This window comes from Roseivivax sp. (assembly GCF_054552075.1).
Genome location: NZ_JBTOLZ010000017.1, coordinates 1 through 98846, shown reverse-complemented (window position 1 = coordinate 98846; position 98846 = coordinate 1). Strand labels below are relative to the sequence as shown.

92 protein-coding genes and 1 tRNA gene are annotated in these 98846 nt (G+C 68.7%); 54 read left to right on the top strand and 39 right to left on the bottom strand.

Annotated elements, in window-relative coordinates; translation table 11 throughout:
• Window positions 1-468 precede the first annotated feature (468 nt).
• A complete protein-coding gene (locus ACX938_RS13585) occupies window positions 469-1362 on the bottom strand; it encodes a tyrosine-type recombinase/integrase (protein WP_459431454.1) in 894 nt (297 codons plus the stop codon).
• A gap of 62 nt (window positions 1363-1424) precedes the next feature.
• Here ACX938_RS13585 and ACX938_RS13580 point away from each other — a divergent pair, with 62 nt between their 5' ends.
• Window positions 1425-1673, top strand: a complete 249-nt coding sequence (locus ACX938_RS13580; protein ID WP_459431453.1) for a helix-turn-helix domain-containing protein — start codon at window positions 1425-1427, stop codon at window positions 1671-1673.
• A 448-nt stretch (window positions 1674-2121) separates the two neighbouring features.
• Here ACX938_RS13580 and ACX938_RS13575 read toward each other — a convergent pair whose 3' ends face one another.
• Window positions 2122-2520 carry a hypothetical protein gene (locus ACX938_RS13575; protein WP_459431452.1) on the bottom strand — a complete coding sequence of 133 codons (399 nt, stop codon included), beginning with the start codon at window positions 2518-2520 and terminating at the stop codon, window positions 2122-2124.
• 247 nt (window positions 2521-2767) lie between these two features.
• On the opposite strand from ACX938_RS13575, the gene ACX938_RS13570 reads away from it, so the two are divergent.
• From ACX938_RS13570 to ACX938_RS13555, 4 genes are all read left to right on the top strand, one after another.
• Window positions 2768-3160 (top strand): hypothetical protein, encoded by a 393-nt coding sequence (locus ACX938_RS13570; RefSeq protein ID WP_459431451.1) that lies wholly within the window; start codon window positions 2768-2770, stop codon window positions 3158-3160.
• A gap of 261 nt (window positions 3161-3421) precedes the next feature.
• A complete protein-coding gene (locus ACX938_RS13565; protein ID WP_459431450.1) occupies window positions 3422-4864 on the top strand; it encodes a mannose-1-phosphate guanylyltransferase/mannose-6-phosphate isomerase in 1443 nt (480 codons plus the stop codon).
• Window positions 4861-6225 (top strand): phosphohexomutase domain-containing protein, encoded by a 1365-nt coding sequence (locus tag ACX938_RS13560; RefSeq protein ID WP_459431449.1) that lies wholly within the window; start codon window positions 4861-4863, stop codon window positions 6223-6225. The genes ACX938_RS13565 and ACX938_RS13560 overlap by 4 nt, the downstream gene beginning before the upstream one ends.
• A 421-nt stretch (window positions 6226-6646) precedes the next feature.
• Entirely contained in the window at window positions 6647-7840 is a 1194-nt protein-coding gene (locus tag ACX938_RS13555; protein WP_459431448.1) for an MraY family glycosyltransferase, read from the top strand.
• 201 nt (window positions 7841-8041) lie between these two features.
• Here the strand turns inward: ACX938_RS13555 and ACX938_RS13550 are convergent, their stop codons facing one another.
• From ACX938_RS13550 to ACX938_RS13535, 4 genes are all read right to left on the bottom strand, one after another.
• On the bottom strand, window positions 8042-8203 hold the full coding sequence (locus tag ACX938_RS13550) for a hypothetical protein (protein ID WP_459431447.1): 162 nt from the start codon (window positions 8201-8203) through the stop codon (window positions 8042-8044).
• A 524-nt stretch (window positions 8204-8727) separates the two neighbouring features.
• Window positions 8728-8817, bottom strand: a tRNA-Ser gene (locus ACX938_RS13545).
• A 76-nt stretch (window positions 8818-8893) separates the two neighbouring features.
• Window positions 8894-9991, bottom strand: a complete 1098-nt coding sequence (gene ychF, locus ACX938_RS13540; protein ID WP_459431446.1) for a redox-regulated ATPase YchF — start codon at window positions 9989-9991, stop codon at window positions 8894-8896.
• Window positions 9992-10033: 42 nt separating this feature from the next.
• Window positions 10034-11428 (bottom strand): MATE family efflux transporter, encoded by a 1395-nt coding sequence (locus ACX938_RS13535; protein WP_459431445.1) that lies wholly within the window; start codon window positions 11426-11428, stop codon window positions 10034-10036.
• A gap of 127 nt (window positions 11429-11555) precedes the next feature.
• Here ACX938_RS13535 and ACX938_RS13530 point away from each other — a divergent pair, with 127 nt between their 5' ends.
• On the top strand, window positions 11556-12218 hold the full coding sequence (locus ACX938_RS13530) for a hypothetical protein (protein ID WP_459431444.1): 663 nt from the start codon (window positions 11556-11558) through the stop codon (window positions 12216-12218).
• 10 nt (window positions 12219-12228) lie between these two features.
• Window positions 12229-12870, top strand: a complete 642-nt coding sequence (locus ACX938_RS13525) for a hypothetical protein (RefSeq protein WP_459431443.1) — start codon at window positions 12229-12231, stop codon at window positions 12868-12870.
• Here the strand turns inward: ACX938_RS13525 and ACX938_RS13520 are convergent, their stop codons facing one another.
• Window positions 12871-13773, bottom strand: coding sequence for an NAD-dependent epimerase/dehydratase family protein (locus ACX938_RS13520; protein WP_459431442.1), 903 nt, complete (start codon window positions 13771-13773; stop codon window positions 12871-12873).
• Between the two features lie 114 nt (window positions 13774-13887).
• On the opposite strand from ACX938_RS13520, the gene trpA reads away from it, so the two are divergent.
• Together trpA and trpB are read left to right on the top strand one after the other, a co-directional pair.
• A complete protein-coding gene (trpA, locus tag ACX938_RS13515; protein ID WP_459431441.1) occupies window positions 13888-14676 on the top strand; it encodes a tryptophan synthase subunit alpha in 789 nt (262 codons plus the stop codon).
• Between the two features lie 12 nt (window positions 14677-14688).
• Complete coding sequence (gene trpB, locus ACX938_RS13510; RefSeq protein WP_459431440.1) at window positions 14689-15909, top strand: tryptophan synthase subunit beta; 1221 nt, start codon at window positions 14689-14691, stop codon at window positions 15907-15909.
• A 241-nt stretch (window positions 15910-16150) separates the two neighbouring features.
• Here trpB and ACX938_RS13505 read toward each other — a convergent pair whose 3' ends face one another.
• The 4 genes from ACX938_RS13505 to ACX938_RS13490 all read right to left on the bottom strand — a co-directional run bounded on the left by ACX938_RS13505 (window position 16151) and on the right by ACX938_RS13490 (window position 19244).
• Window positions 16151-16528, bottom strand: a complete 378-nt coding sequence (locus ACX938_RS13505) for a DUF2237 family protein (RefSeq protein WP_232755110.1) — start codon at window positions 16526-16528, stop codon at window positions 16151-16153.
• 15 nt (window positions 16529-16543) lie between these two features.
• A complete protein-coding gene (locus tag ACX938_RS13500) occupies window positions 16544-17584 on the bottom strand; it encodes a DUF2332 domain-containing protein (RefSeq protein ID WP_459431439.1) in 1041 nt (346 codons plus the stop codon).
• The gene (pth, locus tag ACX938_RS13495) at window positions 17581-18378 is read right to left on the bottom strand and encodes an aminoacyl-tRNA hydrolase (RefSeq protein ID WP_459431438.1); all 798 of its coding nucleotides are present in this window, start codon (window positions 18376-18378) and stop codon (window positions 17581-17583) included. Before pth ends, ACX938_RS13500 begins: the two co-directional genes overlap by 4 nt.
• A 197-nt stretch (window positions 18379-18575) precedes the next feature.
• Complete coding sequence (locus ACX938_RS13490; protein WP_459431437.1) at window positions 18576-19244, bottom strand: 50S ribosomal protein L25/general stress protein Ctc; 669 nt, start codon at window positions 19242-19244, stop codon at window positions 18576-18578.
• Window positions 19245-19390: 146 nt separating this feature from the next.
• Here ACX938_RS13490 and ACX938_RS13485 point away from each other — a divergent pair, with 146 nt between their 5' ends.
• The gene (locus tag ACX938_RS13485) at window positions 19391-20560 is read left to right on the top strand and encodes an MFS transporter (protein ID WP_459431436.1); all 1170 of its coding nucleotides are present in this window, start codon (window positions 19391-19393) and stop codon (window positions 20558-20560) included.
• Here ACX938_RS13485 and ACX938_RS13480 read toward each other — a convergent pair.
• Window positions 20523-21704, bottom strand: coding sequence for an alpha-hydroxy acid oxidase (locus ACX938_RS13480; protein ID WP_232755105.1), 1182 nt, complete (start codon window positions 21702-21704; stop codon window positions 20523-20525). The genes ACX938_RS13485 and ACX938_RS13480 overlap by 38 nt on opposite strands.
• Before the next feature lie 924 nt (window positions 21705-22628).
• Here ACX938_RS13480 and pcaD point away from each other — a divergent pair.
• The 5 genes from pcaD to ACX938_RS13455 are packed head-to-tail and all read left to right on the top strand — an operon-like array spanning window position 22629 to window position 27753.
• Window positions 22629-23414, top strand: a complete 786-nt coding sequence (pcaD, locus tag ACX938_RS13475) for a 3-oxoadipate enol-lactonase (RefSeq protein WP_459431435.1) — start codon at window positions 22629-22631, stop codon at window positions 23412-23414.
• Window positions 23414-24124, top strand: a complete 711-nt coding sequence (locus ACX938_RS13470; RefSeq protein WP_459431434.1) for an alpha/beta fold hydrolase — start codon at window positions 23414-23416, stop codon at window positions 24122-24124. The genes pcaD and ACX938_RS13470 overlap by 1 nt, the downstream gene beginning before the upstream one ends.
• A complete protein-coding gene (locus ACX938_RS13465) occupies window positions 24121-25458 on the top strand; it encodes a lyase family protein (RefSeq protein WP_459431433.1) in 1338 nt (445 codons plus the stop codon). Before ACX938_RS13470 ends, ACX938_RS13465 begins: the two co-directional genes overlap by 4 nt.
• A 7-nt stretch (window positions 25459-25465) precedes the next feature.
• Complete coding sequence (locus ACX938_RS13460) at window positions 25466-26677, top strand: TCR/Tet family MFS transporter (RefSeq protein ID WP_459431432.1); 1212 nt, start codon at window positions 25466-25468, stop codon at window positions 26675-26677.
• A complete protein-coding gene (locus ACX938_RS13455) occupies window positions 26674-27753 on the top strand; it encodes a zinc-binding dehydrogenase (protein ID WP_459431431.1) in 1080 nt (359 codons plus the stop codon). The genes ACX938_RS13460 and ACX938_RS13455 overlap by 4 nt, the downstream gene beginning before the upstream one ends.
• A gap of 479 nt (window positions 27754-28232) precedes the next feature.
• Here the strand turns inward: ACX938_RS13455 and ACX938_RS13450 are convergent, their stop codons facing one another.
• Window positions 28233-30134 (bottom strand): acyl-CoA synthetase, encoded by a 1902-nt coding sequence (locus ACX938_RS13450; RefSeq protein ID WP_459431430.1) that lies wholly within the window; start codon window positions 30132-30134, stop codon window positions 28233-28235.
• A gap of 149 nt (window positions 30135-30283) precedes the next feature.
• Window positions 30284-32263: an enoyl-CoA hydratase-related protein gene (locus ACX938_RS13445; protein WP_459431429.1), complete on the bottom strand. Its 1980-nt coding sequence runs from the start codon at window positions 32261-32263 to the stop codon at window positions 30284-30286.
• A gap of 1058 nt (window positions 32264-33321) precedes the next feature.
• Between ACX938_RS13445 and ACX938_RS13440 the strand changes: the two genes are divergently transcribed.
• On the top strand, window positions 33322-33753 hold the full coding sequence (locus ACX938_RS13440) for a protein tyrosine phosphatase family protein (protein WP_232755097.1): 432 nt from the start codon (window positions 33322-33324) through the stop codon (window positions 33751-33753).
• Window positions 33754-34005: 252 nt separating this feature from the next.
• Here the strand turns inward: ACX938_RS13440 and ACX938_RS13435 are convergent, their stop codons facing one another.
• From ACX938_RS13435 to ACX938_RS13420, 4 genes are all read right to left on the bottom strand, one after another.
• Window positions 34006-36705 carry an ATP-binding protein gene (locus tag ACX938_RS13435; protein ID WP_459431428.1) on the bottom strand — a complete coding sequence of 900 codons (2700 nt, stop codon included), beginning with the start codon at window positions 36703-36705 and terminating at the stop codon, window positions 34006-34008.
• A complete protein-coding gene (locus ACX938_RS13430) occupies window positions 36702-36989 on the bottom strand; it encodes a hypothetical protein (protein WP_232755095.1) in 288 nt (95 codons plus the stop codon). The genes ACX938_RS13435 and ACX938_RS13430 overlap by 4 nt, the downstream gene beginning before the upstream one ends.
• Window positions 36986-37357, bottom strand: coding sequence for a response regulator transcription factor (locus ACX938_RS13425; protein WP_232755094.1), 372 nt, complete (start codon window positions 37355-37357; stop codon window positions 36986-36988). Before ACX938_RS13425 ends, ACX938_RS13430 begins: the two co-directional genes overlap by 4 nt.
• A 90-nt stretch (window positions 37358-37447) precedes the next feature.
• The gene (locus ACX938_RS13420) at window positions 37448-38776 is read right to left on the bottom strand and encodes a helix-turn-helix domain-containing protein (RefSeq protein WP_459431427.1); all 1329 of its coding nucleotides are present in this window, start codon (window positions 38774-38776) and stop codon (window positions 37448-37450) included.
• A 221-nt stretch (window positions 38777-38997) separates the two neighbouring features.
• Between ACX938_RS13420 and ACX938_RS13415 the strand changes: the two genes are divergently transcribed.
• The 10 genes from ACX938_RS13415 to aat all read left to right on the top strand — a co-directional run bounded on the left by ACX938_RS13415 (window position 38998) and on the right by aat (window position 50487).
• The gene (locus tag ACX938_RS13415; protein WP_459431426.1) at window positions 38998-40362 is read left to right on the top strand and encodes a substrate-binding protein; all 1365 of its coding nucleotides are present in this window, start codon (window positions 38998-39000) and stop codon (window positions 40360-40362) included.
• A gap of 128 nt (window positions 40363-40490) precedes the next feature.
• Complete coding sequence (locus tag ACX938_RS13410; RefSeq protein ID WP_459431425.1) at window positions 40491-41522, top strand: branched-chain amino acid ABC transporter permease; 1032 nt, start codon at window positions 40491-40493, stop codon at window positions 41520-41522.
• A 4-nt stretch (window positions 41523-41526) separates the two neighbouring features.
• Window positions 41527-42729, top strand: a complete 1203-nt coding sequence (locus ACX938_RS13405; protein WP_232755090.1) for a branched-chain amino acid ABC transporter permease — start codon at window positions 41527-41529, stop codon at window positions 42727-42729.
• A 12-nt stretch (window positions 42730-42741) separates the two neighbouring features.
• Window positions 42742-43497, top strand: coding sequence for an ABC transporter ATP-binding protein (locus ACX938_RS13400; RefSeq protein ID WP_232755089.1), 756 nt, complete (start codon window positions 42742-42744; stop codon window positions 43495-43497).
• Between the two features lie 56 nt (window positions 43498-43553).
• Window positions 43554-44309, top strand: a complete 756-nt coding sequence (locus ACX938_RS13395; RefSeq protein WP_459431424.1) for an ABC transporter ATP-binding protein — start codon at window positions 43554-43556, stop codon at window positions 44307-44309.
• A gap of 140 nt (window positions 44310-44449) precedes the next feature.
• A complete protein-coding gene (gene acs / locus ACX938_RS13390; RefSeq protein WP_459431423.1) occupies window positions 44450-46399 on the top strand; it encodes an acetate--CoA ligase in 1950 nt (649 codons plus the stop codon).
• Window positions 46400-47045: 646 nt separating this feature from the next.
• Window positions 47046-47537 (top strand): hypothetical protein, encoded by a 492-nt coding sequence (locus ACX938_RS13385; protein ID WP_459431422.1) that lies wholly within the window; start codon window positions 47046-47048, stop codon window positions 47535-47537.
• A 456-nt stretch (window positions 47538-47993) separates the two neighbouring features.
• Complete coding sequence (gene accB, locus ACX938_RS13380; protein WP_232755085.1) at window positions 47994-48494, top strand: acetyl-CoA carboxylase biotin carboxyl carrier protein; 501 nt, start codon at window positions 47994-47996, stop codon at window positions 48492-48494.
• A gap of 8 nt (window positions 48495-48502) precedes the next feature.
• Complete coding sequence (gene accC / locus ACX938_RS13375) at window positions 48503-49855, top strand: acetyl-CoA carboxylase biotin carboxylase subunit (RefSeq protein WP_459431421.1); 1353 nt, start codon at window positions 48503-48505, stop codon at window positions 49853-49855.
• A complete protein-coding gene (aat, locus tag ACX938_RS13370) occupies window positions 49852-50487 on the top strand; it encodes a leucyl/phenylalanyl-tRNA--protein transferase (RefSeq protein ID WP_459431420.1) in 636 nt (211 codons plus the stop codon). The genes accC and aat overlap by 4 nt, the downstream gene beginning before the upstream one ends.
• A gap of 427 nt (window positions 50488-50914) precedes the next feature.
• On the opposite strand, the gene ACX938_RS13365 is transcribed toward aat, so the two are convergent.
• Window positions 50915-51397, bottom strand: a complete 483-nt coding sequence (locus ACX938_RS13365; RefSeq protein WP_459431419.1) for a DUF2155 domain-containing protein — start codon at window positions 51395-51397, stop codon at window positions 50915-50917.
• Window positions 51394-51777 (bottom strand): NADH:ubiquinone oxidoreductase subunit NDUFA12, encoded by a 384-nt coding sequence (locus ACX938_RS13360; protein WP_232755081.1) that lies wholly within the window; start codon window positions 51775-51777, stop codon window positions 51394-51396. The genes ACX938_RS13365 and ACX938_RS13360 overlap by 4 nt, the downstream gene beginning before the upstream one ends.
• A gap of 205 nt (window positions 51778-51982) precedes the next feature.
• Here ACX938_RS13360 and ACX938_RS13355 point away from each other — a divergent pair, with 205 nt between their 5' ends.
• The 4 genes from ACX938_RS13355 to ACX938_RS13340 all read left to right on the top strand — a co-directional run bounded on the left by ACX938_RS13355 (window position 51983) and on the right by ACX938_RS13340 (window position 54786).
• The gene (locus tag ACX938_RS13355; protein WP_232755080.1) at window positions 51983-52669 is read left to right on the top strand and encodes an FkbM family methyltransferase; all 687 of its coding nucleotides are present in this window, start codon (window positions 51983-51985) and stop codon (window positions 52667-52669) included.
• A gap of 1 nt (window position 52670) precedes the next feature.
• On the top strand, window positions 52671-53786 hold the full coding sequence (locus ACX938_RS13350) for a glycosyltransferase 61 family protein (protein WP_459431418.1): 1116 nt from the start codon (window positions 52671-52673) through the stop codon (window positions 53784-53786).
• A 486-nt stretch (window positions 53787-54272) separates the two neighbouring features.
• The gene (locus ACX938_RS13345) at window positions 54273-54512 is read left to right on the top strand and encodes a type II toxin-antitoxin system Phd/YefM family antitoxin (RefSeq protein WP_232755078.1); all 240 of its coding nucleotides are present in this window, start codon (window positions 54273-54275) and stop codon (window positions 54510-54512) included.
• A complete protein-coding gene (locus ACX938_RS13340) occupies window positions 54502-54786 on the top strand; it encodes a type II toxin-antitoxin system RelE family toxin (protein WP_459431417.1) in 285 nt (94 codons plus the stop codon). The genes ACX938_RS13345 and ACX938_RS13340 overlap by 11 nt, the downstream gene beginning before the upstream one ends.
• A gap of 84 nt (window positions 54787-54870) precedes the next feature.
• Here ACX938_RS13340 and clpX read toward each other — a convergent pair whose 3' ends face one another.
• Both clpX and ACX938_RS13330 read right to left on the bottom strand, forming a co-directional pair.
• Complete coding sequence (gene clpX, locus ACX938_RS13335; protein WP_232755076.1) at window positions 54871-56136, bottom strand: ATP-dependent Clp protease ATP-binding subunit ClpX; 1266 nt, start codon at window positions 56134-56136, stop codon at window positions 54871-54873.
• A 161-nt stretch (window positions 56137-56297) separates the two neighbouring features.
• A complete protein-coding gene (locus ACX938_RS13330; RefSeq protein ID WP_232755075.1) occupies window positions 56298-56930 on the bottom strand; it encodes an ATP-dependent Clp protease proteolytic subunit in 633 nt (210 codons plus the stop codon).
• 1005 nt (window positions 56931-57935) lie between these two features.
• Between ACX938_RS13330 and ACX938_RS13325 the strand changes: the two genes are divergently transcribed.
• The 3 genes from ACX938_RS13325 to ACX938_RS13315 all read left to right on the top strand — a co-directional run bounded on the left by ACX938_RS13325 (window position 57936) and on the right by ACX938_RS13315 (window position 61429).
• A complete protein-coding gene (locus tag ACX938_RS13325) occupies window positions 57936-59177 on the top strand; it encodes an FAD-binding domain-containing protein (RefSeq protein ID WP_459431416.1) in 1242 nt (413 codons plus the stop codon).
• Window positions 59178-59702: 525 nt separating this feature from the next.
• On the top strand, window positions 59703-60053 hold the full coding sequence (locus tag ACX938_RS13320) for an ArsR/SmtB family transcription factor (protein ID WP_232755073.1): 351 nt from the start codon (window positions 59703-59705) through the stop codon (window positions 60051-60053).
• 206 nt (window positions 60054-60259) lie between these two features.
• On the top strand, window positions 60260-61429 hold the full coding sequence (locus ACX938_RS13315; protein ID WP_459431415.1) for an MFS transporter: 1170 nt from the start codon (window positions 60260-60262) through the stop codon (window positions 61427-61429).
• Here the strand turns inward: ACX938_RS13315 and ACX938_RS13310 are convergent.
• On the bottom strand, window positions 61399-61986 hold the full coding sequence (locus ACX938_RS13310; RefSeq protein WP_232755071.1) for a riboflavin synthase: 588 nt from the start codon (window positions 61984-61986) through the stop codon (window positions 61399-61401). The genes ACX938_RS13315 and ACX938_RS13310 overlap by 31 nt on opposite strands.
• Before the next feature lie 124 nt (window positions 61987-62110).
• On the opposite strand from ACX938_RS13310, the gene ACX938_RS13305 reads away from it, so the two are divergent.
• The 3 genes from ACX938_RS13305 (at window position 62111) to ACX938_RS13295 (ending at window position 66694) form a co-directional block, all read left to right on the top strand.
• Window positions 62111-63403: a capsule biosynthesis protein gene (locus ACX938_RS13305; protein ID WP_459431414.1), complete on the top strand. Its 1293-nt coding sequence runs from the start codon at window positions 62111-62113 to the stop codon at window positions 63401-63403.
• A 99-nt stretch (window positions 63404-63502) separates the two neighbouring features.
• Window positions 63503-64657, top strand: a complete 1155-nt coding sequence (locus ACX938_RS13300) for a polysaccharide biosynthesis/export family protein (RefSeq protein ID WP_232755069.1) — start codon at window positions 63503-63505, stop codon at window positions 64655-64657.
• A 3-nt stretch (window positions 64658-64660) separates the two neighbouring features.
• Window positions 64661-66694, top strand: a complete 2034-nt coding sequence (locus ACX938_RS13295; protein ID WP_459431413.1) for a capsular polysaccharide biosynthesis protein — start codon at window positions 64661-64663, stop codon at window positions 66692-66694.
• A 157-nt stretch (window positions 66695-66851) separates the two neighbouring features.
• Here ACX938_RS13295 and ribD read toward each other — a convergent pair whose 3' ends face one another.
• The 4 genes from ribD to ACX938_RS13275 all read right to left on the bottom strand — a co-directional run bounded on the left by ribD (window position 66852) and on the right by ACX938_RS13275 (window position 69251).
• Entirely contained in the window at window positions 66852-67922 is a 1071-nt protein-coding gene (gene ribD / locus ACX938_RS13290) for a bifunctional diaminohydroxyphosphoribosylaminopyrimidine deaminase/5-amino-6-(5-phosphoribosylamino)uracil reductase RibD (RefSeq protein ID WP_459431456.1), read from the bottom strand.
• Between the two features lie 20 nt (window positions 67923-67942).
• Complete coding sequence (gene nrdR, locus ACX938_RS13285; RefSeq protein ID WP_232755067.1) at window positions 67943-68410, bottom strand: transcriptional regulator NrdR; 468 nt, start codon at window positions 68408-68410, stop codon at window positions 67943-67945.
• Window positions 68411-68518: 108 nt separating this feature from the next.
• Window positions 68519-68941, bottom strand: a complete 423-nt coding sequence (locus tag ACX938_RS13280; protein WP_459431412.1) for a secondary thiamine-phosphate synthase enzyme YjbQ — start codon at window positions 68939-68941, stop codon at window positions 68519-68521.
• Window positions 68942-68996: 55 nt separating this feature from the next.
• Window positions 68997-69251 (bottom strand): hypothetical protein, encoded by a 255-nt coding sequence (locus tag ACX938_RS13275; RefSeq protein WP_232755065.1) that lies wholly within the window; start codon window positions 69249-69251, stop codon window positions 68997-68999.
• 174 nt (window positions 69252-69425) lie between these two features.
• Between ACX938_RS13275 and ACX938_RS13270 the strand changes: the two genes are divergently transcribed.
• Window positions 69426-70100 carry an SDR family oxidoreductase gene (locus ACX938_RS13270; protein ID WP_459431411.1) on the top strand — a complete coding sequence of 225 codons (675 nt, stop codon included), beginning with the start codon at window positions 69426-69428 and terminating at the stop codon, window positions 70098-70100.
• Window positions 70101-70160: 60 nt separating this feature from the next.
• On the opposite strand, the gene ACX938_RS13265 is transcribed toward ACX938_RS13270, so the two are convergent.
• From ACX938_RS13265 to ACX938_RS13240, 6 genes are all read right to left on the bottom strand, one after another.
• Entirely contained in the window at window positions 70161-70325 is a 165-nt protein-coding gene (locus ACX938_RS13265) for a hypothetical protein (RefSeq protein ID WP_232755063.1), read from the bottom strand.
• 130 nt (window positions 70326-70455) lie between these two features.
• Entirely contained in the window at window positions 70456-70950 is a 495-nt protein-coding gene (locus ACX938_RS13260) for a hypothetical protein (protein WP_459431410.1), read from the bottom strand.
• Window positions 70951-71015: 65 nt separating this feature from the next.
• Window positions 71016-73031 carry an RNA polymerase sigma factor RpoD gene (gene rpoD / locus ACX938_RS13255; protein WP_232755061.1) on the bottom strand — a complete coding sequence of 672 codons (2016 nt, stop codon included), beginning with the start codon at window positions 73029-73031 and terminating at the stop codon, window positions 71016-71018.
• A gap of 117 nt (window positions 73032-73148) precedes the next feature.
• On the bottom strand, window positions 73149-75107 hold the full coding sequence (dnaG, locus tag ACX938_RS13250; protein ID WP_459431409.1) for a DNA primase: 1959 nt from the start codon (window positions 75105-75107) through the stop codon (window positions 73149-73151).
• A 94-nt stretch (window positions 75108-75201) separates the two neighbouring features.
• Window positions 75202-75501, bottom strand: a complete 300-nt coding sequence (locus ACX938_RS13245) for a hypothetical protein (RefSeq protein WP_459431408.1) — start codon at window positions 75499-75501, stop codon at window positions 75202-75204.
• 128 nt (window positions 75502-75629) lie between these two features.
• Window positions 75630-77072, bottom strand: a complete 1443-nt coding sequence (locus ACX938_RS13240) for a Glu/Leu/Phe/Val family dehydrogenase (RefSeq protein ID WP_232755058.1) — start codon at window positions 77070-77072, stop codon at window positions 75630-75632.
• 458 nt (window positions 77073-77530) lie between these two features.
• On the opposite strand from ACX938_RS13240, the gene ACX938_RS13235 reads away from it, so the two are divergent.
• The 3 genes from ACX938_RS13235 to ACX938_RS13225 are packed head-to-tail and all read left to right on the top strand — an operon-like array spanning window position 77531 to window position 80126.
• Window positions 77531-78856 (top strand): pilus assembly protein TadG-related protein, encoded by a 1326-nt coding sequence (locus ACX938_RS13235; protein WP_459431407.1) that lies wholly within the window; start codon window positions 77531-77533, stop codon window positions 78854-78856.
• Window positions 78853-79389, top strand: a complete 537-nt coding sequence (locus ACX938_RS13230; RefSeq protein WP_232755056.1) for a TadE/TadG family type IV pilus assembly protein — start codon at window positions 78853-78855, stop codon at window positions 79387-79389. Before ACX938_RS13235 ends, ACX938_RS13230 begins: the two co-directional genes overlap by 4 nt.
• 8 nt (window positions 79390-79397) lie before the next feature.
• Entirely contained in the window at window positions 79398-80126 is a 729-nt protein-coding gene (locus ACX938_RS13225) for a TadE/TadG family type IV pilus assembly protein (protein ID WP_232755055.1), read from the top strand.
• Between the two features lie 475 nt (window positions 80127-80601).
• Here the strand turns inward: ACX938_RS13225 and ACX938_RS13220 are convergent, their stop codons facing one another.
• Both ACX938_RS13220 and ACX938_RS13215 read right to left on the bottom strand, forming a co-directional pair.
• Window positions 80602-81633, bottom strand: a complete 1032-nt coding sequence (locus ACX938_RS13220) for a glutathione S-transferase C-terminal domain-containing protein (RefSeq protein WP_459431406.1) — start codon at window positions 81631-81633, stop codon at window positions 80602-80604.
• Window positions 81634-82002: 369 nt separating this feature from the next.
• Entirely contained in the window at window positions 82003-82914 is a 912-nt protein-coding gene (locus ACX938_RS13215) for a LysR substrate-binding domain-containing protein (protein WP_459431405.1), read from the bottom strand.
• Window positions 82915-82998: 84 nt separating this feature from the next.
• Between ACX938_RS13215 and pcaC the strand changes: the two genes are divergently transcribed.
• The 3 genes from pcaC to pcaG are packed head-to-tail and all read left to right on the top strand — an operon-like array spanning window position 82999 to window position 84705.
• Window positions 82999-83382, top strand: coding sequence for a 4-carboxymuconolactone decarboxylase (gene pcaC, locus ACX938_RS13210; protein WP_232755052.1), 384 nt, complete (start codon window positions 82999-83001; stop codon window positions 83380-83382).
• Window positions 83375-84100, top strand: coding sequence for a protocatechuate 3,4-dioxygenase subunit beta (pcaH, locus tag ACX938_RS13205; protein ID WP_459431404.1), 726 nt, complete (start codon window positions 83375-83377; stop codon window positions 84098-84100). The genes pcaC and pcaH overlap by 8 nt, the downstream gene beginning before the upstream one ends.
• Window positions 84100-84705, top strand: coding sequence for a protocatechuate 3,4-dioxygenase subunit alpha (gene pcaG, locus ACX938_RS13200; protein ID WP_459431403.1), 606 nt, complete (start codon window positions 84100-84102; stop codon window positions 84703-84705). Before pcaH ends, pcaG begins: the two co-directional genes overlap by 1 nt.
• Before the next feature lie 248 nt (window positions 84706-84953).
• Here pcaG and ACX938_RS13195 read toward each other — a convergent pair whose 3' ends face one another.
• On the bottom strand, window positions 84954-85439 hold the full coding sequence (locus ACX938_RS13195; RefSeq protein ID WP_459431402.1) for a hypothetical protein: 486 nt from the start codon (window positions 85437-85439) through the stop codon (window positions 84954-84956).
• A 135-nt stretch (window positions 85440-85574) separates the two neighbouring features.
• Here ACX938_RS13195 and ACX938_RS13190 point away from each other — a divergent pair, with 135 nt between their 5' ends.
• The 3 genes from ACX938_RS13190 to ACX938_RS13180 are packed head-to-tail and all read left to right on the top strand — an operon-like array spanning window position 85575 to window position 88059.
• Window positions 85575-86258 carry a haloacid dehalogenase type II gene (locus tag ACX938_RS13190; RefSeq protein WP_459431401.1) on the top strand — a complete coding sequence of 228 codons (684 nt, stop codon included), beginning with the start codon at window positions 85575-85577 and terminating at the stop codon, window positions 86256-86258.
• A complete protein-coding gene (locus ACX938_RS13185) occupies window positions 86258-87079 on the top strand; it encodes an alpha/beta fold hydrolase (RefSeq protein WP_459431400.1) in 822 nt (273 codons plus the stop codon). The genes ACX938_RS13190 and ACX938_RS13185 overlap by 1 nt, the downstream gene beginning before the upstream one ends.
• Complete coding sequence (locus ACX938_RS13180) at window positions 87076-88059, top strand: threonine ammonia-lyase (protein ID WP_459431455.1); 984 nt, start codon at window positions 87076-87078, stop codon at window positions 88057-88059. Before ACX938_RS13185 ends, ACX938_RS13180 begins: the two co-directional genes overlap by 4 nt.
• Here ACX938_RS13180 and ACX938_RS13175 read toward each other — a convergent pair.
• The 3 genes from ACX938_RS13175 to ACX938_RS13165 are packed head-to-tail and all read right to left on the bottom strand — an operon-like array spanning window position 88026 to window position 90290.
• Complete coding sequence (locus ACX938_RS13175; protein ID WP_459431399.1) at window positions 88026-89363, bottom strand: MATE family efflux transporter; 1338 nt, start codon at window positions 89361-89363, stop codon at window positions 88026-88028. The genes ACX938_RS13180 and ACX938_RS13175 overlap by 34 nt on opposite strands.
• Window positions 89356-89868: a PaaI family thioesterase gene (locus ACX938_RS13170; RefSeq protein ID WP_232755045.1), complete on the bottom strand. Its 513-nt coding sequence runs from the start codon at window positions 89866-89868 to the stop codon at window positions 89356-89358. Before ACX938_RS13170 ends, ACX938_RS13175 begins: the two co-directional genes overlap by 8 nt.
• A complete protein-coding gene (locus ACX938_RS13165) occupies window positions 89868-90290 on the bottom strand; it encodes a PaaI family thioesterase (protein ID WP_459431398.1) in 423 nt (140 codons plus the stop codon). Before ACX938_RS13165 ends, ACX938_RS13170 begins: the two co-directional genes overlap by 1 nt.
• A 163-nt stretch (window positions 90291-90453) precedes the next feature.
• On the opposite strand from ACX938_RS13165, the gene ACX938_RS13160 reads away from it, so the two are divergent.
• From ACX938_RS13160 to ACX938_RS13125, 8 genes are all read left to right on the top strand, one after another.
• Window positions 90454-90828, top strand: a complete 375-nt coding sequence (locus ACX938_RS13160; protein WP_232755043.1) for a MerR family transcriptional regulator — start codon at window positions 90454-90456, stop codon at window positions 90826-90828.
• A gap of 567 nt (window positions 90829-91395) precedes the next feature.
• Entirely contained in the window at window positions 91396-91809 is a 414-nt protein-coding gene (locus ACX938_RS13155; RefSeq protein WP_232755042.1) for a MerR family transcriptional regulator, read from the top strand.
• A gap of 27 nt (window positions 91810-91836) precedes the next feature.
• Window positions 91837-93615, top strand: a complete 1779-nt coding sequence (locus ACX938_RS13150) for an acyl-CoA dehydrogenase C-terminal domain-containing protein (RefSeq protein WP_459431397.1) — start codon at window positions 91837-91839, stop codon at window positions 93613-93615.
• Between the two features lie 44 nt (window positions 93616-93659).
• Window positions 93660-93872: a hypothetical protein gene (locus ACX938_RS13145; RefSeq protein WP_232755040.1), complete on the top strand. Its 213-nt coding sequence runs from the start codon at window positions 93660-93662 to the stop codon at window positions 93870-93872.
• 161 nt (window positions 93873-94033) lie between these two features.
• Window positions 94034-94669 (top strand): glutathione S-transferase family protein, encoded by a 636-nt coding sequence (locus ACX938_RS13140; protein ID WP_459431396.1) that lies wholly within the window; start codon window positions 94034-94036, stop codon window positions 94667-94669.
• Between the two features lie 13 nt (window positions 94670-94682).
• Window positions 94683-95894 carry an acetyl-CoA C-acetyltransferase gene (locus ACX938_RS13135; RefSeq protein ID WP_232755038.1) on the top strand — a complete coding sequence of 404 codons (1212 nt, stop codon included), beginning with the start codon at window positions 94683-94685 and terminating at the stop codon, window positions 95892-95894.
• 3 nt (window positions 95895-95897) lie between these two features.
• Window positions 95898-96362 (top strand): hypothetical protein, encoded by a 465-nt coding sequence (locus tag ACX938_RS13130; protein ID WP_232755037.1) that lies wholly within the window; start codon window positions 95898-95900, stop codon window positions 96360-96362.
• Window positions 96363-96426: 64 nt separating this feature from the next.
• Window positions 96427-98625: a 3-hydroxyacyl-CoA dehydrogenase NAD-binding domain-containing protein gene (locus ACX938_RS13125; protein WP_459431395.1), complete on the top strand. Its 2199-nt coding sequence runs from the start codon at window positions 96427-96429 to the stop codon at window positions 98623-98625.
• Window positions 98626-98846: the final 221 nt, after the last annotated feature.

Below are 98846 nucleotides of genomic sequence, written 5' to 3'. Positions count from 1 at the left end.
TTGGCCCCTATGCCGGCCTGGTGCTCCTTCAGGATGCCAATGATCTGCTCTTCGCTGAAACGGCTTTTCCGCATCGTCTGTCTCCTCGTTTGGAGAACAGGCTAACTTCAAACCGCGGATTTTTCAGGGGAGCAGGTCACCCGTCATCTGTACGGACCGCGTAGATCGTATCGCCCTCTTTGGCGTCGAGCAGTGCAAACCTAACCCGCTGTCCACGAAACCGGCAGCAGGCCATACATCATGATGCCAAAACAGCAATGTGAGGCCGGACGACCGAGAAGCTGCCTTTTCGAACCGGGGCGGCCTCCTAAGCCGCGCACCTAAACGGATTGTTATTGGAACGAGTCCGCTGAAACGCCCTTGCAGATCTCTGCGAGGACGTTTTACGTTCCAACACGCCCCTTCGTCAAAGCGTCAGCCTTTTTTGGCGCAACATGCTTCGGGGCCTGGGTCCGGGCCCGTCTGATTTCATCGCGTCTCCCAGACATTCTGCTCAGCGACTTCCAGGTATCGCGCAAGAACAGAGACTGATCTCCAGCCGCCGGCCCGCATGATGGCTGGCGTGTCAAAGCCGCGTTTGAGCAAATCCTGCGCGGCGCCGACCCGCATGGAATGCCCGCTGAAGGCTCGGACCTCCTCGGGCGGACACCCCGCACGTTTCGCAGCCGTCTTTATGACGGTCTTGACCGTGGTGTCGCTCAAACTGCGATCGATCGGGTGATCTTGATAGATAGGGCAGAACAGCCAATCGGTGACGGAACCGCGCCAATCCTGCCAGGCGCGAACACGTTCGGCTGTGGCGACCGACGTGGAGGCCAGACGCCCCTGCCCCTCCTGGTCGGCTTTGCTGCGGCGGATCAGCACCCGGAGCGTACCATCGGAGCGCGGTTCAAGATCGGGATCGCGCAAGGCAATCAATTCCGAGCGGCGGGTCATGAGCTCATATCCGAGCGCCAGCATTGCTCCGTTGCGCAAACCCCAGGGCGTATTGGGTTGGACCGCCAGAAACCGCTCTAGATCGAAGGCATTCAAACCACGCGCCTGTTTGGGTCTTACCGGTTTGGCGCGCCGCACGCGCCGGAACGCCAGGTTAATCGCTTCGTCTTGCGTTGGATCGGGGAGGTGGAGCAAACGATGCACTTTTCGGATGGCATAGAGACGCCGACGCACCGTTGAGGGCGCTTTGTCCCGCCCTTGGTCTTCGAGGAACGCGCAGATCTGTGCCACGCTGCCCGGGAAGGGATCGCACACCGTCTCGTCGCACCAGGACACATAGGCTTGCACATCATTGGCATAGGCCCGCATCGTGGCATCTGAATATGCCCCATCGAGAGCCTCCAATGCCAATTTCCAATCCAACACGTTACTGTCCTCCGATGGTCAACCGCACCAATTATGATAAATGATTGATCATAACTAACGCTATGTCAATCACGGGACAACAGATTCGCGCCGCGCGTGCCGCCTTGAATTGGAGCGTGCAGGATCTCGCCGATGCAACGGGCGTCGGCTCGGCAACGATTGTGCGCTACGAAGCAGTAGCCCAAGGGCTGCCCAAGTCGCGCAAGAACAATCTCGAGACGCTGCGCAGTTGTTTCGAAGCGGCGGGTATTGTTTTCGTCGGTAGCCCGGATGAGGGGCCTGGCATTCGAATATATGGCTCGAACATGTAGTCGCGCACTTTAACCTCGAGTACGCGCTGGCACAGCATTCTTATACCCCCGAGAGGTCGTCTTGTCGTACGATCTGCCAATGCCATTGACCTCTTGGCACGAGATATAGTATCCGTTGACCACCCAATGCGCAGGATGTGCTTGGATCGAATCCGCTTTTGCGGAGGTGATCGCGCATCCGCTCGTGCCTCTGCATTGTGACAAGAGGCACACCGTGGTCAGAAGCCCAGTTGTTCATGCAATAGCATTGCGCACAGCAAGTTCGGCCAGGACAAGCGTAGCCGTCCCTGCGCTTGGCGCTTTTCCCACCTCAGGCGCTTGCCTTGGTGTAGCGCATGTCAGCTCAGCGGGCATCGCTGGCTGGCCTTCGCACGGTGATCCCTCGGTAGTTCTCGAAGGAAAAAGGTGCTTAGCCATGGCTACTAAGAAAACAACTCCGCCCGACCCGTTAATCCAACTGGCCAACGCCGTTCTTGCAAATGGCCAGAAAACGCTCGAGGAAGTTCGCCCGGCCATGATCGAGACGCTGCAACCGCGGAGCGCGCTTGAGATGCGGCGCGCCCAGGAGATCGCCGGCCTTTAGATCGAGCTCAAACAGCACCTGCGCATGTTCGATGCGTATCTGGTCTCTAAAGCGCAGGATTTTGCCGCCGGGCTTTTTGCGCAAGGTGCCATCAATACAGTTGAGTGAGACGCCAATCCGACCGCCCATGCGGAAGCCCAGGCACTCTTTTCGGAGGATCCTGATGCCCGCAAAACAGCTCTGGACGCCTTGCTGGCGCTCGCTGTAACGCAGGTTGAGCCGTTCGCCCGCGCGCATGACGCACTGGCAGAACCATTCGCGCATCACCAGAGTCGGATCTCTGGTCTCATAAAGCGCCGCAATGAGCTCTTCGAAGACTACGAGATTCTGCGCGTTTCGGCCTCGCGGAGCGCACGCTTCGGCTAAAGCGCGCAACGCCAGATCGCAGGCGCCGCCCGCAGCCCATGGCCCTGCGCAGACTGCGCGTCGTCACGGGCTGACGGCGCCCGTCTGCCCCAATGATGCGCTGGCACAGTATCGGTTGATCCTCGGCAACCCACGGCAAACACGGGTGAGCCATGTCACAAATGAGGTGCACCGGCTGGCATATGTCTGGGCCGAAGCCGAAGCGCGGGTTGAGCGCGCAACAGCGGCAGAGCGCGCGCATCTGTTCGGACGTTTTTCTCATGCTGAAATCCGGGCGCAGGGCGGCGAAATTTTTGCCCCTGTTGCCCAGGATGTGTTGAGTGTGGAGGCCTTGCGCGAAATCGTTCTATCGGATGCGCCCGATATCGCCGGGCGGGTTGTCGCTGCGCAGGAAGCAGCATTCTGGCGTCGAGCCGACCTCCTCGCCCGGTACCGCCGCGAAGCAGAGACGGCAAGGCGCCGGGCTCTTCTGCTCTATGCCCGTGCTGTCCAAGCGGATAACCCTGCTCCGAATGCCGGGCAGCGTGCAGCATTGTAACTTCGCCACTCATACTCTTGTCGGGGGCAGGCGCTTTCGCGCTGCCCCCGACGTGCTCTTTGCCACGACGAAATCCACAAACTCCCGCGGCGACCAATATGTCGCCGCGGGACAAACTCGGTGCGTTGCGCAGACAGTGCTGTGGGCCTACCGTGCAGGCGTTTTCTCGAAACGGACCCGGTCTCTCCCAGAGGCTGTTTTTGCCCGCCTTGAGGGCTCAATCCGCAGACAAGATCAACGCTTTGGACCCAAGGAGATTTCATGCCCTCCATCACCCCCGTTCTCCTCTGCGGCGGCTCCGGCACCCGGCTCTGGCCGCTGTCGCGCAAATCCTATCCCAAGCAGTTCGTGCGCCTGGTGGACGACGAAAGCCTCTTCCAGGCCTCCGCCCGGCGCCTCTCCGGCCCGAACTTCGCCGCCCCCGTTGTCCTCACCGCCAACGACTTTCGCTTCATCGTGACCGAGCAGCTCGCCGCGGTGGAGCAGCAGGCGCAGGGGATCGTGATCGAGCCCGACGGACGCAACACCGCGCCCGCGGTGCTGGCGGCGGCGCTCTGGCTCGCGGACCGGGATCCCGAGGCGCTCATGCTGGTGGCGCCCTCGGACCATGTGATCCGCGATGCGGAGGGCTTCCGGGCGGCCATCGCGGCCGCCGAGCCCGCCGCCCGCGCCGGGCAGCTCGTCACCTTCGGCATCACCCCGACCCGGCCCGAGACCGGCTATGGTTATCTCGAGCTCGCGCCCGGCGCGGACAGCACGGCCGCCTGCCCGCAGCCGCTCTCGCGCTTTGTCGAGAAACCGGACGCGGGCCGCGCCGCCGAGATGCTCGAGGACGGCGCCTTCCTCTGGAACGCCGGTATCTTCCTCTTCTCCGCCAAGGCCATCATCGAGGCCTACCGCCGCCATGCCCCCGCCCTTCTGGCGCAGGTGGAGCCCTCGGTCAGCGAGGCCGAGACCGACCTCGGCTTCACCCGGCTCGCGCCCGGGCCCTGGGCCGCGGTCGAGGACATCTCGATCGACTATGCGATCATGGAAAAGGCCGACAACCTCGCGGTCATGCCCTATGGCGCGGCCTGGTCGGACCTCGGCGGCTGGGACGCGGTCTGGCTCGAGGCGGGCCCCAACGAGGCCGGCAATGTCACCACCGAGGGCGCCACGGCCATCGACTGCCGCGACACGCTCCTGCGCGCCGACACGCCGGGCCAGGAACTGGTCGGCATCGGGCTCGAGGACATCATCGCGGTCGCCATGGACGACGCGGTGCTGGTGGCCCACAAGTCCGAGGCCCAGCGGGTCAAGGAGGCGGTGACCGCGCTCAAGGCGCGGCAGGTCAAACAGGCCACCGAATTCCCGATCGACCACCGGCCCTGGGGCTGGTTCGAAAGCCTGGTCACCGGCAGCCGCTTCCAGGTGAAGCGCATCGTGGTGCACCCCGGCGCGGCGCTGTCGCTGCAAAGCCACCACCACCGGTCAGAACACTGGATCGTGGTCCAGGGCACCGCCAAGGTGACCATCGACGGGGAGGTCTCGCTGGTGACCGAGAACCAGTCGGTCTACATCCCGCTCGGCGCGGTGCACCGGATGGAGAACCCCGGGAAGCTGCCGATGGTGCTGATCGAGGTGCAGACCGGCAGCTACCTCGGCGAGGACGACATCATCCGCTACGAGGATGTCTACGCCCGCGGCCAGGGAGCCAAGGGATGAGCACGCTCACCTGCTTCAAGGCCTATGACGTGCGCGGGCGGCTCGGCGTCGATCTCGACGCGGGCATCGCCTACCGGATCGGGCGCGGCTTCGCCCGGGCGCTCTCGGCGCGGCGGGTGGTCGTGGGCCGCGACGTGCGGGCCTCCTCCGAGGAGCTGGCCGCGGCGGTGACCGAGGCACTGGTCGACGAGGGCTGCGAGGTGCTCGACCTCGGGCTTTCGGGCACCGAGGAGATGTATTTCGCCACCTCGCATTTCGACGCCGACGGCGGGCTTTGCGTGACCGCCTCGCACAACCCGATGGATTACAACGGGATGAAGATGGTGCGCGCGGGCTCGGCGCCGCTCGATGCCGCGAGCGGGCTGGCGCGGATCCGCGCCCTGGCCGAGGCCGACGACTGGGGGAGCATAACCGAGGGTGGCCGGCGCCGCGACGTCGCCGAGGAGGCGCGGCTGGCCTACGTGGCCCGCGTCTTGTCCTTCGTCGATCTCTCCGCCCTGAAGCCCCTGACGATCCTGATCAACGCGGGCCATGGCGCCGCCGGGCCGACCTTCGACGCCCTGGCCGCGCGGCTCGAGGCCCTGGGCGCGCCCCTGCGCTTCACCCGGATGCACCACGCCCCCGACGGCAGTTTCCCCCAAGGCATCCCCAACCCCCTCCTGCCCGAGAACCGCCCGCCCACCGCCGAGGCGGTTCGCGCCGCGGGCGCCGATTTCGGCGTCGCCTGGGACGGCGATTTCGACCGCGCCTTCTTCTTCGACCACGAGGGCAGTTTCATCGACGGGGAATACGTCGTGGGCCTCCTGGCCGAGGCCTTCCTGGCCAAGACCCCCGGCGCCACGGTGATCCACGACCCGAGGATCATCTGGAACACCCAGGACGTGGTCGCCCGCGCCGGTGGCCAGGCCGTGCAGGCGCGCACCGGCCATGCCTTCGTGAAACAGGTGATGCGCGACCAGAACGCGGTCTACGGCGGTGAGATGTCGGCCCATCACTACTTCCGCGACTTCTGCTTCTGTGATTCGGGGATGATTCCCCTGTTGCTTGTCGCCGAGCTCGTGAGCGCCGGAAAACCGCTCGCCACGCTGGTCGAAGCGCGGAAATCCGCCTTCCCCTCCTCGGGCGAGATCAACTTCACCTTGCCCGACCCGGCGGCCGCCATCGCCCGCGTGCGCGCCGCGTTCGAGCCCCGCGCGGAGGGCGTGGACGAGACCGACGGCCTCGGCATCGACATGGGCGACTGGCGCTTCAACCTGCGCTCCTCCAACACCGAACCGATCGTGCGGCTGAACGTCGAGGCCCGCGGGGACGCCGGGCTGGTGGAGGAAGGGGTGAAGAAGATCAAAGGGTTATTGACGTAGGGTCAATCCGGGCGCCGCACTCGCTTTAAAAGCGACGCGCGGCGCCCTCCCAAGGGACCGTCCTGTGCTCCCTGCCCTCTCCGGAAGGCAACCGGCCGCGCCGTTCGAGCGCGCTCCGAGCACAGGATGCAGCCCGACGCCTGCCAAAAAATTACGCATCGCAAAGGCGCCATTGTCGTCGTGTCTTCACAATAGGCTGACAACTGTTGAACGACTTGCTAGTTTGCCGAGGTGCCGCTGCGACAACCAAGGGTCGGGAGGCAAAGGGTGTGGGCCGTGGTTGCTGATTAAGCACCACGCTGTGCGACGGGATCGAAAGATCCTGTAGCCTTTTGTTATCCTGTGACTTGCAATCCTGAGTTGAAGCGCGCAATTGAACGCCAGGTTATTTTTCCGGCAAGAATTTTGGGTGGAGCTACGAATGTCTTGGGTCACGAACCACGCGGTGCCGCTGCTGGCCGAATACTGGAGCGCGCTGGCGATTGCCGCGGCCGCCGGGTTCTTCTTCGCACAGGCCTTCATCTGGCTCCGCGTCCGGCTCGAGCCGGTCAGCAAGGATCGTGACGACGCTTCCGCCAAGCAGAGCTCCCACGTCGGCAACCCGCCCCGTTGCGGCGGGCTCGGCATCTTCCTCGGGCTTCTGACCGGCCTGGCGGTCAGCGATCTGCGTGGCGAGCCGATGGTCTGGCTCGTGCTTTTCTCGGTTCTGCCGGTGCTCGTTGCGGGTGTGGCCGAGGACTTCGGTCACCGCGTCAGCCCGCGCAACCGCTTGATCGCCGCAGCCATTTCGGCGGCGTTCGCGGTTTACTTGCTCGAAAGCTGGGTACCGCGTGCGGACCTGCCGGGACTGGACTTTCTGATGGCCTACCCGGCCGTCGCGATCGGGATTTCGATCTTCTGCTCCGCCGGTTTCTGCCATGCCCTGAATCTCTCGGACGGGATGAACGGCCTGGCGGCGACCATCATCCTCAGCTCGGCCACCGGCCTGGCGCTGATCGGTTTGAGCGACGGCCTTGTGGTTATGCCCGTCTTCGCCGGCCTCCTCGGTGCGTCCACCCTGGGCTTCCTGCTCCTGAATTGGCCGCTCGGGCGGATCTTCCTCGGCGACGCCGGCAGCTACGGCATCGGACACCTCCTGATCTGGACGGCCTTCCTGCTGGCCTGGGCCTCCGCCGAGATCGCCATTCCGGCGCTGCTGCTGGTGCTTTTCTGGCCCTTCGCGGACACCTTGCACACGATCACCCGCCGCTGGATGGCCGGTGTGCCCGTCTCGGAGCCCGACCGGCTGCACCTGCACCAGGTGGTGCGCCGCGGGCTTGAGATCACCTGGCTGGGCCTCGGCAACCGGCGCGTCTCCAACCCCCTGACCGCCTTGGTGCTCGCCCCCTTCATCGCGGCCCCCGTGGCGCTGGGCGTCACCTTTAACGGCGACGTCATGATGTGCTGGCTGATTTTCGTAGGCTTCGGAGCGGCGTTTGTTGCGCTGCACGCGCTCCTGATCCCCGTGATCCGAGGCAACCGGAACGCGCTTCAGAGAGCTGGCTCTGGCCTGCAGGAAGGCTTTGGGCGTCGCGGGCGCGACGGTGGTGGGTCGGGCACCTACGAGACGCCGTAGGCGGTTCGCCCGGGGCTTTGGATCCTACCCAACCTAGGGATGTCGAAAACATATCGGGACTACAACAGACTGGCAGCCGAGACGCGATCTCGCGCTGCCATTTCTTTTTTCGGGTCCCGCGATCTTCCCGGGCCAAGACAGGCTTATTCCCCTGCCCGACCGCTTTCAGGCGTCAGGGCACGTCAGGGCCAGAGCACCTCCTCACGCCAGCAAATCCTCATAGAGCCAGGCAAACCGCCGATGCTCCGACTGGTCACGGCGGGAGGTGGTGCGGCCGCGGATGTCCTCGGCGCTGTGGGGGACGCGGGGGGCGTCGGGCTGGGCCTCCTCGGGCTGGTCGCGGGTCGGTCCGAAATCCGTCATGGCTGCACCTCCGTGGGTTTGGGCTGGCAAACGACAGGCCGTCGTGGAGGATGAGATAGCGCTCGCGCGGAGGCGGCAAATCATGCCGAGGGGCTGCGACGGCGGGACGCAGCGGGGCTTGAGACCGGTGCTAGAGGAACCGCGGGGTGCAGAGCCCAACGTTCCGAGTGCAGCGGAAGAGGCGGATAAAGTCGAGAGGACCGCTGAAGACTGAACGCTCACCAGAGAGCAAACAGAGTGCCGTGTGCTGAAAGCTGGGCGCTAAAGAACGAGAGCTGAGAGCCTGAAGTCTGGGGTTAAAAGCTTCGGACTGAGACCCTGGGGCTACGGGCTGAGGACCTGAGTGCTGAGGACTGAGGAGCTGAGAGCCGAGAGCCGAGAGCCGAGAGCCGAGAGCCGAGAGCCGAGAGCCGAGAGCCGAGAGCCGAGAGCCGAGAGCCGAGAAAAACAACCGCAACCGCGTGCAACAGCCAACACTCTGCCCCGCACAAAGCGGACGCCCCACACCCCACTCTCAGGAAAAATGGCGGAGACGAAGGGATTCGAACCCTCGAGACGGTTTCCCGCCTACTCCCTTAGCAGGGGAGCGCCTTCGACCACTCGGCCACGTCTCCGCGGACCCTCCTAATGGTCCGGGCCGGGGGGAACAAGCGGAAAATCCGACCTTTTTGCCCCCGCCCCGCGGCGTCTTCAGGTGTTGAAGAGGAAGTGCATCACGTCGCCGTCGCGGACCACGTAGCCCTTGCCCTCGGCGCGCATCTTGCCGGCGTCCTTGGCGGCCTGCTCGCCGCCGAGCGCGACGTAATCGTCGTAAGCGATGGTCTCCGCGCGGATGAAACCCTTCTCGAAATCGCCGTGGATCACGCCGGCGGCCTTGGGCGCGGAGGTGCCCACGGGGATCGTCCAGGCGCGGGCCTCCTTGGGGCCCACGGTGAAATAGGTCTCGAGCTTCAGGAGGTTGTAGCCGGCCTTGATCAGCCGGTCCAAGCCGGCCTCCTCGAGGCCCATCTCGCCGAGGAACATCTCGGCCTCCTCGCCCTCGAGCTGGGAGATCTCCTCCTCGATCTTGGCCGAGATCACCACATGGGCGTTGCCCTGCTCGGCGGCCATGCGCGCCACGGCCTCGGAATGGGCGTTGCCCTCGGCGGCCTGGTCCTCGGGCACGTTGCAGACGTAGAGGACAGGCTTCGAGGTCAGGAGCTGCAGCATCCGCCAGGCCTTGAGGTCGTCCTCGGCCACTTCCACCACGCGGGCCGGCTTGCCCTCGTTCAGCGCCTCGAGCGCGAGCTTCATCAGGCGCTCCTGCTGGACCGCCTCCTTGTCGCCGCCGCGCACCTTGCGGACGATGTTCTGCAGCCGCTTCTCGAGGCTCTCCATGTCGGCGATGATCAGCTCGGTCTCGATGGTCTCGGCATCGGCCACCGGGTCGACGCGGTCTTCGACATGGGTGACGTCATCGTCCTCGAAGCAGCGCAGCACATGGGCGATGGCATCGACCTCGCGGATGTTGGCGAGGAACTGGTTGCCGAGGCCCTCGCCTTTGGAGGCGCCCTTCACCAGCCCCGCGATGTCCACGAAGGTCATCCGCGTCGGAATGATCTGCCGCGACTTGGCAATGTCGGCGAGCGCGTAGAGCCGCGTATCGGGCACCGCCACCTCGCCCACGTTGGGCTCGATCGTGCAGAAGGGGAAATTGGCCGCCTGCGCCGAGGCGGTCCGCGTCAGCGCGTTGAAGAGCGTCGACTTGCCGACATTCGGAAGCCCGACGATACCCATGCGAAAGCCCATAGTGTCCTCGCCTTTCGGTGTGAAGGATGCTGCGCCGCGCTTCTAGTGGGGGGCCGCCTCGGGCGCAAGGCTCCGCCCGGTCGCGGCGAAGGTCGGCAGGGCGCGGGCCCAGAACCGGTAGAGCAGCATGACCGAGGCCGCGCCGAGGCCGATCACCAGCCCCGCCCAGATGCCGACCGCGCCCCAGGGCAGGACGAAGCCCGCGATCCAGGCCGCCGGCAGCCCCAGCGCCCAATAGGCGATGGCGGCCATGACCATGGGCACCCGGGCGTCCTGCACCCCGCGCAGGAGCCCCAGCGCGATGACCTGCGCGCCGTCGACCAGCTGGAACAGCGCCGCCATGGCCAGAAGCCCGGTGCCCGCGGCGATGATCGCCGCGCGGTCGGGGTCGGCGGGATCGAGGAAGATGCCGATCATCAGCTCGGGCAGGGTCAGGAAGACCACGATGGCCAGGACAGAGGCCGCGACCGAGAGGATCAGCGCCGCCCAGGCGCCCTTGGCGAGCCGGTCCGCATCCCCTGCCCCGAAGGCATTGCCCGCCCGCACCGTGGCGGCGTTGGAGAGCCCCAGGTGGAACATGAAGGCCGCGGTGGCGAGCTGGATCGCGACGCCATGCGCGGCCAGCGGCACCGTGCCGAGCCAGCCCATGAGCACCGCCGAGGCCGCGAAAAGCCCGACCTCGGAAAGGTTCGTCACCCCGATCGGCCAGCCCAGGCGGAAGACCGCGCGGAAGCTCTCCCAGTCGGGGACCCAGAAGCGCCCGAAAAGATCGTGGTCCGGCAGCTTGCGGTCGGAATAGAGCATGGCCCCCGCCAGCGCCACGCAATGGGTCAGGACCGAGGCCAGCGCTGCGCCGCGGATGCCGAGCTCGGGCAGGCCCAGCCGCCCGAAGATCAGCGCGTAGTTGAAGACCACGTTCAAGACCGCGGCGACGGCAGTGATCAGGAAGACCGCGCGGGTCTCCTCGAGCGCGGCGAGGTAGCTTTTCAGCACCATGACCCCCAGCGCCGGCAGAAGCCCCAGGCCCGCGATCCGCAGGTAGTCCTGGGCCATCTCGGCCAGGGGCGCCGCCTGCCCCAGCCCGAGGAGCATCGGGCCGGAGAACCAGAAGACCGGCATGGAGAGCGCGAAGAACAGGATCGATAGCCAGAGCCCCATGCGCGTCACCCGCCGGATGCGCGTCTCGTCGCCCTGCGCGGCATAGCTCGCCACCATCGGCATGACCGCGAAGGCGAAGCCCGCGCCAAGCAGGAAGAAGACGATGAAGACCGTATGCGCCAGCGTCAGCGCGGCCAGTTCCTCGACCCCGTACCAGCCCACCATGATCGTGTCGGTGAGCCCGATGGCGAACTGCGCCAGGTGCCCGCCGACAAGCGGCAGGCCCAGGATCGCCACGGCGCGCATATGGCCCGGAAGGGTGGTCGGATGACGGCTCATGCCTCCCCGCTTATGCCGCCCCCGGAGCGGCGGCAAGAGCGGGTGAAGCGCTTCAACCTTGCAACTTCCGCGCGCAGGGAGATTTGTGGTACCTTGCTACTATTGGCCCCCCACATCTGGTTTTAAGATGGAATTTCAGAAACTCCTAGAGCTCTCAGCCGTGGTTCTGGCGCTGCCATACTATTTCGGCTTCATCTACCTGAATGCCTATTACGGTACGTTTGGAGTTTCGATCACTGAACTGGATTTTTCCCAGCAATACATTTACGCCTCGGCCTTCTCAGGACTTATGAACGCGATTTCGTTTTGGTTTGGCGAAAACCGCATGGGGCCAATCATTATAGTAAGCTTAGCACTGCTATTAGTATTTTGCGTCAGAGGGGTACTCTCAGCAAATGAGGTCAACGCAAAGGTGACGGCGACACCTGTTCAACGGCTACGCATATCGTGGCTTCTGCCTTGGTCAATGTTCTACCTTATTGTCGTCTCAGGACTTCACTTTGTGGCAAGCTCCTCAGGAGAACATGTGGCAAAATCTGACTTCCCAAAGCTCAAGAATGCTCGAGCGTTTCTTATCAAACCCGATTCTACTGAAACCTCGCTTGTAGTGAACAGGTCCAACTTGATTCTTGATTATGAGGATTACAAATTTCTTGCAGCCACAGCTGAAACGATCTTCCTGATCCGCCACGTTAAAACAAGCGACACTGAACGGGCGCAAACCTTCTACACGGTAAGACTTCCCAAACACGCTGATCGATTAATCACTACTAGATTCGACACATTCTAGGGGATTCCGAATGCTCCGCTTCTCAATTTCTTCCTGCGCTGTTCTTATGTTGGCCACGCCGACTTTTAGCGATGAGGCAAAAACAGTCACTCCGAAACGGCTAAACGAAATTTTACACGCCAGGTCAGAGCAAAGAACCTATAGGCTATCCGGTCTCGACGACGAAAGACTTGGACACATCGTAGAAGAGCTACCAGACACCGATCCTCCGAAAGTTCTGTTTAGAACATGTAAATCCCAAAACTTGGAAGTACTCCGCTCTGAAGTCAGCTTCGACGGAACAGAGTGCGATAGTGATGGTAGCGTAGGCCCAATATCCCTGGAAGCAATTGTGGCTTCTGCAGTCCTGAGCACAGAGGTGGGAACTGGACTTGCAATGGCAGAGTTCTCCGGCGCCTACGCTCGAAATGGCGAAATTGCGGGATTTTCAATAAAAAATAGTTCTGGACAGACCATTTATATCCCAAGCTCCGACGCCTTGATCGCGCAATTAAATGAGTCTTCGTTTGAGTTGCTCTTCGATCCAGCCGACCTGCAGAAGGCACCTCAAGCTGTTCCGTCCGGTTGGGATCTTGTGAAACGATCAGACAGTCAGCTTGAGGTCGATGTTCTGGACTTTACCGACCAGCTTTCAATTTCACCTGACGGATGATCACCCCGCCTGCCCCGCCGCCGCCAGCTCGGCGCGCCAGCGCTCGGGCGGCTCGAACCCCAGGAGCCGGCGGGCCTTTTCGATGCTGTAGGGTGTCTCGCGCGGGCCCATCTCGCGGCGCATCTCGACGCCGGTGTAATAGCGCCGGGCGATCTCCTGCATCGAGAGGTCCACCGAGGGCTCGGGGTTGGCAACGTTGAAGACCTCGTAGCCCAGCCCGTCGACGGCGAGGCAGCGCTCGACCATGAGGCCCAGGTCGCGGGCGTCGATATAGGCGAAGATGTTGCGGCGCCGCAGGTCCGGGTCATCCACGAAGGCCGGGAACATCTCGGCGTATTCATGCGGCTCGATCACGTTGTTGATCCGCAGCCCGTAGATGTCGGCGCCGGTGCGGGCCTGGAAGCTGCGCGCGGTGACCTCGTTGGCGACCTTGGCCATGGCGTAGCTGTCATGCGGCACGGTGGGGTGCTCCTCGTCGACCGGCAGGTAGTCGGGGCGCTTCTCGCCCTGGGCGAAGCAGATGCCATAACTTGTCTCGGAGGAGGCGAAGATCACCTTGCGGATGCCGAGCCCCAGCGCCGCCTCGATCACGTTGTAGGTCGAGGTCACGTTGTTGGCGAAAAGCGCGGGGTCTGCGGTGATCCCGATCCGCGGCACGGCGGCGAAATGCACCAGAGCCTCGGGGCGCCCCGGCGCCGGGCCGTCCAGTTCCGACAGATCGAACGGCTGGGTCAGCGCCGCCCAGACCTGGCCCGCGTCGGTCAGATCGACCGAGAGATCGGAGATCCCCTCGGCCCCGAGCGGCACCCGGTCGAGGTTCAGGATCCGGTGCCCGCGATCCCGCAGATAGGGCAACACGTGCCGCCCCGCCTTGCCGCTTCCACCCGTGAACACGATGCGCATTGTCTCTTGCCTCCGTCTCGGCGCCGCCTGCGACCCCGTGGCCGCACCGACAACCATTGATTTTCCCGCCCCGTTCCGGCACTTCCCCGGCTGGGTCAGAAGACGAGGTAGGGCATGACACGCATCGACGCCAAGTTCGCGGCGCTGAAGTCGGAAGGCAAGCAGGCGTTTGTCGCCTATATCATGGCGGGCGATCCCGATCCCGAGACGACGCTCTCGGTGATGCAGGGCCTGCCGGGCGCGGGCGTCGACGTGATCGAGCTGGGCCTGCCCTTCACCGATCCCATGGCCGACGGGCCGACGATCCAGGTCGCGGGCCAGCGCGCGCTCGAGGGCGGCATGACGCTCGACCGGACGCTGCAGCTCGTGCGGGACTTCCGCGCCGGCGACGGTGAGACGCCGATCGTGCTCATGGGCTATTACAACCCGATCTATTCGCGCGGTGTCGACCGCTTCCTCGACGAGGCCAAGACCGCCGGGATCGACGGGCTGATCATCGTCGACCTGCCCCCCGAGGAGGACGAGGAGCTCTGCATCCCCGCCCAGAAGGCCGGGCTGAACTTCATCCGGCTCGCGACGCCCACCACCGACGCCAAGCGGCTGCCGAAGGTGCTGCAGAACACCTCGGGGTTCGTCTATTACGTCTCGATGACCGGGATCACCGGCTCGGCCGACGCCCAGGCCGGCGACGTCTCTCCCGAGGTCGCCCGCATCAAGTCGCAGACCGATCTGCCCGTGGTCATCGGTTTCGGCATCAAGACCCCCGAGGCCGCCGCCTCCATGGCGCCCGCGGGTGACGGCGTGGTGGTCGGCTCGGCCATCGTCGACCGCATCGCCCGGGGCGACAGCCTCGACGACGTGCTGGCCTTTGTGGGCTCGCTCGCCGACGCCACGCATTCCTGACGGAGTCCCCAAATGACCGATCTGGTGAACAGCTTCATGACCGGCCCCGACGACAAGGGCCGTTTCGGCGATTTCGGCGGGCGTTTCGTCTCCGAGACGCTGATGCCGCTGATCCTCGAGCTCGAGGAGCAGTACAATTACGCCAAGACCGACCAGAGCTTCTGGGACGAGATGGACTTCCTCTGGAAGCATTACGTCGGCCGGCCCTCGCCGCTCTATTTCGCCGAGCGGCTGACCGAGCGGCTGGGCGGCGCCAAGGTCTACATGAAGCGCGACGAGCTGAACCACACCGGCGCGCATAAGATCAACAACGTGCTGGGCCAGATCATCCTGGCGCGCCGCATGGGCAAGACCCGGATCATCGCCGAGACCGGCGCCGGCCAGCACGGCGTGGCGACCGCCACGGTCTGCGCCAAGTTCGGGCTGAAATGCGTGGTCTACATGGGCGCGCATGACGTCGAGCGGCAGCAGCCCAACGTCTTCCGTATGCGTCTTCTGGGCGCCGAGGTGGTGCCGGTGACCTCCGGGCGCGGCACGCTGAAGGACGCGATGAACGACGCGCTGCGCGACTGGGTGACCAATGTGCGCGACACCTTCTACTGCATCGGCACGGTGGCGGGCCCGCACCCCTACCCGGCCATGGTCCGCGACTTCCAGTCGATCATCGGCAAGGAGACCCGCGAGCAGATGATGGAGGCCGAGGGCCGCCTGCCCGACACGGTGATCGCGGCGATCGGCGGGGGCTCCAACGCCATGGGGCTCTTCTATCCCTTCCTCGACGACAAGCAGGTCTCGATCATCGGGGTCGAGGCCGGCGGCAAGGGCGTGACCGAGAAGATGGAGCACTGCGCCTCTCTGACCGGCGGGCGCCCGGGCGTGCTGCACGGCAACCGCACCTATCTGCTGCAGGACGACGACGGGCAGATCCTCGAGGGCTTCTCGATCTCGGCGGGGCTCGACTACCCGGGCATCGGGCCGGAACACTCCTGGCTGCACGACATCGGCCGCGCGCAATACGTGGCGATCACCGACAACGAGGCGCTCGAGGCCTTCCAGCTCTGCTGCGAGACCGAGGGCATCATCCCCGCGCTCGAGCCCAGCCACGCGCTGGCCCATGTGATGAAGATCGCGCCGGAGCTGCCCGCCGATCATGTCATCTGCATGAACATGTGCGGCCGCGGGGACAAGGACATCTACACCGTCGCCAAGGCGCTGGGGCGCGACCTCGACTGAGGGCGTTCAAAGTTCGAAAATGACAAACGGGCCGCCTTTTGCGGCCCGTTTTGCTTTTCAGGGGTTGTCTTTGTGAAGGTTTTGGCGGCGCTTATCGCAGTTTTTTGCGCTTTGAGACCGGGTTTGGCGGGCGTTTAGCGAAGCTTTCACGCAAAGCCGTGCGCCGCGCCCGCCGCCGGTCTCCGCGCGGCAAACCCGTGGCAAGACCGCCCCGCAAGCCGCTGAAACGCCGGGCCTTTCCCTACTGCATGTCCAGCGCCCGGGCCTTCAGAACCGCCATGGGCACGATGTCCAGCGCGCGCTGGTGCGTCGAGGCCAGCGCCACCTGCGGCGCGCAGCCCTCCTCGTGGGCCTGCAGGAAGCGGCTGGCGCAGAGGCACCAGCGGTCGCCGGCCTTGAGCCCGCCGAAGCCGAACTCGGGCCGCGGGGTCGAGAGGTCGTTGCCGACGTATTTCGAGAAGGCCAGGAACTCCTCGGTCATCACCGCGCAGACCGTGTGGCTGCCCCGGTCCTCGGCGCAGGTGTTGCAGGCGCCGTCCCGGAAGAACCCGGTCAGCGGGTCCTTGGAACAGGGTTCAAGATCCTCTCCGAGGACGTTGATTTCAGGGTCTTTCTGCATCGTCACCTCCTGCGGTCAACGGGGCCAGACGGGCCGCCGCCAGTCAACCCAGCGGCCGTGGAAATCTATCCGCCCGAGGTCATGTGCCTCACCCCCGGGCCAGACCTGCAGCCGCAGCGCCGCGCCCTCGGGGCGACCGTCGGTCTCCATCGACAGCCGCGCCAGCGGCGCCTCGGGCCTGGCCTCTGCGCCGGCCTGTTCGATCAGCGCCTCGCCCCGGGCACGGGCCGCCTCGGGCAGATACTGCCAGGCCACCGTATGATAGATCAGGTGCAGCGTCCCCTCCTGCCGCTCGGAAAGCCGGGCGGGCAGCCAGTCCAACGCGTCGCCCGCCGCGACCTCTGCGGTGAAACCCGCGAGGGCAGCGCGGGTGCGCTCCAGCCGCTCGGGCTGGTCGGGCCAGAGATAGCCCAGGAGCCGCTCGGCATCCGCCGGATCGCGCGCGTCGATCGGCGCGAGGTCGACACCCCGCCGCTCGATCACCTGCGGCGCACCCATCTCGGGCGCCTCGCCGCGCCACTCGGGTCTCAGCGTCAGGAGTGGCGCGGCGGGCCCGAGCCGCATCTCCCCGGCCTCCAGCGCGAAGCGGTCCCACATCAGGTTCAACCCCGCGCTCGCGCCCAGCTCGCTCAGCCGCAGCGGCAGGCCGAAGCGCGCTTCCAGCGCGTGGCCCGTGGCGATCAGGCAGGCGGCACGGCGCACCTCGTTGGTCTGGGGCGGGCTGTCGAGCATGGCGTCGATCGCCGCGGCCTCTTGCGCCAGAACCTCCGTGACCGCCGCCCAAAGCGCCTCGTCCCCGGCCTCCTGCGGCGGATAGACCGCCGCAAGCCCGTGCGCGCGGCCCGAGAGCACCAGCCGGTGCAGCGCGCCCGCGAGCCTCAGCGGCACCGAGTCCCCCGCCGCGCTGGTGTCGCCCGGCCAGGCGAAGAGCCGGTCGGCAACCTGTCCGCCCGGGCGCAGCCGCTCCGCGCAGAGCGTCATCAGCCGGGCCATGAAGGGGGAGTCGAGCGCCGCGCAATGTCGGGCCTGCGTCTCGAAGGCGGCGCGGAGGCTCACCGGAAGCGGTCCACCAGCTTCTGGAGCGGCGAGCGGTCGTCGGCCTCCGGCGTCTCGGGCGCCTCAGCCGCTGCGGCTTTGCCGCCGGAGGCCCCGGCTTTCGCCGCAGCCGGGCTCTCCGACGCCCCGCCTTTCGCCGCAGGCTTGTCCGAAGCCGCACCGCCCTTCGCTTTCGCCGGACCACCGCCCTTCGCCGCCTTCCCGCCTTCGGATTTCGAGCTGCGCGCCGGCGCCACCCGCAGCGAGACCTTGTTCATGAAACCGCCCTTGTCGCCATCGGCGAGATCCGGCGCGCCATCCGCGATGCCGCGCATCAGGTCGTCGAGCCACTCGGCGTCCTCCTTGGCGAAATCATGCAGCACGTAGCGCGATACCAGGTCCTTGTGGCCCGGGTGCCCGATGCCGAGGCGCACGCGCTGGTAGGCCTCGCCCAGATGCGCGTGGATCGAGCGCAGCCCGTTGTGCCCGGCATGCCCGCCGCCTTCCTTGACCTTGAGCCGCGCCGGCGCGAGGTCCAGCTCGTCGTGGAAGACCACCACGTCCTCGGGCCCGAGCTTGTAGAACCGCGCCACCTCGCCCACCGACTGGCCGGAGCGGTTCATGTAGGTCATCGGCTTCAACAGCAGCACCTTGTCGGCGCCCAGCCGGCCCTCGGCCAGCTCGCCCTGGAACTTCTGCTTCCAGGGGCCCAGCCCATGCGCCTCGGCGATGGCATCGAGCGCCATGAAGCCGATGTTGTGGCGGTGGCCCGCATAGTCCCGCCCGGGGTTCCCGAGACCGACGAAGAGTTTCATGCCGGCTGTCCTTCCCTCTCTTGTCCTCGATGCCGCGGCGGCCAGGCCCGGCGCGGGCGGCGCACAGGCGCGCCCCGCGCGGTCCTTTGGCGCAGACATAGGCCACCCGCGCGCCGCCAGCAAACGCGCAAAGAAAAACGGCCCCGCCGGGCTGGCGGGGCCGTTCAAAGCCGCAGGCGCGCCTAGGCGCGGCGGGCTTATTCCTCGGCGGTCTCTTTCTCGCCTTCGACGGTCTCGGCGTTCTGCTCGGTGACCTCGGTCTCCTCGACCTCCTCCTCGTCTTCCGCGGCGGCCAGAGCCGAAGGCGCGGAGATCGAGCAGATCGCGAAGTCGCGGTCGATCGTGGGCTTGGTGCCCGCGGGCAGCGTCACGTCCGAGATCGACACGCCGTCGCCGATGTTCAGCGCGGAGATGTCGACGGTGACCTTCTCGGGGATCTCGCCGGCGGTCACGATCAGTTCGATCTCCGGGCGGATCACGGTCATCACGCCACCTGCGGTCAGGCCGGGGCATTCCTCTTCGCCGACGAACTCGACCGGGATGAAGAGGTTGATCTTCGTGCTGCGGCGCAGGCGCAGCAGGTCGAAGTGGGTCGGCAGATCCTTCACCACGTCGCGCTGCACGTCACGGCAGATGACGCGCACGTCTTCCTGGCCCTCGACCTTGAGGTTGTAGAGGGTCGACTTGAAGCGACCGGCCTTCAGCTTCTTCAGAAGGTCGTTGAAGGGGATCTGGATCGGCAGCGGATCCACGTCCCCGCCGAATACGATGCCCGGAACCATGCCGTCGCGGCGTGCCTGACGAGCGGCGCCCTTGCCCGTCCCCGTCCGTTCCAGGGCGTGAAGATCAGGAATTTCTCCAGCCATTTTCTTACTCCATGTACGGGCGGGGACCCTCCAAGGCTGTATCCCCGCGTTGAAGCCCTGCGCGTTACAGGGGAACGCCCGGATTGACAAGGGCCATCTCCGCCGCCCTCTGGCCTTTCCCCGCGCGGGATGGCAGAGGCGGCCGCATGGGATTTCTCGACGATCTGCGCGTGGCCCGGGCGCCGGCCGCCTCCTTCATGGCGCTGGGGCTGTTCTGGGGCTCTTTCGCGGCCTCCGTGCCGGATGTCAAAGAGGCCGCGGGCCTCAGCGACGCGGCGCTTGGTATGGCGCTTCTGGTGGCCACGCTGGGCGCGGTCGCGGCGATGTGGCTGGCGCCGGTCTTCGAGCGCTGGCTCGGCGCCCGGGCGCTGGGGCTGATCACCGGCCTCGCCGCGGGCGGGGCGCTCCTGCCGGGGCTCGCGGGCAGCCCCTTGGCCTTCACGCTTGCCATGGTCGCGGCCTGCGCGGGCTATGGGCTTCTGGACGTCGCTATGAACGCCCGGGTGAGCGGGCTCGAGGCCAGCGCGGGACGCTCGCTGATGAACCTCGCCCATGCGAGCTATTCGCTGATCTACGCGGTCTCGGCGGTGGCGGCGGGGCTCGCCCGCGAGGCCGGGGCCACGCCCTTCGCGATCTTCGCCACGGTGGCGCTGATGACGCTGCTGGCCGCGCTCTACGTGATCCGCCAGCCGGCCCCGCGCGAGGATGAGAGCGACGCCGAGGACGAGATCCGCGCGTCGCAGATCCCGCTGCCGCTGATCCTGACCGGCGGGGCGATCATCTGCCTGGCCTTCCTGGCCGAACAGGGCACCGAGGGCTGGTCGGCGCTGCATCTCGAACGCAGCCACGAGGCGGGTGCCGCGGCGGGTGCGCTCGGGCCCGCGCTTCTGGGGCTGACCATGGGCATCGGGCGGCTTTTCGGGCAGGCGGCGACGCGGGTGGTGCGCGAAGCGGTGCTGATCCGCGCCGCCGCGCTGGTCGCCGCGGCGGGCGCGGCCCTCGCGGCGCAGGCGCCAAGCCTGGCGCTGGCCTACGCGGGCTTCACCGCCATGGGGCTCGGGCTGTCGCTGATCGTGCCCACGGTCTTTGCCTGGGCGGGCCGCCGCATCCGCGCCCGCGACCGCGCGCGGATGGTCTCGCGGCTCTCGGTGGTGGGCTACGCGGGGTTCTTCGCGGGCCCGCCGATGATGGGGCTCCTGGCCGAGGGCTTCGGGCTGGCCGCCAGCTTCACCGCGCTGGCGGTGCTGATCCTCGCGATCCCCGCGGCGCTCCTGCCGCTCATGCGGCGGGCGGCGCCTGATCCCATCCGTCGCTGAAGCCCTTGGGCACCATGAGGATGTCGCGGTCGACGCCGGTCAGATGCCGGTGCCCGCAGAGCGCCATCGACAGGTCCAGCTCGCGGCGGATCACCTCGAGCGACTTGGTCACCCCGGCCTGCCCCATGGCGCCCAGCCCGTAGACATAGGCGCGGCCGATGTAGGTGCCCTTGGCGCCCATGGCCATGGCCTTCAGCACGTCCTGCCCCGAGCGGATGCCGCTGTCGATATGCACCTCGATCTTGTCGCCCACCGCCTCGAGGATCGGCTCCAGCGCCCGGATCGAGGAGATCGCCCCGTCGAGCTGCCGCCCGCCGTGGTTCGACACGATGATCGCATCGGCGCCGACGTTCAGCGCCTCGCGGGCGTCGCGCGGGTCCATGATGCCCTTGATGATGAGCGGGCCGTCCCACATCTTGCGGAACTGCCGGATGCGGTCCCAGTCGAGCGACTGGTCGAAGGATTTCGCCGTCCAGCTCGCCAAGGAGGAAGGATCGGTGACCCCCTTGGCGTGGCCGACGATATTGCCGAAGGCGCGGCGCTTGGTCGAGAGCATGCCGAGCCCCCAGTGCACCTTGGTCATCATGTTGGCGACCGAGCGCGGGGTCAGCTTCGGCGGGGCCGAGAGGCCGTTCTTGATGTCGCGGTGGCGCTGGCCCAGGAGCTGCAGGTCCACGGTGATGATCGCCGCCGAGCAGTTCGCCGCCTTGGCCCGGTCGAAGAGCCGCTGCATGAAGTCGTCGTCCTTCAGCGTGTAGACCTGCATCCAGAAGGGCTTGGAGGTATTGGCCGCGACATCCTCGATCGAGCAGATCGACATGGTCGAGAGGCTGTAGGGCACGCCGAAGTCCTCCGCCGCGCGGGCGGCCTTTATCTCGCCGTCCCAGTGCTGCATGCCGGTCATCCCCACCGGCGCGAGCGCCACCGGCATGGAGACGTCCTCGCCGATCATCTGGCTCTTGAGCGAGCGGTCGGCCATGTCCACCGCCACCCGCTGGCGCAGGTGAATGCGGTCGAAATCCGAGGAGTTCTCGCGGAAGGTCTGCTCGGTCCAGCTGCCGGACTCGGTGTAGTCGTAGAACATCTTCGGGACCCGCCGGCGGTAGATGCGGCGCAGATCCTCGATCTCGGTGATGGTGGGCATGGGCTCCCCCTCCTCGGGCGTTTCGAGGAGCAGTAGCAAGGCCCGAGAGGGTGGGCAATCCGGGGTTGTGGGGAGGCGGCACGCGGTCGCGCCGGAAGGCGGGGTGTGGGCGGCCGCGCCGGAAGGCGGGGTGCAGGAGGCCGCGCCGGAAGGCGCGCTGCGGCGGGGGCTGCACGTGAGGGGCGCGGCGGGGCGCCCGGTTGGCGGCCATTGGGCGGTCGCGCTGTGTGGCACCGAGCGGCGGGGCACTGCGCGTGACGGGCGCGGCGGCGGAGCGATTTGCATGCGGGGCGCCGGCGGGGCGCCCGGTTGGCGGCCGTTGGGCGGTCGCGTCGTGTGGCACCGAGCGACGGGGCGCTGCGCGTGAGGGGCGACGCGTGGCGCTCTGGCAGAACCGCCGGGTTGACGCCGCTCGGGACACACCCGCGCCCACTGCCCTCTCAACCCGCCCAACCAGAGGGCGCGCGCCGGACCGGGGGCCGGCGCTGCCGACAGGAGAGCAAAGCGCTTTATCCCAGCAAGGTCAGGACTGGCTGTGAGCTATGAACACCATCCCAAGGAGCGCCGGCCCATCGGGCCGGTCCGGCGCGCGCCCGGCATCTTCGATGCTATTCGGGCGCAAGGGGGTGCTGGCTTGGATGGCGGGTGCGGGGTGACATGCGGGGCTTCTCTGTCGGCATAGCCGGGTCGCGAACACGACGCCCGCCGCGCTACACGTGACCGTCTTTGACGATTTTTTTGAGCTACTTGCGAGGCCAACGGCCCAAACCAATCCTCTGCCACCGGCACAGCCTTGCACACCAATCCCTGCCACCAGCACTGCCCGCACGCCCCCACCCAAACCACCCCCACACCCCCTCCCCCGTTTCCTTCCGCGCCGAAGCCCGCTAGGCATGACCCCGAGGACACTTAGGGAGGCCCGCCATGAAGATCGCCGAGCTCGACGGCATCCGCCTGCACTACCGCGAGGACGGCGACCCCGACGGCCCGCCGGTGGTCTTCGGCAACTCCCTCGGCACCGACCTGCGGCTCTGGGACCAGCTCCTGCCGCTCCTGCCCCAGGGCTACCGCTACATCCGCTACGACAAGCGCGGGCACGGGCTCTCGGACTGCCCGCCGGGGCCCTACCCGATGGGCACGCTGGTGCGCGACGCCGAGCAGCTGATCGAACATCTCAACGCTCAGAACGCCAGCTTCGTCGGCCTCTCCATCGGCGGGCTCATCGCCCAGGGGCTCGCGGCGAAACGGCCCGACCTTCTGCGCGGCATCGTGCTGTCGAACACCGGCGCCAAGATCGGCACCCGCGAAATGTGGGACGACCGCATGGCGGGCGTGCGCAAAGGCGGCATCGAGGCGCTCGCCGATCCCACCATGGAGCGCTGGTTCTCCGCGGCCTTCCGCACCACCGCGCCTTTCCACGCCTGGCGGCACATGCTGGTGCGCCAGCCGCAGGAGGGCTACCTCGGCTGCTGCGCGGCCATCGCGGGCACGGATTTCTACAGCACCACCGCGGCGATCACCCTGCCCGCCCTCGGCATCGCGGGCTCCGAGGACGGCTCCACCCCGCCCGACCTCGTGCGCGAGACGGTGGAGCTGATCCAGGGCTCGGAGTTCCGGCTGATCCGCGGCGCCGGCCACCTGCCCTGCGTCGAGGCGCCAGAGACCTACGCGCGCCACCTGACCGACTTCCTGACCCGCGTGGCGGGCTGATGGCGCGCTTCCTGCTCGTGCACGGCTCCTGCCACGGCGCCTGGTGCTGGCGCGACCTGCGCCCGGCGCTCGAGGCGCTGGGGCACGAGACCCGGGCCATCGACCTGCCCTCGCATGGCGCCGACCGGACCCCGCTCGGGGAGGTCACGCTCGACGCCTACGCCGAGGCCATCGAGGCCGCGATCGACGGGCCCACGATCCTGGTCGGCCATTCCATGGGCGGCTACCCGATCAGCCGCGCCGCCGACCGCGCGCCGGATCAGATCACCCGGCTTGTCTACCTCTGCGCCTATGTGCCCTGGCCCGATTTTTCGCTGGTCGAGATGCGCCTCCGCGCGCCGCGCCAGCCGATCATGAAGGCGCTGGAGAAATCCGCCGACGGGAAAAGCTTCTCGGTGATCCCCGAACACGCGCGCGAGGTCTTCTACCACGACTGCCCCGAGGCCTCCGTGGCCTTCGCGCTCGAGAACCTCTGCCCGCAGGCGATCCTGCCCCAGGCCACCAAGCTCACGCTGGGGCCGAACTGGCAGGCCCTGCCCCGCAGCTACATCCTCTGCGAGGAGGACAGCGCCATCCCGCCCGAGTTCCAGGCCGAGATGGCAGAAGATTTCCACCAAGACGACGTGATCCGCATGCCGACCAGCCATTCGCCCTTCTTCTCCGACCCCGCCGGGCTCGCCCGCCACCTCGACCGGATCGCCCGGACATGAGCGCCGCGCTTTTCGACAGTGCCCTTTACGGCAAGCTCGTGCCGACCGGAGAGGTCGGGCGGCTCTTCACCGACAGCGCCGAGGTGCGCGCCATGATGATCGTCGAGGGCGCGCTGGCGCGCGTCCAGGGCGCCGCCGGGCTGATCCCCGAGGTCAGCGCCAAGGCGATCCACCGCGCCTCGCTGGAACTGCAGCTCGACCCGGCGGGCCTGGCCGAGGCGACAGGCCAGAACGGCGTGCCGGTGCCCGCGCTGGTCAGCGCCTTCCGCGAGCTGATGCAGGCGCCCGAACATGCGCAATACGTGCATTTCGGCGCCACCTCGCAGGATGTGACCGACACCGCGCTGATGCTGCGGCTGCGCCAGGTGCTGGGCCATTACGAGACCGCGCTCGACCGCGTGATCTCCGCGCTCGCCGCGCAGGCCGAGGCCCATGCCGAGACGCCCATGGCCGCGCGCACCTACCTTCAGCACGCCACGCCCACGAGCTTCGGCGCGCTGGCCGCCGCCTGGGGCTGGCCGCTTCTGGAGCTGCGCGAAGAGCTTGCATCGCTGAAGTCGGGCCTCTGGGTCTCGCTGTCCGGCGCGGCAGGCACGGCCTCGGCGCTGGGGCCCGACCCTTCGGCGCTGCGGAGCGAGCTGGCGCAGGCGCTGAACCTCGAGGACCCGGGCCGGAGCTGGCACACCGACCGCACCCCGATCCTGCGCCTCGGCGCCTGGATCGCGCGCACGACCGGGGCGCTGGCAAAAATCGGCGAGGACCTGACGCTGCTCGCCGCCTCCGAGACCCGCGAGGTCACGCTGGGCGGCACCGGCGCCTCTTCGACCATGCCGCAGAAGCAGAACCCGGTGGCGCCCTCGGTGCTGACCATGCTCGGCACCCACGCGGGCGGGCTTGCCCAGACGCTGACCACCGCCGGGCGCCAGCGCCACCAGCGCGACGGGGCGGCCTGGTTCACCGAATGGATGGTGCTGCCGCAGCTCTGCCTGGCGGGCGCCGCCGCGCTCGAGACCGCGGGGCCGCTGCTCGAGGGGCTCGCGCCCCGGACCGAGGCCATGGCCGCGACCCTTTCGGGCGCCAAGGGGGCGCTGGCCGCCGAGGCGCTGTCCTTCGCGCTCGCCCGCGAGATGCCCCGCCCCGAGGCCCAGGCGGCGATGAAGGCCCTGGCCCGCGAGGCCGCCGAGAGCGGCGCCGACCTCGTGGCCCTGGCCGCCGAGCGCCACCCCGGCATCACGCACGCCGACTTCACCCCCGAGGCGCTTCTGGGCACCGCCCCGGCCGAGGCCCGCGGCTTCGCCCGCGCCGCCCGCGTCCCCCCCGCCGCCGGGGGATGAGAGGGCGATGAAGGCGGCCAAGCTCTTCCTCGTCTCCACGGTGGTGATCGACGCCATGGGCGTCGGGCTGATCATGCCGGTCATGCCGGACCTCCTGCGCGAGATCACCGGCAGCGACATCGCCAATGCCGCGCTCTGGGGCGGGCTTCTGTCCACCGTCTTCGCGCTCATGCAGTTTCTCTGCGCGCCGCTCCTGGGGGCGCTCTCGGACCGCTTCGGGCGACGGCGGGTGCTGTTTGCCGCGCTCGCGGGCATGTCGCTCGACTACCTGGTCATGGGCTTTGCCCAGGCGCTCTGGCTCTTGGTGCTGGGCCGGATCGTGGCGGGCGTGACCGCGGCCACCCAGTCGGTCGCCTCGGCGGCCATGTCCGACCTCTCGCGCCCCGAGGAGAAGGCCGCCAACTTCGGCCTGATCGGCGCGGGCTTCGGCATCGGCTTCGTGATCGGCCCGCTTCTCGGTGGGCTCCTGGGCGAGTTCGGCACCCGCGCGCCCTTCTTCGCCGCCGCGGGGCTTGCCGCGCTGAACCTCGCGATCGGCTATCTCGCCCTGCCCGAGACGGTCACCGAAGCGCGCCGCCGCCCGATCGATCCGCGCCGCCTCGACCCGCTGGGCGCCTTCCGGGCGCTCGGGCGCATCCCCGGCACCTCGCGGGCCATCGCGGTCTTCTTCCTTCTGCAGATGGCCTTCTTCGTCTACCCGGCGATCTGGTCCTACTACGGCGTGGCGCGCTTCGGCTGGGACCCGGGGCTGATCGGGCTGTCGCTGGGGATCTTCGGGATCTCGGCGGCGATCATGCAGGGCGGGCTCATCCGCCTGGTGCTGCGCTACCTCGGCGAACGCGGGACGGTGATCTACGGGCTCTGCATGAATTCGCTGGTCTTCGTGCTGCTGGCGCTGCTGCAATCGGGCACGCTGGTGCTGATCCTGGTGCCGCTCGCCGGGCTCGCCGCGGTGACCAGCCCGGCGATCCAGGGGCTTGTCGCCCGCGCCGTGCCCGACGACGAACAGGGCGCGCTGCAGGGGCTCTTCTCGGCCACCGGGGCGCTGGCGGCGATCCTCTCGCCGCCGATCATGACCACGACCTTCTTCTGGTTCACCCGCGGCGGCGAGGGCTTCGCCGGCGCACCCTTCCTGCTGTCCGTCGGACTGCTGGCCGTCGCGTTGGGGCTGATGCTCGCTCCCGGCGGTCCGCGCATCTCAAAGGAGGCCCCCGCATGAGCCGCATCACCGCCGCCGTCGTCACCGAGTTCGGCCAGCCCATGCAGATCGAGGAGCTCGAGCTTTGCGCCCCGCGCGCGGGCGAGATCGAGGTCGAGATCGAGGCCGTCGCCATCTGCCATTCCGACATCGCCTTCGCCGAGGGCGGCTACGGCGGCACCCCGCCCCTGGTCCTGGGCCACGAGGCCGCCGGGCGGGTCCGCGCCTGCGGGCCCGGGGTCACCGACCTGACACCCGGCACCCGGGTGGTGCTGACCCTGATCCGCGCCTGCGGATCCTGCGCCACCTGCGCCTCGGGCCAGCCGACGCTCTGCCGGACGCCCGCCCCGCATCCAAGCCCGCTCTCGCGCCCCGACGGCACGCCCGTTGCCGCCGAGATGGACTGCGGCGCCTTCGCAAGCCGCGTGGTGATCCAGCGCAGCCAATGCGTCGCGGTCCCCGAGGAAATGCCCGGCGAGGTGGCCGCCCTCCTGGGCTGCGGGGTGATCACCGGCATCGGCGGCGTGGTCAACGCGGGTGGATTGCGCCCGGGCGAGGACGTGGTGGTCATCGGCGCCGGCGGCGTCGGGCTGAACGCCATCCAGGGCGCGCGGCTCGCCGGCGCCCGGCGCATCCTGGCCGTCGACATGAGCGAGGAGAAGCTCGAGACCGCCAGCGCCTTCGGCGCCACCGACGGGGTGCTCGCGAGCGGCGACCGCCCCTGGCGCGAAGCGATGCGCGCGCTCGGCAAGGGCGCCGACCTCGTGGCCGTGACTGTCGGCGCCACCGCCGCCTACGAGGCCGCCCCGCGCTACCTCGATTTCGGCGGCCGGGTGGTCATGCTGGGCCTGCCCCACGCCGGGGCCGAGGCCGCCTATGCCCCCTTCCGCCTGGCCTATTCCGGCCAGCGCATGATCGGCTCCAAGATGGGCGACGCGGTGATCGCCCGCGACATCCCCTGGATCGCCGATCTCTGGGCTCAAGGGAGGCTGAAGCTCGAGGAGCTGATCTCGGGCCGCTGGAGCCTCGAGGAGATCAACGCGGCCATCGCGGACACGAAAAGCGGGGCGGCGCGGCGGAACGTGATCCTGTTCTGAATTGGGGCGCGTTGGGCTGGGCTTGTGTCCGGCTCGTTGCTTTTTCTCGAGGCTTTGGCTGTGTTTGGCGGGGCGGGCGGAGCCGCCCGGGGGGCGGCAGCGAGGGCTCTGCCCTCGCGCTCCCGGAGTATTTTCAGCCCGGCCATGCGCAAGAAAGAGCTGCGCTTTGGGGGCTGGCGTGGGGTGCGCGGGTGGTGGGGGGAGCCGCCCTCGTTGGGGCGGCCACGAGGGCGCTGCCCTCGGGCTCCCGGGGGCGGTTTGGGCTGGGTGTGCCTTGGGGGTGTGGTTGGGGTTGGCCGAGGGGGCGCGGCCGGTTGGCGCGGCGCGCTTGGAGGCGCAGTGGCCGGTCCGTTCGGCGCGCACGGTGGCGCGGCGCTCTTGGTGAGGTGGCGGCGCGGCTTGCGGCCTTGGGCCAGGCGGGCCGATCGCGCGGCCCGGGGCGCGCGCCCCCCATATGGTGAGGGCGGCGCGCGCTGGAGTTACTCGGCGGCGACGCGGCCTTCCTCGGCCCATTCCCAAGGGCGGGTGAAGGCGGAGAGCACGCCCGCGACATCGGCTTCCGAGGCGCCATGGGCGGTGACCTGCGCCACGAGGCCGCGTTTCTTGTCGTCGATCACACCGGCGACCCGGGCGGGCACGCCCTTTTCCTCGAGCGCGGCGTTGTAGATCCGGGTGATCGCGCGCTTGCGCAGGTCGGGCTTGAAGACCTTGCCCACGGCGGTCTTCGGCAGCTCGTCGAGGATGCCCAGATATTTCGGCTGGGCGGCGCGTTCGTGCACATGCGTGCGGCAATGCTCGAGAAGCGCCTCCTCGGTGACATCGCCGCCCTCGACCAGCTCGACATAGGCGCAAGGAAGCTCGCCCGAATGCGCGTCGGGCTGGCCGATGGCGCCCGCGAAGGCCACCGCGGGATGGGTGAGCAGCGCCTCCTCGATCTCGGCGGGGTCGATGTTGTGGCCCCCGCGAATGATCAGGTCCTTGGCCCGGCCGGTGATCCAGAGGTAGCCGTCAGCGTCGATCCGCCCGAGATCGCCGGTGCGCAGGTAGATGCCCTCGTGGAAGAGGTCGCGGTTCTTGTCGACCTCGGTATAGGTCGAGCCGGCATAGACCCCGGGGTTGGAGATGCAGATCTCGCCGATCTCGTCGGTGGCGCATTCCACCGGCCCCTCGCCGGTCTGGCGCACGATCTTCACGTCCGTATAGGGGAAGGGAATGCCGATCGAGCCGACCTTCTTCTCGCCGTCGGGCGGGTTGCAGGACACCAGGCAGGTGGCCTCGGTCAGCCCGTAGCCCTCGACCACGGTGACGCCCGAGGCGGCCTCGAAGCGCTTGAAGAGCTCCAGCGGCATCGGCGCGGAGCCCGAGAAGGCGGTCTTCACCGAGGAGACATCGGCATCGACCTTGCGCTGCATGAGCGCCGAGACCGCCGTCGGCACGGTGATGATGAAGGAGATCTTCCAGCGTTCGACCAGCTTCCAGAAGTTGTCGAAGACGCCCTCGCCCCGGTAGCCCTGCGGGGTCGGGAAGACCACATGCGCCCCGGATGCGACCGCCGCCATGAGGATCACGTGGCAGGCGAAGACGTGGAAGAGCGGCAGCGGGCAGATGATGTTGTCCTCTTCGGAGAAGAGGAGCCTGTGCCCGAGCCAGCCGTTGTAGATCATCCCCGAGTAGAGATGCTGGGCGACCTTGGGCATGCCGGTGGTGCCGCCGGTGTGGAAATAGGCCGCCACGCGGTCCTCGTCGGGGTCCTCGAAGGCCAGCTCACGCGGCTGCTTGGCCATCTCGGCAGTGAAGCTCTTGACGTCGGCATGGCTCGATCCCGCGAGCTTCGGCCGGACCAGCGGCACGATCCAGGACTTCGGCGGCGTCAGGTAGCGGTTGAGGTCGACCTGCAGGATGGTCGTCACCCCGGGCGCATGGCGCACCGCCTCCTGGACCTTCTGGGCCACGTCGGTCTTGGGGAAGGGCTTCAGCGTCACCACCACCTTGGCGCCGGTCTCGCGCAGGATGGCGCCGATCTGCTCGGGCTCGAGCAGCGGGTTGATCGGATTGGCGATCCCCGCCACCGCGCCGCCGAGCAGCGCGTAGATCGTCTCGTTGGCGTTGGGCAGCACATAGGCCACCACGTCGTCCTTGCCGATGCCGAGGCTGCGGAAGAGGTTGGCCGCCTGGGCGGTGCGCTCGCGCAGCTCGCGCCAGGTGACGGTCTCGGCCTTGTCGGTCGGGCCCGAGAAGATCTGGTAGCTCACCGCCGGGCGGTCGGGGAACTTGCCCGCGGTCCGCGACAAGAGGCCGTACAGCGTCTTGGGCAGGTCGCGTTCCGCCCAGGGCATCTCGTTTTCGATGGCGTCGCGGTCCGCGAAGGAAGCAAAGCTCATGGGGGTCCTCCCGTTCTCTCCCGGGGCCGAGTGTGGTGGGAGCGGCGAGTCCATGCAAGCGATTGAACGCCACGGCAAAAGCCGCGTGACGCGACGTTCGGGAGGGTGCGGTGTGCACGGCGGGTCAGCGTGCAGGCGGGCGCGCGGGTTCAGCCCGGGGGATCGCAGAACCCCTTCCCGTTCCGGGCGCGGGCAGCCCAGAGCGGATGCGGCGCGAAGAGCGCGGCATCGGGATGGTCCTGCGCTTGCAGAAGGCCGCGCAACCGGGTCAGCCCGGCGAGATCGGCGGCTTTCATCGGCCCGCCCCGGTGCCGCGGCAGGCCCTGGCCAAGCACCAGGGCCAGGTCGATCTCCTCGGCGCGGGCGACCATGCCCTCTTCCAGGATCGCGGCGCCTTCGTTGGCCATGACCGCGACAAGCAGCGTGATCAGAGTCTCGGGCGGCAGAGGGGCCGCGCTCGGGCGGCGGGCGTCGATAAGCGCGCGGACCGCCGCGTCGGGGCGCGGCCCCTCGGGGCCATGGGCGTAGAAGCCCGCGCCCGAGGCGGCACCCTCGCGGCCGGCGTCGCGCAGGAGGCGGCTCCAGTTCTCCGCCCCTTCGGCGCGCGGCGCCTCGGAGAACTCCGCCAGCCCGCGCAGGTCGCGTGCCTCGAAAGGCGGGCGGGACCAGCCCCAGGCGCGCAGCGCGGCGTCCAGGGCCTCGGGCGCCTGGCCCATGTCTATGAGCGCATCGCAGGCGCGGTGCAGCACGGCCATGACCCGCTCGGTGACCGAGGGGCCAGAGGTGCGGACCTTCAGGGTGACCTTGCCGAGCGCCCGGCCCAGCGCCTCGGCCCGGGCGAGCTGGGCGGGCTCGGCGCGCGGGCCCACCAAGAGCTCCAGGAGCCGGCTGTCCGGCGCGGGCGTGCCGAAGCGCAGGGCCAGCCCCTCGACCGGGCCGGGGAAGGCGCGGAGCCGGGGCACGCCCTCGGGCAGCGCCACCGCCCCCTGCCCGCGCGCGGCCAGAAGCGCCACCTGCGCCTCGGTGACCATGGCCGTGCTTTCTCCGAGCCGCAGCCGTTCGAGCCGCGTGGTCAGCGTGGCCTCGTCGACCCGGCCGCTCTGCCGTGCCGCTTCGAGCGCGCGGCGCACCTCGCCCATGGCGCTCCGCAGCATCTCGGGGTCGCGGGTGCCCCAGTCGACCGCAAGCCCGCGGTCGAGCGCGGTGATCACCAGCTGGGTGGCCAGCGGCCCGCCGCCAAGAACCGCGATGCGGCGGATCTCGGGCGCGGGTCCGGCGGGTGCGGTCGCGGCCAGCGCGCGCCGCTCGGCGGCGTAGAGATGGCGCAGCGCCCGGCTTTCGTCCGAGCCGGCCAGCGTCTCGAAGGCATCGGCCTCGCGGGCGAGTCCGGCCTCGAAAGGCAGAAGCTGCGCGGCCTCGAGGCAATCGACCAGCGCCCGGGCCGCCTCTCCCTGCCCTTGCGCCCGGGCGCGCGCAGCGGCCACGGCCTGCTGGTAGCGGCCCGGATCGCCCAGCCCCTGCCGGCGGGCGGAGGTCGGGCGCGGGCCGATGCCCTTGGCGCGCAGCGTCTTGCAGAAGCGCCGGGCGGCCTCGACCAGGGGACCGGGCACCACCGCATCGGCAAGCCCCTTCAGGCTTTCGAGCCGGAAGGGCAGCGCCCGGCCCGAGAGCATCAGCTCGGCCGCAGGTCCCGCGCCGAGGATGCGCGGCAGCCGCTGGGTCGCGCCGCCATGGGGCACGAGGCCCAGCGAGACCTCGGGGAAGGCGATGCGCGCCTCGGGGTCCGCCAGCCGGTAATGCGCCGCCAGCGCCAGCTCCGCCCCGCCGCCCAAGGCCAACCCGTGCAGCGCGGCGACCACCGGTTTGGGGCAGGCTTCGATGGCGCGGCAAAGCGCCATGAGGCCGGGGCCCGCCTCGGGCGCGCCGATCTCGCCGAGGTCGAGCCCGCCGCAGAACATCCGCCCGCCCCCGGCCAGCACGATCGCGAAGACCTCGGGGTCGGCCTCGGCCTTGGCGAAGGCTTCGGCGAGGGCGGCGCGCAGCGCGGAGGTCAGGGCATTGGCGGGCGGATGGGAGAAGGTGAGGACCGCGGTGCCCTCCGCGTCCTGCCGCTCGACCAGTTCCGCCATCTCGGCCCCCTTGCTGCCCTGCCCGCCGCGCGCCTCGGGACGCCTCGCCTTGACCTAAGGGAAGGCGATTTGGCCCAAGTTCTCCACGAGGTTATCCACATGTATGGCGGAAAGCCCCGGGGGCCGACAAGCACCCGCGCGGGTTGCCGGGGGGGTGGGGTGTGTCGCGGTGTGCGGGGCGGGTTTGGCGGCTTTGGGCGGTGTGGGCGGCGCGGCGGGCTGGAATGGTGGTGTGCTGGGTGGTGTTTGCGCTCTGGCGGTCGGATTGGCGCCGGCGGTTAAACGGTGGTTTGAGCGGCACGGGGCGTGCCTTTGCGAGGAGCCGAGCTTTGGCCGGAATTGCAAAGGCTTGCGAGGTGACGTGAGGCGGGCTTTTTGTATGCGTTTGGCGCCTGAGCCTTGCCTGCCCCTCTCTCGCAATGTGACGTCGGACCGCTTAGCCGGGCCGATAACCATATGAGCAAAAACATCTTTACTTGTCGCGCACGGTGAGGGCCGGGGCGTTTCGACCCCGAGTTGGGAGGGCGGCGCGCAGCGCGATTTCAGAGAATGTGTGCAGATTGGCCGGGGTGAGATGGCCGGGTGACGCAGTTGGTCAGGCCGACCCGCAGCGCGAGTTTCAGGCTGCGCGGGAAGGTAGCGGATCCGCCCGAGGCTCGCAGGGTCAGGGCGTGGCACGGACCGGCTCGCCCCTGCCCGCCTTTGACCGGGTCATTTGCGGGACCGGAGAACCAATCCGACGCAGAAAACGGCCAATTTCGCGGCACGTCCTTCAGGTTGTTGCGTTGCCACCTGCGCCGCGGATTAACCGGACTTTGCGGCGCAGCATTTAAGAGGGCGGCGGGAAACCTTCCCCAAGCTGGCAAGTCGGCCCTCTTGGCACTCTGCGGCACCGGTCGCGCGGCAGGTCTGTGCGCAAGAAGGCCTCCTCCAAAGCCCCCTCGCCCACCGACCAAATGCCCCGCCAGCCCCTCGCCCGATCCCGTCCCACGGGTCTTTCCCGCCCCGACTTCTCCCGCCATCTGGACAGAACCCGCGTGGCAGAGTAATTCGGAGCCATGGAAGCAAAGCGCGTCACCGATACCTATTTCGTCAGCCCGCAGATCGGCGTGGAGGATGTCTCCGCCATCGCCGAAGCCGGCTTCACCCGGGTCATCTGCAACCGGCCCGATGCCGAGGTGCCGCCGAGTCACCAGGCGGATGCCATCGGCGACGCGGTGCGCGCGGCGGGGCTCGAGTTCGAGGTGCTGCCGCTGACCCATCAGACCATGACGCCCGAGAACATCGCCCAGCAGGAAGCGCTGGTCGAAGGCGCGGGCGGCAAGGTGCTGGCATATTGCGCCTCGGGCACGCGCTGCAGCGTGGTCTGGGCGCTCTCCAAGGCCGGGCAGATGCCGGTCGAGGAGATCCTGCGCCAGACCGCCCAGGCGGGCTACGACCTGAGCGGACTGCGCCCGACCCTCGACGCGGTGGCCGCCCAGCGCGGGTGAGCCTCGGCTGCGTGCTGGTGCCCTGGCCCACCGTGGCCCGTCTTGTCCTCACAGAGTGAGACTGCGCGACGCCTGAGCCTTTGCAGGCTCGGGCCGAGATCACCGTGGCACCGCCCCCTGTCCCCTTCAAACCTAAGCCGCGCCATCTCCAAATCTGCTTCCCTTAGGCTCGAAACCCCGCCTGGGGACGCTGCAATCAATGGCCGGGGCACCGCCCCAAGCCCCCTCCGCCTTCCTTAGACGACCCCCGCCTTACTCCGCCGCCGCCAGCGCCGCGCCGCGGGGCAGCATCACGCGGAAGGCCGCGCCGCCCTCGCCCGGCATATAGGCGATGGTGCCGCCCAGCCGCTCCAGCACCTGTCGGCAGATCGCCAGCCCCAGCCCCGCCCCGCCGGCCTTCTGGTCGGAGATCCGCGAGAACTTCTCGAAGATCACGTCGCGGGCCTCGCGCGGGATGCCGTGGCCGTTGTCGATGAAGTCGATCGCCAGGCTCTCGCCCAGGTCCTGCACGCGGATCGTCAGCCGCGGCCGCGCCGCCTCGCAGTATTTCTGCGCGTTGGAGATGAGGTTGATGAAGACCTGCGCCAGCCGGTCGAGGTCGGTGGTGATGGCGTGGTCCTCGGTGGCGCGGTTGCGGCGGATCTCCAAGGCGCCCTTGCCCTCGCCCGCCGCCGCCGAGGCCACCGCCCGGTCGAGCACCTCGGAGAGCCGCCCCTCGCGCAGGTTCAGATGCACGCGGCCGTTCTCCATCACCGAGAGGTCGAGGATGTCGTCGAGAAGCCGGGTCAGCCGGATCGCCTCGTCGTGGATGATCGAGGCGAACTTCGACTGCTCGGCCTCGGAGAGCCCGCCCGAGTCGCGCAGGATCTCCGAGAAGGCCCGGATCGAGGCCATGGGCGTGCGCAGCTCGTGGCTGATCTGGCTCAGGAAGCTGTCCTTCTGCACCGAGAGCCGCGTGAGCTTGTCGTTGGCCTCGCGCAGCTGCCGCGCGGTGCGGGAGAGCTCGGCCGACTGGGTCTCGAGCCGGGCGGAATATTCCATCAGCTGCGCGGATTCGTCGGCCACCGCCATGAGGTCCTGCACCGAGACCGAGGTGCCGCCGACGATCTGGCCGATCATCGCATGGGCCGTCGCCGCCCCGACCGAACCCGCGAGCTCGCGCTCCAGCGTCTCGAGGAAGTCGGGCCGGGGCTCGGGCAGATCGCCCCGCCCGCCCTGGGCGCGGGCCTCGCGGGCGAAAAGCGCGATGGCCTCCTGCGGGCCCAGGATGCGCTGCGCCATGATCAGCAGGTCCTCGGTCTGGGCCACGCCCGAGGCCCAGCTGCGCGGGCCACCGGAATGCTGGAAGATATTCACGAACTGCGCGCCCTGCAGCCGCTCCACCGGGCTCGGGAAGCTCAGGACCGAGCCGCCGAAGAAAGCCAGCGAGTTGAGCGAGAGCGACCACAGGAGCGCATGCAGCATCGGGTCGATGCCGCCGATCCCGAAAAGCGCCTGCGGGCGCAGCCAGGAGAGCCCCGCCGGCCCCTCGGCCATGAGCGCCTCGGAGAAGATCGGCAGCCCGATCGAGGGCAGGAAGAAGGTGTAGAGCCAGATCACCGAGCCGGTCACCAGCCCCGCGATGGCCCCGGTGCGGGTCGCGCCGCGCCAGAAGATGCCCCCGATCATCGAGGGCAGCACCTGCACCACGCCCACGAAGGAGATGATGCCGATCGCCGCCAGCGCCGCGCCGCCGCCCGAGACGGAGTAATAGACGTAACCCAGGAGCACGATGGAGACGATCGAGACCCGCCGCGCGGTCAGCACCACGTTGCGCACGTCGCCCGAGATCGAGGCTCGCCCGCCGGTCAGCCGCAGCCAGAGCGGCATGACAATGTGGTTCGACACCATGGTCGAAAGCGCGATGGCCGCGACGATCACCATGGAGGTCGCCGAGGAGAAGCCGCCGAGGAAGGAGAGGACCGCCACGCCCTCGGCCCCCTGGCTGAGCGGCAGGGTCAGCACGAAGAGGTCGGGGTTCGAGCCCTCGGGCAGCAGGTCCAGCCCGATCACCGCGATCGGCATGACGAAGACCGACATGGCCAGGAGATAGGCCGGGAAGGCCCAGCTCGCGGTGCGCAGGTGGTCCTCGTCGGCGGCCTCGACCACCAGCACCTGGAACATCCGCGGCAGGCAGAGGAAGGCCGCGCCCGACAGGAAGATCAGCCCCGCCCAGCGCCCGCCGTCGATCTGCCACTGGCCGAGCTCGGAGGCTTCGATCCGCGCCAGCGTCTCGGGCACCCCGCCCGAGAGCCCCCAGACCACGAAGATGCCCACGGTCATCAGCGCGAAAAGCTTGACCACCGCCTCGAGCGCGATGGCCATGACCACGCCGTGGTGGCGCTCGTTGGCGTCGAGGTTGCGGGTGCCGAAGATCACCGTGAAAAGCGCAAGCCCCAGCGCTACCCAGAAGGCCGTCGGGCTGTTGCTGGCCCGCGCCTCGGCGCCGGCGCCCGCGGTGGTCGAGGCTCCGAAGACCTCGAAGGAGACGGTCACCGACTGCAGCTGCAGCGCGATATAGGGCGTTGCGGCGACGACCGAGAGAAGCGTCACCAGCACCGCCAGCAGGTTCGACTTGCCGAAGCGCGAGGAGATCAGGTCGGCGACCGAGGTGATGCGCTGCGAGCGGCCGATCCGCACCAGCTTGCGCAGGAGCCACCACCAGCCGAACATCACGATGCTGGGCCCGAGGTAGATCGCCACGAACTCGAGCCCGCTCCGCACCGCCGAGCCGACCGCGCCGTAGAAGGTCCAGGCCGTGGCATAGATCGACAGCGAGAGCGTGTAGACGAGCGGCGACCGCAGCCAGCGCCCGCGCCCGAGCCGCGCCAGCCGGTCGGCGGTGAAGGCCACCGCAAACAGCAGCACCACATAGGCCAGGCAGATCGCGACGAGCCCGTTGAAGGAGATCATTCCAGACCGCGCTCGGCTTCGGCGGCGTCGCGCAGGGTCAGCCGCCGCGACAAGAGCGCCCCGGCCACGATCAGCAGGATCCAGACCGTGAAGACATAGACCAGCGCGCTGCCCATGAGCGGCGCCTCTTCGCCCGAGCGCGGCCAGAGCAGCGGCACCAGCCAGGCGAAGATGCCGATCACCGGCAGAAGCCGCGCCGCGTCCTGCAGCCGCCGCCGCCGATAGGTCTGCCGTTCGAGGAAGAAGGCCGGCGGCCGGGCCCGGGGATCGGGCGGCTGGCTCATGCCGCGGGCACCATGGCGCGCACCGCCTCGAGCACCTCGGTGTTGGAGAAGGGCTTGGTCATGAAGCGGTCGGCACCGGCGCGCAGCGCCAGCTCGCGGTCCTTGTCCTGGCCCCGCGCGGTCAGCATCAGCACCGGCAGGCCCGAGAGCGCGTCGTCGTTGCGGATCTCCTGCAGGACGTCGTAGCCGCTTTTGCCCGGCAGCATGACGTCGAGGATCACCACATCCGGCGCCTCGCGGCGGATGCGGTCGACCGCGTCGCGGCCCGAGACATGGGATGTGACCTGCCAGCCGTCCCGCGACAGGATGAAGCTGATCGCCTCGATGATGTTGGGCTCATCCTCGATCAGCAGCAGTCGTTTGGACATGCAAGGCGGCCTCCCCTCCCCCTGTGCACCTTCTGGGTCGGCCCGTCCCCGCGGGCCGTGACGTTTTTATGAAGAAGCCGCGCGCCCCTGTCAAAAGCCTGTGTCGCGCTCGGCGGCGAGGATCGTCGGCTCGCGGCGGCCGGGGCAATCGCGGCGCGGGCAGATCCGGCAGTTCACGCCGACGGGCTGCGGCGCGGGGGCCTGGCCGTCCTCCTCGGGGCCGTCGGGCAGGACCAGCATCACCGCCTCGTAAAGCGGCGGGCGGTCGAGGCGCGGCGGCTCGGCGGGTTCGGCCACGGCAAAGGCGCGCACGGTGCGGGGCGGCCGCCCCGGCTGTTCGAGCCGCGCACTGAGCGGCACGCCGGGGCGGTTCAGCGCGGCGTAAAGCGGCCAGAGCGGGCAGCCCGCCCCGAAGCGCGGCAGCGGGAAATCGGCGATCGGCTGGCGCGCGGTCAGCACCCCCGAGGCGTCGCAGATCACCAGCCCCGGGCGCGCGCCTTCGGCCTCGGGCATGGCCGCGAGCCGACGCATCACCCGCCCGATGGGCTGGCCGAGCCGTGCCGCCAGCGCCACCGGATCGGGGCCGAGCGCGTCGCGCGCGGCGGCCAGCGCGTCCGCAGGCAGCGCCGCGATGTCCGCCGCCGCCCGCGCCAGATGCGCCGTCAAAAGCCCCGCCGCCGCCTCCGAGGCGCCCTCGGAGAGCCGCGCGGCCAAGGCCTCGGGCGTCTCCTCTCCGGCCTCGAGGCTCGGGAAGGCATAGCCCTCGCCGCCAAGGATCGCGTCGAGCTCCTCCTGCGGGGCGGTGGCCTGCTGGGACTTCGGCTCGTCGCCGGCCTCGAGATAGGCCACGAGCGCCCGCGAGGTCTCGGCCAGAAGCCCGCTGTCCTCGTAGATGTTGCGGTGAAAGCGGCCCTGCCACTCGGGCGAGATTTCCCCCGGCTCGGCCAGGATCGAGGCCGCCGAGCGGATCGCCGTCACCCGGCTCAGCATCTCGTGCAGCGAGGCGGCGAGCTGGGGGTCATGGGTCAGCCGGTCCGACAGCGTCTCCACCGCGCGTTCGAGCGTGCCGACCCGGCGCTCCTTGGCGGCCAGAAGCCCGGCCCAGCCGGGGAAGCGCCCGGCGAACTCGTCGACCCGGTCGAGCTCGGCCTCGCCCGCGCCCGCCTCCCCGGAGGAGGCCGCCTCGCGCAGGCTCTGCACCAGCGTCGCGCCTGCGCCTTCGGTCAGAAGCGCGGGTTCCACGTCGAGAAGCCGCGCGATCTCGACCAGGAGCTTGCCGCCGATTCTGCGGCGGTTGTGCTCGATCAGGTTGAGGTAGCTCGCCGAGATGTCGGCGGCCCGCGCCAGCTCGGCCTGCTTGAGCCCCGCGATGATCCGCCGCTCGCGGATCCGGCTCCCGGTCAACGTGTCCCGCGCCATGTGATAACCCCCTTGCGTGCAAGGCCTTTCTGCGCCGCAACATAAAGCAATTTACAGTTTACAATAGTGTTCTGTTAGGTCTTTCACAAAAAAACTGTTTGCCACAAGGCAGTTGTTGATCGGTTTTCGAACATACCCGCATAATCGCTTTGCACGTGATCCGTGCCTTTGCGGCGGGCTTGAGGAGGCCCTCCCGCAAAATCCATCAAGGGAGGATGTTTATGTCCAAGTATAACGTGACACGCCGCGGCGTGCTGAGAACCGGCGCCGGTGCAGCGGCCGGCCTGACCCTGCCGACCTATCTTCGCGCCGCCGCGCATTCGGGCTTCACCAATGCGCCCACCGGCGACACGGTCACCCTCGGCTTCAACGTGCCGCAGTCCGGCCCCTATGCCGACGAGGGCGCCGACGAGCTGCGCGCCTACCAGCTCGCGGTCGAGCACCTGAACGGCGAAGGCGACGGCGGGATGCTGCAGACCTTCTCGAGCCAGGCGCTCGAGGGCACCGGCATCCTCGGCAAGAAGGTCGAATACGTCACCGGCGACACCCAGACCAAGTCCGACGCCGCCCGCGCCTCCGCCCGCTCGATGATCGAGAAGGACGGCGCGGTGATGATCACCGGCGGCTCCTCCTCGGGCGTCGCGGTGGCCGTGCAGGCGCTCTGCCAGGAGGCGGGCGTGATCTTCATGGCCGGCCTGACCCACTCCAACGACACCACCGGCAAGGACCGCAAGGCCAACGGCTTCCGGCACTTCTTCAACTCCTACATGTCCGGGGCCGCGCTGGCGCCGATCCTCGTCGACCAGTACGGCGCGGACCGCAAGGCCTACCACCTGACCGCGGACTACAACTGGGGCTACACCACCGAAGAGGCCATGGCCTCCTCGACCGAGGCCCTGGGCTGGGAGACCGTGAACTCGGTCAAAACCCCGCTGACCCAGACCGACTTCTCGTCCTATATCGCGCCGGTCCTGAACTCGGGCGCGGATATCCTCGTGCTGAACCACTACGGCGGCAACATGGTGAACTCGCTCACCAACGCCGTGCAGTTCGGCCTGCGCGAGGCCCAGGCCAACGGCAAGCAGTTCGAGATCGTGGTGCCGCTCTACTCCGAGCTCATGGCCCGCGGCGCCGGCCAGAACATCGCCGGCATCCTCGGCTCGCAGAACTGGGACTGGAAACTCGAGAACCAGCTGGGCGAGCGCTACAAGGGCACCAATGCCTTCGTGAAGTCCTTCGGCGAGAAGTACGGCTTCCCGCCCTCCCAGGCGGCGCATACCTGCTACGTGCAGACGCTGCTTTACGCCGATGCGGTCACCCGCGCGGGCTCGTTCCAGCCCTGCGCCGTGGTCGAGGCGCTGGAAGGCTTCGAGTTCGACGGCCTGGGCAACGGCCCGACGCTCTACCGCGCCGAGGACCACCAGTGCTTCAAGGACGTCGTCGTGGTGCGCGGCAAGGAGAACCCGGAGAACGAGTTCGACCTGGTGGAGATCGTCGAGGTCACCCCGACCGAACAGGTCACCTATGCGCCCGACCACCCGCAGTTCTCGGGCGGTGCGCTCGGGTCCTGCAACAACGGCGCGTGATCGCCGGGTCCTGACGCCCAGCGCGTGAGACCCAGAGCCCGGGGGCGGTGCGGCCGCCCCCGGCCATCCGACCGCAGGGGCGCGGTCGCTTCCGACCTCAGAGAATCCATACGGGGGGCCTTCCAGCCATGGATCAGTTCATCGTCCAAGTCCTCAACGGGCTCGACAAGGGATCGGCCTATGCGCTGATCGCGCTCGGCCTGACCCTGATCTTCGGCACGCTCGGCGTGGTGAATTTCGCCCATGGGGCGCTCTTCATGCTGGGCGCCTTCTGCGCGGTGATCTTCTCGCGGCTGATCAGCCTGAGCCACGAGATCGTGGACGAGACGCGGACCGACTTCCTCGGCAATCCGATGACCGTCGACGTGCCCTACATGCACGACATCTTCGGCCCCGAGCTCGGCGCCTCGATCATCGACTGGGCGGTGCCGCTGGCGATCCTCTTCTCGATCCCGGTCATGGTGGGCGTCGGCTTCGCCATGGAGCGCGGCCTGATCAAGCATTTCTACAAGCGCCCGCATGCCGACCAGATCCTGGTGACCTTCGGCCTCGCCATCGTGCTGCAGGAGATCATCAAGGCCTTCTTCGGCGCCAACCCGATCCAGACCCCCGCCCCCGAGGCCTTCACCGGCAGCTTCGATTTCGGCGTCTGGCTGGGCTACGACCCGCTGACCATCATGTATCCCTATTGGCGGCTGGTGTATTTCTTCTTCGCCGCCGTGGTCATCGGCGCGGTCTTCGCCTTCCTGCAGTTTACCACCTTCGGCATGGTGGTCCGCGCCGGCATGGCCGACCGCGAGACCGTCGGCCTGCTGGGCATCGACATCGACAAGCGCTTCACGCTGATGTTCGCCATGGCCGCCTGCGTGGCGGGGCTCGCGGGGGTGATGTATGCGCCCATTGTCGCGCCGAACTACCACATGGGCATGGACTTCCTGGTCCTGAGCTTCGTCGTGGTGGTGGTCGGCGGCATGGGCTCGCTGCCCGGGGCGGTCTTTGCGGGGTTCCTCCTGGGCATCCTCGAGAGCTTCGCCTCCATGCCCGCCGTGGTCGACCTGCTGCCCGGCATCAACCAGATCGTCATCTACCTCGTCGCGATCATCATTCTGCTGACCCGTCCGCGTGGCCTCATGGGCCGCAAGGGCGTGATGGAGGAGTAAGTCCATGCTCGGTATCAAAGGTAAGGACCTGTCGGTCTTCCTGCTCGTGGCGATGCTGGCCCTGCTGGCGCCCTTCCTGCTGAACCCCTTCCCGGTCGACAGCGCCATGGCGCAGTTCAACGCGGGCTATCCCGACCTGATGCAGCGCTTCGTGATCTTCGGGATCTTCGCGATCGGCTTCAACATCCTCTTCGGGCTCACCGGCTACCTGTCCTTCGGCCATGCGGCCTTCCTGGGCGTCGGCTCCTACGCGGCGATCTGGATGATGAAGCTGGTGTCGCTGAACATCATCCCGGGCATCATCATGGCGATCATCTTCGCCGCGCTCTTCTCGGTGGTGGTGGGTTACATCTCGCTGCGCCGCTCGGGCATCTACTTCTCGATCCTGACGCTGGCCTTCGCGCAGATGTCCTACGCGCTGGCCTATTCGGTGCTGACCCCGATCACCGGCGGCGAGACCGGGCTGCAGATCAAGCCGGGCGACGACCCGCTCCTGTCCAACCTCGCCGAGGGCGAGATCGGCCGGGCCAACCTCTTCGGGCTCGAGATGGGCGACAGCGCGATCCTGCGCGCCGGCGGCTGGGAGTTCACCATGAACGTCGGCTACTACGTCTGCGCGCTGGTGATGCTGGTGGCCTTCTACCTCGCGATCCGCATCTTCCGCTCGCCCTTCGGCATGATGCTGCGGGCGGTGAAGTCGAACCAGCAGCGGATGAACTACACCGGCCTCAACTCGCGCCCCTACACCCTGGCGGCCTTCGTGATCTCGGGGATGTACGCGGGCCTCGCGGGCGGGCTCATGGTGGCCATGGACACCCAGGTCGGCCCCGAGCGGATGTTCTGGACCGCCTCGGGCGAGGTGGTGCTGATGACCATCCTCGGCGGCGCCGGCACGCTGATCGGCCCGGTGCTCGGCGCGGGCTTCATCAAGTACATGGAAAACATCGTCTCGAAGATCAATTCGACCGTACTGCACGAATGGTTCGCCTTCCTGCCCGACGGGATGGAGGATTTCCTCGTGACCATCTTCTACCCCTTCGTGGGCAAGGGCTGGCACCTGACGCTGGGCCTGATGTTCATGGCGGTGGTGATCTTCCTGCCCGGCGGCCTCGTCGAGGGCGGCCAGCGGATCGCCTCGATCTTCCGGCGCGGCAAGAAGTCCGGCGCCGGGGACGAGAGCGCCAAGCAAGAAACCCCCGCGGAATAAGGAGCGCGATCCATGGGTATCCTCGAAGTCAAGGATGTGAACAAGCGCTTCGGCGGGCTCCAGGCGCTGGGTGACGTGAACCTCTCGGTGGCCGAGAACACGGTGCATGCGATCATCGGGCCGAACGGCGCGGGCAAGTCGACGCTGCTCAACTGCCTCGTCGGCAAGCTGATCCCCGACACCGGCTCGGTGATGTTCGCCGGCCAGTCGGTCCTCGGCCGCAAGCCCTACGAGATCAACCAGATGGGCATCAGCCGGGTGTTCCAGACGCCCGAGATCTTCGGCGACCTCTCGGTTCTCGAGAACATGATGATCCCGGTCCTGGCCAAGCGTGACGGCGCCTTCAAGCTGCGCGCGATCGAGAACGTCCAGGACGAGGGCGAGCTTCTGGCCGAGGCCGAGCAGATGCTCGACGAGGTCAAGATGCTCGACAAGCGGCACATGCATGCCGCCTCCATGTCGCGCGGCGACAAGCGCCGGCTGGAGATGGCCATGTGCCTGATCCAGCGGCCGAAGCTTTTGCTGCTGGACGAGCCGACTGCGGGCATGGCGCGGGCCGACACCAACAACACCATCGCCCTGCTGAAGGAGATCAAGGAGAAGCGCGACATCACCATGTGCATCATCGAGCACGACATGCATGTGGTCTTCTCGCTGGCCGACCGGATCACCGTGCTGGCCCAGGGCACGCCCCTGGTCGAGGACACGCCCGAGCGGATCAAGGGCCATCCGAAGGTGAAGGAAGCCTACCTGGGCGAAGCGGCCTGATGGGCCCGCGCCCCGCGCAGCCCTCAGCGCCGGCGCATTGAGCAAAGGATACAGCGATGAACGAGCGTCCCGATTTTTCCCGCAACGCCAACCGGGCCGAAACCTCTCCCGCCTTCCTCTCGGTCTGGGACATGCATGCCTATTACGGCGAGAGCTACATCGTGCAGGGGATTTCCTTCAACGTGCACGAAGGCGAGATCCTGGCCCTCCTGGGCCGCAACGGCGCCGGCAAGACCACCACGCTGCGCTCCATCGCGCGGCTCGACAACCCGCAGGTGCACCGCGGCGAGATCTGGCTCGACCACCAGCCGCTGCACAAGATGCGCGCCCATGAGGCCAGCCAGTGCGGCCTGGGGCTTGTCCCCGAGGACCGCCGCATCATCCCCGGCCTCACCGTCGAGGAGAACCTGCAGCTGGCGCAGATCCAGCCGCCGATCGGCTGGTCGCTCGACCGGCTCTACGAGCCCTTCCCCCGCCTCGGCGAGCGCCGCCGCCAGGAGGGCGTGACGCTCTCGGGCGGGGAACAGCAGATGCTCTCGATCGCCCGGGCGCTCGCCCGCGACATCAAGGTTCTTCTGCTCGATGAACCCTACGAGGGCCTCGCCCCGGTGATCGTCGACGAGATCGAGAAGACCCTGCGCCACGTCAAGGACCAGGGCATGACGACGATCCTGGTGGAACAGAACGCCGTGCGCGCTCTGCAGCTTGCGGATCGCGCAATCATCCTCGACACCGGCTCCGTCGTCTACGACGGTACCGCCGCGGAGGTGCTCGAGAACGAGGAGCTCCGGCACGAATATCTCGCGATCTGAGCCCCACTCGGGTCGCGGCACAGCGTGAACGAAGGTCGGGGCTGCTGGCCCCCGGCCTTTTTCCTATCACGCACCCGGGGGCCGCAGGGCCGGGGTCCGTCCCGCCGCCCGGGTGCAGCAAGACGAGGAGGAGACCACAGATGACCGACGCCAAGACCTATCCCCCGCAGGAGGAACTGGTGGCCAAGGCGCATGTCGACGCAGAGCGCTACGAGGAGATGTATGCCCGCTCCGTCGCCGAGCCCGAGGCCTTCTGGGCCGAGGAGGCCCGGCGCCTCGACTGGGTCACCACGCCGACCAAGATCAAGAACGTGAACTTCCAGCACGGCGCGGTCTCGATCAAATGGTTCGAGGACGGCGAGCTGAACGTCGCCTACAACTGCATCGACCGCCATCTCGAGACCCGCGCCGATCAGACCGCGATCATCTGGGAGCCGGACGAGCCGGGCGAGGACGCCCAGCACATCACCTACCGCGAGCTGCATGAACAGACCTGCCGCATGGCCAATGTCCTCAAGGACCAGGGCATCGGCCGCGGCGACCGGGTGGTGATCTACCTGCCGATGATCCCCGAGGCGGCCTATGCGATGCTCGCCTGCGCGCGGATCGGCGCGATCCATTCGGTGGTCTTCGCGGGCTTCTCGCCCGATGCGCTGGGGCAGCGCGTCAACGGCTGCCAGGCCAAGGCGGTGATCACCGCCGACGAGGGCCCGCGCGGCGGCAAGAAGACCCCGCTCAAGGCCAATGCCGACAAGGCCCTGGCGCAATGCGACGCCAGCGTGAAATGCCTCGTGGTGCGCCGCACCAATGGCGACGTGGCCTGGGACGAGGCCCGCGACGTGGACGCCAGCGCGGCGATGCAGGCGGCCTCGGCGGATTGCCCGCCCGAGACGATGAACGCCGAGGATCCGCTCTTCATCCTTTATACCTCGGGCTCCACCGGGCAGCCCAAGGGCGTGGTGCATAGCTCGGGCGGCTATCTCGCCTTCGCCGCGCTCACCCATGAGATCACTTTCGATTACCACGACGGCGAGGTCTATTGGTGCACCGCCGACGTGGGCTGGGTGACCGGCCACAGCTACATCATCTACGGGCCGCTCGCGAACGGCGCGACCACGCTGATGTTCGAGGGCGTGCCGACCTATCCCGACGCCTCGCGCTTCTGGCAGGTCTGCGAGAAGCACCAGGTGGCGCAGTTCTACACCGCGCCGACCGCGATCCGGGCGCTGATGGGCCAGGGCGAGGATTTCGTGACGAAATGCGACCTTTCCTCGGTGCGGATCCTCGGCACCGTGGGCGAGCCGATCAACCCCGAGGCCTGGGACTGGTATCACCGCGTCGTCGGCGGCGGCCGCTGCCCGATCGTCGACACCTGGTGGCAGACCGAGACCGGCGGCCACCTGATGACCCCCCTGCCCGGCGCCCATGCCACCAAGCCGGGCGCCGCGATGAAGCCCTTCTTCGGCATCCGTCCGGTGGTGCTCGAGCCCGAATCGGGCAAGGAGGTCGAGGGCAATCCCGCCGAGGGCGTCCTGGCCATCGCCGACAGCTGGCCCGGCCAGATGCGCACCGTCTGGGGCGATCACGAGCGCTTCGAGAACACCTACTTCCAGCAGTACAAGGGCTATTACTTCTCAGGCGACGGCTGCCGCCGGGACGCCGACGGCGACTACTGGATCACCGGCCGGGTGGACGACGTGATCAATGTCTCCGGCCACCGCATGGGCACCGCCGAGGTCGAATCGGCGCTGGTGGCCCATGACAAGGTCGCCGAGGCCGCGGTGGTGGGCTATCCCCACGACGTGAAGGGCCAGGGCATCTATTGCTACGTGACCCTGATGAAGGGCGAGGCGCCCTCGGAGGATCTGCGCAAGGAGCTGCGCAACTGGGTACGCCAGGAGATCGGCCCGATCGCCTCGCCGGACCTGATCCAATGGGCCCCGGGCCTGCCGAAGACCCGCTCGGGCAAGATCATGCGCCGGATCCTGCGCAAGATCGCCGAGAACGACTACGGCGCGCTCGGCGACACCTCGACGCTGGCCGAGCCCGAGGTGGTGGACGACCTGATCGAGAACCGGATGAACCGGTGACGGCGGGGGGGCTGCGGCCCCCTGCGCTTCTGTGTGGTGTGTGCGGCACCCGGCCTTTAGGGCCGGGTGTTTTTTTGGGGGGGGGCATAGTGCGCTGCGTTTTGAACTTGGTGGGTCGCGCAACGAGTGTGGACGGCTAGGGGTAGGGCGCACTGCGGGAGGCCGCTTGCTGAGCAATCGAGACGCGAAGACCTCACACGCCAACACCCGTCGGAACAGACGGCGCGCGCCGGACCGGGGGCCGGCGCTGCTGCCCTCCGAGCTGCGCACTTTATCCCGACAAGGTCAGGACTAGGGGATAGCTATGCGCGCCACCCAAAGGAGCGCCGGCCCATGGGGCCGGTCCGGCGCGCGCCCGGCACCTTCGGTGCTGTTCGGGCGCAAGGAGGTGCGCGGGGTGAAGAGGCTGGGGTGGAGGTCGGAAGGGCAGCGAAGAGGCGCCAGAGATAGAGAAACCCGCATTTTCTTCACTCCAAAACCCACCGCAACCACCGCCAAAACCCGGCACCCCCTCACCCCTCCCGCCACATTTTCGACGCATTCATTAACCCGAATTTAACCTCGCACCCCAATCTAACCGTTAGACCTTCGGGCTTCTGTCCCTTTGCAAGGCCTGTGTATCGCGTATCCATCCGGAGGCTTGGTCATGATGGTTCTGGCACGGCTGTCCTATTTTGCAGGTTTCGCCCCGGCGCCGCTCGCAGCGGCGCAGGCGCCGGTCGAGCCCCTGCGCTCGCCCGAAAGACCAACCGCCAGCGCCGAGACCGAGACGCGGAGCGGCGGGGACACGCGGCGGCAGGCGCCGGTGCCGCTGCGCGCAGGGCAACCCGATCCGGTCGACCTCATGCTGAACCCCGACGACAACGTGGCGCCGCCTTCGATCCTGCAGCTCCGGATCGCGGCGTTGCTGAACGCGCAGACCGAGAGCGCGCAGTCCGACAAGGCGGAGGAGGACAAGGCGCGGACCGCCGAGGCGCAGGCGGCCCCGGCCCCGGAGAAGACGGCACGGCCCGCCGAGACGCCTGCGCGCCCAGGCCCAAGCACCTCGAAGCCCACCACGGAGCAAGATGCCTCGGTGGTCCAGCTCCTGTCGCAACCGGTGCGCGCCGCGGATCCCTACGCGGCCCCGCCGCTCTGAGCGGCCGCACAACAAAACCCGGAACCGCAGATGCGCGCAGCGTGGCGCAGAAGCCCGCGCGGCTTCGCGCGCGCTCCCGACCGGTGCCTGCCGCCGATCCCAATCCGCCCCCCGCCGTTCAAAGCCCGCGTCGCGTGCTGACCAAGCTGACCCAAGCGCCCCCGAAGCTCACCACCGGCCGAGCCGCACTTCGCCACCCTCTGCCCAACCGCCGCACCTCGCCCCCTGTGCCCAACCGCTTCACCGATCCAACGCGCCGCCCCCCCCGCGCCCCCGTGATCGCCCCCGCCTTCCCGCTTGCCCCCGCCGCCCGCGCGTTCTAACTGCGCCCAGCAATCGAGCCCGGGCCCATTAGGTATGCCGCGTCGCTTTTCACTCGCCCGCGCTTGGCCTATAAGCGACCCGACGTAACAGGACAGACTGCCGCAGGCGGCAGGCGCATTCGTTGAGGACGGTATGAGCAAGAACACCCATGAGTCCGACGTTGCCTTCATCCAGGCACTGGCGGAACTGCTGCGCGAGAACGATCTGACCGAACTGCAGGTCAAGCGCGAATATGCCGACAATGACAGTCTCAATGTCCGCGTGAGCCGCGCCCAGCCGCAGGCCGCGCCGGCACAGGTCCAGGTGCCCGCCGCACCCCAGGCCGCCCCCGCGGCCCCGGCGCAAGGTCAAAGCGCCCCGGCCCCGGCCCCCGAGATGCCCGAGGATCCCGCTGCCCATCCCGGCGCGGTGCTCTCGCCCATGGTCGGCACGGTCTACCTGCAGCCCGAGCCCGGCTCCCCCGCCTTCATCAAGGTCGGCAGCCAGGTCAACGAGGGCGACACGCTGATCATCGTCGAGGCGATGAAGACGATGAACCACATCCCCGCCCCGGCCTCGGGCACCGTCAAGCGCATCCTCGTCGAGGATGGCGCGCCCGTGGAATACGGCGCCCCGCTCGTCATCGTCGAGTGAGGCCGCGCATGTTCGACAAGATCCTGATCGCCAACCGCGGGGAAATCGCGCTCCGCGTGGTGCGCGCCTGCCGCGAGATGGGCATCGCCTCGGTCGCGGTGCATTCCACCGCCGATGCCGACGCCATGCATGTGCGCATGGCCGATGAGACCATCTGCATCGGCCCGGCCTCCTCGACCGACAGCTACCTCTCCTTCCCGGCGATCATCTCGGCCTGCGAGGTGACCGGCGCCCAGGCGATCCACCCGGGCTACGGCTTTCTCTCGGAGAACGCCCGTTTCGTGCAGATCGTCGAGGACCACGGGCTGACCTTCATCGGTCCGCGCGCCGAGCACATCCGCATCATGGGCGACAAGATCACCGCCAAGGACACCATGAAGGAGCTCGGCGTGCCTTGCGTACCCGGCTCCGAAGGCGGCGTGCCCGACCTCGAGACCGCCCGCAAGATCGGCGAAGAGATCGGCTACCCGGTGATCATCAAGGCCACCGCCGGCGGCGGCGGCCGCGGCATGAAGGTGGCCAATTCCGCCGCCGAGATGGAACGCGCCTTCCAGACCGCGCGCTCCGAGGGCAAGGCCGCCTTCGGCAACGACGAGGTCTATATCGAGAAATACCTCACCACGCCGCGCCACATCGAGATCCAGGTCTTCGGCGACGGCAAGGGCCAGGCGGTCCACCTGGGCGAGCGCGACTGCTCGCTGCAGCGCCGCCACCAGAAGGTGCTCGAAGAGGCCCCCGGCCCGATCATCTCCGAGGAAGAGCGCGCGCGGATCGGCAAGGTCTGCGCCGATGCGGTCGCCAAGATCAACTACGCCGGCGCCGGCACCATCGAGTTCCTCTACGAGAACGGCGAGTTCTACTTCATCGAGATGAACACCCGCCTGCAGGTCGAACACCCGGTGACCGAGGCGATCTTCGGCGTCGACCTGGTGCGCGAACAGATCCGCGTCGCCGCCGGGATGCCGCTGTCCTTCGGCCAGGACGACCTGACGATCAACGGCCATGCCATCGAGGCCCGGATCAACGCCGAGAAACTGCCGAACTTCGCGCCCTCGCCGGGCAAGATCACCCAGTATCACGCGCCGGGCGGCCTCGGCGTGCGGATGGATAGCGCGCTTTATGAGGGCTACAAGATCCCGCCCTATTACGACAGCCTGATCGGCAAGCTGATCGTGCATGGCCGCGACCGCGCCGAGGCGCTTGCCCGGCTCGACCGGGCCCTGGGCGAGCTGATCGTGGATGGCGTCGATTCGACCATCCCGCTCTTCCGGATGCTGCTCGAGAACGAGGACGTGCGGAGCGGGGACTACAACATCCACTGGCTGGAGCACTGGCTCGAGGCCACCTTCGGAGACAAGTGAGCGTCTCGCCCGAGCTGATCCTGCAGGCCTATCGGGTCGGCGTCTTCCCGATGGCCGAAAGCCGGGACGACCCGGAGATTTTCTGGGTCGACCCGAAGTTCCGCGGGGTGATCCCGCTCGACGGCTTCCACGTCTCGAGGAGCCTCGCCCGGACGCTCCGGCAGGACCGCTTCCAGGTCAGCCTGAACCGCGATTTCGCGGGCGTGATGCGCGGCTGCGCAGACCGCGAGGAAACCTGGATCAACGACGAGATCCTGCGCGTCTATTCGGCGCTGAATGCCGCCGGTGAGGCGCATAGCCTCGAGGTCTGGGAGGAGGGCGCGCTGGTCGGCGGGGTCTACGGCGTCTCCGTCGGCGCGGCCTTCTGCGGCGAGAGCATGTTCTCGCGCCGCCGCGACGCCTCCAAGGTGGCGCTGGCCTGGCTGGTGGATCACCTGACGCGGGCGGGCTACCGGCTCTTCGACACCCAGTTCCTGACCCATCACCTGGCCTCGCTCGGCGCCGAGGAGATCAGCCGCACGGCCTACCAGGCCCGGCTGAAGGCGGCGCTGAAGGAGGAAGGCCGGTTCTCCGAGACCCCGCTCGCGGCGTCGGGCCGCGAGGTGGTCGCGCGGTTGACCGGGCGGGGGTAGGTCGGGGGAGACGCCGACCGTGCGACCACCACGATCAAATCAGAGCGCACAAGAGCAATCTGGCTGGAACTGAGCACGCCAGTGCGAACAGCTGTTCAGCGGACCTCACACCGTGTCCACGCCCACCACCCTCTCAACCATCACCGACAGAGGGCGCGCGCCGGACCGGGGGCCGGCGCTGCTGACCTCTGAGCGAGGCGCTTAATCCCAGCAAGGTCAGGACTAAAGGCGAACTAGGCACGCCACCCACAAGAGCGCCGGCCCAAGGGGCCGGTCCGGCGCGCGCCCGGCACCTTCGGTGCTGTTCGGGCGCAAGAAGTGAGGGCTTGAATGGAGTGCGTTTGCGCAACTGTCTGCGTGGATTCCCTGGCGCCGAGGCCAACACCCTCTCAACCAGCATCTACAGAGGGAACACGGCACCCGCCCCTCAGGACGTCGCGCAGCGCAGCACCCAGACGTCGTAGCGGGCGTGGTCCATCGGGTTGATCGTCGGCGCCGAGGCGATCATCCAGCCGGCGAAGACCGGCTGCTCCTCGTCGACCTCGCGCACGATCACATAGGCATAAGCGTCGCGCGCGGGGTCGCCCGCGGGATAGCGGCATTCGGCCACCGCCACCTCGATCCGGCCGGTGCGCATGGCCTGGCGGCTCGGCACGTTCAGATCCTCGGTGGTGCCGTTCAGCTTGTCGAGCGTGCGCAGCACCGCGCCGCTGCCGCTGACCACGGCAGGACCGGCATCGACCTCGGGCAGCGGGCGCGGCGCCGCATCGGGGTCGGCGCCCTCGAGCCCCTCCGCCGCCCCCTCGGGGCGCGGCTGCGGGGTAATGATCGTGGTGTCCTGCGCCAGTCCGGGCAGCGCCGCGGCTCCCAGCGCCAGCGTCAGGACGGCGGACCTGAGCGCCCGGCTCACTCGGGGCTCCAGGCCTCGTAGTCCGAGCGTTCCGCCGGATCGGCCTGGCGGATCGAGCCCTTGGGCGCATAGGCCAGGGCCGTGCCCGTCAGGTTCTCGATATGCGGCTTTTCCCAGGACTTGTGGGGCAGCGGGCGTTCGGTCGGCGGCTCCTTGAAGGTGTGGTGCAGCCAGCCGTGCCAGTCGGGGTCGACGCGGGTCGCCTCGGCCTCGCCGTTGAAGATGACCCAGCGGCGCTTGCCGTCGCGGGTCTGGTAGAAGACGTTGCCCTGCTGGTCCTCGCCCACCTTCTGGCCGTGGCGCCAGGTCCAGAACTGGGTGTTGAGGGTCTGACCGTTCCACCACGTCACGGCCCGCAGAAGGGTTTGCAGAATCCCCATCGAGGAACCTCCGGATGCTGTCGCGCCCGGGTATGCACCATTGCCCGCGCGGCGTCCAGAGACCCCGGTGCCGCAGGCGGCCCGGGGCGCGGCAAAACCTCCCCACCGGGGAAAAATTCCGCCTTAACCCCCGCGGTGCCAGCTTGGGCGCGGGGGGCAGGCTCTGCTAGGCTTGACCCCGACAAGGAGGCCGCCGAGCAGCGCCATGAAAGACATCGCCATCGCCGCCACCTGCCACGGGGTGCAGGTGCCGCAGTCGCCCTTCCTGACCGAGACGCGCATCCAGCGGATCGCCGCCGCCCGCTACGAGGGCGACGAGATCCGCGGCGCGCTTGCCGTCGTGCGCCCCGGCGACCGGGTGATCGAACTGGGCGCGGGGCTGGGGCTCGTCGGGGCGGTGACCGCGCTCAACCGCGCGCCAGCGCGCATCCTGGCCTTCGAGCCGAACCCCGAGCTGCAGGAGCATATCCGCGGGCTCTATGCGCTCAACGGGCTCGAGCATCGGCTCGAATTGCGCCAGGCGGTGGTCGACGCGGGCCCCGACCGCCCCGAGACCCGGACTTTCCACATCCATGCCTCCTACCTCGGCTCCTCTCTGATCGCGCCCGAGGCGCGGCGCTCGCGCCCGGTCGAGGTGCCGACACAAAGCTGGGCGGCGCTGCGCGAGGCCGAGGCGCCGACGGTGCTTCTCTGCGACATCGAGGGGGGCGAGCTCGATTTCCTGCGCGCCGCCGATCTGACCGGCCTGCGCGCCCTGGTGATCGAGTTCCACCCCGGCGTCTACGGCCGCGAGGGCATGCGCGAATGCAAGCGCATCCTGACCCGCGCGGGCTTTGCCAAACACGAGGAGGTCTCGACCCGGCTGGTCTGGACCGCGATCCGGGAGGGCTGAGATGGCCATGCCCGGGGATGCCTCGGACCGCCCCCTGCCCGAGGGCGGCTGGTCGCAGGAGATCGAGAGCCTGCGCGGCGCGCTGGTCGTGCCGCCCGCGGAAAGCGCCTTCCGCCAGGCCGCGGGCGTCTTGCGCGCCGACGGCAGCCATTGCGAGACCGGCGCCTTCTGGCGCAACCACCGCGCGCTGACGCTGGCGCCCGCGGCCCCTGCCGCGCCGCCCGCCGGCCCACCCGAGGTGCTGCCCGGCCGCTGGCTCTGGGGCGGCGTTCTCTGGGTGCATTTCGGCCATTTCCTGGTCGAGAGCACCGGGCGGCTCTGGGGGCTCGAGGCCGGCCAGGGCCCCTTCGACGGCATCCTCTACATTCCCAAGCGCCCCGCCCGCGGCCAGGAGGTCGCCGGCTGGCAGCGCGCCTTCTGGCAGCTCGCGGGCTGCGACCTGCCGGTGCATGTGGCGACCCGCCCGACCGAGGTGGAAGAGCTGGTCGTGCCCGGCCAGGGTTTCGGCCTGGGCGAGATCGTCTCAGGCACGCCCGCCTTCCGCGCCTTCATGGCGGAGTTCGGCCGCGACGTGCCTGCGGAAGGACCGGAGCGGCTCTATATCTCGCGCTCGAAGCTCGGGCTCTCCAAGGGCGGGCTGATCGGGGAGAGCCGGCTCGAGGGGCACCTGGAAGCCGAGGGCTACGAGATCTTCCACCCCCAGGATCACGACCTGCCGACCCAGGTGGCGCGCTACAAGGCCGCCCGCCAGGTGCTCGCCGCCGAGGGCTCGGCGCTGCATCTCTTCGGCTTTGTCGGCCGCCCCGACCAGCGCGTCGGCATGATCCTGCGCCGCCAGTCCGGTGCCACCGAGATGATCGCCCGGCACCTGCGCAGTTTCTGCGGGATCGAACTGATCGAGATCGCCCGGCTGCAGCGCATCCTGAAGAAGAAGGGCGGCTTCAAGAAGCGCCACGACCTAGGGGTGATCCATATGGAGGAGCTGCGCCAGGCGCTGGTCGCGCAGGGCTTCATCTCCGACGGCCCCGCCTGGGAGCGGCTGCGCTGGTCGGACGTGCGCCGGGTGATCGGGGACAAATACGAGCCCCGTCGGAGGGCGGAAGCGCGGGTGGAGTGAGGGGTTTGGGCGAGGGCTGAGAGACAGATCCCGTAAATCCGCAGAGGCGCCCAGCGGTTCGACGACAGCGGGATGGTTCAACACTCCCGAACGCAAATCGCGTTTGACCTCTGTCCCGAAGCGCAACCTGACCAGCCGACACTCCCCGCCCCCCCTCTCAACACATCCCACCAGAGGGCGCGCACCGGACCGGGGGCCGGCGCTGCTGACCTCTGAGCGAAGCGCTTTATGGCTGCCAGGTCAGGACGAGACGCGAGCTAATCACGCCATCCCAAGGAGCGCCGGCCCAAGGGGCCGGTCCGGCGCGCGCCCGGCACCTTCGGTGCTATTCGGGCGCAAGAAGGGACAACGCGCCGTGCACAAGGTTGGGAATTCGCACGCCCAACCGGATCTAGCGCGTTGATGACCCCATCCGCGACAACGACCCAACACCTTGCCAAGCCCCAAAATCAGCTCCATATTTAGCCCCACATAAGGAGCCATACCATGCCCGCGCATATCCAATCCGGCCCCACCGCCAGCATCACCGAGTTCAAGCGCAACCCCATGGCGCTGATCGGAGAGGAGCCGCTGGCGGTTCTCAATCACAACGCCCCGGCCTTCTACGCCGTGCCCGCCGATCTCTTCGACGAGATCATGGACCGCCTGGAAGACGCCGAACTCAATGCCCTGGCCGACGCACGCGCCGGCGGAGAAGAGGTCTCGGTTTCGCTCGATGAGCTATGAGCTCCGCTTCCTGAAAGTCGCGAAGAAGGAGTGGGACACGCTCGACGCCTCGGTGCAGCGGCAGCTGAAACGCAAGCTCGCGGAGCGGCTCGAGGCCCCGCATGTGCCCGCGGCGCGGCTGCGCGGCGCGCGCAACCGCTACAAGATCAAGCTGCGTGCTTCGGGGTATCGACTGGTCTACGAGGTGCGGGAAAGCGATGTGGTCGTGCTTGTCGTGGCCGTCGGAAAACGCGACCGCGGTGCGGTCTACCGTACGGCCAGCGCCCGCGATTGATCCCACCACTGATCCCCCCCAACGCAAAAGGCGGCCCGCCCCTCGGCGCGCCGCCTTCCGCAAATCTCGACCCGAAAGGCTCCCTCAGCTCGCTGAGGTGCCTTCCTTCTTCTGGTCGGCGTAGATCATCAGCGGTTTCGCCTCGGCGCTCACCGCTTCCTCGTTCACCACCACCTCGTTGACCTCGTCCATCCCGGGCAGCTCGAACATCGTGTCGAGCAGGATGTCCTCGAGGATCGACCGCAGGCCGCGGGCGCCGGTTTTCCGGGCGATGGCGCGCTGCGCGATGGCCTTGAGCGCGTCATCGGTGAAGGTCAGCACCGTGTCCTCGATCTCGAAGAGCCGCTGGTACTGCTTGACCAGCGCGTTCTTCGGCTGGGTCAGGATGGTGACCAGCGCCTCGTCGTCGAGGTCCTCGAGCGTCGCCAGGACCGGCAGGCGGCCGACGAATTCGGGGATCAGGCCGAACTTCAGCAGGTCCTCGGGCTCGAGGTCCTGGAAGATCTCGCCGACGTTGCGGTCGTCGACCCCGCGCACATCGGCGCCGAAGCCCATGGCCGAGCCCTTGCCGCGCTGCGCGATGATCTTGTCGAGCCCCGCGAAGGCGCCGCCGCAGATGAACAGGATGTTGGTGGTGTCGACCTGCAGGAACTCCTGCTGGGGATGCTTGCGCCCGCCCTGGGGCGGCACGCTCGCCACCGTGCCTTCCATCAGCTTCAGAAGCGCCTGCTGCACGCCCTCGCCCGAGACGTCCCGGGTGATCGAGGGGTTCTCGGACTTGCGGGTGATCTTGTCGACCTCGTCGATGTAGACGATGCCGCGCTGCGCCCGCTCGACGTTGTATTCCGAGGCCTGCAGGAGCTTGAGGATGATGTTCTCGACATCCTCGCCGACATAACCCGCCTCGGTCAGCGTGGTCGCATCCGCCATGGTGAAGGGCACATCGAGGATGCGCGCCAGCGTCTGCGCCAAGAGCGTCTTGCCGCAGCCGGTCGGGCCGATCAGCAGGATGTTCGACTTGTTCAGCTCGATGTCGGAGCTTTTCGCCGAATGGTTCAGACGCTTGTAGTGGTTGTGCACCGCCACCGAGAGCACGCGCTTGGCCTTGGCCTGGCCGATCACGTAATCGTCCAGCACCTGGCAGATCTCGTGCGGGGTCGGCACGCCGTCGGTGGATTTGAGCCCGGTGCCCTTCGTCTCTTCCCGGATGATGTCCATGCACAGCTCGACGCATTCGTCGCAGATGAACACCGTGGGACCGGCGATGAGCTTGCGCACCTCGTGCTGGCTTTTTCCGCAGAAACTGCAATACAGCGTGTTCTTGCTGTCGCCGCCGTTATTCGTCGCCATCGTCACCCTTTCTCGGCCCGCTTCAATCGGACATGGCGCGGGCATCCCGCTCTTATTCCGGTCTCGCCAAGTCCCAGAATCTTAGGGCAGCCATGGCAGCCCTACAATCACAAATATGTCGCGGGCGGCGCAGGGTCGCGCCTGCGCCGCGGCGCGCGCCCTCAGGACTTGGCCTCGTCTCCCGCGGCACGGCTGGTCACGATATCGTCGATCAGCCCCCAGTCGCGGGCCGCCTCGGGCGACATGAAGTTGTCGCGCTCGAGCGCGGATTCGACGGTGTCGTAGTCCTGCCCGGTGTGGTGGACGTAGATCTCGTTCAGCCGCCGCTTCAGCTTCAGCGTCTCCTCGGCGTGGATCATGATGTCGGTCGCCTGGCCCTGGTAGCCGCCCGAGGGCTGGTGAACCATGATCCGGCTGTTGGGCAGCGAGAAGCGCATGTCCTTGGCGCCGCCCGCCAGGAGCAGCGAGCCCATCGAGGCCGCCTGCCCGATCACCAGCGTGGAGACCGCCGGCTTGATGTACTGCATGGTGTCGTAGATCGACAGACCCGATGTCACCACGCCGCCGGGCGAGTTGATGTACATCGAGATTTCCTTGTTCGGGTTCTCGGCCTCGAGGTGCAGGAGCTGCGCCACGATCAGGCTCGACATGCCGTCGTGCACCGGCCCGTTGAGGAAGACGATGCGCTCCTTCAGGAGGCGCGAGAAGATGTCATAGGCCCGCTCGCCGCGGCTGGTCTGCTCGACCACCATGGGCACGAGCGTGTTCATGTATGTCTCGAAAGGATCGGTCATCGGGCCTGCCTCGGTCGCTTCTGGGAAATCCGTCGCGGATGCCGCGTCGGGAGAGTCTTAGTGGTCCCCCCGGGGGCCTGCAAGAGGCCCACCCCCGCGAATCCCGCGTCATCCCGGCGCGATTTTGGCTGGGGTTGGGGGAGGGTGCGGGGGTGTGGGCGGTTGAGGGTGGTGTGATGGGGGAGTGACGGCGGGCGTTCGCAGGTGGCGCTGGGGTGTGCGGGTGTCTGGTGTCTGGTGTCCGGTGTCCGGTGTCTGGTGTCTGGTGTCTGGTGTCTGGTGTCTGGTGTCTGGTGATGCTGGGCAACATGAGGTGGCCGGAGGGCAAGAGGCCGCAGTTGGCCCCGGCCCGGGCCGGTCTCTGGATGAAGTGCATCCCCGGCGCTGCCACCAGACCGGCTCCGATGCTGCCGTCCGAGCACTCCCCGATGCTGTCCCCAGCCCGGCGCTGCCCCCAGAAGAACAGCCCATACCCTAACACCCACACCCCGCCGCCCTCTCAACACACACCACCAGAGGGCGCGCGCCGGACCGGGGGCCGGCGCTGCTGACCTCTGCGCGAGGCGCTTTATCCCAACAAGGTCAGGACTAGCGATGAGTTAAGCACGCCACTCCCAAGAGCGCCGGTCCATTGGGCCGGTCCGGCGCGCGCCCGGCACCTTCGGTGCTGTTCGGGCGCAAGGGGTGCGGGTGTGAGCCGGAGCGCGCAGTGCCAGCGGTCTGATCGGCGAGTTCCCGATGTCGTCCCGCTTGTCGCGCGCTCAACCCCGCGCCGCACACGCACCGGGCACTGCACCCGGCGTCCCAGAAACTGTCGGCCCCGCTACCCAGGCACGGCCCGACGCGTCGCAGGGAACCGCCCGCCCCGCTACCCAGGCACCGCCCGACGCGTTCCAGGCACCGCCCACCCCGCATCGCACTGCCCACCCCCGCGTCAATGCGCCCTCCCCCAGCCGCCACCGCCCCGCATTGCCGCACCCGCGCCCGCGCCTATCTGCCCTCCCCATGCCCGAGGACAGCACCAAGACCCCCGCCCGCGACCCGCTCGACCGGAGCCCGCCGACCCGCACGGCGGGGCTGGCGCGGCTCGAGGCCTTCCTGCCCGGCGCCGGGCGCGCCTATGCCGAGGGGCGCAACACCGACCCGGGGCCCGAGGCGCCCTCGGCGGTCTCAAAGCTCTCGCCCTACCTGCGCCACCGGCTCCTGACCGAGGAGGAGGTGCTCACAGCCACCCTCGCCCGGCACGCCCCCAAGGCCGCCGAGAAGTTCATCCAGGAGGTCTTCTGGCGCAGCTACTTCAAGGGCTGGCTCGAGATGCGCCCGAGCGTCTGGCAGGACTACCTGGCCACGCGCGACGCCGCCTGGGACCGGGTGCAGACGCAATCTGGCCTGCGCCGCGCCTGGGAGGAGGCCTGCCTCGGCGAGACCGGGATCGACTGTTTCGACGCCTGGGCGCGGGAGCTCGCCGCGACCGGCTACCTGCACAACCACGCGCGGATGTGGTTCGCCTCGATCTGGATCTTCACCCTGCGGCTACCCTGGGCGCTCGGCGCGGATTTCTTCCTGCGCCACCTGCTCGACGGCGATCCGGCCTCGAACACGCTGGGCTGGCGCTGGGTCGCGGGGCTGCAGACGCCGGGCAAGACCTATCTCGCGACCGCGCGGAACATCCGCAAGTTCACCAACGAGCGCTTCCACCCCAAGCACCAGCTCGCCGCCGAGGCGCTGCCGGTGCCGGGCCCCGAGAACCCGCCGCCCATGGCCGCGCCCGAGGGCGACCCTCTCGACCCCGGAAGCCGCGCGGTGCTGCTCCTGCACGAGGACGACCTCTCGCCCGGCTGGCTCCTGGAGATGGGGCTCGCGCCGCTTGCGACCGGGGTGCTGGATGCCACGGGGCGGCTCAGCCACCTCGCGCCCGCGCCGCATGTGCCCGCCTTCAAGGCCGCCGCGATGGAGGATGCCCTCGCCCGCCATGGCGATGCGCTCGGCCCGGTGACGCGCGGGCTGACCAGCGCCGAGGAGATCACCGCCTGGGCGCGGGACGCGGGCGCCGAGGAGATCGTGACGAGTTACGCCCCCGTCGGGCCCAGCGCCGACATCCTGCGCGAGATCGAGGGGCTGCCGCTCCGCCGCCCGCTCCGGGGCTATGACGCCCGCGCCTGGCCGCATGCGACCAAGGGGTTCTTCAAGTTCAAGGACCGGATTCCGGGGCTTCTCGGCGCGCTGAAGGGCATCGGCCCGGTCTGAGGGATAGGGCCGGGCTGGGGGTGGCCACGTGCGCTGCAGGCTGCCCCGGCGCGCGTCGGCACCCGCGTCACGCGGCGGATAGCCACGAACCAGATGCGCCTCACCAACCTGCGCGCCTTGCGACGATCGGCCCCGCGCCTGCCCGCCCGCACCAGCGCGCAACCTTGCGGCCACCCACGAAGCCCCGCACCAACCCTGCGCCACCTTCCCCGAAGGCACCCTGCCCCGCCGCCTCACCACGCCGCGCCGCGGCGGCTCGCCTTTAGCGATTGTGGGGGCCCAAACCCGTTAGCGTTACCTTGCGGAAGCTTAATATCTGACATACGACTTTCGTCGTAGGCGTCATTCGCGCTTATCGCGTCATGGCAAGGCCATGACGTGCGCGTCACCCCCTCGCGCCCAGCGTGTCCAGCCCCATGAGCGGACAACCGCCTTGGCTCGAACGGCGCTTTCGATTATCCCGCAAGGGTTGAGGCGTCCTGCGACTTGGCAGCCTGCCGATCCGGCCTACGAGGATAATTTCAAATGACAATTTCTCTTCCCATCGACATCGAAACCCCACAGCAGGCCGAGGCCCTGCGCCGCAATGCCGGCGATGCGGCCCAGTTTCTCAAAGCGATCAGCCACGAGGGTCGGCTGATGATCCTTTGCCATCTCGTCAGCGGCGAGAAGAGCGTGACCGAACTCGAAACCCTGCTCCAGGTGCGCCAGGCAGCGGTCAGCCAGCAACTCGCGCGGCTGCGCTCGGAAGGGCTGGTGGTCAGCCGCCGCGAGGGCAAGGGCATCTTCTACAGCCTGGCCGACGAGAAGCCCAAGGTGCTGCTCGAATGCGTGCACGGGCTGTTCTGCGCCGAAAGCGCCACGGCTGAAGCCTGAGCGCGACAGCCGGGCCGCGTCGGGTCTTTTCCCCGATAAGCGCCCGGCACTGACACCCAGGGCGCCGGCCTGACAGGCGGGCCGGCCCCGGGCACGGCGGGCGGCCCCAAGACGCCCCCGTCCCACACCCCCGGACCCCGGCGGGGCTTCCTTTCCCGCCGCGGCTCTGCCACACCTCCGGCGTCCCCGCCGCCTTCGAGGTTCCCATGCGCCCCATCCTTCTCATCCTCGCGATCTGGGTCGCGGGCCTTGGCGCTGCGGCGCAATACGCCAAGCTGGCCGTCGGCTTCGACGCGCTCTCCGAGGTCTATACCGACGCCGGGGCGGCGCTCGGCTTTGCGGTCTCGCTCCTCAGCCTCCTGGGCCTGGTCTTCGGCCTGTCCGCCGGGCGGCTGGTGGCCCGCTTCGGCGCCAAGCGCGCGCTGATCGGCGGGCTGATCCTCGGCGCGGCCATGTCGGCGCTTGAGGCGACCCTGCCGGCGCTGCCGCTGTTCCTGGCCGCGCGCACGATCGAGGGGCTCTCGCATCTGGCCATCGTGGTCGCCGCCCCGACGCTGATCGCCGAGACCGCGCCCGACCGGCTGCGGCCCGCGGCGATGACGCTCTGGAGCACCTTCTTCTCGGTGGCTTTCGCGGCCGCCGCCTGGGCCGGGCCCGCGGTGATCGCGGCCTATGGGCTCGACGGGCTGCTGCTCGCCCATGCGGTCTACCTGCTGGCCATGGCGGGGCTTCTGGCGCCGGTCCTGCCGCGCGCCACCCCGGGCGAGCCCGAGGTGACCCGCCGCGCGGGCATCCTGCGCCAGCACCTGGCGCTTTACTCCGACGCCTGGCTCTCGGCGCCGGGCTGGGGCTGGCTGTTCTACACCTTCACCTTCGTCGCGGTGCTGGTCCTGCTGCCGCAGATCGCCCCCGGCGCGCCGATCTGGCTGGCGACCGTGCTGCCGCTCGCGGCGATCCTGACCTCGCTGACGCTGGGCGTGGCGCTCCTGTCGCGGCTGAGCGCGGTCTCCATCTCGATGCTGGGCTTTGCCCTCGCGGCGGGCTGCACGCTCTGGGCGCTTCTCAGCCCCGGGACCACCACGGCGGTCATCGCGCTCTTCCTGACGCTGGGGCTGGTGCAGGCGGCGGGCTTCGCGGCGGTGCCGCAGCTCGCCCGGCGGCCGGCCGACCGGGCCATGGCCAATGGCGCCATCGCGCAGATGGGCAACCTCGGCAATCTGACCGGCACGCCGGTGGTGCTGGCGCTTCTGGGGATCGGCGGCCCGCAGGCCGCGCTCGGGGCGCTGATCTTCTGCTATCTCGCGGGCTTCGGCGTGCACGCCGTGATGGCGCGCCGCCGCGCCCGTCAGCCCGCCTCGGAGAGCCGCGCCACGTAGCGCGCCAGCATGTCGATCTCGAGGTTGATGCGCTCGCCCACCTCGGCGGCGCCCCAGGTGGTGGCCTCCTTGGTGTGCGGGATGAAGTTCACCCAGAACTCCGAACCTTCGACGTCATTGACCGTCAGCGAGGTGCCGTTCAGCGCCACCGAGCCCTTGGGCGCGATGAACTTCGCCAGGTGATCGGGGGCGCGGAAGGTGACCTTGGTGCTGTCGCCGTCGTCCTCCATGCGGGTGATCTCGGCCACGCCGTCGACATGGCCCGAGACGATATGCCCGCCCATCTCGTCGCCCATGCGCAGGGCCCGTTCGAGGTTCACGCGGTAGCCCACCGACCAGGCGCCGATATTGGTCTTGGAGACGCTTTCGGCGCTGATCTCCACGTCGAACCAGTCGGCCCCCACCGCCACGGCGGTCAGGCAGACCCCGTCGCAGGCGATCGAGGCGCCGATCTCGATGGTCTGGGTGTCGTAGCCGGTGGCAATGCGGGCGCGCAGGTCGCCGCGCTGCTCGAGCGCGCGCAGCTCGCCGATATCGGTGATCAGTCCGGTGAACATCGGGCTTTCCCTTGGGTCGTGTCTTTGCCGCAGACGGGGCGGTTCGGGCCATCTCGGGCCTTATTTTCGCCTAGCACCCCGTCTAGGCTCTCGCTCTAGTCAATCGGGGAAATAGACCGACACCATGGGTTACGCAACCGGAGACAGACGCGTCTTCCTGTTCCTGCAGGGGCCGCACGGACCGTTCTTCCACCGGCTCGGCACCATGCTGCGCAAGACCGGGGCCGAGGTCTGGCGGGTCGGCTTCAACGCCGGCGACCGCGCCTTCTGGTTCCACCCCGGCAGCTACCTGCCCTACCAGGGCAGCGCCGAGGACTGGCCCGAGACCTTCGCCGCGATCCTGTCGGAAAAACGCGTGACCGACATCGTGCTCTACGGCGACGTGCGGCGCATCCACGCCGAGGCGGTGGCCGAGGCCCGCGCCCGCGGCCTGACCGTGCATGTCTTCGAGGAAGGCTACATGCGCCCCTATTGGGTCACCTACGAGCGCGGCGGCTCGAACGGCCATTCGCGGCTCATGCGGATGTCGGTCGAGGACATGCAGGCGGCGCTGGCGCTGTCGGACATGGAGGCCCCGCTGCCGCCCGCGCATTGGGGCGACATGCGCCACCACATCTTCTACGGCGCGCTCTACCACGGCATGGTGATGCTCAGGAACGGCGCCTATCGAAACTTCCGCCCGCACCGGGCGCTGCCGGTGACCAAGGAGTTCCGTCTTTATCTGCGCCGGCTGATGCTGATGCCCTTCACCGCGCTGGAGCGGCTCTTCGAGACGGCGCACATCCGCTACGGCGGCTTCCCCTATCACCTGGTACTGCTGCAACTCGAACACGACTCGAGCTTCCAGCAACATTCGCCCTTCGCCACCATGCCCGAGTTCCTCAAGCTGGTGATCGAAGGCTTCGCCGAGGGCGCGCCGGGGCATCACCACCTGGTCTTCAAGGCCCATCCGCTGGAGGACGGCCGGGTGCCGGTGCGCCGCACGATCCGGGCGCTGGCCCGGGCGCATGGTATCGCCGACCGGGTGCATTACGTGCGCGGCGGCAAGCTGGCGCAGCTTCTGAACGACGCCCGCAGCGCGGTGACGGTCAATTCCACCGCCGCCCAGCAGGTCCTCTGGCGGGGCATCCCGCTCAAGGTCTTCGGCGATGCGGTCTATGCCAAGCCCGAGTTCGTCTCGACCCAGCCCTTGCCCGAGTTCTTCCAGCAGCCGACCCGGCCGGACAACCGCGCCTACAAGGATTACCGCCGCTACCTGCTCGAGACGAGCCAGCTTCCGGGCGGCTTCTACTCCGCGCGCGGGCGCCGACAGCTCCTGCGCCAGGTGGTCGACATGATGCTGGCACCGGACGATCCCTATGACGCGCTCTCGCGCGGCACCGCGGCCCCGCGGCAACAGTTGCGCGCGGTGACCTGAGCCCGCCCGGCCTCCGAGCTTCCATTTGTGCTGTCTTCTCGGTAGCCTGCGGAAAAAATAAGACCGAGGCAGAACAGAACAGGTCGAGGAGACCGAGCAGTGGCAGCCGTTCAATCCCGGTGGGCGCGGGGTGTCGCCCTTCTTGTCGCGACGTCGATCCTGGCGTCCTGCGGCCTTCCGCGCGTGGGCCCGAACAAACGTGAAATCTATGCCGGATCGGTGCAGCGCGAAGGCGATGCCTTCGTCATCGCGGTCAACGACCGGGTCACCCGGGCGACCGCCGTGGTGCCCTCTTTCGGGTTTTCCGAGAATTTCCAGAACGCCGGCGTCGTCGGCTCCGACGTGATCTCGCCCGGGGACATCCTCGGGCTGACGATCTGGGAGAACGTCGACGACGGGCTTCTGGCGGGCGAAGGCGTGAACGCCACCGCGCTCGAGGAAGTGCAGGTCGACGGCGCGGGCTTCATCTTCGTGCCCTACGCCGGGCGCATCCGCGCCGCGGGCAACACCCCCGAGGCCGTGCGCCGGATCATCACCGACCGGCTCTCCGACCAGACCCCCGACCCGCAGGTGCAGGTGCGCCGCATGGCGGGCGACGGCTCCACCGTGACCGTCATCAGCGAGGGCGGCGCCTCGGGCGTCTTCGCCATCGAGCGCCCGACCCGCACGCTCTCGGCCATGCTGGCCCAGGCCGGCGGCGTCGCCGTGCCCCCCGAGATCGCCCAGATCACCGTCCAGCGCGGTGGCCATACCGGCAAGATCTGGTTCCAGGACCTCTACGAGAACCCGCAGATGGACATCGCGCTGCGCGGCGGCGACAAGATCCTGATCTCCGAGGACACCCGCGCCTTCACCGCGCTTGGCGCCACCGGCACCCAGGCCCGCGTGCCCTTCGAGAGCCAGACGCTTTCGGCCGTGGAGGCCCTGGCCACCGTCGGCGGGCTGGTGCCCACCGCCTCGGATCCGACCGGCGTCTTCATCTTCCGCAACGAGCCCGCCGAGATCGCCAACCAGGTGCTCGGCCGGACCGACCTCGTGGGCGCGCAGCGCGTGGTCTATGTGCTCGACCTGACGCAGCCCAACGGCATGTTCACCGCGCGCGACTTCGTGGTGCGCGACGATGACACGCTCTACGTGACCGAGGCGCCCTTCGTGCAGTGGGACAAGACCATCGCGGCGCTGACCGGCTCGCTGGGCTCGGTCACCGCGATCCAGGATCTGACCACCTCGGTCGCAGAACTGCCGGGCGGCTGATCCATGCCCGGCGCAAGGCCGGATCAGGACGCCGGGGCCCCGCCGCCCCGGCGTCTTTTCGTCTATACCCGCAAGCTGCGCTTCGATCCTCGGATCACCCGGATCCTGGCGCTCGCGGGCTGGCAGGTGGCCACCGGGCGGCCCGGCCCCGGCGATCACGTCGGCGTCTGGGGCGCCTCGCCACTGGCGCATCGCGGCGAGCGCATGGCCCGCGCCCATGACGCGCCGCTCCTGCGGATCGAGGATGCCTTCCTGCGCTCGCTTTTCCCCGGCCGCGCCGGGGAGCCGCCGCTGGGCCTTCTGATGGACAGCCGCGGGGCGCATTTCGACCCCGCCCGGCCTTCGGACCTCGAAGAGATCCTGGCCCATGACCCGCTCGATGACGCGGGCCTTCTGACCGAGGCCCGGGCGCAGATGGCCCGGCTGCAGCGCGCGCATCTGACCAAATACGCCGCGACACGCACCGACCTGCCCCTGCCCGAGCCGGGCTACGTACTGGTCGTCGACCAGACCCGCGGCGATGCCTCGGTAACGGCCTCGGGCGCCGACCGGCTGCGCTTTCTCGAAATGCTGACCCATGCCCGCGAGGCGCATCCCGGCCAGCGCATCCTGATCCGCAGCCACCCCGAGACCGCCCAGGGCCACCGCCCGGGCCATTTCGAGGCCGGCGACCTCGCCCCCAACATCCGCTTCCACGACGATCCCGTCTCGCCCTGGCAGCTTCTCGAAGGCGCCGTCGCGGTCTACACCGTCTCATCGCAGCTCGGCTTCGAGGCGATCCTCGCGGGCCACCGCCCGCAGGTCTTCGGCCAGCCCTTCTACGCCGGCTGGGGCCTGACCGAGGACGCCTTTCCCATCGACCGCCGCCAGCGCCGGCTGACCCGCGCGCAGCTCTTCGCCGGGGCGATGATGCTCTACCCGGTCTGGTTCGATCCCTACCGCGACCGGCGCGGGCGGCTTTCCGATGCCATCGACGCGCTCGAGGCCGAGGCCCGCGCCTGGCGCGAGGACCGCGCGGGCTGGGTCGGGCGCGGCATGCGGCTCTGGAAGCGCGGGGCGCTGCAGGGCTTCTTCGGCAGCCATCGCCGCATGGTCTTCGCCGAAGGTGAGGCCGAGGCCCGCGCCCGTGCCGAAAAGGACCACCGCCGGGTCATGGTCTGGGCCGGCAAGGCGCGCGAGGACGAGCCCGCCGTCCGGGTCGAGGACGGCTTCCTGCGCTCGCGCGGGCTGGGGGCCGAGCTGGTCCCGCCCCTGTCGCTCGCGCTCGACGATCTGGGCATCTACTACGACCCGACCCGGCCTTCCCGGCTCGAACGGCTGATCGCCGAGAGCCCGCGCCTCTCCGCCGCCGAGCTGGAGCGCGCGGGCCGGCTGATCGCCTTCCTGACCGAGCGGGGCCTCAGCAAATACAACCTCGCGGGCGCCCTGCCCTCGCTGCCCGAGGGCCCCCGCATCCTGGTGCCCGGCCAGGTCGAGGACGACGCCTCGATCCTCAAGGGCGCGGGCGAGATCCGCAGCAATGCCGCCCTCTTGGCTCGGGTCCGGGCCGAAAACCCCGGGGCGCGCATCCTCTGGAAGCCGCATCCCGATGTGACCGCGGGGCTGCGCCTTGGCGCGGTGCGGGAGCCGCTGGCACATGCCGACGCCACGCTCGAGGGCACCGACATCGCCGCCGCGCTGGGGGCGGTCGAGGCGCTCTGGACGATCACCTCGCTCACCGGCTTCGAGGCGCTCCTGCGCGGGGTGAAGGTCACGACGCTGGGCACGCCCTTCTACGCCGGCTGGGGGCTGACCCGCGACCTGGGCCGGGTGCCCGCGCGGCGGCAGGGGGTGCACGGCGTGACGCTCGAGGGCTTGGTGCATGCGACGCTGATCGCCTATCCGCGCTACCGCGACCCGGTGACGGGCCGCCCCTGCCCCGTCGAGGTCGTGGCCGAACGGCTGGCCTCTGGCGCACTGCCGCGCGCCGGGGCCTTCAACCGGAGCCTGTCGAAGCTGCAGGGGCTGCTGGCGAGCCGGGCGTCGCTCTGGCGGTGAGGGGGCGGCGCGTGCCTCTAGGTCGGGCGTTTGTTAAACGGCAGGCGGCGGCACGGGTGCATCTCTGACGGCAACGCGGACCTAACGCTTGCGATGAGGGAGACAGTTCAGCCAGCAGGCCGGGTAGCCCCCTCCCGGCTGCACCTCGCGGCCCGCCTCAGCCCTTCCGCCAAATGTGCAGCACATCCGGCCCGACGGGCCGCGTCTCCACCAGCTCGAACCGGGGCGCCTCGGAAAGCGCGTCGACCCCAAGTGCGCCGAGGCCGGGGCGACCCTCGGCCCCCAGCGTCAGCCCGGCGGTGAAGCCCACCAGCTCGTCGACCAGCCCCGCGCCGAGCAGCGTCGCAGCCAGCGCGCCGCCGCCCTCGCAGAAGACCCGCGTCAGCCCTTCGGCACCCAGCGCCTCGATCACCGAGACCGGATCGAGCTGCCGCCCCGCCAGCCGGCAGGGCAGAAGCTTCGCGCCCAGCCCTTCCCAGGCGGCGCGGGTCTCGGCGGGGGCGTCGGGGCCGTGGCAGACCCAGACCGGCACCTCGCGCGCGGTGCGCGCCAGTTGCCCCATGAGCGGCAGGTCCAGAAGCCGCGAGATCACCACCCGCACCGGCTGGCGCCGGGCGCCGAGCCCGCGCACGGTCAGCGCCGGGTCGTCGGCCCGCGCGGTGCCCGCGCCGACCATGACCGCATCCGAACGGCCGCGCGCCGCATGCACCCAGGCCCGGGCGGCGGGCCCGGTGATCCACTGGCTCTCGCCGGTGGCCGTGGCGATGCGCCCGTCAAACGAGGTCGCGAGCTTCAGCGTCACCTGCGGCCGCCCGGTCTGCAGCCGGTGCAGGAAGCCCGCGTGGTCGCGCTCGGCCGCCTCGGCGCCGACGCCGGTGGTGACCGCGATGCCCGCGGCGCGCAGCATCTCGAAGCCACGGCCCGAGACCCTCGGGTCACTGTCGGAGAAAGGCGCCACCACCCGCGCCACGCCCGCTTTGATCAGCGCCTCGGCGCAGGGCGGGGTCGCGCCGTGATGGGCGCAGGGCTCCAGCGTGACATAAGCCGTGGCGCCGCGCGCGGCCGCGCCGGCCTGGGCCAGGGCCTCGGTCTCGGCATGGGGGCGGCCGCCGGGCTGGGTCCAGCCGCGCCCGACAACCCGGGAGCCCTGGACGATCACGCAGCCGACCGCCGGGTTGGGCCAGGTCTGGCCCATGCCCCGCCGGCCCAGGCTCAGCGCATGGGCCATGTGGCGTTGATCTGCCAAGCTCACTTCTCGGTCGCGGCCGGGGGTCTCAGCTCGCTGACGAATTTGTCGAAATCATCCGCCGCCTGGAAGTTCTTGTAAACGCTGGCAAAGCGCACGTAAGCGACGGTGTCGATCCGGGCGAGGGCCTCCATCACGATCTCGCCGATCTGCTTCGAGGGGATGTCCGTCTCGCCCATGCTTTCGAGCCGCCGCACGATGCCCGAGATCATCTGGTCGATGCGTTCGGGCTCCACCGGGCGCTTCTGCATGGCGATGCGGATCGAGCGCTCCAGCTTGTCGCGGTCGAAATCCTCGCGCCGGCCGTTGGTCTTGATGACCACGAGGTCGCGCAGCTGCACCCGCTCGTAGGTGGTGAAGCGCCCGCCGCAGGCCGGGCAGAACCGCCGCCGTCGGATCGAGACGTGATCCTCGGCCGGACGGGAATCCTTCACCTGGGTGTCGATATTTCCGCAAAACGGGCAGCGCATCGGCCGTCCCCCCTGGTCTTTGTCTGCCTCAAAAAGGGGTTGGCCCCCGTTTATCCACAGCCACTATAGGGGTTTGGGCATAATTTGGGTAGAGGGGATTTTCGCCCCCTAGATCGTGGGTTGATCCAGCGCCATATGGGCGGCCACCTTCCGCTGATGCGGCGCGTCGCGATGTTCGAAAAGGTAAATTCCTTGCCAGGTTCCAAGCAGCATCCGCCCGTTTTCGACGGGAATTGACAGGCTGCCGGGCAGAAGTGCCGCCTTGATGTGCCCCGGCATGTCGTCCGGGCCCTCGTAGGTATGGGTGAGATAGGACATGGCCGGATCGCTGCTCGGCGGCACCAGCCGCGAGAGATAGGCGAGGAGGTCGTCCTGCACCTCGGGGTCGGCGTTTTCCTGGATCAGGAGGCTCGCCGAGGTGTGGCGCAAAAAGAGCGTCAGGAGCCCCGTGCCCTGAACCCAGGCGGCGACCTCGGGGGTGAACTCGTAGAGCCCCTGCCCCCGGGTCTGGATGGTGAGCTGCGTGATCATGGCCCGCAGCCTAGCCGGGCTGGGCGCGAGCGCCAGCCCCTTACGCGCCAGCCCCTTACACGTCGGTGGCGACGCAGCGGACCGAAGGCATGTCGTTTTGGCCCCAGTCGAAGAGGATCGGCGTGCCGTTGTCGTGCACGGCGGGCATCGAGGCGACCTGGGCCAGCGTCTCGCGGCAGTCGGCCAGTTCGGAGGAGAGCACCTCGATTTCGATCACCTCGGGGTCGGGGCCGGTCATCACCTCGCTGGCCGCGAGGGCTGCGGCGGAGGCGCAGATCAGGGCGGTGGCAGTCAGAGCAATGCGTTTCATGTCTTTTCCCTTTGGCATTGGCTGGAAAACGCCGAGACCGCCGAAAGGGTTTCATGCCGCGGGTTAACGTCACGTTTCGGTGTGAAGGCAAGGGCGCGGTTCCGGGCGCTGCAACCCCTGCGCCCCGGGCTGCGTTGGGGGCCGAACTGACAAGACAGAACAAGGAGAACTTCCATGGCCGCCAAGACGCTGTTCATCACCGGGGCCTCTTCGGGGATCGGGGCCGAGACCGCCCGCGCCGCGGTTGCCGCAGGTTGGAACGTGGGCCTCTTCGCCCGCTCCGAGGACAAGATCGCCGATCTCGCCAAGGAGCTGGGCGACAAGGCGCTGGCGCTGCCCGGCGATGCAACCAAGCTCGAGGACCAGGAGGCCGCGCTCGAGAAGCTCGCCAAGACCTTCGGTTCGGTCGACGCGGCCTTCGCCAATGCCGGCACCGGCCTCAGCGCCGCGGGCACCGAGGCGGGCGATCCCGAGGAATGGCGCAAGATGGTCGAAATCAACATCCTCGGCGTGCTCTGGACCACCAAAGCCGCCATGCCGCATCTGAAGGCCAGCATGGGCCACCTGGTGCTGACCGGCTCGGCCGCCGGACGGGTGCACATCAAGGGCTCGGTCTACGGCGCCTCGAAGTGGTTCGTGCATGGCTACGGCGGCAACCTCGCCGAGGAGATGCGCGAGTTCGGCGGACGCTGCACCGTCGTGGCCCCGGGCATGGTCGACACGCCCTTCTTCGACGAGGCCAAGCCCGACAAGCTCAAGCCGCAGGACATCGCCGACAGCGTGGTCTTCGCGCTGAATGCCGACAAGCGGGCGAATGTGCAGGAAATCTTCGTGATGCCAAACAATTGAGGCCCGGACCTCATGTCAGGCAAAAGGCGGACGGGGCCGGTCTGGCCCCGTTCGCTGAGATCAGCAGATCGGCGGCGGCAGGTCCTGCGGCCGGTCGAGCTCTGCCGGGTTGTAGGGCGCCGGATCGCCCGCGGTGAAGAACTCCGCTGGCTCCGCGTCCATGAGGGCCGCCTCTGCGGGCAGGGCGAACCCGAGCGCTGCGAGAAGCGTCATCATACGTATCATGCACATCTCCTTTGTTTCACGCCTGGTCTGAAGATCGGCACGCTTAGCCTGTGCGGCAACGCGCGACCACGCAGAGGTGATGTGCAGACACGAAGGCGTGCGGGCTTTGCGATGGACCGTGAAGCGGGGCCTAGCAGGCGCCGTCCCAGCTCTGGCTTTCGGGGCAATAGCGCTGGCCCGCCGCCTCTTTCGCCTCGAAGACCGGGTAAAGGTCCATCTCGCTCAGCGTGCCCGGATCGCAGGTGAGCTGCGCCAGCGCCTCGCCGTCCTCGATCACCGTGACGCCGCCTTCCGCCGGGGCCTCGAGGTCGAGCCGGTCGGCGCTGACGTAAAGCTCATAGGCGACCGGCCCGTTGTAGAGCGTCAGCACCTCCCAGAAGTACCGCCCGATGCCGGGCCAGGGCAGCATATCGACCTCGGTGACGGGGCGGGCCAGCAGCATCTCGGCGGGGCCCTCGGGCGGGCCGTAGCGGTAGATCAGCACTCCGCCCTGCAGGCAGAGGTCGAGCTGGCGCGCGCCTTCCTTGACCGTGCAGCGCATGAGCCCCTGCCCGGCGCCGAAACAGCCGGCCGCCGCGGGGGCGGCGAGAAGCGCGAGGCAGAGGGACAGGCAGAGAAGGCGCATGGGGCGCGCGGGCCTCCGGCAAGGGCAGCACGAAAAAGGCGCCCCGCGGGGCGCCTTTCGAGAGCTCACTGATCGAGGAACGAGCGCAGTTTGCGCGATCGCGAGGGATGCTTGAGCTTCCTCAGCGCCTTGGCCTCGATCTGGCGGATCCGCTCGCGGGTCACGCTGAACTGCTGGCCCACTTCCTCCAGCGTGTGGTCGGTGTTCATGCCGATGCCGAAGCGCATCCGCAGGACCCGTTCCTCGCGCGGGGTGAGCGAGGAGAGCACGCGCGTCGTGGTCTCCTTCAGGTTCTCCTGGATCGCGCTGTCGAGCGGCAGGACCGCGTTCTTGTCCTCGATGAAATCGCCGAGCTGGCTGTCTTCCTCGTCGCCGATGGGCGTCTCGAGCGAGATCGGCTCCTTGGCGATCTTCATCACCTTGCGGACCTTCTCGAGCGGCATCTGCAGCTTCTCGGCCAGCTCCTCCGGCGTCGGCTCGCGGCCGATCTCGTGCAGCATCTGGCGGCCGGTGCGCACCAGCTTGTTGATCGTCTCGATCATGTGCACCGGGATGCGGATGGTGCGCGCCTGGTCGGCGATCGAGCGGGTGATCGCCTGGCGGATCCACCAGGTCGCATAGGTCGAGAACTTGTAACCCCGGCGATACTCGAACTTGTCCACGGCCTTCATCAGGCCGATGTTGCCTTCCTGAATGAGATCAAGGAATTGCAGACCGCGGTTCGTGTATTTCTTGGCGATGGAGATCACCAGCCGCAGGTTCGCCTCGACCATTTCCTTCTTGGCCTGGCGGGCTTCCTTCTCGCCCTTCTGGACCTGCTGGACGATGCGGCGAAACTCCGAGATGTCGAGGCCGACGTATTGGCCGACCTGCGCCATGTCGGCGCGCAGGCCCTCGACCTTGTCGGCGCTCTTCTCGATGAAGCTCTGCCAGCCGCGGCCCGGCTTCTCGGCCATGCGCTCCATCCAGTTCGGATCGAGCTCGCGGCCGCGGTATGCCTCGATGAACTCGCGGCGGTTGATGCGGGCGTGGTCCGCGAGCTTCACCATGGCGCTGTCGATCGACATGATCCGGCGGTTGATGCCGTAGAGCTGGTCGACCAGCGCCTCGATGCGGTTGTTGTGCAGGTGCAGCTCGTTGACCAGTTTCACGATCTCGGAGCGCAGCTTCTGGTAGGTCGCCTCGTCGGCCTTGGTGAAGGAGCCGTCCTCGTTCAGGGTCGCCGAGATCCGGCGGTCCTGCATGGCCGAGAGGTCTTCGTAATCCTGGGCGATGCGGTCGAGGGTCTCGAGGACGCGCGGCTTCAGCGCGGTCTCCATCGCGGCAAGCGACATGTTCGCCTGCTCGTCCTCTTCGTCGTCGTCGTCGTTGTTGCGGATCGGGTTGCCGTCGGCGTCGAGCTCGGGTTCGGCCTTCTTCTCGGGCTTCTCCTGCTTCACGTTCTTGGCGGCGGCGATCTCGGTCTCGGCCACGGCCTCGACCAGTTCCTCGCTCTCCTCGCCCATCTGGCCCGAGAAGGTGGTCTCGAGGTCGATCACGTCGCGCAGAAGAATGTCTTCGTTCAGAAGTTCCTCGCGCCAGATGGTGATCGCCTGGAAGGTCAGCGGGCTTTCGCAGAGGCCCGCGATCATCGTGTTGCGGCCGGCCTCGATGCGCTTGGCGATGGCGATCTCGCCTTCGCGGGACAGCAGTTCGACCGAGCCCATCTCGCGCAGGTACATGCGCACCGGGTCATCGGTGCGGTCGAGCTTTTCCTGCCCGCCGGAGGACACCGCGACGTCCCGCCCCTTCGAGGCGTCGACGACCTCGGTCGAGCCGCTCTTGCGCTCTTCCTCTTCCTCGGCTTCCTCGTCGTGTTCGGTGACCTGGATGCCCATCTCCGAGAGCATCGACATGACGTCCTCGATCTGGTCCGAGGAGACCTGGTCCTGCGGCAGCACCTCGTTGAGCTGGTCGTAGGTGATGTAGCCGCGTTCCTTGGCCTCCGCGATCATGCGTTTGACCGCGGCCTGGCTCATGTCGAAGGAGACGTCCTCCTCCTGGGTCTCTGGCTTGGCATCGTCGTTGTCTTTGGCGGCCATTCAGTGCTCCTTACAGCGGGCTAACCCACGGACAGGCGATTCGCTGGTCCGAATCAATAGCGTGCGTATCTGATTCGCACACCCGTCACACCGGATTCTTTCCCGTCTTTCTGCCTCTCAGCCGCGTTTCCGGTCCTTCGCGAATGAGATGGTATCGAGAAGAGCGGCGAAGCTCTCCCGTTCCGACCTGTCGATCAGCGCCCCGTTGGCGCCGGTGTCGTATTCCGTATCGTCCTCCCGCAGCGCCCGTTCGGCCTTTGCGCGGGCCTCCGCGGCCTGCCCGAGACGCCAGGTCAGCGCCTCGTCCGCGCCCTCGTCGAAATCCTCCATGGCCTCGGCGATCTCGGCCTCGAGCCCATGCGCCGTCCCGAGCTTTGCCAGCTCCTCGGCGATCGTCAGCCGCACCAGCGCCAGGTCGTCGGGGTGGCGCAGGCACGGAGTGATCGCGACATGGCGTGCCGAGAGCAGCGATTCAAGGGCCTCGGGACCGATTGCCGCCGCGCCGCCCTCCATCGCGGCCTCGCGGCTGGCCGGGCGGTCGCGCAGAAGGGCGGCACGCAGGGCCGCGTGATCGGGCTCGGCGCAGTCCATGTCCTCGAGCGCGGTCTCGAACTCCTCGACCAGCCCCGGCGCATGCAGAAGTGCCGCCAGGATCACCGCCTCGCGCAGGCGCCGCTCGCCGGCCTCTCCGGCAGCGACCAAGAGCGAGGCCTTGGCCTCCTGGGTCGGCTGCGGGGCGGCGTCGCGCGGCCGCCAGGGCCCGCGCCCGCCGCCCTGTTTCGCCGGACGCTGCGGGCGGAAGAGCTGCCAGCGCAGCTCCTTGATCTCCTGGCCGTAGTGGTGCCGCAGCGAGGGATCGCGAATCGCCTGGATCTTCTCGCGCAGCGCCCGGTCGAGCGCGGCCTTGCGCTCGGGGCTGTCGAAGATCTTGCCCTCGGTCTCGCGCTGCCAGAGGAGCTGCACCATCGGCATGGCGGCGTCGAGCACCTTGGTGATGCCCTCCTGTCCCTCGGCGCGGATCAGGTCGTCGGGGTCCTGGCCCTCGGGCATGAGCGCGAAGCGCAGCGACTTGCCGGCCTCGAGCAGCGGCAGCGCCAGGTCGATCACCCGGTAGGCCGCGCGCACCCCCGCCCGGTCGCCGTCGAGCGCCACGATCGGCTCGTCGGCCACCCGCCAGAGCGCCTGCAGCTGCGCCTCGGTCACCGCGGTGCCGAGCGGCGCCACCGAGGCCTCGAAGCCCGCGCGCGAGAGGGCGATCACATCCATGTAGCCCTCGGCCACGATCAGCCGCTGACCCTTGCCCGCGGCTTCCCGCGCGGGGCCGAGGTTGTAGAGGTTGCGCCCCTTGTCGAACAGCTCGGTCTCGGGGGAGTTGAGGTATTTCGCCTTGTCCTCGGGATCCATGGCGCGGCCGCCGAAGGCGATGGCGCGCCCGCGCGCGTCGCGGATCGGAAAGAGGATGCGGTTGCGGAAGACGTCGTAGGGCTTGCCCCCGCGCGACGAGGGTTTGGCCAGCCCCGCCGCCATGATCAGCTCGGCCTGCACGCCCTTGGCGGTCAGATGGTCCCAGAGCGCCTGCCAGCCGTCCGGCGCGAAGCCGATCTCGAAGCGCTCCAGCGCCGCGGCATCGAGCCCGCGCCCGGCCAGGTAGTCGCGCGCCGGCCCCGCCGCCCCGGTGTTGAGCGACATCCGGTAGAACTTCAGCGCGTCCTCCATGACGCGCGCCAGCTCGGTGCGGCGGTCGGCCTTCTCCTGCGCCTTGGGGTCCTGGGCGGGCACCTGCATGCCCACCTCGCCGGCGAGGATCTCGATGGCCTCCATGAAGCCCACGTTCTCGCTTTCGCGCACAAAGGAGATGGCGTCGCCCTTGGCGTGACAGCCGAAGCAGTAGAAGAACCCCTTGCGGTCGTCGACGTGGAACGAGGCGGTCTTCTCGTGGTGGAAGGGGCACGGCGCCCAGAAGTCGCCCTTGGCCTGGTTCGACTTGTGCTTGTCCCACATGACCTTGCGCCCGACGACCTGCGAGAGGGTCGTGCGGTCACGCAGTTCATCGAGGAAACCGGGGGGCAGACTCATGCCCCGAATATCGAGGCTTCGCGCGCGCGAGTCCAGCGGATGGCGCGGGGCGCGGCGGCCGCCCCGCGCGTTGCTTATCTCGGGCCCGGGGCCGTCACATCGACTGGCACTGGGCGATCCAGCTTTCGCCGACATCGGCGCCAAGCTGGTCCTCGGGCAGGGAATAGACCCATTCCGCGATGGCGGGGACCACCGCGGCGTATTTCTGCGCCTCACCCGAGAGGTCGCTGGCGATGCCCGCCTGGGCGCTGTCGCGGGCACTGCCCGACTGGCGCGCCTCGACCACCTGCATGACGATCTCGGCCTGCAGGTCGCATTCGGCATCCGCCTCCTGTGCGAAGGCGGCGGGGGTCACGGCCATGAGGCAGGCCGCGGAAAGAAGTGCTGTTCTCATCGGACAAACTCCATACCGGCAAACGATTGAGAGAAGAGCTAGGCCCGCCGCCCCCGGCTGTCACCCGGGGCAAGCGGGATGATGCCGATTTCGGGGCCCCGGCGCGGGCACGCGGCGGCCCCGCCCTCTCAGAGACCCTTGGCGCGGTAGGCCTGCGAGACGCGGTCGATGGCGACCATATAGGCCGAGGTCCGCAGGTCGGTCACATCGCCCCGCTCGATCCAGGGCTCGCGCATCGACTGGTAGGCGACGCGCATGGTGTCATCGAGGCCCGAGCGCACCAGCTCCAGCTCGCTGGCGCCCTGCATGTAGACCTTCTTGAAGTCCTCGGAGAGCGCCCATTTGCCGTCGAGCGCCTCGGAGAGCCGCTCCAGCTCGCTGACCACGAGCGCGTGCTGGCCCTCCTCGAGGCGCCGCTGCATCCGGCCGAAGCGGATGTGGCTGAGGTTCTTCACCCATTCGAAATAGGAGACCGTCACACCGCCCGCGTTGGCGTAGAGGTCGGGGATCACCACGATGCCGCGCTCGCGCAGCTTCTGGTCGGCGCCCGCGGTGATCGGGCCGTTGGCGGCCTCGATGATCAGCGGCGCCTTGATGTTGTCGACGTTGCCGGTGTGGATCACGCCTTCCAGCGCGGCGGGGATCAGGATGTCGCAATCGGACTCGAGGAGCTTGCCGCCGTCCTCGACGTATTCCGCCTCCGGGAAGCCTTTCACGCCGCCGGTCTCGTTCATGTACTCGCGCACGTGGTCGACCGCGATGCCGTTCTCGTTCCAGAGCCCGCCGTCGCGCTCGACGATGCCGACGATCCGCGCGCCGTCCTCCTGGGCCACGAATTTCGCCGCGTGATAGCCCACGTTGCCGAGGCCCTGGACCACCACCCGCTTGCAGTCGAGATCGCCCGAGAGCCCCGCCCGGCGCTTGTCCTCGGCGTGGCGGAAGAACTCGCGCAGCGCGTATTGCACGCCGCGGCCCGTGGCCTCGATCCGGCCCTGAATGCCGCCGGCGTTCAGGGGCTTGCCGGTGACGCAGGCGCGGGCGTTGATGTCGGTGGTGGCCATCCGGGCGTATTGGTCGGCCATCCAGGCCATCTCGCGCTCGGAGGTGCCCATGTCCGGCGCCGGCACGTTCTGGGAGGGGTTGATCAGGTCGCGCTTGATCAGCTCGTAGGCGAAGCGGCGGGTGATCATCTCCATCTCGCGCTCGTCGTATTCGCGCGGATCGACGCAGAGCCCGCCCTTGGAGCCGCCGAAGGGCGCCTCGACAAGCGCGCATTTGTAGGTCATCAGCGCCGCCAGCGCCTCGACCTCGTCCTGGCTGACCGTGGTGTCGAAGCGGATGCCGCCCTTGACCGGCTCCATGTGCTCGGAATGCACCGACCGGTAACCGACGAAGGTGCGGATCTCGCCGCGCAGACGGACCCCGAAGCGCACGGTATAGGTCGAGTTGCAGACCCGGATCTTCTCGCGCAGGCCGGGGCTCAGATCCATCAGATCGGCCGCGCGGTTGTACATTATGTCCACGCTTTCGCGGAACGACGGCTCGGAATGATGGGTGGCGGTGCTGGACATCTGGGGTCTCCCTCCTCTCCGTTTCCGCGCCGCCAAGGGGCGCGCGGCGCGCCGGTAGACCCGGCGACTCGGGGTAAACTGTCGCTCAGTGCGCCCCGGAGGTCCAACTGAAAGCCCCGCTGAAATGCGGCAGGATTATGGCCGTTATGGGCGCTTTTCGGGACAACCACACGTTGACGGCCGCATTGTCTCCGGTTGCAGGCGATTTGCCCGATTTACTTGCCTTAGCGGCCATATTTCGGCCCACTTCCTGGGGCAAACATTCTTTCTGGAGCATGTGTGTGCGCTCGATTGCCAGAACGGCGAACAAGGCCGCGAGGACCCGTGATCGGGTGGAAAGGTGCGGAATGTGTGATGTAAATGTGACCGGGGAGACCCGTGCCCGCGCGAGTGTGCGGCGCATGCGGGACAAGGCGTCGACGGCCCTCTCCGGGTTTCTGCGTGCCGAAGACGGCAACATGTCGATCCTCGCCATCTTCGGGGCCTTCTCGCTCATCGCCATCGGCGGTGTCGGGATCGACCTGATGCAGGCCGAGATGAAGCGCAACAAGGTGCAGAACACGCTCGACCGGGCGGTTCTGGCGGCCGCGGACCTGGACCAGGATCTCGATCCCGAGTCGGTCGTGCGCGACTACTTCGACAAGATGAACATGCCCGACGCGCTGACCTCGGTCACCGTCGAGGAAGGGCTGAACTTCCGCCGGGTGAACGGCACCGCCCGCGAGACGCTGGCCGCCAATTTCACCTCGATCCTCGGGATGGAGGGCTTCCACGCCAATGGCGTCGCCACCGCCGAGGAATACATCCAGAACGTCGAGATCTCGCTGGTGCTCGATATCTCGGGGTCGATGGCGCAGGGCTCGAAGATGGCCAACCTGCGCAACGCCGCCGACACCTTCATCGAGACCGTGCTCGCGGCCGACAACGAGGGCCTCGTGTCGCTCTCGATCGTGCCCTACTCCGAACACGTCAACGCCGGGCCGCTTCTGACCGGCCAGCTCAACGTCGACTGGTTGCACGGCTATTCGCATTGCCTCGAGTTCCCGAACGCGCATTTCGGCTCGACGGCGCTCGATACCGGGCACCGCTTCCAGCAGATGCAGCACGTGCAGTGGAACTACTACGGCTACAACGAGATCGTCGACACGATCTGCCCGCAGTACAACTACGAGCGCATCCAGCCCTTCAGCAACAACGAGACGCGGTTGAAGAACCAGATCAGCCGGCTCGAGCCGCGGGCGGGCACCTCGATCTTCCTCGGGATGAAATGGGGCACGGCGCTGCTGGACCCCTCGACCCGGTTCCTGAACGACGCGGTGATCGCCGCGGGCCAGGGCAACAACGCCTTCACCGGCCGGCCCGCAGACTACGGCCGCGACGACACGCTGAAGACCGTGGTGCTGATGACCGACGGCCAGCACGACCGCTCCTACCGGGTGTCGAACTGGGCCTATGACAGCGAGTCCGACGCCACCCACTGGGCGCGCTACAACCTCTGGTATTACCTGCAGCGCAACGTGCGCCGCAGCAACTGGAGCGCCTTCTACTACCAGAAGTACAACGCCGACCTGGGCGACTCCCTGCTCGACGACATCTGCGACGCCGCCAAGGCCCGCGACATCGTCATCTGGTCGGTCGGCTTCGAGGTCACCGATCACGGCGCCTCGGTCATGCAGAACTGCGCCTCCTCGCCGGCCCATTACTTCGACGTCGAGGGCATCGAGATCGAGGAAGCCTTCTATGCCATCGCCCGGGCGATCAACCAGCTGAGGCTGACCCAATGATGCGTGATCTCCTCTCCTCCGCCCGCGCCTTCTGGCAGCGTGAAGACGGCACCGCCGTGGTGCCCTTCGCCCTCTGGACCCCGCTCTTCGTCAGCGTGATCCTCTCGGGCGTGGAACTGGCGGTGCTGACCGCGCGGCACACCTCGCTCGAGCAGGCGCTCGACCAGACGGTGCGCGACGTGCGGCTGGGCACCGGCACGCTCTACACCCACGACTCGCTCAAGCAGTCGATCTGCGACCGGGCGACGATCCTGCCCGATTGCGAAGGCAAGCTGCAGCTCGAGATGGTCGAGCTGGACATGCGCGATTGGACCGATCCGCCCTCCGAGGTGGCCTGCGTCGACACCTCGGGCACGGCCCAGCCGGTGGTTTCCTTCGAATACGGGCGCGACAACCAGCTGATGTATCTGCGCGCCTGCTACCTCTTCGATCCGATCGCGCCGACCTCGAGCTTCTCCGAGGCGCTGGTCAAGGATGCCAACGGCTATTCCGCGATCGTCTCAACCGCCGCCTTCGTGCACGAACCGAGCTGAGGTCCGCGATGTTTACCAGTATCAAGTCCCGCCTCACCCGGTTCCGCAGCGACACCGAGGGCTCCGTCACCGTCGAGGCGATCATCGTCCTGCCGGTGCTGCTTTGGCTCTTCGGGGTCACCTGGGTCTGGTTCGACGTCTCGCGCCAGCATGCGGTCAACCAGAAGGCCAATTTCACCGTCGCCGACGCGCTCTCGCGCGAGACCGATCCGATCACCCAGACCTATATCGACAGCTCCTACGAGCTGATGAAACACATGGCCAAGGCCGACAACGACACCTTCGACCTGCGGATCTCGGTGGTGCAATACAACGCCGGGCCCGATCAGTACCGGGTGCTCTGGTCCGAGGCGCGCGGCGAATACGCCGCCCACGGTCCCGATGACGCCGAGCTCTTCCGGCACCGGCTGCCGATCATGGCCAACAAGGACCAGCTGATCCTGGTCGAGAGCTGGGAGGATTACACCCCCGCGCTCGAGGCCGGGCTGAACGCCTTCGAGATCGCGATCTACTCCTTCACCCGCCCGCGCTTTGCGCCGCAGGTGCATTTCGAGGGCCGGACCTACAACGCCAACAACGGCTGGGGCAACGGCGACCAGGACGCGCCGGGCGGCTCGCTCTGCAACAACAACGCCGAGAACGCCGACGAGGGCGCCAGCGCCAACGAGTGCCAGGACAACGCCGATGGCCGCGAGAACCAGGGCAACGGCCGCTCCAAGCGCCGCCGCGACAGCTGATCGCTCCGCGGGAGTGACGGGCAGGACAGCCCCCGGGCGCCTGGAGAGGGCGGCCCGGGGGTTTTGGTTTGAGGGGGTGTTGGGGCGCTGGGGTCATGCGTCGCGCCGTCGCAACCGCCCGGCCAACGCAACCGCTGGTCCTAAGAGCCGCACGCGGCAACCGCCCCCACGACCCTCACAACAAGCCCTGCCCAAGGCCGGACCCGCCCTCACGCCGCAACCCTGCCAAGGTCGAACCCGTCACACCAGAGGGCGCGCGCCGGACCGGGGGTCGGCGCTGCTGACCTCTGGGCAAGGCGCTTTATCCCAGCAAGGTCAGGGCGAACGACACGCTAAGCGCGCCATCCAAAGGAGCGACGGCCCAAGGGGCCGGTCCGGCGCGCGCCCGGCACCTTCGGTGCTATTCGGGCGCAGGAAGGAGGCGCGTCAGGCGGGGGGCAAGGCGCTCAAGTGACGAGCGGTGCCAAGCCCCCCCCTACCCCGCCAGCTCCGGATGCCCATAGGCCTCCGGATAGCCCATCGGCTTCACCGGCCCGAGCGGCACCACGCCGTTCCAGGACCGCCCGAAATAGCCCTGGCGGCAGTGCACCAGCGAGCCCGCCTCACCCACGCCGGGCCGCGCGTGGACCCGGCAGAGCCAGCGCCAGAGGTGCGGATAGTCCAGGATCCGCGCGCCGTTCAGCTTCATCCGCAGGTAATACACCGGGTCGTGCCGGAAGAGCGTCGGGAAGAGCCGCAGATCGGCCTCGGTGAAGCGCCGCCCGGTCAGGAAATCGCGCCCGTCCGACAACAGCGCCTCGAGGCGCCCAAGGGCGTCGAAATAGGCGGCGAAAGCCTTGGCATAGACCGCCTGATCCGAGGAGAACCCCGCCTTGTAGGCGCCGTTGTTGATGTCGGTGTAGATCCAGGCGTTCAGCGCCTCGATCTCCTCGGCCAGCGCGGGGTCGTCGGGGAAGAGATCGGGGCGCTCGGCGCGCGGCAGGCGGCTGCCCAGCGCCTCGGCGCATTGGCCCAGCATGCGCAGGATCTCGGCGCTTTCGTTGTTCACGATGCGCCCGGCGCGGCGGTCGTAGAGGACCGGCAGGGATTGCTCCTCGGAGCCCTCGGCGCGGTAGAGTTCCTTCGCCAGACGCAGCCCGCGCCCGGTGCCGGTCTCGCGGGTGCATTCGGGCAGCACTTCGCCGGTGAGCGAGGCGCGGCGCTCGGGCGCGAACTCCCAGAGGCCGGGGCCCGCCGGGTCGTCCTCGCCGGTGCGGTTGGGGAAGGCCACGTCGAGGCTGATCGCCTGCTCGAGGCCCAGGACGCTGCGCGCCAGGGTGACGCGGTGGCACCAGGGGCAGTTGAGCGCCACGAAGAGGTGGTAGCGCCCCGGCTCGGCGGGGAACTCCGCGCTGCCGAGCTGGCCGCGAAAGCCGCTCCGGCCGCGGACAAATTCGCCCTTGGCCCGGCGGGCGGCGGCGTCGGTCTGGTCCTCCTCGACGGAGGCATCCTTGCGGGGTGGCGACATGGCGGCTCCTCCTTGGAAGAGAGGGTGGCCCGGTGCGGGGCGCTGGCAAGGGGGCGGTGGGGAGAGGGTGTGCCGGTGGGGGCAAAGGTCTGGGGGGGCGGGGCGTGCCAGTGGGGGCAAAGGTCCGAGGTCGCGGCGTGCTGTGCATGAACCGCAAGGGTCCGAGGGCGGGGCGTGTTGCGCCAGCGACAGGCAGAGAGGTCTCAGCGGACTGAGCGCCGCACGCCTTTTCTAAGAAGCGGACGCGCTGCCCGTCTCAGACCCCGCCGTCCGTTCCACAGCCCGGCGCGCTGCCCTGAGCGTCCGGCAGAGCCCAACCACCCCGGGGCCCACCGCAAAACCCAATCCACTGCCCAACTCCCAAGCCCCCTACCCCGCCGCCTCCCGCGCGGCTTCCAGCGCGGCGATCATGCCTGCGACCTCGGGCGTCGCATCGGCCCCGGCGCGCAGGCTGATGCCCACCGGCCCCGCCGTCAGCGGCGCGGTCAGCCGCAGGGCGCGCAGCTGGCCGCGCGCCAGCTCCTCCTCGACCACGCCCTCGGAGATGAACCAGATCGCCTCGGAGCGCTGCAACAGGCGGCGCGCGAAGGCCAGCGAGGCGGTCTCGACCACCGGGAAAGGGATGTCGATGCCAAGGCTCGTCAGATAGGCGCTGACCGGCTGGTGGATCACCGCGCCGGGCGGCGGCAGCACCAGCGGATAGGCCAGGAAATCCGCGGCCTCGGCGGGGCGGCGCAGCGGATGGTCGGGGCCTGTGACGGCGACGATGGCCTCGGCGTGCAGCTGGCGGAAGCTCAGGCCCTCCATCCGGGCGGGATCGACCAGCCGCCCGACCACCAGGTCGAGGCTGCCCTCGCGCAGCTGCGACAGCAACAGCCAGTTCGGCCCGGTCGAGATCCGCAACCGGCAATCGGGCCGGGCGGCGCGGAAGTGCAGGGCGGCATCCGGCAGGAGCCGTGTCGCGGCGGTGGGCAGCGCACCGATCCGCAGCCGGTTGCCGCCGCGATGGGCCTCGCGCGCGCCCTCGACGGCGCGGGACAGATCGCTGAGCCCCGCCGCCGCGAGCCGCTGAAAAGCTGCCCCCGCGGGGTTCAGCACCACCCGCCGCCCGACCCGGTCGAACAATGGCAGCCCGAGGATCTCCTCGAGCTCGCGCAGGGTCTTGGAGACCGCCGGCTGGGTGACATGCAGCTCCTCGGCCGCTGCCGCGACGGAGCCGCGCCGGGCGATGGCAAGAAAGGCCGAGACATGGCGCAGCCGCAGGCGAGGGTCGATATTCATAACCGATAGGTAATCTATCCCACCGCTTTTCTCAATTTTCTTCGCACCTCGGTTCTGTATGATGGCGCGAGGGAAGGAGGCCCCATGTCAGACAAACACGCCCGCGGCATGGCGGTGCGCCGCGCGGTCCTGGGCGATGCCCATGTCGACCGCGCCGAGGCCGCCGCGACGCCGCTCGATGCGCCCTTCCAGGCGCTGATCACCGAAGCCGCCTGGGGCACCGTCTGGGCCTCGGAGGCGATCAGCCGGCGCGAACGCTCGATGCTGACGCTGGCGCTGCTCGCGGCGACCGGCAACTTCGAGGAGATCCCCATGCACATCCGCGCCACCGCCCGCACCGGCGCCAGCCGCGAGGACGTGATCGAGGTCTTCCAGCACGTCGCGATCTACGCCGGGGTGCCGCGCGCCAACCACGCGCTGAAGCTCGCCAAACAGACCTTTGCAGAGATGGAGACCGACCATGAGTGACGGCGCCTTCTTCGCCCGGGACCGGAGCTGGCACCCGCCGGCGCTGACCCCGCCCTACCGGACCTCGGTTGTGCGCTCGCCCTCGCGGGCGCCGATCTCCTTCCCGCAGACCCCGTCCGAGACGACCGGGCCGGTCTTCGGGCATGACATCCTCGGCCCGCTCGATCACGACCTGATCCACAACTACGCGGCCTCGGGGCAGTCCGCGATCGGCCCCCGGATCATCGTCCAGGGCCGGGTCGTTGACGAGACCGGGCGCGGCGTGCCCGGCGCGCTTCTGGAGGTCTGGCAGGCCAATGCCGGCGGGCGCTACCGCCACAAGAAAGAGGGCTACCTCGCGCCGCTCGACCCCAACTTCGGCGGCTGCGGGCGCTGCATCACCGACGAGACCGGCGGCTATGCCTTCCGCACCGTGCAGCCCGGCCCCTATCCCTGGCCCAACGGCGGCAACGACTGGCGCCCGGCGCATATCCATTTCTCGGTCTTCGGCCATGGCTTCGCGCAGCGGCTCATCACCCAGATGTATTTCGAGGGCGACCCGATGATCGACCTTTGCCCGATCGTGCAGACCGTGCCGGACCCGGCGGGCATCGCGGCGCTGACCGCGACGCTCGACATGCGCAACACGGTGCCGATGGATTCCCGCGCCTACCGCTTCGACATCGTGCTGCGGGGCCGCCGCCAGACCCTGTTCGAGAACCGCAAGGAGGGCCTGTGATGCATCGCGAGCGCGAGCTGAAGGAAAGCCCGAGCCAGACCGCCGGGCCTTACGTCCACATCGGCTGCACGCCGAATTTCGCCGAGATCACCGGCGTCTACCCCGAGGACCTGGGCCGGGTGATCGCCGGGCCCGAGGCGCAGGGCACGCGGATCACCGTCACCGGCGCGATCTTCGACGGCACCGGGACGGTGCTGCGCGACGCCATGATCGAGGTCTGGCAGGCCGATGCCGCCGGGCGCCATCCGGGCCATGACCCGGAGGCCGACCCCGCGGTCACCGGCTTCGGCCGGGTCGCCTCTGACGGCGAGAGCGGCCAGTGGCGGATCGAGACGGTGAAGCCGGGCTCGGTGCCCGGCCCGGGCGGGGCGCAACAGGCGCCGCATCTGACGCTCTGGATCGTGGCGCGGGGGATCAACCTCGGCCTGCACACGCGGATGTATTTCCCCGACGAGGCCGAGGCCAATGCCGCCGACCCGGTGCTGGCCCGGATCGAGCACCGCTCCCGCGTGCCGACCCTGATCGCCCGGGAAGAGAGCCCCGGCGCCTACCGCTTCGACATCCACCTGCAGGGGGCGGAAGAGACGGTGTTCTTCGACGTGTGACGCGGGGCCGGGCGTGAGCCCGGCTGTCAATGGGCGCGCGGCGGCTCTGCTTTGGGCCGCCGCGTGTCGTTATTAGGCTGAAGAACCCCTCGTCGGGCCGACGAGCCTCACGGTGTGCGACCCGTCACCGCTTAGCTTTGTCTCGCGAACCGCCGCCCATAGCCGGGCGCTTATGCTTCACCGATCACCGCCGCACGCCGGACGCACAAGCCTTACCGCTTTCCGCCCAAGCCCGGCGCGGCTCCACCTCAGCCGTCCTCGCCCTGCCCGCGCGTGGCCACCATGATGGCGATGGAATCCGCCATGGGCTTGCTCTGCGAGGCGGGCATCACCCCGCCCACGGCGACCCGGCGGCCGAGCGACCAGTAGACCCCGGGGCGCCAGGCCCGCGGCTGGGCGTTGCGCATCTTCAGCACGAAGCCGTTCGAGGGCTTCATCGCGAACATCCCCCGGTCGACCGCGGCCACGTCCTCGATCCGGGCGACCACCCGGCCCTCGCTGTCGCTGAGCGCCTCGCGGGTCAGGGTCAGCGTCAGCCCGGTGGCGCGATGCATCGCCCGCGCCATCCAGAAGGACCCGATCCCCACCGCTACCAGAAGCGCCTGCCAGCCCAGCGCGGGCGGCCGCGCGGCGGCGACGTAAAGCACCAGGAGGCCCAGCGCCACCAGCAGGATCAGGCCGAACCAGCGGCGGCCGGGCGCGGCCTTCATCGTGGCGAGCACTTCGTCGGACATCCATCTCTCCTCAGGGTCAGCGGTGGGGTCAGCGGTCCTCTCTCCGCCTTTACGGCCTCGCCGCGGCGAAGGGAACCGCCCGGCCTTTCCCTTGCCGCGCCCGCGTGTCAGTTTGCCCGCAACAAGGAGGAGCCCATGCCCATCACCACCTGCATCTTCGACGCCTACGGCACGCTCTTCGACGTGGCCTCGGCCGCGCGCACCGCCGCCGAGGAGCCGGGCCGCGAGCGCCTGAAGGCCGTCTGGACCGAGATCGCCGAGGACTGGCGGCAGAAGCAGCTGCAATACACCTGGCTCCGGGCGATCACCGGCGATTACACGCCCTTCTGGGAGGTCACCAAGGACGGGCTCGACTGGGCGCTGGAGCGCCAGGGCCTGCAGGACGACCCCGAGCTGCGCGAGCGTCTCCTGGCGCTTTACTGGGAGCTCGCGCCCTTCCGCGAGGTGCCGATGATGCTGGCCAAGCTCAAGGCCGCCGGCAAGACCTGCGCGATCCTGTCGAACGGCAACAAGGACATGCTCGACGGCGCGGTCGACAGCGCCGGCATCGGCGAATACCTCGACGCGGTGCTCTCGGTCGAGGAGGTCGGGATCTTCAAACCCTCCGCCAAGGTCTACGACATGGTCGGCGCGCATTTCGGCACCCGCCCCGAAGAGGTGATGTTCGTCTCCTCGAACGGCTGGGACGCCGCGGGCGCGGCGGGCTACGGTTTCGAGACCTTCTGGGTGAACCGCAAGGGCGAGCCGGTGGACCGCCTGCCCGCCCGGCCCCAGCACGTGCTGGAAACGCTCGACAGCCTGCCGGATCTCGCCCGCTGATGCCGCGCTTTACGACCTCCGACGGGCTCTCGCTGCATTACACCGACGAAGGCGCGGGCCTGCCGCTCCTTTGCCTCGCGGGGCTGACCCGCGACGGCGGGGATTTCGACTATGTCGCGCCGCATCTGGCGGGCGTCCGGCTCATCCGGCTCGACTACCGCGGGCGCGGCGCCTCGGACTGGGGCGACCCGGCGAGCTACACCATCCCGACCGAGGGGCGCGACGCGCTGGAGCTGCTCGACCACCTGGGCATCGAACGCGCCGCGGTCCTCGGCACCTCGCGCGGCGGGCTCATCGCGATGATGCTGGCGGCCACCGCCAAGGACCGGCTCACGGGCGTGGCGCTGAACGACATCGGCCCCGAGATCGCCCCCGCGGGCCTCGAGGTCATCAAGGATTACCTCGGCCGCAACCCGGTCTGGAAAACCTACGAAGAAGCCGCCGAGGTGATCGGCACCCGCATGGCGGGCTTCGCCAATGTCCCGCAGGGGCGCTGGGACACCGAGGTCCGGCGGCTCTTCCGCGAGGGGCCCGAGGGCCTCGAGATCCCCTACGACCCGAAGCTGCGCGAGGCGGTCCTGGGCGACGGCGCGCAGCCCGCGCCGGACCTCTGGCCGCTTTTCGATGCGCTCGACGGCCTGCCGCTCTGCGCCATCCGGGGGGCCAATTCGGACCTGCTGACGCCCGAGACCTTCGCCGAGATGCAGCGCCGCCGCCCCGACATGATCGCGACCGAAGTGCCCGACCGCGGGCATATCCCCTTCCTCGACGAGCCGCCCGCCCGCGACGCGCTCGCCCGCTGGCTCGAAAGGCTCGCCTGATGGACATCGACCGGATCCGGGCCGCCCGCGCGCGGCTGAACGGCCAGGCGCGGCGCACGCCGCTGCTGTCCTCGCCCTTCCTCGACGAACTCGCGGGGCGGCGGGTGCTGGTGAAGCCCGAATGCCTGCAGCACACCGGCAGCTTCAAGTTCCGCGGCGCCTGGTCGGCGCTTTCGGCGCTGGAGCCCGAGCGCCGGGCGCGCGGGGTGATCGCCTTTTCCTCGGGCAACCACGCCCAGGGCGTGGCGCTGGCGGCGCGCGGGCATGGCACGAGCGCGGTGATCGTCATGCCCTCGGACGCGCCCCGGCTGAAGATCGAGAACACCCGCGCGCTCGGCGCCGAGGTGGTGCTTTACGATCGCGGCCGCGAGGACCGCGACGAGATCGGCGCGCGGCTCGCCGAAGAGCGCGGGCTGACCCTGGTGAAGCCCTTCGACGAGCCCGAGGTGATCGCCGGCCAGGGCACCACCGGGCTCGAGATCGCCGAGGACATGATGGCGCTCGGGATCACCCGCGCCGACGTGCTGGTCTGCTGCGGCGGCGGCGGGCTGACCTCGGGCATCGCGCTGGCCTGCGAGGCCGAGGCCCCGGGCCTGCGCGTCCGCCCGGTCGAGCCCGAGGGCTTCGACGACACCGCCCGCGCGCTGGCGACCGGCGAGGTGACGCCCAACGCCCGGCTCTCGGGCGGGCTTTGCGATGCGATCATCACGCCCGCGCCGGGCAAGCTGACCTTCCCGATCATGCAGCGGCTCTGCGGGCCGGGCCTCGTGGTCCGCGAAGACGAGGCGCTCTCCGCCATGGCCGAGGCCTTCCTGCGGCTGAAGCTCGTGGCCGAACCGGGTGGCGCCGTGGCGCTGGCGGCGGCGCTTTACCACGGCGAGGAACTGGAGGGCGACGCGGTGGTGGTCACCATCTCGGGCGGCAATGTCGATCCGGCGATCTTCGCTCAGGCGCTGGCGGCGCGCTCCAACGCCGGGTAGCGCCAGCCGAGCGTCAGCGCCCGGAAAACAAAGCTCAGCGACATCGCGGCCCAGAGCCCGTGCATCCCGAAGACCGGCATCAGCGCGGCCACGGCGGCGAAATAGCCCAGGGTCGCGAGCACCATCATGTTGCGCATGTCGGCGGTGCGCGTGGCGCCGATGAAGATCCCGTCGAGCATCCAGGAGGCCAGCCCCAGGATCGGCGCGGCGACCATCCAGGGCAGGTAGTCCCGCGCCTCGGCGCGCACGCTCGGCACATCGGCCATGAGGTCGATGATCGACGGGCCCGCGACCCAGAAGGCCGCCGCCAGAAGCACCGCCCCGACCCCGCCCCAGAGGCTCGAGATCACCGAGGCGCGCCGGAGCGTCGCCCGCGCCCGCGCCCCCAGCGCCTGGCCGACCATGGCCTCGGCGGCGAAGGCGAAGCCGTCGAGCCCATGCGCGGTGATCTGCAGGAACTGCACCAGCACCTGGGTCGAGGCCAGCGTCACGTCGCCGAAGTCCGAGGCGAAGAGCAGGAAGGACAGGAAGATCGACTGCAGCAGCAGCGAGCGGATCAGGATGTCGCTGTTCACCCGCGCCATGCGCGCCAGCTTCTCGCGGTCGAAAACCCGCGCCCAATCGCGCCAGTCGGGCACCCGGAAGGCACCGCGGCAGAGCCAGAGGCCCAGCGCCAGCCCGGACCATTCGGCGATGAAGGTCGCCACGGCCACGCCGTCGACGCCCCAGCCGAGCCCGAGGACGAACCAGAGGTCGAGCAGGATATTCACCCCGTTCATCCAGAGCTGCAGCACCAGCACCGCGCGGGTGCGCTCGCGGGCGATGAGCCAGCCGATCACCCCGTAGATCGCGATGGCCGCGGGCGCCGACCAGATGCGGATCGCCATGTAGGAGCGCGCCAGCCCCTCGACCTCCTCGCTCGCCGGCGAGATTCGGAAGGCGCCCCAGAAGAGCGCGGGCTGCAACAGGATGAGGGCGGTGCCGCCGGCAAGGCCGATCATCAGCACCCGGGTCAGGATCGCCGCGACCTCGGCGCGGTTGCCCTGGCCCTCGGCCTGGGCGGCAAGCCCGGTGGTGCCCATCCGCAGGAAGCCGAAGACCCAGTAGAAAGCGGTGATCATCACCGCGCCGATGCCCACCGCGCCGATCGGGGCGGCCTGGCCGAGCTGGCCCACCACGCCGGTGTCGACCGCCCCCAGGATCGGCACCGTCGCGTTCGACAGCACGATCGGCAGGGCGATCTTCAGGACGCGGCCATGGGTGACGTCCCGCGGCGCGGCGACCCCGGTCTCGGTCTCAGCCATCGCTGCGCGGCATCAGGAAATGCGAGGTGGCCATGGCGAAGGGCCGGGCGTGGTTGTCCTGCCAGGCCTCGGCCATGACGCTGGCGTAGCGCCGCCCCGAGCGGGTGACGCGGGCGCGGGCATAGGCGTCGCGCGGCAGGCCCGAGCGCAGGTAGTCGACGGTGAAGTCGATGGTCTTCGGCAGCCGCGGCAGTTCGCCCGCCTCCAGCGCCTCGACCTGCAGCTCGCCCGATTCCACGTCTTCCCAGAGCCACTGGTAACAAAGGGTGATCAGCGCCGTGATCTCGAGGAAGGCCGCGGTCACCCCGCCGTGGATCGCCGGCAGGAAGGGGTTGCCGATGAGGTCGTCCTTGAAGGGCAGGACGGCGGTCAGCTCGTCGCCCTTGCGGTCGAACTGGATGCCCAGCGTCTGGATGTAGGGCACGCCGCCCGCAAGCGCCGCCAGCGCCGCGTCGCGCCGCTGCTTGACCACCTGGACGGGATCGGGGGGACGCCGGGCCGCCATCACGCGCCCTCCACGGTGAAGGCGCCGGTGGCGGTGGCCACGGGGTTCTCGGCGTCGCTGTCGGTCGCGGTGGCGCTGACGAAGGCGACGTTGCGGGTGATATGCGTGCAGCGCGCCTCGGCGGTGATCGTGTCGCCGGGCTTGGCGCCGCGGCGGTAGTCGATGCGCAGGTCGATGGTCGCCGTGCCGCCGGGCGCCGAGGGGTGGCTCATCACCGCAGCACCACCGCAGGTGTCCATCAGCGCCGAGACCGCGCCGCCGTGGATCACCCCGGTCTTGGCGTCGCCGACGATGCGTTCGTGATAGGGCATGGTGATCCGCGCGTAGCCGTCGCCGAGCTCCTCGATCTCCATGCCGAGGGTCCGCGAATGGGGGATGCTCGCGATGAACTGCCGGGCGATTCTGGCCTTGTCCGCAACCACTTGTCTGCCTTCCCTGCGGCTTCATATGTCCTTGGGGTTATCCCTGCTCAGAGGGCGGGGAACAAGCCCCCTTGCGCGCCGGGGCGCCCTGCCCCTTGCCCATGCCGCGCATATCGCATTATTTCGGGCGCACGCAGGCGCCCGGAAACCCGAGGAGACCCGGATGGCAGACGAGACCCGCCTCAGCTTCAAGGACATGTGTGCCAAGTTCGATGTGACGCCGCGGACGCTGCGCTACTACGAATACATCGAACTTCTGCAGCCCGAACGCGAGGGCCGCTCGCGGTTCTACGGGCCGCGGGAGGTCGCGCGCATGACCCTGATCCTGCGCGGGCGGAAGTTCGGTTTCCAGCTCGAGGACATCCGCCAGTGGCTGCTGATCTACGAGAAGGAAGGCACCGAGGCGCAGATGCGGACCTGGGTGACCATGGCCGACCGCCAGCTCGGCGAGCTCGAGGAGCAGCGCCGCCAGCTCGACCAGGCGATGGACGAGCTGAAGACCCTGCGCGACGAGACCGCAAAGTCGCTCGACGGCTGAGGCGCGGGGTTTTCGGCGGCGGATTGGCGGCGGGCTGCTGGTCTGCGCTCCGATCTCGGCGCTTGATGAGCGGCGGGCTGGTGGTTCGAGCCCCTGATCTCGGCGCTTGATGGACGGCGGGCAGTCGGCTCACTCCCCGGATCTCGGGTATTGGTGAACGGCGAGCAGTCGGCTCAACGCCCGGATCTCGGTTTGGGATGGGCGGTGTGCCGCCGGTCGACGACCCTATTCTCGGCGGGGTTCGGCAGGGCACCCGCTGAGGGCAACGCGATCCATGACGTAACGGCACAACCCAGGCGGGCCGGGCGTGATCCGCGCCACGCGCTGGAGGTCATGCGAAACGGGCTTCGCCTCAAGGCACTGTAATCGCTCTAAATTACAAGCCACTACTCACCTCTCCCCGCCGCCAAACCCACCGCGCCCGACCGCCCCATAGCCCCGCCGCGCCGTGACCCCCCGTCAGAGAAAAAGTGACGTGACGTATGAGTTACGTAAACGTCACCCCGTGTTGTATCAGCGGGGTCGAGCGCATTACCTCTGGCTTGAACACATCGGCTTGCGAGACCCATGACCCCGACCTCCGACGACCGCATCATGACCATCCGCGAGATGTGCGACGCCTATGACGTCACGCCGCGGACCCTGCGCTTCTATGAATCCAAGGAGCTGATCTTCCCGATCCGCGAGGGCCAGCGACGGCTCTTCACCAGGCGCGACCGGGCGCGGCTCAAGCTGATCCTGCGCGGCAAGCGCTTCGGCTTCAGCCTCGAGGAGATCCGCCAGCTGCTCGACCTCTACGACATGGGCGACCAGCAGCGCACCCAGCTCGCCCGCACCTACGAGGTCGCCCAGGAGCGGCTCGAGGCGATGATCGCCCAGCGCGACGAGCTCAACGAGGCCATCGCCGACCTCGAGGACCAGATGCGCTGGGGCGAGAAGATCCTCGGCTCCATGTCGCACGGCGACAAGGCCGCAGAATAACACCGGTATTTCCCAAGGGAGGACACCATGCCCGTCTACCACGCCCCCACCAAGGACATGCTCTTCGTTCTCGACGAGGTGCTGAAGACCGCCGAGGCCGGCATCGAGGGATACGAGGACCTCGACCGTGAAACCCTGCAGGCCATCCTCGACGAGGCCGGCAAGCTGGCCGAGAACGTGCTGGCGCCGCTGAACAAGGTCGGCGACGAGCAGGGCTGCAGCCTGGAGAACGGCGTGGTCCGCACCCCCGAGGGCTTCCGCGAGGCCTTCGACCAGATGCGCGACGGCGGCTGGACCGCGCTCGACTGCGATCCCGAGTATGGCGGCCAGGGCCTGCCCTACCTCGTCTCGACCGCGGTGGGCGAGATGTTCTCCTCGGCGAACATGGCCTTCAACATGTACCCGGGCCTGACCCATGGCGCCTATAACGCCATCCACGCCCATGGCTCGGCCGAGCAGAAGGCGACCTATCTGCCGAAGATGGTCACCTGCGAGTGGGGCGGGACCATGAACCTCACCGAGCCGCATTGCGGCACCGACCTGGGCCTGATCCGCACCAAGGCCGAGCCCCAGGACGACGGCAGCTACAAGATCACCGGCAACAAGATCTGGATCTCGGCCGGCGAGCACGACATGTGCGACAACATCATCCACCTGGTGCTGGCCAAGATCCCCGGCGGCCCCGACGGCATCAAGGGCATCTCGCTCTTCATCGTGCCGAAGTTCCTGGTGAACGAGGACGGCAGCCTCGGCGAGCGCAACGCCCTGTCCTGCGGCGGCCTCGAAGAGAAGATGGGCATCCACGGCAACGCCACCTGCGTGATGAACTACGACGGCGCCAAGGGCTTCCTGATCGGCGAGATGCACAAGGGCATGCGCGCCATGTTCACCATGATGAACGAGGCCCGCCTCGGCGTCGGCCTGCAGGGCTATGCCCAGGGCGAGGTCGCCTACCAGAACGCGCTCGGCTTCGCCCGGGACCGTCTGCAGGGCCGTGACGTGACCGGCGTGAAGAACCCCGAGGGCCCCGCCGATCCGATCATCGTGCACCCCGACGTGCGCCGGAACCTGATGCACCAGAAGAGCTTTGTCGAAGGCGCCCGCGCCTTCACCTTCTGGGGCGCCTCGATGATCGACCGCGCGCATCGCAACGAGGATGCCGCCGCCGAGGGGCTGATCTCGCTGCTGACGCCGGTGATCAAGGGCTTCCTGACCGACAAGGGCTTCGACACCGCGGTGCTCGCGCAGCAGACCCTGGGCGGCTCGGGCTTCACCCGCGAATGGGGCCTCGAGCAGTTCGTCCGCGACGCCCGGATCACCATGATCTACGAGGGCACCAACGGCATCCAGTCGCTCGACCTCGTGGGCCGCAAGCTCGGCCAGGACGGCGGCAAGCACGTCATGGCCTTCTTCGACATGGTCAAGGACTTCATCAAGGAGACCAAGGGCCAGGACGAAGCCTTCGACCGCGACTTCCTCGATCCGCTGAAGCTGGCCTCCAAGGACCTGCAGCAGGCGGGCATGTACTTCATGCAGAACGGCATGAAGAACCCCAACAACGCGCTCTCGGGCTCCTATGACTTCATGCACCTCTTCGGGCATGTCTGCCTGGGCCTGATGTGGGCGAAGATGGGCCTCGCGGCCAAGGCGGCGATCGAGGCCGGCGCGAGCGACGACTTCTACGCCGCCAAGCTCGCCACCGGGCGCTACTACATGGCGCGCCAGCTGCCGGCCACGGCGATGCACCTCAAGCGCATCGAGTCCGGCGCCGAGACGGTCATGGAACTGGACGCGGCCAACTTCTGAGGCCAAGGGTGGGCGGAGACGCCCACCCGTCCCGAGGAGGCCCCATGCCCAAACGCTTCCGTCTGACCCGCCGTTTCCCCGTCGCCATGACCGAGGACGGCTACCGCAGGCTCCGGCGCTTCGCCGCCGAGGCCGGGCTCGACGAAGGCGAGGCATTGAGCTTCCTCTTCGAGAACTTCGACAGCGTCACCGAGAACGAGGCGCTGTCGCACCGGCTCAGGCTGTTCAACGCCGAGCTGGAGGCGCGCAAGCGCTGAGGACCGCCACGGCCTGGGAGGAGGCAAATGGCAGCAGAGGCACCGATCGCGACAGGCCCCGCCCTTCGGGCGGCGCTTGGCCGGGCCCGCCCTGCCCTGTCCCGTCTTCCGGCCCGAAGGGGGACGCGCCCCGGGCGCAGGCATTTGGGAAAGGACCGCGCATGACCATCGATCTGCATTGCTTCGGAGAAAGCGGCAACGCCTACAAGGCCGCGCTGGCGCTGGAACTGTCCGGCCTCGACTGGCGCCCGGTCTTCGTCGACTTCTTCAACGGCGCGACCCGCAGCGCCGAATACCGCGACCTCAACGCCATGGGCGAGGCTCCGGTCATGGTCGACGGCGATGTGACGCTGACCCAGTCCGGCGTGATCCAGATGTATGTCTCGGAGAAGTCGGGCAAATTCGCCGGCACCACCTCCGAGGAGCAGCGCGAGGTCATGCGCTGGGTGTTCTGGGACAACCACAAGCTCTCCTCGCAGGCCGGGGTGACGCGGTTCCTCCTGAACTTCCTGCCCGAGGACAAGCGCCCGACCGAGGCGATCGGCTTCCTGCAGGGCCGTCTGAACGCCGCCTACCAGGTGCTCGACGCCCATCTCGCAGGCCGAGACTGGATCGTCGGCCAGGGCCTCACCAACGCCGATCTCTCGTGCTGCGGCTACCTCTATTACCCCGAGCCCTTCGGCTTCGACCGCAAGGACTGGCCCCATATCGACGCCTGGCTGACCCGGCTTTCGGAACAGCCCGGCTGGAAACACCCCTATGAGCTGATGCCCGGCAACCCTTCGGACCGGGCGTGAAAGGAGACCAAGGATGACCGACGCCTATATCTACGACGCGATCCGCACCCCGCGCGGCAAGGGCCGCAAGGACGGCGCCCTGCACGAGGTCACGAGCGCGCGTCTCTCGGCGCATGTGCTGAACGGCCTGAAAGAGCGCAACAACCTTGAAGGGCACGCGGTCGAGGACGTGATCTGGGGCAATGCCACCCAGGTCGGCGAACAGGGCGGCTGCCTGGCGCGCACCGCGGTCCTGGCCTCGGACCTCGACGAACGCATCCCCGGCCTCTCGATCAACCGGTTCTGCGCCTCGGGCATGGAAGCGGTGAACCTGGCCGCCAACCAGGTCCGCGGCGGCGCGGGCGAAGCCTATATCGCCGGCGGCGTGGAGATGATGGGCCGCGTGGCCATGGGTTCGGACGGCGCGGCCATCGCGGTCGATCCCTCCATCGCCATGGACAGCTACTTCGTGCCCCAGGGCATCTCGGCGGACATCATCGCCACCGAATACGGCATCAGCCGCGATGACGCCGACGCCTTCGCGGTGGAAAGCCAGAAGCGCGCCGCCAAGGCCTGGGAAGAGGGCCGTTTCGCCCGCTCGATTCTGCCGGTGCGCGACCAGAACGGCCTGCCGATCCTCGATCACGACGAATACATGCGCCCGGGCACCGACATGCAGTCGCTGGGCTCGCTGAAGGCCTCCTTCAAGGAGATGGGCGAGACCATGCCCGGCTTCGACAAGGTGGCGACGCTGAAGTATCCGCATCTCGCGGGGATCAACCACATCCACCACGCCGGCAACTCCTCGGGCATCGTGGACGGCGCCGCGGGCGTGCTGGTGGCCTCCAAGGAATGGGGCGAGAAGCACGGCATCAAGCCGCGCGCCCGGATCCGCGCCACCGCCAAGATCGGCACCGATCCCACGATCATGCTGACCGGCCCGGTGCCCGCGACCGAGAAGATCCTGAAGGACTCCGGCATGGCGATCGGCGACATCGACCTTTTCGAGGTCAACGAGGCGTTTTCCTCGGTGGTGCTGCGCTTCATGCAGGCCTTCGACGTCGACCACGGCAAGCTGAACGTCAACGGCGGCGCCATCGCCATGGGCCACCCGCTGGGCGCCTCGGGGGCGATCATCATCGGCACGCTTCTCGACGAGCTGGAGCGCTCGGACCGCGAGACCGGCCTGGCCACGCTCTGCGTCGCCTCGGGCATGGGTGCCGCCACTATCATCGAGCGGGTCTGATCCATGGCCACCGCCCCGGAAACCCGAACCGCCCTCGAGATCGCCGAGACGCTGCTGACGCGCGCCGACGCCGCGCTCGAAGCCGGTGATTTCGCGGCGATGGCCCCCTGTTTCACCCTGCCCTACCGGCACAGCACCGCCGAAGGCGAGACCCGGCTCGACCAGCTCTCCGAGTTGGAGGCGCTGTTCCAGAAGATGCAGGAGCAGTTCCGCAGCCTCGGTGTCACCCGGATCGACCGGGTGGTCACCGAGGCGCGCTTTGCCGGGCCCGGCCGGATCGCCGCCACGCATGAGACCCATCTCTTCGCCGGCGAGACCCCGGTCATCGCCCCCTACCAGGCGATCTCGGACCTGGCCTGGGCGGATGGCGACTGGCGGGTGCAGGCGAGCCATTACACCGCGACCCGCGACAAGGGCCACGCGGCGGCGCTGACCCCGGACCGCCCCGGACCCGGCGCCGACGACTGAGATTTTCCGCCCGCCGCGCGACCGGCGGGCCCGATATGACAACCTTCTCCAAGGGGAGACTGACATGACCGATTTCACGATGGACAAGGGCGCCGACGGCGTCGCGGTGATCACCTGGGACTGCCCCGGCAAGTCCATGAACGTGCTGTCGATGGAGGCCGGCCAACACCTCGAGAGCCTGATCGACGAGGCGCTGGCCGATGACGCGGTGAAAGGCGTGGTCATCACCTCCGGCAAGGACAGCTTTGCCGCGGGCATGGACCTCAACGCCATCGCGGCCATGAAGGACGCCGCCGGCGAGAACCCCGCCGAGGGGCTCTTCGAGGGCGTCATGGGCCTGCACCGGGTGCTGCGCAAGATCGAGCTGGCGGGCATGGACCCCAAGACCCAGAAGGGCGGCAAGCCGATCGCCGCGGCCCTGCCCGGCACCGCGCTCGGCATCGGGCTCGAGCTGCCGCTGGCCACGCACCGGATCTTCGTGACCCCCGATCCCAAGGCCAAGATCGGCCTGCCCGAGATCATGGTCGGCATCTTCCCCGGCGGCGGCGGCACCACCCGCCTGGTGCGCAAGATGGGCGCCATGGCGGCCTCGCCCTTCCTGCTCGAGGGCAAGCTCTCGGACCCGATGAAAGCCAAGGCGGCGGGGCTCGTCGACGAGGTCGCGGCCGATCCGCTCGAGGCGGCGCGCACCTGGGTCCTCGAGGCCACCGACAAGGACATCGTGAAGCCCTGGGACCAGAAGGGCTACAAGATGCCCGGCGGCGCGCCCTACCACCCGGCGGGCTTCATGACCTTCGTCGGCGCCTCGGCCATGGTCCACGGCAAGACCAAGGGCGTCTACCCGGCGGCCAAGGCGCTGCTCTCGGCGGTCTACGAAGGCGCCATGGTGCCCTTCGACACCGCGCTGAAGATCGAGGCGCGCTGGTTCACCCATGTGCTGATGAACCCCTCCTCGGGGGCGATGATCCGCTCGCTCTTCATCAACAAGGGCGCGCTCGAGAAGGGCGCCGTGCGGCCCGAGGGCGTCGATGACCAGTCGGTCAAGAAGGTCGGCGTCCTGGGCGCGGGCATGATGGGCGCCGGCATCGCGCTGGTCTCGGCCATGGCCGGGATCGAGGTGGTGCTGCTCGACCAGAAGCAGGAGGCCGCCGACAAGGGCAAGGCCTATACCGAGGGCTACCTCGACCAGGGCATCAAGAAGAAGAAGGTCGACGAGGCCAAGAAGGAGCGCGTGCTGGGGCAGATCACCGCCACCACCGATTACGCCGCGCTCGAGGGCTGCGACCTGATCATCGAGGCGGTCTTCGAGGACCCGAAGATCAAGGCCGAGGTCACCGCCAAGGTCGAAGAGGTCATCGGCGAGGATTGCATCTTCGCGACCAACACCTCGACCCTGCCGATCACCGAGCTGGCCAAGGCCTCCAAGCGCCCCGAGCAGTTCATCGGCATCCACTTCTTCTCGCCGGTCGAGAAGATGGCCCTGGTCGAGATCATCAAGGGCGGCGCCACCGGCGACCGCGCGACCGCCAAGGCGCTGGACTACGTGCGGCAGATCCGCAAGACGCCGATCGTGGTCAACGACGCGCGCTTCTTCTACGCCAACCGCTGCATCATCCCCTACATCAACGAGGGCATCCGCATGGTCGCCGAGGGGGTGAACCCGACGCTGATCGAGAATGCCGCGAAGATGGTCGGCATGCCGCTCGGGCCCTTGCAGCTCGTGGACGAGACCTCGATCGACCTCGGCGCCAAGATCGCCCGGGCGACCAAGGCCGCCATGGGCGCGGAGTATCCCGACGAGGCGGTCGACGAGGTGATCTTCTGGATGGAGGGCGAGGGCCGTCTCGGCCGCAAGGCCAACGCCGGCTTCTACGCCTACGACGAGAAGGGCAAGCGCCAGGGTCTCTGGGAGGGTCTCGCGGCCCGCTACCCGGTGGCCGAGGAGCAGCCCGAGCTGACCGACGTGCAGCATCGCTTGCTCTTCGCCCAGGCGCTGGAAGCGGTGCGCGCGCTCGAGGAAGGCGTGCTGATGGACATCCGCGAGGGTGACGTCGGCGCGATCCTCGGCTGGGGCTTCGCGCCCTGGTCCGGCGGCCCGCTGTCCTGGCTCGACATCCTCGGCGCGCCCTATGCCGCCGAGCGCTGCGACGCCCTGGAGGCCGCCTACGGCGCCCGTTTCGCCTGCCCGACGCTCCTGCGCGAGATGGCCGAGAAGACCCAGAGCTTCTACGGACGGTTCGGCAAGACTGCCGAGGCGGCCTGAGGGTCAAGGGGCCCTGCGGGGCGCTGTTTGTGACGAGATGGAGGGGAGCCCCGGGTGGGGGCTCCTCTTTTTCGTTGGGGGTGGTTGATTGGCGGTGCCGAGGCCCGAGCCGAGCCGAGCCGAGCCGAGCCGAGCCGAGCCGAGCCGAGCCGAGCCGAGCCGAGCCGAGCCGAGCCGAGCCGAGCCGAGCCGAGCCGAGCCGAGCCGAGCCGAGCCGAGCC

Bases quoted from the DNA above. Each gene is read 5' to 3' on its own strand.
- ACX938_RS13580 (WP_459431453.1), top strand. From the start codon at position 1,425: ATGTCAATCACGGGACAACAGATTCGCGCCGCGCGTGCCGCCTTGAAT.
- ACX938_RS13575 (WP_459431452.1), bottom strand. From the start codon at position 2,520: ATGCGCGAATGGTTCTGCCAGTGCGTCATGCGCGCGGGCGAACGGCTC.
- ACX938_RS13565 (WP_459431450.1), top strand. From the start codon at position 3,422: ATGCCCTCCATCACCCCCGTTCTCCTCTGCGGCGGCTCCGGCACCCGG.
- ACX938_RS13560 (WP_459431449.1), top strand. From the start codon at position 4,861: ATGAGCACGCTCACCTGCTTCAAGGCCTATGACGTGCGCGGGCGGCTC.
- ACX938_RS13555 (WP_459431448.1), top strand. From the start codon at position 6,647: ATGTCTTGGGTCACGAACCACGCGGTGCCGCTGCTGGCCGAATACTGG.
- ACX938_RS13550 (WP_459431447.1), bottom strand. From the start codon at position 8,203: ATGACGGATTTCGGACCGACCCGCGACCAGCCCGAGGAGGCCCAGCCC.
- ychF (WP_459431446.1), bottom strand. From the start codon at position 9,991: ATGGGCTTTCGCATGGGTATCGTCGGGCTTCCGAATGTCGGCAAGTCG.
- ACX938_RS13535 (WP_459431445.1), bottom strand. From the start codon at position 11,428: ATGAGCCGTCATCCGACCACCCTTCCGGGCCATATGCGCGCCGTGGCG.
- ACX938_RS13530 (WP_459431444.1), top strand. From the start codon at position 11,556: ATGGAATTTCAGAAACTCCTAGAGCTCTCAGCCGTGGTTCTGGCGCTG.
- ACX938_RS13525 (WP_459431443.1), top strand. From the start codon at position 12,229: ATGCTCCGCTTCTCAATTTCTTCCTGCGCTGTTCTTATGTTGGCCACG.
- ACX938_RS13520 (WP_459431442.1), bottom strand. From the start codon at position 13,773: ATGCGCATCGTGTTCACGGGTGGAAGCGGCAAGGCGGGGCGGCACGTG.
- trpA (WP_459431441.1), top strand. From the start codon at position 13,888: ATGACACGCATCGACGCCAAGTTCGCGGCGCTGAAGTCGGAAGGCAAG.
- trpB (WP_459431440.1), top strand. From the start codon at position 14,689: ATGACCGATCTGGTGAACAGCTTCATGACCGGCCCCGACGACAAGGGC.
- ACX938_RS13505 (WP_232755110.1), bottom strand. From the start codon at position 16,528: ATGCAGAAAGACCCTGAAATCAACGTCCTCGGAGAGGATCTTGAACCC.
- pth (WP_459431438.1), bottom strand. From the start codon at position 18,378: ATGAAACTCTTCGTCGGTCTCGGGAACCCCGGGCGGGACTATGCGGGC.
- ACX938_RS13490 (WP_459431437.1), bottom strand. From the start codon at position 19,244: ATGGCTGGAGAAATTCCTGATCTTCACGCCCTGGAACGGACGGGGACG.
- ACX938_RS13485 (WP_459431436.1), top strand. From the start codon at position 19,391: ATGGGATTTCTCGACGATCTGCGCGTGGCCCGGGCGCCGGCCGCCTCC.
- ACX938_RS13480 (WP_232755105.1), bottom strand. From the start codon at position 21,704: ATGCCCACCATCACCGAGATCGAGGATCTGCGCCGCATCTACCGCCGG.
- pcaD (WP_459431435.1), top strand. From the start codon at position 22,629: ATGAAGATCGCCGAGCTCGACGGCATCCGCCTGCACTACCGCGAGGAC.
- ACX938_RS13470 (WP_459431434.1), top strand. From the start codon at position 23,414: ATGGCGCGCTTCCTGCTCGTGCACGGCTCCTGCCACGGCGCCTGGTGC.
- ACX938_RS13465 (WP_459431433.1), top strand. From the start codon at position 24,121: ATGAGCGCCGCGCTTTTCGACAGTGCCCTTTACGGCAAGCTCGTGCCG.
- ACX938_RS13460 (WP_459431432.1), top strand. From the start codon at position 25,466: ATGAAGGCGGCCAAGCTCTTCCTCGTCTCCACGGTGGTGATCGACGCC.
- ACX938_RS13455 (WP_459431431.1), top strand. From the start codon at position 26,674: ATGAGCCGCATCACCGCCGCCGTCGTCACCGAGTTCGGCCAGCCCATG.
- ACX938_RS13450 (WP_459431430.1), bottom strand. From the start codon at position 30,134: ATGAGCTTTGCTTCCTTCGCGGACCGCGACGCCATCGAAAACGAGATG.
- ACX938_RS13445 (WP_459431429.1), bottom strand. From the start codon at position 32,263: ATGGCGGAACTGGTCGAGCGGCAGGACGCGGAGGGCACCGCGGTCCTC.
- ACX938_RS13440 (WP_232755097.1), top strand. From the start codon at position 33,322: ATGGAAGCAAAGCGCGTCACCGATACCTATTTCGTCAGCCCGCAGATC.
- ACX938_RS13435 (WP_459431428.1), bottom strand. From the start codon at position 36,705: ATGATCTCCTTCAACGGGCTCGTCGCGATCTGCCTGGCCTATGTGGTG.
- ACX938_RS13430 (WP_232755095.1), bottom strand. From the start codon at position 36,989: ATGAGCCAGCCGCCCGATCCCCGGGCCCGGCCGCCGGCCTTCTTCCTC.
- ACX938_RS13425 (WP_232755094.1), bottom strand. From the start codon at position 37,357: ATGTCCAAACGACTGCTGCTGATCGAGGATGAGCCCAACATCATCGAG.
- ACX938_RS13420 (WP_459431427.1), bottom strand. From the start codon at position 38,776: ATGGCGCGGGACACGTTGACCGGGAGCCGGATCCGCGAGCGGCGGATC.
- ACX938_RS13415 (WP_459431426.1), top strand. From the start codon at position 38,998: ATGTCCAAGTATAACGTGACACGCCGCGGCGTGCTGAGAACCGGCGCC.
- ACX938_RS13410 (WP_459431425.1), top strand. From the start codon at position 40,491: ATGGATCAGTTCATCGTCCAAGTCCTCAACGGGCTCGACAAGGGATCG.
- ACX938_RS13405 (WP_232755090.1), top strand. From the start codon at position 41,527: ATGCTCGGTATCAAAGGTAAGGACCTGTCGGTCTTCCTGCTCGTGGCG.
- ACX938_RS13400 (WP_232755089.1), top strand. From the start codon at position 42,742: ATGGGTATCCTCGAAGTCAAGGATGTGAACAAGCGCTTCGGCGGGCTC.
- ACX938_RS13395 (WP_459431424.1), top strand. From the start codon at position 43,554: ATGAACGAGCGTCCCGATTTTTCCCGCAACGCCAACCGGGCCGAAACC.
- acs (WP_459431423.1), top strand. From the start codon at position 44,450: ATGACCGACGCCAAGACCTATCCCCCGCAGGAGGAACTGGTGGCCAAG.
- ACX938_RS13385 (WP_459431422.1), top strand. From the start codon at position 47,046: ATGATGGTTCTGGCACGGCTGTCCTATTTTGCAGGTTTCGCCCCGGCG.
- accB (WP_232755085.1), top strand. From the start codon at position 47,994: ATGAGCAAGAACACCCATGAGTCCGACGTTGCCTTCATCCAGGCACTG.
- accC (WP_459431421.1), top strand. From the start codon at position 48,503: ATGTTCGACAAGATCCTGATCGCCAACCGCGGGGAAATCGCGCTCCGC.
- ACX938_RS13360 (WP_232755081.1), bottom strand. From the start codon at position 51,777: ATGGGGATTCTGCAAACCCTTCTGCGGGCCGTGACGTGGTGGAACGGT.
- ACX938_RS13355 (WP_232755080.1), top strand. From the start codon at position 51,983: ATGAAAGACATCGCCATCGCCGCCACCTGCCACGGGGTGCAGGTGCCG.
- ACX938_RS13350 (WP_459431418.1), top strand. From the start codon at position 52,671: ATGGCCATGCCCGGGGATGCCTCGGACCGCCCCCTGCCCGAGGGCGGC.
- ACX938_RS13345 (WP_232755078.1), top strand. From the start codon at position 54,273: ATGCCCGCGCATATCCAATCCGGCCCCACCGCCAGCATCACCGAGTTC.
- ACX938_RS13340 (WP_459431417.1), top strand. From the start codon at position 54,502: ATGAGCTATGAGCTCCGCTTCCTGAAAGTCGCGAAGAAGGAGTGGGAC.
- clpX (WP_232755076.1), bottom strand. From the start codon at position 56,136: ATGGCGACGAATAACGGCGGCGACAGCAAGAACACGCTGTATTGCAGT.
- ACX938_RS13330 (WP_232755075.1), bottom strand. From the start codon at position 56,930: ATGACCGATCCTTTCGAGACATACATGAACACGCTCGTGCCCATGGTG.
- ACX938_RS13325 (WP_459431416.1), top strand. From the start codon at position 57,936: ATGCCCGAGGACAGCACCAAGACCCCCGCCCGCGACCCGCTCGACCGG.
- ACX938_RS13320 (WP_232755073.1), top strand. From the start codon at position 59,703: ATGACAATTTCTCTTCCCATCGACATCGAAACCCCACAGCAGGCCGAG.
- ACX938_RS13315 (WP_459431415.1), top strand. From the start codon at position 60,260: ATGCGCCCCATCCTTCTCATCCTCGCGATCTGGGTCGCGGGCCTTGGC.
- ACX938_RS13310 (WP_232755071.1), bottom strand. From the start codon at position 61,986: ATGTTCACCGGACTGATCACCGATATCGGCGAGCTGCGCGCGCTCGAG.
- ACX938_RS13305 (WP_459431414.1), top strand. From the start codon at position 62,111: ATGGGTTACGCAACCGGAGACAGACGCGTCTTCCTGTTCCTGCAGGGG.
- ACX938_RS13295 (WP_459431413.1), top strand. From the start codon at position 64,661: ATGCCCGGCGCAAGGCCGGATCAGGACGCCGGGGCCCCGCCGCCCCGG.
- ribD (WP_459431456.1), bottom strand. From the start codon at position 67,922: ATGGCCCATGCGCTGAGCCTGGGCCGGCGGGGCATGGGCCAGACCTGG.
- nrdR (WP_232755067.1), bottom strand. From the start codon at position 68,410: ATGCGCTGCCCGTTTTGCGGAAATATCGACACCCAGGTGAAGGATTCC.
- ACX938_RS13280 (WP_459431412.1), bottom strand. From the start codon at position 68,941: ATGATCACGCAGCTCACCATCCAGACCCGGGGGCAGGGGCTCTACGAG.
- ACX938_RS13275 (WP_232755065.1), bottom strand. From the start codon at position 69,251: ATGAAACGCATTGCTCTGACTGCCACCGCCCTGATCTGCGCCTCCGCC.
- ACX938_RS13270 (WP_459431411.1), top strand. From the start codon at position 69,426: ATGGCCGCCAAGACGCTGTTCATCACCGGGGCCTCTTCGGGGATCGGG.
- ACX938_RS13265 (WP_232755063.1), bottom strand. From the start codon at position 70,325: ATGATACGTATGATGACGCTTCTCGCAGCGCTCGGGTTCGCCCTGCCC.
- ACX938_RS13260 (WP_459431410.1), bottom strand. From the start codon at position 70,950: ATGCGCCTTCTCTGCCTGTCCCTCTGCCTCGCGCTTCTCGCCGCCCCC.
- rpoD (WP_232755061.1), bottom strand. From the start codon at position 73,031: ATGGCCGCCAAAGACAACGACGATGCCAAGCCAGAGACCCAGGAGGAG.
- dnaG (WP_459431409.1), bottom strand. From the start codon at position 75,107: ATGAGTCTGCCCCCCGGTTTCCTCGATGAACTGCGTGACCGCACGACC.
- ACX938_RS13245 (WP_459431408.1), bottom strand. From the start codon at position 75,501: ATGAGAACAGCACTTCTTTCCGCGGCCTGCCTCATGGCCGTGACCCCC.
- ACX938_RS13240 (WP_232755058.1), bottom strand. From the start codon at position 77,072: ATGTCCAGCACCGCCACCCATCATTCCGAGCCGTCGTTCCGCGAAAGC.
- ACX938_RS13235 (WP_459431407.1), top strand. From the start codon at position 77,531: ATGTCGATCCTCGCCATCTTCGGGGCCTTCTCGCTCATCGCCATCGGC.
- ACX938_RS13230 (WP_232755056.1), top strand. From the start codon at position 78,853: ATGATGCGTGATCTCCTCTCCTCCGCCCGCGCCTTCTGGCAGCGTGAA.
- ACX938_RS13225 (WP_232755055.1), top strand. From the start codon at position 79,398: ATGTTTACCAGTATCAAGTCCCGCCTCACCCGGTTCCGCAGCGACACC.
- ACX938_RS13220 (WP_459431406.1), bottom strand. From the start codon at position 81,633: ATGTCGCCACCCCGCAAGGATGCCTCCGTCGAGGAGGACCAGACCGAC.
- ACX938_RS13215 (WP_459431405.1), bottom strand. From the start codon at position 82,914: ATGAATATCGACCCTCGCCTGCGGCTGCGCCATGTCTCGGCCTTTCTT.
- pcaC (WP_232755052.1), top strand. From the start codon at position 82,999: ATGTCAGACAAACACGCCCGCGGCATGGCGGTGCGCCGCGCGGTCCTG.
- pcaH (WP_459431404.1), top strand. From the start codon at position 83,375: ATGAGTGACGGCGCCTTCTTCGCCCGGGACCGGAGCTGGCACCCGCCG.
- pcaG (WP_459431403.1), top strand. From the start codon at position 84,100: ATGCATCGCGAGCGCGAGCTGAAGGAAAGCCCGAGCCAGACCGCCGGG.
- ACX938_RS13195 (WP_459431402.1), bottom strand. From the start codon at position 85,439: ATGTCCGACGAAGTGCTCGCCACGATGAAGGCCGCGCCCGGCCGCCGC.
- ACX938_RS13190 (WP_459431401.1), top strand. From the start codon at position 85,575: ATGCCCATCACCACCTGCATCTTCGACGCCTACGGCACGCTCTTCGAC.
- ACX938_RS13185 (WP_459431400.1), top strand. From the start codon at position 86,258: ATGCCGCGCTTTACGACCTCCGACGGGCTCTCGCTGCATTACACCGAC.
- ACX938_RS13175 (WP_459431399.1), bottom strand. From the start codon at position 89,363: ATGGCTGAGACCGAGACCGGGGTCGCCGCGCCGCGGGACGTCACCCAT.
- ACX938_RS13170 (WP_232755045.1), bottom strand. From the start codon at position 89,868: ATGGCGGCCCGGCGTCCCCCCGATCCCGTCCAGGTGGTCAAGCAGCGG.
- ACX938_RS13160 (WP_232755043.1), top strand. From the start codon at position 90,454: ATGGCAGACGAGACCCGCCTCAGCTTCAAGGACATGTGTGCCAAGTTC.
- ACX938_RS13155 (WP_232755042.1), top strand. From the start codon at position 91,396: ATGACCCCGACCTCCGACGACCGCATCATGACCATCCGCGAGATGTGC.
- ACX938_RS13150 (WP_459431397.1), top strand. From the start codon at position 91,837: ATGCCCGTCTACCACGCCCCCACCAAGGACATGCTCTTCGTTCTCGAC.
- ACX938_RS13145 (WP_232755040.1), top strand. From the start codon at position 93,660: ATGCCCAAACGCTTCCGTCTGACCCGCCGTTTCCCCGTCGCCATGACC.
- ACX938_RS13140 (WP_459431396.1), top strand. From the start codon at position 94,034: ATGACCATCGATCTGCATTGCTTCGGAGAAAGCGGCAACGCCTACAAG.
- ACX938_RS13135 (WP_232755038.1), top strand. From the start codon at position 94,683: ATGACCGACGCCTATATCTACGACGCGATCCGCACCCCGCGCGGCAAG.
- ACX938_RS13130 (WP_232755037.1), top strand. From the start codon at position 95,898: ATGGCCACCGCCCCGGAAACCCGAACCGCCCTCGAGATCGCCGAGACG.
- ACX938_RS13125 (WP_459431395.1), top strand. From the start codon at position 96,427: ATGACCGATTTCACGATGGACAAGGGCGCCGACGGCGTCGCGGTGATC.